This is a genomic window from Diaminobutyricimonas sp. LJ205, from assembly GCF_009755725.1.
In the GTDB taxonomy this organism is placed as follows: domain Bacteria; phylum Actinomycetota; class Actinomycetes; order Actinomycetales; family Microbacteriaceae; genus Ruicaihuangia.
The window spans coordinates 1,600,634-1,715,976 of the sequence record NZ_CP046619.1; the positions used below are offsets into that span (position 1 = coordinate 1,600,634).

At 65.5% G+C, this 115,343-nt stretch carries 109 protein-coding genes, 4 tRNA genes, 1 other RNA gene and 1 pseudogene (2 of these 115 running past the window's edge); 33 read left to right on the forward strand and 82 right to left on the reverse strand.

Going from position 1 to position 115,343, the window contains the following annotated elements:
* Positions 1-517, forward strand: partial view of a 3-methyl-2-oxobutanoate hydroxymethyltransferase gene (gene panB, locus GO591_RS07635; protein WP_157156277.1) — the 3' portion only. The gene continues 299 nt to the left of window position 1, outside the view; the window shows 517 of its 816 coding nt (coding positions 300-816); its start codon lies off the left edge, out of view; it ends in the stop codon at positions 515-517.
* A gap of 28 nt (positions 518-545) precedes the next feature.
* Positions 546-1,895: an NADP-specific glutamate dehydrogenase gene (gene gdhA / locus GO591_RS07640; RefSeq protein ID WP_157156278.1), complete on the forward strand. Its 1,350-nt coding sequence runs from the start codon at positions 546-548 to the stop codon at positions 1,893-1,895.
* 74 nt (positions 1,896-1,969) lie between these two features.
* Here the strand turns inward: gdhA and GO591_RS07645 are convergent, their stop codons facing one another.
* Positions 1,970-2,143 (reverse strand): SPOR domain-containing protein, encoded by a 174-nt coding sequence (locus GO591_RS07645; RefSeq protein ID WP_157156279.1) that lies wholly within the window; start codon positions 2,141-2,143, stop codon positions 1,970-1,972.
* A 32-nt stretch (positions 2,144-2,175) separates the two neighbouring features.
* Here GO591_RS07645 and map point away from each other — a divergent pair, with 32 nt between their 5' ends.
* From map to rnpB, 3 genes are all read left to right on the forward strand, one after another.
* On the forward strand, positions 2,176-3,042 hold the full coding sequence (gene map / locus GO591_RS07650; protein WP_157156280.1) for a type I methionyl aminopeptidase: 867 nt from the start codon (positions 2,176-2,178) through the stop codon (positions 3,040-3,042).
* 14 nt (positions 3,043-3,056) lie between these two features.
* Entirely contained in the window at positions 3,057-3,803 is a 747-nt protein-coding gene (gene ppgK / locus GO591_RS07655; protein ID WP_157156281.1) for a polyphosphate--glucose phosphotransferase, read from the forward strand.
* 40 nt (positions 3,804-3,843) lie between these two features.
* An RNA gene (gene rnpB, locus GO591_RS07660) (RNase P RNA component class A) lies at positions 3,844-4,207 on the forward strand.
* Positions 4,208-4,232: 25 nt separating this feature from the next.
* Here the strand turns inward: rnpB and GO591_RS16075 are convergent.
* Positions 4,233-5,924, reverse strand: a complete 1,692-nt coding sequence (locus tag GO591_RS16075) for a helix-turn-helix transcriptional regulator (protein WP_304506155.1) — start codon at positions 5,922-5,924, stop codon at positions 4,233-4,235.
* A gap of 131 nt (positions 5,925-6,055) precedes the next feature.
* Here GO591_RS16075 and GO591_RS07670 point away from each other — a divergent pair, with 131 nt between their 5' ends.
* Complete coding sequence (locus GO591_RS07670; protein WP_157156282.1) at positions 6,056-6,475, forward strand: ester cyclase; 420 nt, start codon at positions 6,056-6,058, stop codon at positions 6,473-6,475.
* A 39-nt stretch (positions 6,476-6,514) separates the two neighbouring features.
* Here GO591_RS07670 and GO591_RS07675 read toward each other — a convergent pair whose 3' ends face one another.
* From GO591_RS07675 to GO591_RS07720, 10 genes are all read right to left on the reverse strand, one after another.
* Positions 6,515-7,255, reverse strand: a complete 741-nt coding sequence (locus GO591_RS07675; protein ID WP_232466325.1) for a zinc ribbon domain-containing protein — start codon at positions 7,253-7,255, stop codon at positions 6,515-6,517.
* Positions 7,256-7,294: 39 nt separating this feature from the next.
* Positions 7,295-8,113, reverse strand: a complete 819-nt coding sequence (locus tag GO591_RS07680; RefSeq protein WP_157156283.1) for a Nif3-like dinuclear metal center hexameric protein — start codon at positions 8,111-8,113, stop codon at positions 7,295-7,297.
* A gap of 4 nt (positions 8,114-8,117) precedes the next feature.
* Complete coding sequence (locus GO591_RS07685; RefSeq protein ID WP_157156284.1) at positions 8,118-10,493, reverse strand: purine-cytosine permease family protein; 2,376 nt, start codon at positions 10,491-10,493, stop codon at positions 8,118-8,120.
* Positions 10,494-10,557: 64 nt separating this feature from the next.
* The gene (locus GO591_RS07690) at positions 10,558-11,103 is read right to left on the reverse strand and encodes a YbhB/YbcL family Raf kinase inhibitor-like protein (protein WP_157156285.1); all 546 of its coding nucleotides are present in this window, start codon (positions 11,101-11,103) and stop codon (positions 10,558-10,560) included.
* 77 nt (positions 11,104-11,180) lie between these two features.
* Complete coding sequence (locus tag GO591_RS07695; RefSeq protein ID WP_198295434.1) at positions 11,181-12,146, reverse strand: magnesium transporter CorA family protein; 966 nt, start codon at positions 12,144-12,146, stop codon at positions 11,181-11,183.
* 4 nt (positions 12,147-12,150) lie between these two features.
* On the reverse strand, positions 12,151-12,840 hold the full coding sequence (locus tag GO591_RS07700; protein ID WP_157156286.1) for a DUF4386 domain-containing protein: 690 nt from the start codon (positions 12,838-12,840) through the stop codon (positions 12,151-12,153).
* A gap of 24 nt (positions 12,841-12,864) precedes the next feature.
* A complete protein-coding gene (locus GO591_RS07705; RefSeq protein ID WP_157156287.1) occupies positions 12,865-13,065 on the reverse strand; it encodes a hypothetical protein in 201 nt (66 codons plus the stop codon).
* A 32-nt stretch (positions 13,066-13,097) separates the two neighbouring features.
* Positions 13,098-13,493, reverse strand: a complete 396-nt coding sequence (locus tag GO591_RS07710; RefSeq protein WP_157156288.1) for a DUF1622 domain-containing protein — start codon at positions 13,491-13,493, stop codon at positions 13,098-13,100.
* A 42-nt stretch (positions 13,494-13,535) separates the two neighbouring features.
* Entirely contained in the window at positions 13,536-15,296 is a 1,761-nt protein-coding gene (locus tag GO591_RS07715; protein WP_157156289.1) for a putative bifunctional diguanylate cyclase/phosphodiesterase, read from the reverse strand.
* Between the two features lie 87 nt (positions 15,297-15,383).
* Positions 15,384-15,491: transfer RNA gene (locus tag GO591_RS07720), tRNA-OTHER, on the reverse strand.
* 232 nt (positions 15,492-15,723) lie between these two features.
* Between GO591_RS07720 and GO591_RS07725 the strand changes: the two genes are divergently transcribed.
* Entirely contained in the window at positions 15,724-16,023 is a 300-nt protein-coding gene (locus tag GO591_RS07725) for a hypothetical protein (protein WP_157156290.1), read from the forward strand.
* Between the two features lie 616 nt (positions 16,024-16,639).
* Here GO591_RS07725 and GO591_RS07730 read toward each other — a convergent pair.
* Complete coding sequence (locus GO591_RS07730) at positions 16,640-16,846, reverse strand: hypothetical protein (protein ID WP_157156291.1); 207 nt, start codon at positions 16,844-16,846, stop codon at positions 16,640-16,642.
* A 694-nt stretch (positions 16,847-17,540) separates the two neighbouring features.
* Here GO591_RS07730 and GO591_RS07735 point away from each other — a divergent pair.
* Entirely contained in the window at positions 17,541-17,801 is a 261-nt protein-coding gene (locus GO591_RS07735; protein ID WP_157156292.1) for a hypothetical protein, read from the forward strand.
* A gap of 151 nt (positions 17,802-17,952) precedes the next feature.
* Here the strand turns inward: GO591_RS07735 and GO591_RS07740 are convergent, their stop codons facing one another.
* Together GO591_RS07740 and GO591_RS07745 are read right to left on the reverse strand one after the other, a co-directional pair.
* Positions 17,953-18,636, reverse strand: coding sequence for a potassium channel family protein (locus GO591_RS07740; RefSeq protein ID WP_198295435.1), 684 nt, complete (start codon positions 18,634-18,636; stop codon positions 17,953-17,955).
* Positions 18,629-19,900, reverse strand: a complete 1,272-nt coding sequence (locus GO591_RS07745) for a TrkH family potassium uptake protein (RefSeq protein ID WP_157157826.1) — start codon at positions 19,898-19,900, stop codon at positions 18,629-18,631. The genes GO591_RS07740 and GO591_RS07745 overlap by 8 nt, the downstream gene beginning before the upstream one ends.
* Before the next feature lie 375 nt (positions 19,901-20,275).
* Between GO591_RS07745 and GO591_RS07750 the strand changes: the two genes are divergently transcribed.
* The gene (locus tag GO591_RS07750; protein ID WP_157156293.1) at positions 20,276-20,434 is read left to right on the forward strand and encodes a hypothetical protein; all 159 of its coding nucleotides are present in this window, start codon (positions 20,276-20,278) and stop codon (positions 20,432-20,434) included.
* On the opposite strand, the gene GO591_RS07755 is transcribed toward GO591_RS07750, so the two are convergent.
* Entirely contained in the window at positions 20,424-20,729 is a 306-nt protein-coding gene (locus tag GO591_RS07755) for a hypothetical protein (protein WP_157156294.1), read from the reverse strand. The genes GO591_RS07750 and GO591_RS07755 overlap by 11 nt on opposite strands.
* On the opposite strand from GO591_RS07755, the gene GO591_RS07760 reads away from it, so the two are divergent.
* Positions 20,709-21,989, forward strand: a complete 1,281-nt coding sequence (locus GO591_RS07760) for a glycosyltransferase (protein ID WP_198295436.1) — start codon at positions 20,709-20,711, stop codon at positions 21,987-21,989. The two genes, GO591_RS07755 and GO591_RS07760, sit on opposite strands and share 21 nt — an antisense overlap.
* An 887-nt stretch (positions 21,990-22,876) precedes the next feature.
* Here the strand turns inward: GO591_RS07760 and GO591_RS07765 are convergent.
* The 3 genes from GO591_RS07765 to GO591_RS07775 form a co-directional block, all read right to left on the reverse strand.
* Positions 22,877-23,194, reverse strand: a complete 318-nt coding sequence (locus GO591_RS07765) for a hypothetical protein (protein ID WP_198295437.1) — start codon at positions 23,192-23,194, stop codon at positions 22,877-22,879.
* A gap of 49 nt (positions 23,195-23,243) precedes the next feature.
* Positions 23,244-24,638 carry a DJ-1/PfpI family protein gene (locus GO591_RS07770; protein WP_157156296.1) on the reverse strand — a complete coding sequence of 465 codons (1,395 nt, stop codon included), beginning with the start codon at positions 24,636-24,638 and terminating at the stop codon, positions 23,244-23,246.
* Positions 24,639-24,820: 182 nt separating this feature from the next.
* Complete coding sequence (locus tag GO591_RS07775; RefSeq protein ID WP_157156297.1) at positions 24,821-25,438, reverse strand: DJ-1/PfpI family protein; 618 nt, start codon at positions 25,436-25,438, stop codon at positions 24,821-24,823.
* Positions 25,439-25,519: 81 nt separating this feature from the next.
* Between GO591_RS07775 and GO591_RS07780 the strand changes: the two genes are divergently transcribed.
* Positions 25,520-26,458 carry a helix-turn-helix domain-containing protein gene (locus GO591_RS07780; RefSeq protein WP_157156298.1) on the forward strand — a complete coding sequence of 313 codons (939 nt, stop codon included), beginning with the start codon at positions 25,520-25,522 and terminating at the stop codon, positions 26,456-26,458.
* 598 nt (positions 26,459-27,056) lie between these two features.
* On the forward strand, positions 27,057-27,992 hold the full coding sequence (locus GO591_RS07785) for a S41 family peptidase (protein WP_157156299.1): 936 nt from the start codon (positions 27,057-27,059) through the stop codon (positions 27,990-27,992).
* Between the two features lie 611 nt (positions 27,993-28,603).
* Here GO591_RS07785 and GO591_RS07790 read toward each other — a convergent pair.
* The 4 genes from GO591_RS07790 to GO591_RS07805 form a co-directional block, all read right to left on the reverse strand.
* Entirely contained in the window at positions 28,604-29,080 is a 477-nt protein-coding gene (locus GO591_RS07790) for a hypothetical protein (protein ID WP_157156300.1), read from the reverse strand.
* Positions 29,081-29,464: 384 nt separating this feature from the next.
* Positions 29,465-30,886 (reverse strand): serine/threonine-protein kinase, encoded by a 1,422-nt coding sequence (locus GO591_RS07795; protein WP_157156301.1) that lies wholly within the window; start codon positions 30,884-30,886, stop codon positions 29,465-29,467.
* 1,158 nt (positions 30,887-32,044) lie between these two features.
* Positions 32,045-32,117: transfer RNA gene (locus GO591_RS07800), tRNA-Val, on the reverse strand.
* Positions 32,118-32,140: 23 nt separating this feature from the next.
* Positions 32,141-32,617: a peroxiredoxin gene (locus GO591_RS07805; protein ID WP_157156302.1), complete on the reverse strand. Its 477-nt coding sequence runs from the start codon at positions 32,615-32,617 to the stop codon at positions 32,141-32,143.
* 137 nt (positions 32,618-32,754) lie between these two features.
* On the opposite strand from GO591_RS07805, the gene aceE reads away from it, so the two are divergent.
* From aceE to GO591_RS07835, 6 genes are all read left to right on the forward strand, one after another.
* Positions 32,755-35,478, forward strand: a complete 2,724-nt coding sequence (gene aceE / locus GO591_RS07810) for a pyruvate dehydrogenase (acetyl-transferring), homodimeric type (protein WP_157156303.1) — start codon at positions 32,755-32,757, stop codon at positions 35,476-35,478.
* 5 nt (positions 35,479-35,483) lie between these two features.
* On the forward strand, positions 35,484-36,680 hold the full coding sequence (locus GO591_RS07815) for a PucR family transcriptional regulator (protein WP_157156304.1): 1,197 nt from the start codon (positions 35,484-35,486) through the stop codon (positions 36,678-36,680).
* 85 nt (positions 36,681-36,765) lie between these two features.
* A complete protein-coding gene (locus GO591_RS07820; protein WP_157156305.1) occupies positions 36,766-37,683 on the forward strand; it encodes an ACP S-malonyltransferase in 918 nt (305 codons plus the stop codon).
* A gap of 8 nt (positions 37,684-37,691) precedes the next feature.
* On the forward strand, positions 37,692-38,699 hold the full coding sequence (locus GO591_RS07825; RefSeq protein WP_157156306.1) for a beta-ketoacyl-ACP synthase III: 1,008 nt from the start codon (positions 37,692-37,694) through the stop codon (positions 38,697-38,699).
* 42 nt (positions 38,700-38,741) lie between these two features.
* Entirely contained in the window at positions 38,742-38,990 is a 249-nt protein-coding gene (locus GO591_RS07830) for an acyl carrier protein (protein ID WP_157156307.1), read from the forward strand.
* 137 nt (positions 38,991-39,127) lie between these two features.
* A complete protein-coding gene (locus GO591_RS07835) occupies positions 39,128-40,366 on the forward strand; it encodes a beta-ketoacyl-[acyl-carrier-protein] synthase family protein (protein WP_157156308.1) in 1,239 nt (412 codons plus the stop codon).
* Between the two features lie 103 nt (positions 40,367-40,469).
* Here the strand turns inward: GO591_RS07835 and GO591_RS07840 are convergent, their stop codons facing one another.
* Positions 40,470-40,985, reverse strand: coding sequence for a DUF3145 domain-containing protein (locus tag GO591_RS07840; RefSeq protein WP_157156309.1), 516 nt, complete (start codon positions 40,983-40,985; stop codon positions 40,470-40,472).
* Positions 40,986-41,122: 137 nt separating this feature from the next.
* On the opposite strand from GO591_RS07840, the gene GO591_RS07845 reads away from it, so the two are divergent.
* A complete protein-coding gene (locus tag GO591_RS07845) occupies positions 41,123-41,635 on the forward strand; it encodes a PadR family transcriptional regulator (protein ID WP_157156310.1) in 513 nt (170 codons plus the stop codon).
* 4 nt (positions 41,636-41,639) lie between these two features.
* Here GO591_RS07845 and GO591_RS07850 read toward each other — a convergent pair whose 3' ends face one another.
* The 10 genes from GO591_RS07850 to GO591_RS07895 all read right to left on the reverse strand — a co-directional run bounded on the left by GO591_RS07850 (position 41,640) and on the right by GO591_RS07895 (position 51,211).
* On the reverse strand, positions 41,640-43,280 hold the full coding sequence (locus tag GO591_RS07850) for a bifunctional 3'-5' exonuclease/DNA polymerase (protein ID WP_157156311.1): 1,641 nt from the start codon (positions 43,278-43,280) through the stop codon (positions 41,640-41,642).
* A 43-nt stretch (positions 43,281-43,323) separates the two neighbouring features.
* Complete coding sequence (locus tag GO591_RS07855; RefSeq protein WP_157156312.1) at positions 43,324-43,839, reverse strand: hypothetical protein; 516 nt, start codon at positions 43,837-43,839, stop codon at positions 43,324-43,326.
* Between the two features lie 99 nt (positions 43,840-43,938).
* Positions 43,939-44,109, reverse strand: coding sequence for a CsbD family protein (locus GO591_RS07860; RefSeq protein ID WP_157156313.1), 171 nt, complete (start codon positions 44,107-44,109; stop codon positions 43,939-43,941).
* A 99-nt stretch (positions 44,110-44,208) separates the two neighbouring features.
* A complete protein-coding gene (locus tag GO591_RS07865) occupies positions 44,209-45,378 on the reverse strand; it encodes a ScyD/ScyE family protein (RefSeq protein ID WP_232466369.1) in 1,170 nt (389 codons plus the stop codon).
* A 189-nt stretch (positions 45,379-45,567) separates the two neighbouring features.
* Positions 45,568-46,257: a response regulator gene (locus tag GO591_RS07870; protein ID WP_157156315.1), complete on the reverse strand. Its 690-nt coding sequence runs from the start codon at positions 46,255-46,257 to the stop codon at positions 45,568-45,570.
* Positions 46,250-47,599: a sensor histidine kinase gene (locus tag GO591_RS07875; protein ID WP_167139480.1), complete on the reverse strand. Its 1,350-nt coding sequence runs from the start codon at positions 47,597-47,599 to the stop codon at positions 46,250-46,252. The genes GO591_RS07870 and GO591_RS07875 overlap by 8 nt, the downstream gene beginning before the upstream one ends.
* The gene (locus GO591_RS07880; RefSeq protein ID WP_157156317.1) at positions 47,515-48,336 is read right to left on the reverse strand and encodes an ABC transporter permease; all 822 of its coding nucleotides are present in this window, start codon (positions 48,334-48,336) and stop codon (positions 47,515-47,517) included. Before GO591_RS07880 ends, GO591_RS07875 begins: the two co-directional genes overlap by 85 nt.
* Positions 48,336-49,274, reverse strand: a complete 939-nt coding sequence (locus GO591_RS07885) for an ATP-binding cassette domain-containing protein (protein ID WP_157156318.1) — start codon at positions 49,272-49,274, stop codon at positions 48,336-48,338. The genes GO591_RS07880 and GO591_RS07885 overlap by 1 nt, the downstream gene beginning before the upstream one ends.
* A 149-nt stretch (positions 49,275-49,423) precedes the next feature.
* Complete coding sequence (locus tag GO591_RS07890) at positions 49,424-49,969, reverse strand: COG4315 family predicted lipoprotein (RefSeq protein WP_157156319.1); 546 nt, start codon at positions 49,967-49,969, stop codon at positions 49,424-49,426.
* A gap of 102 nt (positions 49,970-50,071) precedes the next feature.
* On the reverse strand, positions 50,072-51,211 hold the full coding sequence (locus tag GO591_RS07895) for a winged helix DNA-binding domain-containing protein (protein ID WP_157156320.1): 1,140 nt from the start codon (positions 51,209-51,211) through the stop codon (positions 50,072-50,074).
* A 179-nt stretch (positions 51,212-51,390) separates the two neighbouring features.
* Here GO591_RS07895 and GO591_RS07900 point away from each other — a divergent pair, with 179 nt between their 5' ends.
* Positions 51,391-52,830, forward strand: coding sequence for a glycosyltransferase family 39 protein (locus tag GO591_RS07900; protein WP_157156321.1), 1,440 nt, complete (start codon positions 51,391-51,393; stop codon positions 52,828-52,830).
* Positions 52,831-52,985: 155 nt separating this feature from the next.
* Here the strand turns inward: GO591_RS07900 and GO591_RS07905 are convergent, their stop codons facing one another.
* The 3 genes from GO591_RS07905 to GO591_RS07915 are packed head-to-tail and all read right to left on the reverse strand — an operon-like array spanning position 52,986 to position 57,985.
* A complete protein-coding gene (locus GO591_RS07905; RefSeq protein WP_157156322.1) occupies positions 52,986-55,391 on the reverse strand; it encodes a bifunctional salicylyl-CoA 5-hydroxylase/oxidoreductase in 2,406 nt (801 codons plus the stop codon).
* Positions 55,388-57,076, reverse strand: coding sequence for an AMP-binding protein (locus tag GO591_RS07910; RefSeq protein WP_157156323.1), 1,689 nt, complete (start codon positions 57,074-57,076; stop codon positions 55,388-55,390). The genes GO591_RS07905 and GO591_RS07910 overlap by 4 nt, the downstream gene beginning before the upstream one ends.
* 27 nt (positions 57,077-57,103) lie before the next feature.
* On the reverse strand, positions 57,104-57,985 hold the full coding sequence (locus GO591_RS07915) for an acyl-CoA thioesterase (RefSeq protein WP_157156324.1): 882 nt from the start codon (positions 57,983-57,985) through the stop codon (positions 57,104-57,106).
* 335 nt (positions 57,986-58,320) lie between these two features.
* Between GO591_RS07915 and GO591_RS07920 the strand changes: the two genes are divergently transcribed.
* Positions 58,321-58,731 (forward strand): RidA family protein, encoded by a 411-nt coding sequence (locus tag GO591_RS07920; RefSeq protein ID WP_157156325.1) that lies wholly within the window; start codon positions 58,321-58,323, stop codon positions 58,729-58,731.
* A gap of 397 nt (positions 58,732-59,128) precedes the next feature.
* Here the strand turns inward: GO591_RS07920 and GO591_RS07925 are convergent, their stop codons facing one another.
* The 13 genes from GO591_RS07925 to GO591_RS07985 form a co-directional block, all read right to left on the reverse strand.
* A complete protein-coding gene (locus tag GO591_RS07925) occupies positions 59,129-59,923 on the reverse strand; it encodes a PaaX family transcriptional regulator (protein WP_198295438.1) in 795 nt (264 codons plus the stop codon).
* Positions 59,924-60,160: 237 nt separating this feature from the next.
* Complete coding sequence (locus GO591_RS07930) at positions 60,161-61,885, reverse strand: amidohydrolase (RefSeq protein ID WP_157156327.1); 1,725 nt, start codon at positions 61,883-61,885, stop codon at positions 60,161-60,163.
* A 111-nt stretch (positions 61,886-61,996) separates the two neighbouring features.
* On the reverse strand, positions 61,997-62,353 hold the full coding sequence (locus tag GO591_RS07935; protein WP_157156328.1) for a hypothetical protein: 357 nt from the start codon (positions 62,351-62,353) through the stop codon (positions 61,997-61,999).
* Entirely contained in the window at positions 62,353-63,591 is a 1,239-nt protein-coding gene (locus tag GO591_RS07940) for an ABC transporter substrate-binding protein (protein WP_157156329.1), read from the reverse strand. The genes GO591_RS07935 and GO591_RS07940 overlap by 1 nt, the downstream gene beginning before the upstream one ends.
* 242 nt (positions 63,592-63,833) lie before the next feature.
* Positions 63,834-65,060 (reverse strand): amidohydrolase, encoded by a 1,227-nt coding sequence (locus GO591_RS07945; protein WP_157156330.1) that lies wholly within the window; start codon positions 65,058-65,060, stop codon positions 63,834-63,836.
* 30 nt (positions 65,061-65,090) lie between these two features.
* A complete protein-coding gene (locus GO591_RS07950) occupies positions 65,091-66,413 on the reverse strand; it encodes an amidohydrolase family protein (RefSeq protein ID WP_157156331.1) in 1,323 nt (440 codons plus the stop codon).
* Between the two features lie 64 nt (positions 66,414-66,477).
* The gene (locus tag GO591_RS07955; RefSeq protein WP_157156332.1) at positions 66,478-67,431 is read right to left on the reverse strand and encodes a cyclase family protein; all 954 of its coding nucleotides are present in this window, start codon (positions 67,429-67,431) and stop codon (positions 66,478-66,480) included.
* Between the two features lie 28 nt (positions 67,432-67,459).
* Positions 67,460-68,761, reverse strand: coding sequence for an amidohydrolase family protein (locus GO591_RS07960; RefSeq protein ID WP_157156333.1), 1,302 nt, complete (start codon positions 68,759-68,761; stop codon positions 67,460-67,462).
* Between the two features lie 141 nt (positions 68,762-68,902).
* Positions 68,903-70,189: an FAD-binding oxidoreductase gene (locus tag GO591_RS07965; protein ID WP_157157829.1), complete on the reverse strand. Its 1,287-nt coding sequence runs from the start codon at positions 70,187-70,189 to the stop codon at positions 68,903-68,905.
* 14 nt (positions 70,190-70,203) lie between these two features.
* The gene (locus GO591_RS07970) at positions 70,204-70,611 is read right to left on the reverse strand and encodes a RidA family protein (protein ID WP_157156334.1); all 408 of its coding nucleotides are present in this window, start codon (positions 70,609-70,611) and stop codon (positions 70,204-70,206) included.
* 256 nt (positions 70,612-70,867) lie between these two features.
* A tRNA-Ile gene (locus GO591_RS07975) sits at positions 70,868-70,941 on the reverse strand.
* Positions 70,932-72,197, reverse strand: coding sequence for a glycosyltransferase (locus tag GO591_RS07980; protein ID WP_232466093.1), 1,266 nt, complete (start codon positions 72,195-72,197; stop codon positions 70,932-70,934). Before GO591_RS07980 ends, GO591_RS07975 begins: the two co-directional genes overlap by 10 nt.
* A 56-nt stretch (positions 72,198-72,253) precedes the next feature.
* Positions 72,254-73,159 carry a DMT family transporter gene (locus GO591_RS07985; protein WP_157157831.1) on the reverse strand — a complete coding sequence of 302 codons (906 nt, stop codon included), beginning with the start codon at positions 73,157-73,159 and terminating at the stop codon, positions 72,254-72,256.
* A gap of 43 nt (positions 73,160-73,202) precedes the next feature.
* Here GO591_RS07985 and def point away from each other — a divergent pair, with 43 nt between their 5' ends.
* Positions 73,203-73,766 carry a peptide deformylase gene (def, locus tag GO591_RS07990; protein WP_157156335.1) on the forward strand — a complete coding sequence of 188 codons (564 nt, stop codon included), beginning with the start codon at positions 73,203-73,205 and terminating at the stop codon, positions 73,764-73,766.
* A 31-nt stretch (positions 73,767-73,797) separates the two neighbouring features.
* Here def and GO591_RS07995 read toward each other — a convergent pair whose 3' ends face one another.
* The 13 genes from GO591_RS07995 to dusB form a co-directional block, all read right to left on the reverse strand.
* The gene (locus GO591_RS07995; RefSeq protein ID WP_157156336.1) at positions 73,798-74,103 is read right to left on the reverse strand and encodes an AzlD domain-containing protein; all 306 of its coding nucleotides are present in this window, start codon (positions 74,101-74,103) and stop codon (positions 73,798-73,800) included.
* Complete coding sequence (locus tag GO591_RS08000; RefSeq protein ID WP_157156337.1) at positions 74,103-74,798, reverse strand: AzlC family ABC transporter permease; 696 nt, start codon at positions 74,796-74,798, stop codon at positions 74,103-74,105. The genes GO591_RS07995 and GO591_RS08000 overlap by 1 nt, the downstream gene beginning before the upstream one ends.
* Positions 74,795-75,706 carry a sensor histidine kinase gene (locus tag GO591_RS08005; protein WP_232466094.1) on the reverse strand — a complete coding sequence of 304 codons (912 nt, stop codon included), beginning with the start codon at positions 75,704-75,706 and terminating at the stop codon, positions 74,795-74,797. The genes GO591_RS08000 and GO591_RS08005 overlap by 4 nt, the downstream gene beginning before the upstream one ends.
* A gap of 76 nt (positions 75,707-75,782) precedes the next feature.
* Positions 75,783-75,855 (reverse strand) — tRNA-Asn (locus tag GO591_RS08010).
* A 60-nt stretch (positions 75,856-75,915) separates the two neighbouring features.
* A complete protein-coding gene (locus GO591_RS08015; RefSeq protein ID WP_232466095.1) occupies positions 75,916-76,920 on the reverse strand; it encodes an NAD(P)-dependent oxidoreductase in 1,005 nt (334 codons plus the stop codon).
* Positions 76,921-76,929: 9 nt separating this feature from the next.
* Entirely contained in the window at positions 76,930-77,721 is a 792-nt protein-coding gene (locus tag GO591_RS08020) for an ATP-binding cassette domain-containing protein (RefSeq protein ID WP_232466096.1), read from the reverse strand.
* 92 nt (positions 77,722-77,813) lie between these two features.
* Positions 77,814-79,475 carry an ABC transporter ATP-binding protein gene (locus GO591_RS08025; protein WP_157156338.1) on the reverse strand — a complete coding sequence of 554 codons (1,662 nt, stop codon included), beginning with the start codon at positions 79,473-79,475 and terminating at the stop codon, positions 77,814-77,816.
* Positions 79,472-80,449: an ABC transporter permease gene (locus GO591_RS08030; RefSeq protein WP_157156339.1), complete on the reverse strand. Its 978-nt coding sequence runs from the start codon at positions 80,447-80,449 to the stop codon at positions 79,472-79,474. Before GO591_RS08030 ends, GO591_RS08025 begins: the two co-directional genes overlap by 4 nt.
* A gap of 1 nt (position 80,450) precedes the next feature.
* Positions 80,451-81,533 carry an ABC transporter permease gene (locus GO591_RS08035; protein ID WP_232466097.1) on the reverse strand — a complete coding sequence of 361 codons (1,083 nt, stop codon included), beginning with the start codon at positions 81,531-81,533 and terminating at the stop codon, positions 80,451-80,453.
* 128 nt (positions 81,534-81,661) lie between these two features.
* Positions 81,662-83,317 (reverse strand): ABC transporter substrate-binding protein, encoded by a 1,656-nt coding sequence (locus tag GO591_RS08040; protein ID WP_157156341.1) that lies wholly within the window; start codon positions 83,315-83,317, stop codon positions 81,662-81,664.
* Between the two features lie 190 nt (positions 83,318-83,507).
* Positions 83,508-85,475 carry a DNA primase gene (gene dnaG / locus GO591_RS08045; protein WP_157156342.1) on the reverse strand — a complete coding sequence of 656 codons (1,968 nt, stop codon included), beginning with the start codon at positions 85,473-85,475 and terminating at the stop codon, positions 83,508-83,510.
* 47 nt (positions 85,476-85,522) lie between these two features.
* Positions 85,523-86,767 (reverse strand): deoxyguanosinetriphosphate triphosphohydrolase, encoded by a 1,245-nt coding sequence (locus tag GO591_RS08050; protein WP_157156343.1) that lies wholly within the window; start codon positions 86,765-86,767, stop codon positions 85,523-85,525.
* On the reverse strand, positions 86,757-87,911 hold the full coding sequence (gene dusB / locus GO591_RS08055; RefSeq protein WP_157156344.1) for a tRNA dihydrouridine synthase DusB: 1,155 nt from the start codon (positions 87,909-87,911) through the stop codon (positions 86,757-86,759). Before dusB ends, GO591_RS08050 begins: the two co-directional genes overlap by 11 nt.
* Before the next feature lie 87 nt (positions 87,912-87,998).
* On the opposite strand from dusB, the gene GO591_RS08060 reads away from it, so the two are divergent.
* Positions 87,999-88,460, forward strand: coding sequence for an aminoacyl-tRNA deacylase (locus GO591_RS08060; protein WP_232466098.1), 462 nt, complete (start codon positions 87,999-88,001; stop codon positions 88,458-88,460).
* A gap of 254 nt (positions 88,461-88,714) precedes the next feature.
* Here the strand turns inward: GO591_RS08060 and GO591_RS08065 are convergent, their stop codons facing one another.
* From GO591_RS08065 to GO591_RS08080, 4 genes are all read right to left on the reverse strand, one after another.
* A complete protein-coding gene (locus GO591_RS08065; RefSeq protein ID WP_157156346.1) occupies positions 88,715-89,368 on the reverse strand; it encodes a DsbA family oxidoreductase in 654 nt (217 codons plus the stop codon).
* Positions 89,369-89,509: 141 nt separating this feature from the next.
* Positions 89,510-90,895 (reverse strand): glycine--tRNA ligase, encoded by a 1,386-nt coding sequence (locus GO591_RS08070; RefSeq protein ID WP_157156347.1) that lies wholly within the window; start codon positions 90,893-90,895, stop codon positions 89,510-89,512.
* A 62-nt stretch (positions 90,896-90,957) separates the two neighbouring features.
* Positions 90,958-92,043, reverse strand: coding sequence for an aminotransferase class V-fold PLP-dependent enzyme (locus GO591_RS08075; RefSeq protein ID WP_157156348.1), 1,086 nt, complete (start codon positions 92,041-92,043; stop codon positions 90,958-90,960).
* 98 nt (positions 92,044-92,141) lie between these two features.
* Positions 92,142-92,588, reverse strand: a complete 447-nt coding sequence (locus GO591_RS08080; RefSeq protein ID WP_157156349.1) for a MarR family winged helix-turn-helix transcriptional regulator — start codon at positions 92,586-92,588, stop codon at positions 92,142-92,144.
* A 70-nt stretch (positions 92,589-92,658) separates the two neighbouring features.
* Here GO591_RS08080 and GO591_RS08085 point away from each other — a divergent pair, with 70 nt between their 5' ends.
* A complete protein-coding gene (locus GO591_RS08085) occupies positions 92,659-94,200 on the forward strand; it encodes an MFS transporter (RefSeq protein ID WP_198295439.1) in 1,542 nt (513 codons plus the stop codon).
* Positions 94,201-94,272: 72 nt separating this feature from the next.
* Here the strand turns inward: GO591_RS08085 and GO591_RS08090 are convergent, their stop codons facing one another.
* Both GO591_RS08090 and recO read right to left on the reverse strand, forming a co-directional pair.
* Positions 94,273-95,067 (reverse strand): isoprenyl transferase, encoded by a 795-nt coding sequence (locus tag GO591_RS08090; protein ID WP_157156350.1) that lies wholly within the window; start codon positions 95,065-95,067, stop codon positions 94,273-94,275.
* The gene (gene recO, locus GO591_RS08095) at positions 95,064-95,810 is read right to left on the reverse strand and encodes a DNA repair protein RecO (RefSeq protein WP_157156351.1); all 747 of its coding nucleotides are present in this window, start codon (positions 95,808-95,810) and stop codon (positions 95,064-95,066) included. The genes GO591_RS08090 and recO overlap by 4 nt, the downstream gene beginning before the upstream one ends.
* 86 nt (positions 95,811-95,896) lie before the next feature.
* Between recO and GO591_RS08100 the strand changes: the two genes are divergently transcribed.
* A complete protein-coding gene (locus GO591_RS08100) occupies positions 95,897-96,586 on the forward strand; it encodes a trimeric intracellular cation channel family protein (RefSeq protein ID WP_157156352.1) in 690 nt (229 codons plus the stop codon).
* 86 nt (positions 96,587-96,672) lie between these two features.
* Here GO591_RS08100 and leuA read toward each other — a convergent pair whose 3' ends face one another.
* Positions 96,673-98,439 carry a 2-isopropylmalate synthase gene (leuA, locus tag GO591_RS08105; protein ID WP_157156353.1) on the reverse strand — a complete coding sequence of 589 codons (1,767 nt, stop codon included), beginning with the start codon at positions 98,437-98,439 and terminating at the stop codon, positions 96,673-96,675.
* Between the two features lie 207 nt (positions 98,440-98,646).
* Between leuA and GO591_RS08110 the strand changes: the two genes are divergently transcribed.
* On the forward strand, positions 98,647-99,264 hold the full coding sequence (locus GO591_RS08110; RefSeq protein WP_157156354.1) for a hypothetical protein: 618 nt from the start codon (positions 98,647-98,649) through the stop codon (positions 99,262-99,264).
* A gap of 74 nt (positions 99,265-99,338) precedes the next feature.
* Here GO591_RS08110 and GO591_RS08115 read toward each other — a convergent pair whose 3' ends face one another.
* From GO591_RS08115 to GO591_RS08155, 9 genes are all read right to left on the reverse strand, one after another.
* Positions 99,339-100,745: an ABC transporter permease gene (locus GO591_RS08115; protein WP_157156355.1), complete on the reverse strand. Its 1,407-nt coding sequence runs from the start codon at positions 100,743-100,745 to the stop codon at positions 99,339-99,341.
* Positions 100,742-101,503 (reverse strand): ABC transporter ATP-binding protein, encoded by a 762-nt coding sequence (locus GO591_RS08120; RefSeq protein ID WP_157156356.1) that lies wholly within the window; start codon positions 101,501-101,503, stop codon positions 100,742-100,744. The genes GO591_RS08115 and GO591_RS08120 overlap by 4 nt, the downstream gene beginning before the upstream one ends.
* Before the next feature lie 103 nt (positions 101,504-101,606).
* Entirely contained in the window at positions 101,607-102,269 is a 663-nt protein-coding gene (locus GO591_RS08125) for a response regulator (protein WP_157156357.1), read from the reverse strand.
* Positions 102,266-103,441 (reverse strand): sensor histidine kinase, encoded by a 1,176-nt coding sequence (locus GO591_RS08130; RefSeq protein ID WP_157156358.1) that lies wholly within the window; start codon positions 103,439-103,441, stop codon positions 102,266-102,268. Before GO591_RS08130 ends, GO591_RS08125 begins: the two co-directional genes overlap by 4 nt.
* Positions 103,442-103,576: 135 nt before the next feature.
* Entirely contained in the window at positions 103,577-104,497 is a 921-nt protein-coding gene (gene era, locus GO591_RS08135) for a GTPase Era (RefSeq protein ID WP_157156359.1), read from the reverse strand.
* Complete coding sequence (locus GO591_RS08140; RefSeq protein WP_157156360.1) at positions 104,494-105,801, reverse strand: hemolysin family protein; 1,308 nt, start codon at positions 105,799-105,801, stop codon at positions 104,494-104,496. Before GO591_RS08140 ends, era begins: the two co-directional genes overlap by 4 nt.
* A gap of 7 nt (positions 105,802-105,808) precedes the next feature.
* On the reverse strand, positions 105,809-106,270 hold the full coding sequence (ybeY, locus tag GO591_RS08145) for an rRNA maturation RNase YbeY (RefSeq protein ID WP_157156361.1): 462 nt from the start codon (positions 106,268-106,270) through the stop codon (positions 105,809-105,811).
* 8 nt (positions 106,271-106,278) lie between these two features.
* Positions 106,279-107,379, reverse strand: a complete 1,101-nt coding sequence (locus GO591_RS08150; protein ID WP_370455239.1) for a PhoH family protein — start codon at positions 107,377-107,379, stop codon at positions 106,279-106,281.
* The gene (locus tag GO591_RS08155; protein ID WP_157156363.1) at positions 107,369-107,713 is read right to left on the reverse strand and encodes an HIT domain-containing protein; all 345 of its coding nucleotides are present in this window, start codon (positions 107,711-107,713) and stop codon (positions 107,369-107,371) included. The genes GO591_RS08150 and GO591_RS08155 overlap by 11 nt, the downstream gene beginning before the upstream one ends.
* Before the next feature lie 111 nt (positions 107,714-107,824).
* Between GO591_RS08155 and GO591_RS08160 the strand changes: the two genes are divergently transcribed.
* From GO591_RS08160 to GO591_RS08170, 3 genes are read left to right on the forward strand one after another with little or no spacing between them, the layout of a single operon-like run.
* A complete protein-coding gene (locus GO591_RS08160) occupies positions 107,825-109,075 on the forward strand; it encodes a sensor histidine kinase (protein ID WP_157156364.1) in 1,251 nt (416 codons plus the stop codon).
* Entirely contained in the window at positions 109,063-109,713 is a 651-nt protein-coding gene (locus GO591_RS08165) for a response regulator (RefSeq protein ID WP_157156365.1), read from the forward strand. Before GO591_RS08160 ends, GO591_RS08165 begins: the two co-directional genes overlap by 13 nt.
* A 45-nt stretch (positions 109,714-109,758) precedes the next feature.
* Positions 109,759-110,625: a DUF4097 family beta strand repeat-containing protein gene (locus GO591_RS08170; RefSeq protein ID WP_157156366.1), complete on the forward strand. Its 867-nt coding sequence runs from the start codon at positions 109,759-109,761 to the stop codon at positions 110,623-110,625.
* 1 nt (position 110,626) lies between these two features.
* Here the strand turns inward: GO591_RS08170 and GO591_RS08175 are convergent, their stop codons facing one another.
* Genes GO591_RS08175 through hrcA form a run of 3 tightly spaced genes read right to left on the reverse strand, consistent with a single transcriptional unit; the run spans position 110,627 to position 113,495 of the window.
* Positions 110,627-111,349 carry a 16S rRNA (uracil(1498)-N(3))-methyltransferase gene (locus GO591_RS08175; protein ID WP_157156367.1) on the reverse strand — a complete coding sequence of 241 codons (723 nt, stop codon included), beginning with the start codon at positions 111,347-111,349 and terminating at the stop codon, positions 110,627-110,629.
* A 14-nt stretch (positions 111,350-111,363) separates the two neighbouring features.
* Positions 111,364-112,467, reverse strand: a complete 1,104-nt coding sequence (gene dnaJ, locus GO591_RS08180) for a molecular chaperone DnaJ (protein ID WP_157156368.1) — start codon at positions 112,465-112,467, stop codon at positions 111,364-111,366.
* Complete coding sequence (hrcA, locus tag GO591_RS08185) at positions 112,467-113,495, reverse strand: heat-inducible transcriptional repressor HrcA (protein WP_157157836.1); 1,029 nt, start codon at positions 113,493-113,495, stop codon at positions 112,467-112,469. Before hrcA ends, dnaJ begins: the two co-directional genes overlap by 1 nt.
* A gap of 168 nt (positions 113,496-113,663) precedes the next feature.
* On the opposite strand from hrcA, the gene GO591_RS08190 reads away from it, so the two are divergent.
* The 4 genes and pseudogenes from GO591_RS08190 to GO591_RS16120 form a co-directional block, all read left to right on the forward strand.
* Positions 113,664-114,044 (forward strand): DUF4870 domain-containing protein, encoded by a 381-nt coding sequence (locus GO591_RS08190; protein ID WP_157156369.1) that lies wholly within the window; start codon positions 113,664-113,666, stop codon positions 114,042-114,044.
* A gap of 75 nt (positions 114,045-114,119) precedes the next feature.
* Positions 114,120-114,476 (forward strand): DUF4870 domain-containing protein, encoded by a 357-nt coding sequence (locus GO591_RS08195; protein WP_157156370.1) that lies wholly within the window; start codon positions 114,120-114,122, stop codon positions 114,474-114,476.
* Positions 114,477-114,600: 124 nt separating this feature from the next.
* The gene (locus tag GO591_RS16040; RefSeq protein WP_157156371.1) at positions 114,601-115,086 is read left to right on the forward strand and encodes a DUF222 domain-containing protein; all 486 of its coding nucleotides are present in this window, start codon (positions 114,601-114,603) and stop codon (positions 115,084-115,086) included.
* Positions 115,087-115,138: 52 nt separating this feature from the next.
* Positions 115,139-115,343, forward strand: a pseudogene (locus GO591_RS16120) (DUF222 domain-containing protein); its annotated part runs 236 nt beyond the window's last position; the annotation flags it as partial.

Here is a 115,343-nt window from a genome sequence, read left to right on the forward strand (position 1 = left end):
CGAGGCGTTGCACACCGCGTTCCGGTTCATGAAGGAGACGCACGCGCACGCGGTGAAGCTCGAGGGCGGCGTGCGAAGCGCCGAGCAGATTCGCCGGATCGTGTCGGCTGGCATCCCGGTGATGGCCCACATCGGCTTCACCCCGCAGAGCGAACACGGCCTCGGTGGCCACCTCATTCAGGGTCGCGGGGAGCAAATCGAGCAGTTGGTTGCCGATGCACACGCCGTCGAAGACGCCGGAGCGTTCGCCGTCGTGCTGGAGATGGTGACCTCCGAAGCGGCCGAGCGTGTAACGAAAGAGCTGCGTATCCCTACAATTGGTGTTGGTGCCGGCCCGCACGTCGACGGACAATTGCTCGTCTGGACAGACTGGGCCGGGCTCACCACCGGGCGCATCCCCAAGTTTGTGAAACAGTACGCGGATCTCGCGGGTGTGCTTACCGACGCCGTGAACGCATACCGTGCCGACGTTGAATCGGGCTCCTACCCCGGCCCTGAACACAGCTACGACAGCTGACCAGCTTCCCTCCCCCTGAAAGTTCTGCATGACTTCCTTCACCAATCCAGCCCTTCATGACGTCTACGAGCGTGCGATCCTTCGCAACAGCGGTGAGCCTGAGTTCCACCAGGCGCTCCGGGAGGTGCTCGAGTCGATCGAGCCGGTGATCAACCACCACCCCGAATACATCGAAGCCGGCATTCTCGAGCGAATCGTCGAGCCGGAGCGGCAGGTCATCTTCCGGGTGCCGTGGACCGACGACGCCGGCCGCGTGCAGGTGAACCGTGGGTTCCGGGTGCAGTTCAATTCGGCGCTCGGCCCATACAAGGGCGGGCTACGGTTTCATCCCAGCGTCAACCTGAGCATCATCAAGTTCCTGGGTTTCGAGCAGATTTTCAAGAACGCGCTCACCGGTCAGGGCATCGGCGGCGGCAAGGGCGGCTCGGACTTCGACCCGCACAACCGCAGCGACGCCGAGATCATGCGGTTCTGCCAGAGCTTCATGACCGAGCTGTACCGCCACCTGGGCGAGCACACCGATGTACCAGCAGGCGACATCGGTGTCGGAGGCCGTGAGATCGGCTACATGTTCGGCCAGTACCGGCGGCTCACCAACCGGCACGAGTCCGGCATGTTCACCGGCAAGGGCATCGGATGGGGCGGCGCCCAGGTGCGCACCGAGGCGACCGGTTACGGCGCGGTGTTCTTCACCGAAGAGATGCTCGCCACCCGCGGTGACAGCATCGACGGCAAGACCGCGATCATCTCCGGTTCCGGGAACGTTGCCCTCTACGCGATCGAGAAGGTGCAGCAGCTCGGCGGCAAGGCGATCACCGCCTCAGACTCCTCCGGTTACGTTGTCGACGAGGCCGGCATCGACCTCGACCTGCTGAAGCAGCTCAAGGAGGTCGAGCGCAAGCGCATCAGCGCCTACGCCGAGGCGCGTCCGTCGGCACGTTTCATCGCCGGCGGTTCCGTCTGGGATGTGCCGGGCGAGATCGCCCTGCCGTCGGCCACCCAGAACGAACTGGACACCACGCACGCGCACTCGCTGATCAAGAACGGCGTGGTCGCAGTGGCTGAGGGTGCGAACATGCCCTCCACCCCTGGCGCCGTGCACGCGTTCCAGAAGGCAGGCGTCCTGTTTGCGCCGGGCAAGGCTGCGAACGCCGGTGGCGTCACCACCTCGGCGCTCGAGATGAGCCAGAACGCCTCCCGCCAGCGCTGGGACTTCGCCTCGAGCGAGGACAGACTGCACGCCATCATGCGCGACATCCACACCGCCACTTACTCGGCTGCCGAGAAGTACGGCCACCCGGGCGACTACGTCACCGGTGCGAACTCGGCCGCCTTCGTGCGGGTCGCCGACGCGATGCTGGCGCAGGGCCTCATCTGAGGCAGCCCTGCCTGGTGATCTCGAGACGCGTCACTCGCCCCGCTCGTGGCGCTCCTCACTCACCGGAAGCGAGTTCAGCGGTCTTCGCCGGCTTCCTCGGCCGCCCAGCGGCGTGAACGTTCGGCGATGATCTCCGGCGCCCGTGCGGCCTCTTCGCGAGTTGCGAAGGGGCCCGCGCGGTCGATCGAGTTCGAGATCTTGCCCTCTTCGACTTCCCCGGTGCGGGTGTTGTACCAGAACTCGGCCATGTCGACCTCCCAGGCTCAGTAGAGTTGATCCTATGCCCCGCGACAAGAACGGTCACCTCGTTCCCGGCCGGGTGAGTCCACTCCGTGCCGTCCCCAAGCACATCGAACGACCGGAGTACGTCGGACGTGCGGAACCCCGCGAGCACACCGACGGCGACGTGTACGACGCGGCTGGAATCGAGCGCATCCGTACCTCCGGCGGCGTCGCGGCGCGGGCAATTGCCGCGGTGGCGGCGGCCATTGCGCCGGGCGTGACCACCGACGAGTTGGATGGCATCGGCCACGACGCGCTCATCGCCGAAGACGCCTACCCGTCGACCCTCGGATATCGCGGGTTCCCGAAATCGGTGTGCACCTCCGTCAACGAGGTCATCTGCCACGGCATCCCCGACGACACCGTGCTCGAAGACGGCGACATCATCAACATCGACATCACCGCGTACAAGAACGGCGTGCACGGCGACCTCAATGCCACCTTCATCGTGGGCGAGGCCACCCCCGAGATCACCGACCTCGTCGCCCGCACCGAGGAGTCCCTCCGGCGCGGCATGAAGGCGGTCGCGCCCGGCCGGCAGATCAACGTCATCGGACGCGCAATCGAGAGCTACGCCAAGCGTTTCAACTACGGCGTCGTCCGTGACTTCACCGGCCACGGCGTCGGTGCCGCGTTCCACTCCGGCCTCGTCATCCCGCACTACGACGCCGCCCCCGGGTTCGACACCATCATGGAGCAGGGGATGGTGTTCACGATAGAACCGATGCTCACGCTCGGCACCCACGAGTGGGACATGTGGGCGGATGACTGGACCGTGACCACCCGGGACAAGAGCATCACGGCGCAGTTCGAACACACTCTTGTCGTCACCGAGCGCGGTGTCGACATCCTGACTTTGCCCTGACGAAGGAGTCCAGCATGACCCAGGCGGTAGGAATCGACATCGGCGGAACCGGGATCAAGGGTGCCGTAGTCGATCTGGAAACGGGAACCCTGCACACCGATCGGGTCAAGCGGAGCACCCCGGAAGGCGGTGAACCGGAAGCAATCCTGGACACCGTCGTCGACCTCGTGAACGAGCTCGGTGTCACCGACCACACGGTGCCGGTTGGGGTCTGTTTTCCCGCCGTCGTCGTCGACGGCCGGACCATGTCGGCCGCGAACATCAGCAAGGCGTGGATCGGGCTCGAGGCCGAACGACTGTTCGAGAAGGCCCTCGGTCGGAACATCCACTTCGTCAACGACGCGGATGCCGCGGGCGTTGCAGAAGCCCGCTTCGGCGCCGCCCGCGGCATCCGTGGTCTGGTCATCATGACAACGCTCGGAACCGGCATCGGCTCGGCCTTCGTTTACAACGGCACGCTGGTGCCGAACTCGGAGCTCGGGCACCTGGAGATCGACGGTTTCGACGCCGAGGAACGCGCCGCGAACTCCGCGCGCGAACGCGAGGACCTCAGCTGGGACGAATGGGCGAAGCGCCTGCAGCGCTACTACTCGCACGTCGAGGCCCTGTTCTCCCCCAGCCTGTTCATCGTCGGTGGCGGGGTGTCGAAGAATCAGGACCAGTTCCTGCCGTTGCTGAAACTGCGGACGCCCATCGTCGCAGCCACGCTGCGGAACAATGCCGGGATCCTGGGTGCCGCCGCGCTCGCGGTCGCTCCCTGAATCGCCGGGCCGGGTGCCGCCCGTAGACTGGTGATGCGAATGGGTCGGCAAGACGGCCGCGTCGGTTGGCAACAACCGCCGAGGAACGTCCGGGCTCCACAGAGCAGGGCGGTGGGTAACACCCACCCGGAGCAATCCGCGAGAAAGTGCAACAGAAAGCAGACCGCCTCACGCGTTTACGCGTGCGGTAAGGGTGAAACGGTGGTGTAAGAGACCACCAGAGGCCCGAGTGATCGGGCCTGCTGGGTAAACCTCGCCCGGAGCAAGGTCAGACAGGGAACGCCAAGGCTGCTCGCCGAGTTCCCGGGTAGACCGCTAGAGGGTTGCGGCAACGTAACCCCGAGATAGATGGCCGTCCAGCACTTCGGTGTGAACAGAACCCGGCGTATCAGCCGACCCATTCGTCCTGCCGGGTTCGGGCGCCCGGGTTCACCGACTCAGGTGTGCGCTCCCCGCCAGGTCGGTCCGCACCGCGTAGGCGGCAGCCTCCGCCCGGTTCCGCACCCCGAGCTTGGTGAGCGCGCTGCTGACATGGTGGGCGACGGTCTTGGGGCTGATGTACAACCGCCGCGCGATCTCATGGTTGGACAGCCCGCCGGCGAGCAGCGCCACGACCTCCTGCTCGCGGCGTGTCAGCAGGTCCGGGGTGTGCGGCACCGCCCGTCCGGGCTCACCCCACTCCCGCAGCAGTGCGGCCGCGACATCCGCGTCGGCAGAGGCCCCCAGGCGATCGAACGCGGTCAGCGCGGTGCGGGCTTCCGCGACCGCGAGTTGCCGCTGCTGGGCGAACAACACGCGAGCGAGCTCAAGATGAGCCCGGGCCGCTTCAAGCGGCAAACCGATGCCGCCGAGGGCTCCGACGGCGTTCTCAAAGCTCCGAATGGATGCCTCGGCGTCACCTCGCGCAGCCGCAACACGCCCGCGGCTGACCGTCGCCATCGCGGCGGCGAACGGGGCACTGCTGGCGCGTGCCAGCCGGTGCAGACCATCAGCGGCCTGGTCGGCGGCATCAATGTCGTCGGCCGCCAGGTGCGCCTGAACCAGCAGGGAGTGCGCGAACACGGCCGCGATCGAGATTCCGGCGTCCCCGGCGTGGAGCGGAGGAACCAACTCGCCTGACCTGGCATGGAACCACCTGTCCACCAGCGCGACAGCTGAGTGCGGTTCCCCGCGGCCCAGAGCCAGTGCCGCGGCCACGAGCGAGACTTCGATTGGCGCGTCCAGGTCGGCGATGAGCTCGCTGGCCTCGTCGAGACGACCCTGCCGCAGCCTGAGGTCGGCGAGACTTGCGATGGTGCGGTTATGCATCCCGCGGAACACCTGCGCGGTCGCGGCGACTGCCTTGGCCAACTCGTCCTCGGCCTCCTGCCAGTGCCCGGTGACCACGAGCACCCGCCCGTGCAGCAAGCGGCATTCGGCGTACAGGTAGGGACAACCGAACTGGCTGGTAAAGGCGTCGGCAGCCTGCGCCCACTGGGTAACGCGATCGAGGTCGCCGACCAGGTCACAGGCGGTGAGCATTGAGCAACTGGTGGCAACCACCGTGTAGATCGATTCGCGGTCGCCGGCCAGCGCGGCCGCCATCGCCTCGTCGAGCCGGCCGAACCCGGCCTCCACGTCTCCGATCTTGGTCAGCACAACGCCGAGCTCAGCCAGTGCGCACAGTTCCAGGTCTATGTCCCCGCTCGCCCGTGCAACCGTGAGCGCTCGTTCGATCAGCTCCTGCGCGCGAACTGAGTCGGTTGTGAAAACGGCGCGGGAATAGTCGAGCCAGGCCAGGTGGCCCTGGTCGCGTTCGGTCTCGATCAGGCTTTCGGCGCGGGCGAGCCAGCCTCCTGCAGCGGGACGATTGCCGAGCGAGGATTGAACGTGGAACAGCCACAGCGCGGAGTCAATCGCCGAACTCAGTTCGCCCGCTCGGCGGAACGCGGCGTACGCGCGTTCCTGGTAGTCAATACACGACCGAGTCTCCCCGAGGAAGAAGCAGGCATCGGCGAGCCCGGCCAGCGCATGTACCGCGCCGGTTTCACGCAACGCGGACTCGAACGCGACGCGCGCGTCCCGCCAACGTCCCTCTATCAGCGCTGAGTCACCCAGTGCCAGCGCCTGCTCCGCGGACACTGTTTCAGGGTACGCCTCGCACGGTGTAGGTCACCGAAATGGGTCATCCGGCCGATCCCCCGCTGGCCTGCCAGACCGAGACTGAGAGTGATCCTGCGGCCGACGGCTTGCAGGCAAGCACAGGAGGAATCATGAACGGCAAAGACAACTTCGCCAAGACGGCATCCGCTTTCAACGATCGCGACGTGGCTGCGTTCACCGCACTGTACGCCGCGGACGCGGTGGTCTCGGATCCGTTCTCACCCGAGCCGCTGCGCGGGCGGGACGCCATCGCTCAGGACATGGCGGACGTGCTTCGAGCCATGTCCGATGCCCGCTTCACGGTGGGGCGGATGCTGGAAGAGGGTGACCTCGTCGTCGGGGAGTTCACCGTGGCTGGAACCCACGACGGACCGTTCGCCACGGCGACGGGTGAGATCGCGCCCACCGGCAACCCGGTGCGTCTTGAAGGCGCCGTGTTCTCACGGTTGAACGCGATGGGCGAGGTCATCGAGGAGCGCCGCTACTACGACGTCGCGAGCGTGCTGCACCAGCTCGGCGCGGCGGCCTGAGCGGGCAGGATCCCCCGCCCGTGTCGCCGCGCGGGCGGGTCAGATCCCGGATTCGGCGGTGCGCACCAGGATCGCGTTCGAGTCAGGGCAGAGCACCACATCATCGGGAGCCGCCGAGCGCACGACCGCCATGTCCGACTCGTTGAGGCGCACGCCGCTGGCGCTGGACACTCCCCCGCGCAGGTGCGATGCACCCCAGCCGTAGCGCTCCTTCTGCTTCTCGTACAACGCCAGCAGGTCGGCCGGAACCTTCCCGGCCACGGTGGAGCGGTTGGCGACTGCGTGGCTGCGCTCGGAATCGATCGTGCCCAACTCTGCGTCGCGCTCCGCGGTGATCGCGGCAAGCACAGCGGCGTTCGCATCCAGCTCGGACTGCGTGCCCGCGAGGTCGGCCTGCAGACCCTCGAGCCGTTCCATCACCTGGAGTTCGATGTCCTCGAGATCGCTGCGGCGCTTGGCGAGGGCCGCGAGCTCCTGCTCCAGTGCCTGCACGTCCTTCACCGAGGCGGTGTGCTGCATGCGATCGCTGTCCCGCGCCATCCGCGCCTCGACGATGGTGACATCGGACTCAACACGCTTCAGCTCCGCCTCGGTGTCTTCCACCGTGCCGGCTTGCTCCGCGAGTCGACGACGCAGGGCGTCGCCGGCAGCAGTCAGTTCCGCGATGCGGGCCAGCTGGGGCAGCGACTTCGCCCGGTGGGCAAGCTGCTGCAGCCGGGTGTCGAACTGCTGCAGGTCAAGCAGCAGGGCCTGGTCGTCGGGGCTGGCTTTCAGCGCCATGTGGTTCTCCTCGATGGCCGGTCGGGCCGTGGTTGGTGGTTACTGCAGGACAACGAAGTCCCACGGGTCGGTTCGCAGGTCGCTCACGGTGACGGCCACCTCGGGCAGTGCGGTGCGCAACTGCTCGGCCGCGGTCGAGAGCCACAGCCATTCGCTGGCCCAGTGGGCGACATCGATCAGGGCTGGGCCGCCCGCGACCCGAGCGTTCTCGCGGGACTCGGAGGCGGGGTGGTGACGCAGGTCCGAGGTGATGTACACATCCGCCTCCAGCACGGCCGGGGAGCCGAGCAGCGAATCGCCGGCGCCGCCGCATAGGGCGATCGACCTGATCGGTGCGTCATAAACGCCGGAGACCCGAATTCCGGATGCGGTCGCGGGAAGCAGGTCGGCAAGGGTGCGGGCCAGTGTGCCGAGCGTGGTCGGCTCAGGCAGCACGCCCACGCGGCCGAGCCCGGTGGCCGGATCCGCGGACGGGACGATCGGCCGGATGTCGCGGAGCCCGAGCGCCGCGGCGAACACCGCCGAGGTGCCGTCTTCGACGACGTCGGCGTTGGTGTGGGCAGCGACCAGCGCCACTCCGGACCGGATCAGCCGAGCGATCAGGGCGCCCTTGTAGCGGTCCTCGGCCACCGAGGTGACGCCGCGCAGCAGCAACGGGTGGTGCACCAGCAGCAGGTCTGCCCCGTGGCTGATCGCCTCATCGACGGTGTCAGCCACGGCGTCGACGGCCAGATGCACCGATTCAACGGTGGCTGCGGGGTCGCCGACGATGAATCCGGGGGCGTCCCAGTTCTCGGCACCCTCGAGCGGCCAAAGCCGGTGGATAGCGGAGTTGACCTCCGCGACAGTGAACGGCACGGACTCAGTCTACGAGCCGGACGGTGTCGGCTTCCTGCCTGCGCACCGCACCGACGCCAGCCGCCAGCGGAACAGCGAGTCCGAGGACCACCGCCACCAGAACGCCCAGATCCGCCGCGGCAATGGCGCCGGCCGGGTCGACGCCGACCACCGAGAACAGGTAGCCCTGCCAGGTGAGCCAGGAGACATCCGCACTGGTCAGTCCGAAACCGATCGCACTGATGACCACCAGTGCGACCAGGTTGACCCAGCGCACGTCCGGGTAGCGGCCGCCACGGTTCAGCAGCGACCCGCTGTCGAACCGGCGGTTGCGGATCATCATCTCGGCGGCGAACACACCCACCCACGCCGCAACCGGCACCGCGACCGTGGTCGCCAGGTCACGCACGAGGGTCTCGAGATCGATCGCGGATGCCACGAACGCAGCCGCGACCGCGATGACCAGCGCTCCGCTGATGACGACCGCGGCCTGCCGGGACATCCGGACTCCGACGGCCTGCACGGCGAAGGCGCCCGAGTACAACGCGAGGATCACACCGGACAGCAGGTTCAACCCGAGCGCCACCAGCAACAGCATCGGCAGCACGCCGGGCACCACCTCACTGATCGCAGCGACCGGGTCGGCTGCGAGTGCCGCCGCGAACTCCAGGTCGGACGCGGCAAGCACCGCACCCCAGCCCATCACCACGAACGCGGGAACTGTCGCGCCGAGCGTCGAATACACCATGGTCGCGCCGCCCGAGGTACTCGGCCGCTGGTAGCGAGCCAGGTCGGAGGAACTCATCGCCCAGGCAAGACCCACGAAGCTGAACACGATCACCGCGCCGCCCACGGCCAGAAGCCAGTCGCCATCCGGGATCTCGAGCGCCGCGGGGATGTCCACCCGCGGCAGCGTGGCGACGATGAGGAACACCACCAGCAAGCCGGAAACCACGACGAGCACCGCCTGCACCACGGTGATCCAGCGGAAACCGAAGTAGGCGATCACAATCGCCGCAATGAACGCGGTGCCGAGGACGATCGGCTCGATCGTGCCGGACGCCGCGCCTTCGCCGAGGGCGGATGCCGCGGAGCGGACCAGCAACCACAGCAGCGCCGCTCCCCAGAAGACACGCGTGAGAGCCGCAATGATCGCCGGGAGGATGTTGCCGAGCACGCCGAACGTCGCGCGGGAGACCACCATCGCGGGCTGGCCGTTCCACTTGCCGGCGAGAGTGCCGAGCGCGACGGGCAGGAACGACAGCGCCACCCCGACCAGCACGGCGACGATGGCCTGGCGCAGGCTGAGCCCGAGCGAGAAGACCACCGCACCGACGCCAACGCCGATCACCTGGGCGGTAGCTCCGAACCAGAGCCAGAACATGCGGGTCGCGCGTCCGGTGCGCAGTTCGAGAGCGGTCGGTTCGGTGCCGGCGACCTCGACGCGGGCCGGGACCTGCGGCTGGGGAACGACGGCAGGCGCAGCAGTGGTCGGCGCGGATACGGGCTCGGCCGTGGGCGGCTCGGGTTGCAGCGGCTCGGGCTGGACTGGCGCGGCTTGGACGGTGTCGCCGTCGACCGCCTCAGCATCGGCGGGCTCAGCTTCGACCTTCTCAGCCTCGGCCGGGTCTGTTTCAACCTTCTCAGCATCGGCAGGCTCAGCTTCGGCCCTCTCACCCTCGTCGTGCTGCACGATCTGGTCAAGCAGCGGGGCAAGCGGGTCGCCCATCGGGGCGGAGAGTTCTGGCTCGTCGTGCGAGCTGGTCGGGGCACCGGCGAGAAGCGACTCGAAGCTGTGAACCGGGACATCCGGCTGTTTCGGGGCCTCCGCCTGCTTCGGCGCATCCGCAAAATCAGCGTCCTCATTCATTGACGCCGAATCGGCACGTCCTGCTTCAACCTCGGTGATTTCAACAACATCGGGGGCATCGCGACTCGGCGTCGGTACCTCGACCCGGTAGGCGTCTTCGGCGGTGATCACGGGGATGACTCCGGTGAATACTCCCCGCTGCTCCTCAAGGGCGGTGAGTGCCTCGGGAGTGCCGAGCTCGAGCACTGACGCTTCCCACTCGCGGTATTCAATGACCTCGCGCTCGCGCAGGTGCATCTGCTCCTGGATTTGGCTGATCAGCTCGATGGTCTCGGTGCTCGGATTCGCCGCCTCGAGGGTGCGCACGATCTCGTCGTCGTCGAGGGACCGTCGTTTTGGGGGCTGAGGCACCTCGAGCAGCTGTGAGCTCGGGCCGAGGGCTGCCGGGTCGAAGGGGGGCGACGCCGGGAGGGCGGATGGTTCGCCTGCGGTGAGCACTGATTCGTCATAGCCGCCGGGAGGCGGGGTGAATGTCGACCGGCGCGGGCCGACGACTGGCGTGTCGTCGAGCTCGGTTTCGGGGTTGGTCATGCCGGGAATTGTAGGGGCTTGCGCGCCCGAAACCCGCTCCCCCGGCGGCGTTGCGCGGAACCGCTCAGCGAACCCGTCCCGGCTCACCGTGCGTGGTGATCAGTGCTCGGGCCAGCAGGTGGAAGTGCACCTTCAGTCCGGCATCGGCCGGGGTCGCGTCGCTGTCGAGCGGCAGGGTGGGCACATCCAGTGCGTGCACGGCGAAGATGTAACGGTGCGTCCCAGTGCCGGCCGGCGGCGATGCGCCTGCGAATGCCGGCTCACCCCCATCGTTCCTCAGCGTTAGCGCGCCATCCGGGAGCCCTGATCCGCCGGGCGATCCGGCTCCGGCCGGGAGCGAGGTGACCGTGGCCGGGATGTTGCACACCACCCAGTGCCACCAGCCGGAAGCCGAGGGCGCGTCCGGGTCAAGGCAGGTGACCGCGAAGCTTTTCGTTTCCGGCGGGAACCCGCTCCAGGACAGCTGCGGGGAGCGGTTCTGTCCGCCCACCGCCGATGCGTATTGGGCAGGCGGCAGTGGGCTTCCGTCGCTCACATCAGTACTGCTGAGCTGGAACGTGGGCACCTGTTTCAGTGCCGCCAGATCGGCGTAGGGGTCGCTGTTGAGCATCGATCGTCCTCCCGTTGGTTCCTTCCGGCCACCCTACGGACGCGGCTCGGCCGCGTGAACCCTTAGTCGGACGAGGGTCAGAGCCAGTCGTTTCGCTTGAACGCGAAGTACAGGGTGAACGAGATCACGATGATCGCGCTTGTTGACACCCAGACGCCCCAGGATTCTGCGAAACCCGGGAATGGGATGTTCTGCCCATAGAACCCGGTGATCGCGGTCGGCACCGCGATGATCGCCGCCCAGCTGGTCACCTTCTTCATGATCATGTTCATGCGGTTGCCCTGCAGCCCGACGTTGGTCTCGAGGAGCGTGGCGATCAGGTCGCGCAGCGAGTCGATCCAGTCGGTGGCTCGCAGCACATGGTCATAGACATCCTGGAAATACGGCATCATCTCCCGCGCGAGCACGTCGAAGTCGCGACGCATCACGGTGTTGACGACTTCGCGCATCGGCATGACCACTCGGCGCAGTCGGACCAACGCCTTGCGCAGTTCGAATGACCGCCGCTGGATGTGCAGGTTCTTCGGGTTGTCGGCGAACAGGGCGTCCTCGAGTGCGTCGATGCGCTCGTCCAGCTGCTGGACAGCCTCGAAGTGGCCGTCCACGATTTCGTCGAGCAGTCCCCAGAGCAGGAATGAGGCACCGTTTCGCGACAGATCCACGGCGGCATCCCAGCGCCGGATCACCGGCGTCATGTCGAATTCCGGGCCGTGGATTGTGATCAGTGCGTTCGGGGTGATGAAGGCCTTCACCTCCGCGGTGGTCAGTGCCCCGGTTGTCGGATCCAGGCTCGCCGAGTACGCCGCGAGGAACAGGTGCGACTCGTACCGATCCAGCTTCGGGCGTTGGAACTCGTGCACCGCATCCTCGACCGCGAGTTCGTGCAGGCCGAGTTCCTCCTCGATCTGGGCCAGGTCGGCCACGGTGGGCGAGATGAAATCCGCCCACACCGCGCTCCCCCGCTCGGCGAGGTGGTCGGAGATCTCCGCGACCGGGAATCCGGATGCCGAAAGCACGCCGTCGCGGTACAACCGTGTATTCACGCCGTCAGCTGACCAGAACCACGATGCCGAGCGCAACCAGCCAGGCCGACCACAGGGTGTACGCGACGGGGACCAGCACCGCAGCGAGCTTCCAACCGGTGGGTTCGGCCGGGCCGACGAACTCGAGCGATCCGAGCATCAGCGCTGTCCCGATGACGATGCCGACGATCGCCAGCCAGCCGGGTAGCCCGTCCCCGCTGAGCATCGCCGCAGCGAACAGGATGGTCCACGCGCCGGTGAACGCGTAGCCCAGGTGTTCGCCGATCGCGACCCCGAGGTACCGGTTGAACGCCTGGAACACCACGGTGGCGGCATCCCGCTCCCCCTCGCTCGAGGAACGGTCACTGAGCGTGCGTGCCAGATAGGGAACGAGGAACGGCCAGCGCATCAAGCCGAGCGCCTGCACCAGGCCGGCGAGTACGCCGATTGTGAGCGTGGCCGCGACAAGCGGTGCCGGTGCGGACTCGATCAGGAACACGGTCAGGATGACGACCGGGATGAACAGCACAGCCGACACCGCAAGCCCCCACCAGAGCAGCACCAATCGGGTGCCGCCGGCCTCGAACCGCTGCAGGACCTCACGGCCGGGCTGCCGGAGGATGCCCGGGTAGTCGAAGAACCGACCGAGCAGCGCGAAGAAGAGGTTGAACAGGATCGGCACCGCGATCAGTGCGATTCCGGTCAGCGTGCCCATGGATCCGTCCGTCCCAGATTCTCGTCATCGAGCAATCAGCAGATCAGCTACCGACCATCGATGATGCGGCGATGCCAGCAGCAGCAGCGTGCTCACGCCGAGCGCCATGCCCATGGCCGGGGTTACCCAGGACCGGTCCGTATAGGAGGCGTCCGCCGATTGCGCGATTTCCGTCACAAGAAAGAGCACGCCGGCGACGATTGCGGTCGGCCTGGTTGAGTGCATGTCGCTCCCTGCTTGCTGCGCGAGTCGAGCGGCTAGTCCGTCTGCGCGGGCTTTACCGCCCTCGCGAGGACCTCTGGCCCTGTAACCAGTGCCCGCCGCCAAGGCGCCACGCCGTCAATCTCCACCTGCAGCGAGAAACTGAGCACAGTCCGGATCAGCACGATAAGGGCAAGCACCGCCGCGTCGGCAAGCGAGGGCGCCGATGTCACCGTCTTCACGAGGTCAGCGGCAACCAAGATCTCTAGGCCGAGCAGGATGACTCCGCCGAAGGTCCGTCTCAGCATCAGAAACGCCGCTGCCCCGTCGCGAGAGCGAATCCAGGCACGCAACGATATGCCGACGGCGACTATGAAACCGACCACCATGGCGCTGACGCCGACGACTTCCAAGCCGAGGGTTATCGACTCGAAAAACGATTGACTGGACATGGCCTCATGGTCGCACGACCAGCGCTTCAGCGTCCTTCGCAATCACAAATTGGACGAGAGCCTCACGGCAGCGGCAGGCACATCGGCTGGAGCGACCGGTCGGGATATGAGGTAGCCCTGAACGGTGTCGCAGGCCATGTCGCGCAGCGCTGCGAGTTGCGTACCCCGTTCGACGCCTTCGGCGGTCGTCCTGATTCCCAGAGATTGCAGCGTATTGATGAGGCCGGCGACGATCCCGGCCGACAGCGGGTCGGTATCGATTCCGTCGATGAAGGACTTGTCGATCTTCACCCTCGTCAAGGGAAGGGAGCGGAGCATCGCGAGAGAGGAGTGGGCGGTCCCGAAATCATCCATGGCGACGCTGACGCCGGCATTCACGAGCTCCTGCAGTTGTGCCGCCGCGCTGGGAACGTCCAGGATTGCTATCCCTTCCGTGACTTCGACTTCCAGCAGCGCTGGCGAGATCCTGTGGAGATCTAGTGCGCGGATGATGTCGGTGGCCAGTGTGCCATTCGCCAGTTGCACCGGTGATACGTTCACGGAAATTCTGAGCGGCGTGCCCGCGTCGGCCCACGCCCGTGCCTGCGCGCAGGCCTGGTCGATCACCCAGGCGCCGATCCTGTGCATCTCGCCGGTGTGTTCGGCCACCGGGATGAACTCTGCCGGGGAGACCTGTCCGAGCTGAGGATCGGTCCACCGCAGCAACGCCTCGACGCCGTAGTCTTCGCCCGTGGGCAGGTCACGGAGCGGCTGATAGTGCAGGGTCAGCGCCCCGTCCTCCAATGCGTGGGGGAGTTTTCGGCGGATGAGGGCATCACGTGCGAACTCGACAGGTTTGACGTCGTTCTTCACGTCGTGACCGATTCGCCCCACTCGACGTTTGCCGGCCTGTTTCGCCTGGAGCATCGCGCCGTCCGCATGCCGAAGGAGCGAGTCGAGTGCGGTCAGTGACTCGTCACCGGTCACATCATCGGCCATAGCCAGGCCGAGCGTCGCGGTGACAGCGAGGTCCTGGCCGTCCACGACGAAGCGCTCGTCCATGGACTTCAGCACCCGATCGGCGACAGCCCCAGCTTCGTCTTCATCCACACCGACCAGCAGCACTGCGAACTCGTCGCCGCCGAGACGCACAATGATGTCGCCTGGGCGCACGCATCCCGACAAACGAGCAGCGAACTCCGCGAGGACCGCATCCCCGGCGCCGTGTCCGTAAGTGTCATTGACGCCTTTGAAATCATCCAGATCGATGAAGAGGATTCCGATCCGTGAATGGTCGGCGTGCTCACTCAGGCGCGGCGCCCGCAATTCAAGCATGCGCCGGTTAGGCAGGCCCGTCAGCGGATCATGCAGGGAAGCATGCCTGAATTCAGCAGACAGGCTCGCGAAGACTTCCGAGACCTGCACGATGCGCGGTCCCTCTGCCGCGTGCACGAGGAAATCCTGATAGCGGGTCTCTTCGGGCCGCTCGAGGATAGCGGCGGAGGCTTCCTGTACGGACAGCCCAGCGGAGAGGGCGAAGCCGACCCCGGACAGCATGTCGGATGCAACCGCCCGGGCGTTCAGGGCACGGCCGTACCCGAGGCGGCCAGACATTCTGAACTCCACCTCACTCCTGGTCAACAAGCCGGAGCGCGCCGGGCCCTCGATCAGCACGCCGCGCAGAGCCCTATCGGTGCGGAAGAGTTCATCGACCTCCAGCGCCTGCGTGGAGCCGGACACGATCATCGCCGGAACCCCCAGGTCTCCGAGAGTCAACGTGTACTCCTGCCGGTACGGCACTGAAGCGCCTTCATCGTCAATCACGCACTGTTCATACCAGCCCAAAGTGGCGGGTTGAGGTTAACTCCGTATCCGGAGGGAGAACGTGGTGTCCCTGCAGCGATTATGTGTTGGTGGGCCCTACCGGGATCGAACCGATGACATCCACGGTGTAAACGTGGCGAAGGCAGAAAGCAAGCATGAGCAATCTTGCTGTTTCTCAAGCGATTCAAGGGCGCCAGCAGCCTTGCCATTCCAGTAATTTGCGGCAATTTGCGAAGGTTTGTGAACCTCTACCGGCACCACACCGGCACGCCACGTGGCAGCGGCAGCTCCGGCGGCGAACCCCACGCCGACACCGAAGCCCACCAGCAGCAGTCTTCCGCTTCAGTTCGATCAGGCGAACGAACGGTACGAGACCTGCATGCTGGAGTACGGGTGGGCCTCCTAGGAGCACGAGGATGGCGAGTTGATGTTCGGGTATCCCGTGGGGCAGGACGAAGCCTTCGCGGAATCCGACGCAGCCTGCATGAAGGGGGCCGGCATAGAAGAGGTGCTTGCCGCGGCGCCGCCCCGGGAAGAAGTGCTTCTCAAAGGCCACCAAGCCGTCATCAATATGCGAGCCTGCCTAGTGGAGAACGGTTGGGACATCCCCGCAGCACCCTCCCTGCAAACGTATGTCGAGAGCGACGGAGCGTTCACCCCGTATGAGCACGTCCCGCTGGCCGACTTTTCGGCCGCAGAGAAGGTATGCCCGCAGAACGGGTTTTAGATGATCAGGACGTCAGCGAGCGAGATGAGGAACGCCCACATGATGAAGCGATCAACTGCAATGCTGTTCGCTGCCATTAGCGTCCTCGCCGCCGTGGCCCTGCTGGTTTTGCTCCTGGTTTCGTACCCGTCACAACCTGTTGCGTGCCCGTACAACTTCCCGCCAGTCCCGCTGGAATGCGTGCGGCCCCAGATTCGCACAGAGGCCTTGGTTGTGGGGCTCGTGGCAGTGGCCGTCCATTTGGTCGCTACCGTCGTCGCGGCGCTTGCATCGCGCAGCTCGGTCTGGCGTGAGCGCCATGGGGTAGTTGCTGGTCTGTGGGTAGCGGCAGCCGCTACCGCAATAGTGGCAATAGCGGCTGTGATCTCCCTAGCCGTGACTCGATGGCCATAGCCGCCTAGGCCACGGGATGTACGGGATGTTCCGTCCCTGGGCTATCGCACTTCCAAGTCCCCCCCAGCCAACCGCCGGGCCCCGGATGCGCGCAGATATGAAATTGGGCGCCTGCCAGTCTGAGTGGTTCTCGGGGGGACCCGTGAAATTGATGGGGCGCCCGGACCTAGCGCGGCGGCGAACCTGCCTCCATCGTTCATTAGACGGCGGTCCCGCTCTGTGTCTAGAGCTCGACCTTGGTCCCCGGACCGAGGTCGACGGTCACCGGCGTATCCCGGGTCACGGGCGCCGGGAGGTGGTGGACCGTGGGAGCCAGGTCGGCGGTGCAGAACGGCCAGCCGCCGGTCTTCTCAAGGCGAATCTCGTAGATGGAATCCTCGATCTCGCGGACCTCTTTCGGCTCCCACGGGCAGGAGGAACTTATTCCCACTTTCGGGGGAGGTCCCGCCGGTTCGGGGTACAGTTTCACGGTGACTCGGTGCCCGCAATGCAGAGCTGCGGCCAGGAAAGTCCGTAACCCCTACTTCGGCACCGGTCTCTCGGTGCACGAGTTCATCATCGACTGCCCGCACTGCAAGCAGGTCACGTTTGTGCCTGGCATGGCCGCGACTGAAGAACTACCAGCGCAACCCCTTGAGCGTCGCCGCTGGTGGACATCCATCTTCCGGAAATAACACCGCGGAGCTCAGGCACCATGCGCGGAAGCGCGCGGCGACTTAGGCGCGAGTACGGGGCATGTTGGCACCGTGACGCCTAAGAAGAAGTGAAGGCGTCACGGTGCCGCGATCGGCTGCGTCGTTCGGGTCGACGGCGTCGGTCGTGCCGCGATGCTACGCCCGATCCGGAATGCGGCGATACCCCTACCTGAAGTTGAGCAGTGAGAGCCCGCATCTAGGGCAGTACCAGTACTTGTGATCGGGCAGTCCGCTGAGCATCAGGGGCCGTCCGCAGGTCGGGCAGAGTCGCGGTTCGGGTTCCATGCGGCCAGTGTGCGGGCCGGTGAGGGCGACACGCCAGAGACCGACCGGTTCTCGAAGCCGAGGCCGGGCGTTACATTCTCGGCTCGGTCACAGGATTGGGCCACACACTTTCTTGGCTTAGCGAGGTTCAAGGAGGAGCAGGCGTTGACAACAACCGTCGAACCAACCCATCGGCTTGCCGTACTGCCATTGTCGGATCACGAGTGGAGGTTGAGTGATCCCACCATGGATGAACAGGACGGAAGAGCCGTGGTTGGATTCATCGAGAAGCATGGCGGAACTTATGAAGCGATGCTTCTTGAAGCCAAGCCGCGTCTCGCTGCTTGTGACACGCTGGAAGCAGCAGCCGCCTTCGTAACCCAGATGTTCAGCAATCGCGCGAGCGCACCCGTTTGCCTCGGCTGAGTTCGCTCAGTTCCCCGGCTCAATCACTGCCGCTCGCTCCTGAACTTCAGGTAAGCCGCACCGGGCAACCCGTCCGATGGCCGACCCTGAGTGGGCGCCTTCCTGAGCATGCCGCGTTCTTGAACGTGTCGGTGTGGTTGACAGGTCAGCCCTATCGCAGCTGGCCGAACGCCTCTGCTTTACCGATCGGACCCGAGACGAGCATTGTGTCGCCATCCTCGAGGACGGTGTCGAGATCGGTGTTGCGCCACTCGCTGTCGCCACGCTTGTAGGCCAGCACTGTCACCCCGAACCGCGAACGAATGTGGCTGTCGCCGAGCCGGACCCCGCGCACCAGACTGTTCGGACTCATCTTGACGATCGCGAAGTCCCGGTCAACCTCGATGTAGTCCAGCGCGGCCCCGCGCACCAGGTGGGCGACCCGGCGACCCATGTCCTTTTCCGGGTAGATGACGTGCTTCACTCCGAGCTGCTCGAAGATCTGGCCGTGCGCGTCGCTGACCGCCTTCGCCCAGATGTCGGGGATGCCGAACCGGATCAACATGGACGTGGTCAGGATGCTGGCCTGAATGTCGCTGCCAATGGCGACGACCGCACGGTCGAACTCCTGCACGCCGAGTTGCCGAAGCGCCTCTTCGCTGGTGGAGTCGGAGCGCACCACGTGGGTGAGCCGAGCGTTCAGCGATTGCACGATCACCTCGTCGGAGTCAATGCCGAGCACCTCCGTGCCCGCCGCCATGAGTTCAAGCGCGAGCGAGGTGCCGAAGCGGCCAAGCCCGATGACGACGACGGAGTCCGCCTCCGCGATGCGGGCGATGCGCTGAGATCTAGCCAACGACGGGCCTTTCCTTGGGGAGTTCGTACAGGATGCGCCGCTGTCTGAGGGCGATCGCGGTGCCGAGGGTGAGCGGCCCGATCCGACCGAGGAACATCAGCACAACGAGGATCAATTGCGCCGCGGCCGGAAGGTCGGCGGTGATCCCGGTCGACAGGCCGACCGTGCCGAAGGCGGAGATCACCTCGAACAGCACCCGGTCGATGTCGTAGTCGGTGAGCAGCATGATGCCGCCAGTGCCCGCCATGACGGCCGCGACCGAGATCAGCACGACAGTGATCGCCTGCCGGTGCACGGCCCTGGACAGCCGCTTGCCGAAGATGTTCACGGCGCCCTCGCCGCGCACCTCGGTGTACATGATGAAGAAGAGCACCAGGAACGTGGTCACCTTGATGCCGCCGGCAGTTCCGGCCGGCCCGCCGCCGATGAACATCAGCACGTCGCTGACCAGCCACGTCTCGGGGTTCATTTCGCCGAGCGGCAAACTGTTGAACCCCGCGGTCCGAGTCTGCACGGAATGGAAAAAGCCTGCCAGGATGCGCTCCGCGGGCGACAGCTCACCAAGTGTCGCTGGGTTCGACCACTCGATCAGGCAGGTGAGCACCGTGCCGGCAACGAGCAGCACGCCGCTGCCGACCAGCACCAGCTTGGTGTTCATGGTCCAGTGCAGCGGCGTCCGGAACTCGCGACGCAGCTGCATGAGCACCGGAAAGCCCAGCCCGCCGAGGATGATCGAGGCCGCGATCGGCAGACAGATCCACGGGTCGCCGACGAATCCGACCATATTGTCGCTGAAGGTGGAAAACCCGGCGTTATTGAACGAGGACACCGCGTGGAAGACGCCGTACCAGGCCGCGTCGCCGATGCTTTCGCCGAGCCCGAGCCAGAAGCGCAAGGTGAGCAGCACGAAGACCACTGCTTCAATCAGCAAGGTGACCTTGACGATGCTGAGGATCTGGGTTCCAGCATCCGCGAATCCGACCGCTCGAGTTTCGGTGGAGGCGGTGATGCGCGAACGGATGGTCAGCTTCCGGGCCAAGGTCATGCCGAGCAGGGTGGCGAAGATCATGATGCCGAGCCCGCCAACCTGGATCAGCACGAGAATGACGACCTGCCCGAAGCCGCTCCAGAACACCGGCGTGTCGACAATGATGTGCCCGGTAACGCAGACGGCGGACGTCGCCGTGAAGAGCGCCTCGATGAACGAGGCTCCGCCGGGGCCGGCCTTGGCGATCGGCAGCATCAGCATCAGGGTGCCGACCATCACCGCCCCGGCGAAACCGATGACAACGGTTTGAGCGGGGTGCAATCCGAGACCGCCGCGGCGACGTCCCCCTGTGAGAAGCACGGCGCAACATTACTCCGTTTTAGGAACCGCAAAACGGACAGCACTCCATCCAACTTGAACAGCCTTGATGGTCGGCAATGGGAGTCCATAAGAACCCGCGGGGTGGAAGGCGATCGGAAAGTCAGTTGGCCCCGACAACACCCGTTGCACCCGTGGACGCGCACATCGCGTCCGGATAGGGCATGAAAGGCAACGTCATCAGGATCGGGGTCCGACCTCCAACGCCGCCCCTGTGATGTGTCGAAGTAGTAGTTGGACGGCCCGGGTGCGTTCGATCGCCAGGATCGCGAAATGGATTTCATCTGGCTGCTTGTCATCCTGATTCTGCTCGTCCTGTTCTCAAGCATCAGCATCGTTCCTGCTCTTCGTCGAATAGCGGACGCGACAGGACAGGCTGCGTCACATCTCGAATCTCTGGCTGCTGCATCCGGCCCAAAGATCAGCCCTTAGCGGGGACCTTTAGCGGGAACGAGCTGAGGGCGGGGCCATTGTCGATCGCCTTGGCGACCGGGGTGCCGGCACGGACAGTACCCCGTATCCTCAAACGGACAAGCTTGTTGCAGTTCATGCACCCGAAGATGATTTCACGTGGGGCGACGACGAAGGCCCGCTGGCGTTCTACACCAACTTGCTGCGCGACGCCGATCAGTGAGGAGATGGTCATGGTCGACGAGATGCTGATGGTCAGCGCGGCGCACGTTGATCTGGCGGGCGCCGGCCGATGATGGCTGAACACCTGGGGCATGGCGGTGCCCGGTTCCTGTTGGCGGTGATCGACGGCGGAGGGACCGTCCCGCCGGCCATCGGTCTCGCCGCCGAGCTCGTCCGGCGGGGCCATGAGGTTCACGTACTGGCCGATCCGACGATCGAAGCGTCGGCCAGATCGGCTGGTTGCGCTTTCAGCCCGTGGAGGGATGCGCCCCACGTCAACTCCCGATCCGAGCAGACGGCCCTGATCGCCGCGTTGGAGGGGCGCAACCCCCTGCGCGCCTTCCGGGCGGCCAAAGACTTTGCCGCCGGGAAAGAAATGACCAGGCGCTTCGCCGGTGACGTCGTGGCGACCATTCGCGAGTTCCCTGTGGATGCCGTCCTGGCGGATGGCTTGCCGGGAATTCTGATCGGGGCCCAGTCGACCGGCCTTCCGACCGCCGCTCTGCTTGCACAGACCTACCTGCGGCCGACGCCGGGCCTGCCCCTGATGGGGACCGGCTGGTCACCAGGCCCGGGGGTGCTTCGCCGGACGAGGGACACGCTGGTCCCGAGGACCGTTTCGTGGCTCCTAGGCCGCACCCTGCCACGGCTCAACGCCGTGGTGGCAAGCTACGGACAGCTGCCGCTGCACGACGTATTCGAGTTGTTCGACCGATGCACCAAGGTCCTGGTCATGACCAGTCCGTCGTTCGATTTCGTCGCTCCCCGACTGCCAGTCAATGTCAGATACGTCGGGCCGCAGCTCGACGACCCCGCTTGGGCAACCGCCGAGTGGCATTCTCAGGGCACCGACCCGCTCGTCCTCGTCGCCACCAGTTCGATCTTCCAACACCAGGTCGGCCTGCTCCGGCGCATCGCTCGGGCGCTGGGCCAGCTACCTGTCCGGGGGCTCATGACAACCGGCCCTGCAGTAGATCCGGACGAAATCGAGGCGCCACCCAATGTCGATGTCGTTCAGGCGGCGCCGCACAGCCGGATACTTCCCGAGGCATCTGTCGTCATCACTCATGCCGGCCACGGCACGATGATCAAGGCTCTCGCGGCCGGTGTCCCGCTGGTGTGCATACCGATGGGCCGCGACCAAAAGGACAACACGGTGCGAGCTCTTCGGCACGGCGCCGGCATACGCCTGAGCGCAAAGTCGACGCCAGACAAAATCGCGGCAGCCGTTGCCAACCTCTTGGACGATCCTCACTATGCGGCAGCGGCTCGCCATTTCGCACACATCCTTGCCCAGGAAGCCACCACGACGCCCAGCGCGGCCGACGAAGCTGAAGCCATGGTGCGAAGCTAACCGCATTGTGCACTGAATGTGCTGACGAATGACCTGGCGCTCCTCATCGGCCCCCAGCAGCCGTACCAGACCGCCCGACTCTTCGGCGAGGACTGCCCGGAAAGGATCGCGGTTTGGAGGAGCGTGACTGTTCCGGGAAACCGCCAACGCGATCCGCAACGTGATTTCAACAGCCTCACGTGCGAGGCAGTTTTCGTGCCCGTTTGACGGACCCTCAACGGGCGGCATTCTTTCTCTAACCGGGTCTGATGCGGCTGTCCATTCGGGATCTTCTATCGGAAAGTGAATGGTTGTGTACATACTCGACAACAGGGCGGTATTGGGCGGGTCGTTTCGCAGGGAGCTAAGGAGAAGTGATGGGCGGACATCGCGCGGGTGTACTCGTTAGCTCGGGTGTAGTCGTCACCATGCTGGGCATTGTCTTGTACGTCGTGATGGGAATTGTTTCGGCGATCGATTACAACGTCGCTGAACAGCCGGAGGGCGCGTTCACACCGCCGCCCCCGGTATGGATCACGTTTGGGGCGGTGGCTTCTATCGGACTAGTCGTTGCCGGAATAGTTCCAGCAGTTGTGGGTTTAGCTATCAGATTTGTTTCGGGACGCCGCCATCGGACACCTTCTCCGGAGTAAAGGTGCCGTGACGAGTCGGCGCGGGCCCGATGCCCGGACCCCGAACGCGACGACCAGTGCCACTACCTGCTTCTGGATTGCGACACTCAGGCCGGACCCTGAACGGGCAGAGAACCCACATCAGGTTCACTGACCAGTGACGCACCTCATCTCAGAAGCGGTGGCGTTCTGTGGCCGCGAGGTGGCGCCAGTTTCAAGTGAAGGAGATGCTGGCGGCGGCTTCAACGACGACGTCGGTGGTGGCTCCCAAATCACCTACGCCTTTTCGAATCGGCCGATCTCAACAGATACACCAAGATTGGGGTTGGCTCCCAGCAGGCGGATAAGCCCCGCCATTCGCGGGCTCTGGAACGACCCCTCGGGTTCGTCATCCATCTCGGCGAACACCTCGAAACGGCGCCCGTCTGCGTGCTCGTCCACCCACCGGAGCACCTCGGCGATGTCTTCGACTTCAGTCAGCGCGTAAGCGTCCAGGCTCCACGCCAGCCCCGACCGCTGCCAAAAGTTGACACGGTAGGCAGGCGAGTCGACGGAAACGCGCGGTTCCGCATGAAGCCTGGTCGGTCCGGTCATCCGCCGCGACGGGCAGCTGCTCGTCGGAAGCGGGTATCGGCACGGTTGATCATGAAATGGACTGTACCGACGCACCGGGGTGCGAGTTGTGAAGTCGTCGCCGACGGACGGCAAGGCGTACAGCCGCGGGGAGGAAACCAACGCCAATCGCCACGAGAACGCTCGCGATGAGGAGAAATGGCGCACGCAAGGACGTGCCATCTGAGCTCAACGTCAAATGGTCCGTCGGGTAGTCGATCATCTTGGCGGCGCTTTGGGCTGTAGCTTCGTCGGCGTCGCGAGCAAGATAAGTGAGCGCGGCGTCGAACCCGTTCTGGCCGTCGGACCGGGTGATGGTGTCGATCGTGATGCTGTTTTCGGCGGCCCTATCGAGAATCTCTGGATTGGCCTCGGCCTCCTGCGTGGCATCGAGAATGATCATTCGGTGGAGGGCGGGTCCAGAACTTAGCGTCATGGTCAGCAGGACAAGGCCATGTCGGGTGGTGATTGTGCCGTCTGTCGACATTGCGACGGCTCGCGCCGCGAAGGATACGTTGTAGGCCTCGAAAATGCCGGCGATGTCGATCTCGCGATCACCGTCGCTCAGTCCGATGCCCAGCGTGGGTCGAAACCAAGGCAGGATCGCGTTCAGACCAACCGGTGCGTCGGCGACCGCGAAGCTGCGGTTAGGGATGTCGGCCGGGCCTTCGAGCGACCACTCTGGGTAGTTGAGCGTCCGTCCCACCCGCTCCGCTTCTGCCGGCCCGGCGAGGTCGGCCATCACCCGCAGCGCACCGGGGATACCCGACGTCACTCCCGCCGTGGTGGTTATCAGACCGTCTTGCACATATCTTTGCCCTCGCACCCAGTCGACCTGCGGTCGGCTCTCCTCGAGCGCGCTGATCCTTGACCAGTGCGAGGTTGCTTGCAGTCCGTCAAGGACACCCGTGGCGGCTAGCACCAACGAGCCGCTACAAATGCCGAGGATCCGAGCCCCGCGATTCGATTGATCCACGATGAATGTGCGCAGGGCGGATTCTCTCGTCCCGGCGGGATCATGTACGGCTGGAACAACGACGACGTCCGGGCTGGGCGCGGCGCCCGATTTCACCTGGTCGAATGTGTGTACAGGGAGCACAGCCGGTCCGCCCTCAAGTTGCGCTGGTGCTGCGCTGGCCGCAACCGCATACACGGAGAACTGCGGTGAGCTCGCGAAAACCTCGTAGGGTGCCAGGAAATCGCTCGCGACCGTAGGGGTCGCACCCAGGGCAACAGCAACAACGATCGGACCGGCGGGGTTTGAGGCGCTCGGTGTGGGCCACGCTCGGCCCGCACCTAATGGTGTCGAAGCCGTAGCTTGACTCGTTGTGACCACTACACCGCCGACCGCAGTACTGGCGAGCGTGACGATAGACAAGCCGACTGCGGCGGTCAGATGAAGCGTGCGACGGATGAAGGACGACATAGAAGAACTCCGAGCGAACGAGGGTTGAGGGTTGAGGGTTGAGGGGACAGTTCCTGGATCAGCCAGGAACGGCTCTGTTTGCGAGAGCAGGATCGGCGTGCCGAACGCGCTTCTCGGAATCTGCCTGCTCGAGCCAATACCAACTGCGAAGGCGGCTTCGCGAATGGGTTTGGCCGTATTGATCACTCGCTTTCGGAGCCGGGTGCGTTGTTCCCAGCCGGAGGCGTTGGGCCGTATTGGATCTCCCGGCGCACCTGCCTCGCCCGCTCCGGGCTGGCAAGCCGCCGGACCAGATGCAAGGACATGTCTATTCCCGCGCTGACGCCCGCGCTGGTGACCACGTCGCCGTCGTCCACGAAACGGTCTTCGGGTCGAACGTTGATCGTCGAGTCCAGCTCCTGGAGCAGCGTCAGAGATTGCCAGTGTGTCGTCGCCGGCCGGTCACGGAGCAGCCCGGCCGCGGCATAAACCAATGCGCCGGTGCAGACACTGGTCATCAAGGGGATACGAGCAGCCAGTGAGTTCATCCAGGCAAGGTGCGATTCGTCTCTCATCAGCCTGCGGGTACCTTGCCCGCCGGGATGCAGGAAGACATCCAACGGTGGCATGTCTGCCGCTGACGTATGAGGCGTCAGAGTGAGCCCCTTGGCTGCGACGACGGGAGCGCCGTCCAAAGAGATAAACGACACCGAATAGTCGTCCTCGGGATAGTCACGCGCCCAGCAGGCGAGGACCTCCCAAGGACCGACGGCGTCGAGTTCTTCAACCCCGTCGAAAATAAGTATTCCAATTTCCTTCACTTCTCCACTGTGTCGTGGGAAGGAAAACGACTGTGACGGCAGAAATGCCTCGTATCGCAAGTTTTAGGCCATACTCGGCAGATGCATGCAGTGGTCGCCCTGGCAATACCCCGCGTGGTGGCCTTCGACCTGGCCATCCCCGCACAAGTGTTCGGCCACTCCGATGAGGCCGACCGGTATGCGTTCTCGGTGTGCGCTCCACAAGCGGGCTACGTTCCGACCACGTCCGGGTTCTCGATCGAGGCCGCCCAAGGACTCGACGCGATCGCACGGGCGGACACGGTGGTCGTGCCCGGCTTCGATCCGGAGGAGCCCTTAAGTGCCGACATCCTCGATGCGTTGCGTGAGGCGCACGGGCGGGGCGCACGGATCGTTTCAGTCTGCGTCGGCGCCTTCGCCCTAGCGGCGGCCGGGCTCCTGGATGGGAAGCGCGCGGCGACGCACTGGCGCTACGCGCGTGCGCTCCAGTCGGCATATCCGAACGTCTCGGTCGATGCGGACGTGCTCTACGTGGAAGAAGGCAACATCGCGACAAGCGCTGGCATCGCCGCGGGGATTGATTTGTGCTTACAACTCGTGCGGCGTGACTTTGGAGAGGCGACGGCCACAGGGATTGCCCGCCGCATGGTCGTTCCTCCGCACCGAGAAGGCGGTCAAGCGCAATTCATTGAGCGGCCGATCCCCGAAACAGCTACCTTCGCCCAGGTGTGCTCATGGGCGAGAAGTAATCTGGACGCCGACTTGAGCGTTCCTCTTTTGGCCCGCAAAGCCGGGTGGGCACCCCGCACATTCTCGCGAAAGTTCCAAGCCGAAGTAGGGTTCACGCCTCTCCGCTGGCTGACGGCGCAGCGCCTGGCCCTCGCCCGGGAGCTCCTTGAGTCAACCGAGCTGACAATCGAAGACATCGCCGTTCGGTGCGGACTGGGGAGCGCCGCAAACTTGCGAACCCACTTCTACCGTGACACCGCCACAACGCCGTCGCAGTACCGGCAAACATTCAGCGGCCGGGGTCGCGGCTAAGGCGCGCCCGACTACTATCGTCTCGGCTGCCGTCCTCGACGCAGGCTGTCCAAAACCGTGATGCTTGCGCGGCCGGCCGATTAAAAGCCGATTCATCTGCTCTGAAGTTTCATGACGGATCAAGCACTCGCACAGCAGAACCAAGCCTGAACGCCGCTTCAAAGCCCGCGAAGGCGTTCAACCGTTGCTCCCGACCGGGTAAGCCTGTAGCGGGCCCTCCGGCGGTTCCGGCGGAACGATCCGAGTATCCGCGGTCGGCTGGCCATCATCGTCGACCGTTGCCACGGGGCGACCTTACCGGTGGGCGATCAACAAAGCACGCCTCATCGGGGACCTTGGACGGGCACTGCTTGTTCGACCCGGCTGGTGATTTCGAATCGTACCTGACACCGACAGCTGTACAACGAGCGTCACCGTCGACAGATGAGCGCCCCAAGGTAGGCGACGATCGACGATTGTCTGGGCATGGAACGAACGTCATCTCAGCCCTAGGCTGTGAAATGAACTCATAGTGTCTGGCCGAAACTGTTGATCGGGAGATGTCATTCAACCCAATGCATTCGCCATAGGCAGACGCTGGCGCGCAGCCTTCTTGACCATGGCCATCCTGACGGTCGTCGGATGCACGGGCGAACCGTCCGCGGAAGTGCGTGATTACGTCACAGACGCCCTGGATTTCATCGAGGAGAACGCGCTTTACGTTGACGACATCGATTGGGATTCGGTTCGCACGAACACGCTCGATCGAACGGCCGAGGCGCAGTCATACGAGGACGTACACGACGACATTGCCGAAGCGGTCAAATTGGCTGGCGGGAACCATTCGTGGTTCGCCTCGCCCAAGGCAGCCGGAGACGCACAGTCGCCGTCGCAGATGGCTCCGCCCGTAGCGGAGGCCCTGGAGGACGGTATTGCCAAAATGACCATCCCGTCCTTCAACTCCGTGGAAACAGGGCAGATTCAGCGCTACGCCGACGCCGGACTGACTGGTCTGATAAGCGTCAGCGAGCGAGCTTCCTGTGGATGGGTTGTCGACCTTCGCGGGAACGGCGGCGGCAATATGTGGCCCATGCTGGCAGCCCTATCGCCATTCTTCATGCCGGGCAGCGTCGTTGGAGGGTTTCAGGATCGAAATGGGAATACCACCGACGCGATAGTCGAGCTGGGATCTGCAGCGCTCGACGGGGAGGTGCTGGCCGCCGGCGCCGCTGATGCGCCGCTGCTTGATGACATGCCCGTTGCCGTGCTTCACGATCGAGGCACTGGTAGTTCTGGAGAGATTGTGGCGGCGGCGTTCCGCGGTCGTCCCGGGACATTGTCATTCGGGCTCCCCACCTGGGGTTACATGTCCGCCAACATCACCGAGAAACTCCGGGATGGCGCGGAAATCGTTCTCACCAGCGCGCACATCATCGACGGACGCGGAGACGTGCTTCCGTCCACCCCAATGCAGCCCGATGTGAAGATTGCAGCAGGCGGTGACGCAGCAGAAAGAGCCGCGGTGGACTGGCTGCGGAGCGAATGCTCAGCCTGAATCATCCCAAGTGGCGCATGCCGGACCTCTTGCGGGACGGTTTCTGGCAGCTCGCTTCCTGGAATGTGATACGTCTGCAGCTTGCTCTGCACTGGGACGCCGTCTTTCTATTTTCCAATGCGGTAATCGAACCACGCAACGGCACTACCAGCGCAGACTCCCGCATCTCGCCGCGCATCGCCGCCTGCAGGGCAGCTACAGGGTCTGCTGGAGGAAAGGGCTCTATGCCGAAGTCCACGACATGATCCCACGCACTAATCACGAAAGTTCCGGATTCGATCACTGGCGCTGCCTAGCGTCGAGGTGGAACGTTGGTTTCCACGGGCGTATGTTCAGGTCCCATTGATTTGGCTGTCGAGGTCCTCGACGCGAGACCGGAGGCACCCGCGTCAGAGTGGGAAGACATCCACGAGCTGTCCCTGATGCTCCCGGAAGGACGCGCCTACTTCAACCGGTCGGCAAGCTTCGAGCGGAAGGATGTTGGGACCATCATGGGCTCGAGGCTGGGGGCTCCCGACGTTGGGTTTGGGCAGCCGTGCGCCGCTGGCGACCCCCACGTCGGCCCAGGCGTCGCCTGCGTGGTTCACCTGCCCGAGCGTGCCTGACCCGGCCTAGATGCCATTCACGTTCATCCATCCCGTGAACGGGCCATCGAACATTTCCAAGCCGACCGAGGAAAGCGTGCTGATCAGGTCGAGAAACTCCGCGTCATCAACCTGCTTCCCTGCCACGGCACCCGACATCCAGAGCTGCTTGGTCCCGTCTGGTCCTGTTTGCTCGGTGCCCACGAACACCGGATACTTTCGCTCAATCCTGGCAACCTGGTCGCTCCCAGGGATGATCTGGATGTGCATGGGGCGCGCCTGAGACAGAGGGGCGACCGCCGCATGGATTTGCAAGCGCACACCACCGGGCCGAGGTGTGAAGTACACAGTCACGACCTTCTGCGCGATCGCCGTGGGCTGGTAACCCTGATCGAGCGAAACCTCCCAGTTGATCCCGCCGTTGCCTTGAGGAACCCGTCGGCCCTCTAGAAACTGGCCCCGCATCCGGAAGTTGGTCGAGGTCGAGTCGAACTCGTAGAACACCGGATCGGTCCAAGGCTGCTGTCCAGACCGGGTTCGAAATCGGACGTCACCGTCGTTGTCGTAACTCCAGGTCAATCCCACGCGGTCAAGCGCCGCGCCGATCTCACGCGACGTTGTCCGCGTCATATCCAAGCCTCTTGCCTTACTTCCGAACAAGGCACGACTCCCCACTGTGTTATTGCGTCAATATATCGAAACGGCCTGCCGCGCGGACGCGGGTGCGTTCCCGAAGCGCCAAGGTACGTTTTCGCCGTTGTGCCGGGCGACCGCCTGCTGACGCTACGAGCCACGCGCACCCTCGCCGGGACCGCGCTGCATGGCAAGCCTGCGCGGTGGCCGTCGTGCATCAGCGACAAGACGCTGACATGGCCAGCCGGAGCTTGCCTACCGCCGCCGACGCTCTGGCCGGTTCGTGTTCCCGTCCGGAAGCCGGGATAGCCCCGGGAACTGGCCGGACGCGGCCTGACCAAAACGCTCCGCCCAAAAGTCAACGAACCGGTCTAGGTCCCCGATGTCGAGAGGGACAACGCCATACCCGAGTTGAAGCCCACCGACCACACCTTGGAAGGCCCCGAGCCCTTCGCCGGGTTGAGCCGCGCGAGGCTCGTTATGGAAGTCAGGACCCATACCCTGCATAAAGCCCAACTCGAACCACGAATATGAGTGCTCGACTTCCAAGTCGGCGAAGTAGAGCGAGTGGGAACGGGACCGAGTTCGCCGACTGTCCTCCAGCCGGATCTGGCCGTACGCGACGACATCGAACGGCGACGACTCGCTGCCGGAAAAGTCAGATAGTCCGGAGATGATTAGGCGGGCGTGCCCCAGCGCGAGCGTCGCGCCGCCGTCGCGCGAGCGAGATACCTCGGTCGCCGGGGCGCCGTCGGAGATGAACTCGATTACCTCTTCCATCAGCGCCGCGTAGCCACCGCGGCAGCTCGTTGCAAGATTTTCCCTTCGCTCGCGTTCCGTACGGGCGGCCTCTACGGAAGCTTGCTCCGTGGCACGAGCCTGCAGGACTGCCGACTGCGCAGCCGCGAGGGCGCTGCCGCCACGTGTTGCAGCTTCCGCCCCCGCCCGTCGAAGCCGGTCGATTAGGTTCCCCGCGGCGGGACGCGCTCCGGGCGCTTTGCTTAGAGACTCGTTCACAATCCAGGACAGTTTGCGGTTGCCGGGCAAGAGCTCCGGCACGGCGCTCAGATGTTGCTCGCGTAGAACGTCATACGAGCCACTGAATGGACGCTGACCAGCGAGCAGCTCGTACGCGATGACACCGAACGCATAGACATCTGTCGCCGCAGTCGCGTGCTCGTACCGCCATTGTTCGGGCGCGGCATACGCGGCGGTGAAGGAGAACTTTCGCGTGTCGCCGGCGGTCGCCGCGTCAGCGTACCGCGCGATTCCGAAGTCGCACAGCGCCCAAGTCCCATTGAGATAGAGGACGTTCTCCGGCTTGATGTCGCGATGGACGACTACGGGCGCGATGGCATTCAAGGCCTCGGCCAGGTCGGTGAGTATGGCGATCGCCTCGCCTGCACTAACGCCCGCGTTAATCTTCTGCCGGAGTGAGTAGTCCGCACGCGGCATGTACAGCACGAACGAATCGGGCGTCTCCTCGACATGCAAGATTGGGACGACGTGGGGCGAGCTGGGTGCGTCCTGCGCGATGAGCTGCTCGCGCGTCGCACCTTCCGCTTTAGGCACGACCTTGGCCGCGAGCTGATCCGCACCTGGCCCAAAAGCCTCGTATACCTGGCCGAAACCGCCGCTGCCGAGCGATTTACCGGAGTCCCATCCCCATGTCGTCACGAGACGAACATAGCGCGGCCGCCTGCGCCGCGTTTTCAAGGCAAAAGACGAAGAGATGTATCCGGTAGCTTGTGCGGCGTGAACCGGCCAACTGGCCCGAGCTCAGCGCAGCACGCCAGGGCCGCTGACTCAGCAGCCCATCCGGTATGGGACTGTGCCCCCGTGCTCACCCTTGCGATTCGCCAGGGCCGCAAGAAGTTCGACCTTCGTCCGGCTCAGTCTTCGAGGAGGATCAGCATGTTGCGCTGACCGAGCCGCGCGTGGTTCCACGTGCTCCAGACACTTCGGACAGTTGGGATTATAGAGGTCGTCCACAAGTAGCACGTTTTCGCCATTGTGCGGGGTGATGAGAAGGGCAGCTACCGTGCGCGGCTCCACGCCAGCGGCCGGGACGCAGCCTATGACGAGGTAGTGGAGCCACCCCTCGAGCGGCACTTGGTCCAGTTCTGGAAGAAACCGCCAGCACCGGTGTCTGTTCTGTCTTCGGAATCACAGCGAGGCAAGAGCCTGCCGCGTTTCATCGAGATGTGGCAGGGACCGCCCACTGCCGCTCACGCCACCGAACCACGACCCGTAGCTCGCGAGCCTCGGGCCGTTCGGATGCAGCTGTGATCGGGTGATCGGCGTCTCCGGAAGCCGGACGCTCAACGGGCCGGTCGCGTGGTTCCTTGACTGCGTGACCCCATCCGTGGGCGAACGTCCGAACTGCCGACCCGATGGCAGCATGACGGTGTACTAACGCAAATCTCCGTAAGACCCGCCCGTTGAGAAGCCCGGTCGAGGGACCATAAATGCAAAGGCCGAGCGGCGCGCAACTGCTGAGGGCGTTGCGGAATTGGTCGTACTGCATTGAGAACACGCGGTCGCGAACGCCCTAGCTGACTGGCCTCCCGAACCGAGCCCGGCCGTGTGCACGGGCTCATCTCACTGAAATCGTGGGGCCGACAAACATGTGGTGCGAGCCGCATTCGGTAAACCATCGAGCATCTACGAAAAGGGTTGTCGCGTGATCCATGAGGTCGCCATGCGCAGTTCTCACGTAAACCCTGCGGGTGCTTTCGTTCCACCGGCACCTGACCGGCACGAACCAGAATCTCGAGCGAACGCGCATCGCGGCCGCCAGACTATAAAACCCGTCTCACCAGGGGTTTATTGAAGTGGGCCCTACCGGGATCGAACCGATGACATCCACGGTGTAAACGTGGCGCTCTACCAGCTGAGCTAAAGGCCCTTCACCCGCGTGTGCGGGCGCGTCTATGCTACCTGCGTCTGGGTGACCTGCTCCACCGCCGCACGGTAGGCCTCAATATCGCGAGGCTGCCCAGGCGCGGTGATGAACCGGGCTCGGATGATGCCTTCGGTGTCGATCACGAACGTCGCCCGGTTGGCGAAGCCCTTCTCATCGACGAACACGCCGAACTGGCGGGCCACATCACCGTGCGGCCAGAAGTCGGCAAGCAGAGTGAAATCGTAGCCCTCAGCCTCGGCGAACGCGCGCAGGCTGGCCTTCGAGTCGACCGAAATCGCAATCAGCTCGACGCCCTTCTCCTGGAACAACGCAAGGTTGTCGCGCAGCGCGCACAACTCCCCCGTGCAGATTCCAGTGAAGGCAAGGGGGAAGAAGACGAGGACAACGGGCTTCTTGCCACGGAAGTCAGACAACCGGATGTGTTCGCCGAACTGGTTAGGCAGTTCGAAGTCCGGAGCATGAGTATCGATCTCGAGAGGCACGATCGGCAATCCTACGCGCGCCCGCGCAGAGAGGAAAGTCACAACTAGACTCGCCATGCGTAGTCGATAATCGGTAAGGCCGTGCGCGGCTGCGCGAAAGGCCCGGCAGCATCTGCCTCAACCAGGAAGAGGTCACAGTGACGGTAAACGACCAGGACCCGTACTCGGTGAACAACACTGACACGGACCCGGAAGAGACCGCCGAATGGCAGGAGTCGCTCGACGCAGTCGTCAGCGAGCAGGGTCACGGCCGCGGCCGCGACATCATGCTCAGCCTGCTCAAGCGCTCCAAGGAACTTCAACTCGGCGTGCCGATGGTTCCAACGACGGACTACATCAACACCATTGCTCCGGAGAACGAGCCTGAGTTCCCCGGCGACGAGGAGATCGAGCGCCGCTTCCGTAAATGGATCCGCTGGAACGCGGCCATCACGGTTCACCGGGCACAGCGGCCCGGCATTTCGGTGGGTGGCCACATCTCGACCTACGCGTCATCTGCTGCCCTCTATGAGGTCGGCCACAACCACTTCTTCCGCGGCCAGGACCACCCATCCGGCGCCGACCAGGTCTTCTACCAGGGTCACGCCTCGCCCGGAATGTATGCCCGCGCCTTCCTCGAGGGCCGGCTCTCCACCGACCAGCTCGACGGATTCCGCCAGGAGAAGTCGCACGCGAGCGGCCTGAGCTCCTACCCGCACCCGCGGCTGATGCCGGAGTTCTGGCAGTTCCCCACGGTGTCGATGGGTCTCGGCCCGATCAACGCGATCTACCAGGCGCAGCTCAACAAGTACATCACCAACCGTGGGATCAAGGATGCCGCCGACGACCAGGTCTGGGCGTTCCTCGGTGACGGCGAGATGGATGAGGTCGAGAGCCGGGGTGCCCTGCAGTGGGCGGCCAACGAGGGTCTCGACAACCTCAACTTCGTCATCAACTGCAACCTGCAGCGCCTCGACGGCCCGGTCCGCGGCAACGGCAAGATCATCCAGGAACTGGAGAGCTTCTTCCGCGGCGCCGGCTGGAACGTCATCAAGGTGGTCTGGGGTCGTGAGTGGGATGCCCTGCTGAAGCAGGACACCGACGGCGCTCTGGTCAACCTGATGAACCGCACCCCTGACGGTGACTACCAGACCTACAAGGCCGAGAGCGGCGCGTACGTGCGCGAGAACTTCTTCGGCCGCGACCCGCGCACCCTCGAGATGGTCAAGGACTACACCGACGAGGACATCTGGAACCTGAAGCGCGGCGGCCATGACTACAACAAGGTCTACGCGGCGTTCAAGGCGGCGACCGAGCACACCGGCCAGCCGACCGTGATCCTCGCGAAGACGGTGAAGGGCTACGGCCTCGGCCCGTCGTTCGAGGGTCGCAACGCGACGCACCAGATGAAGAAGCTGACGCTCGACAACCTCAAGCAGTTCCGCGACGAGATGCGCATCCCGATCACCGACGCGCAGCTCGAAGAGAACCCGTACATGCCGCCCTACTACCACCCGGGTGAGAACGACGAGGCGATTCAGTACCTGCAGGAGCGCCGCCGCGAACTCGGCGGCTACCTGCCCGAGCGGCGGTCGAAGTACACGCAGCTGTCATTGCCGGATGACTCCGCCTACGCGATCGCCAAGAAGGGCTCCGGCAAGCAGGAAGTCGCCACCACCATGGCGTTCGCCCGCCTGCTGAAGGACCTGCTGCGCTCGAAGGACTTCGGCCACCGGATCGTGCCGATCATCCCGGACGAGGCTCGCACCTTCGGTATGGACGCGTACTTCCCGACCGCGAAGATCTACAACCCGAACGGGCAGCACTACACCTCCGTCGACCGCGAGCTGCTGCTGGCGTACAAGGAGAGCCCGCAGGGCCAGATCATCCACGTCGGCATCAACGAAGCGGGCGCCTTCGCCTCGTTCACCGCGGTGGGCACCTCGTACGCCACCCACGGCGAACCGCTGATCCCGGTCTACGTCTTCTACTCGATGTTCGGCTTCCAGCGCACCGGCGACGCGATGTGGGCGGCAGGCGACCAGATGGCCCGTGGGTTCATCATCGGCGCCACCGCCGGCCGCACGACGCTCACCGGTGAAGGCCTGCAGCACGCTGACGGCCACTCGCACCTGCTCGCGTCGACCAACCCAGCCGTGGTCAGCTACGACCCTGCGTACGGCTACGAGCTCGGGCACATCGTGCGCGCCGGCCTGGACCGGATGTACGGCGGCAACCACGCGGATCCGAACGTCATGTACTACATCACCGTGTACAACGAGCCGATGGTGCAGCCCGCCGAGCCGGAGAACCTCGATGTCGACGGCGTGCTGCGCGGTATCTACCAGCTGAACCAGGGCACGGCGAACGGACCGAAGGCTCAGCTGCTGGCGTCGGGCGTTGCCGTGCCGTGGGCGCTCGAGGCGCAGGCGCTGCTCGCCGAGGACTGGAACGTCTCGGCGGATGTCTGGAGCGTGACCTCCTGGACCGAGCTGCGCCGCGACGGCCTCGCCGCCGACGAGTACAACTTCCTCAACCCGACCGAGGAGCCGCGGGTGCCATACGTCACCCAGAAGCTCACGGGCGCCGAGGGCCCGTTCGTCGCGGTGTCCGACTTCATGCACGCGGTGCCCGACCAAATCCGTCAGTTCGTGCCAGGCGACTTCGCGACCCTGGGCGCTGATGGTTTCGGCTTCTCGGACACCCGCGCGGCCGCGCGCCGGTTCTTCAAGATCGACGGACCGTCGCTGGTGGTTCGTACCCTGCAGTCACTCGCGAAGCAGGGCAAGGTCGACCGCGCGCTGATCGCCCAGGCCATCGAGAAGTACCGCCTGCACGACGTCACCGCCGGAACCACCGGAGTTGCCGGGGGCGAGAGCTAGCCGACGTGGCCGCCCCCCGAACGAAGCAGGAGACCCTCACCTGGTTGCGCGCCGTGTCGGGCGAACTCGCCACGGCGACGATCAAGCGGCTCGAGGAGACGCTGCCCTGGTACGGCGACATGCCGCCAGGGCGGCGCTCCGCAGTCGGTCTGGTCGCTCAGGCCGGCATCAGCTCGTTCATCGCCTGGTACGAGGACCCGAAGTCGACCCCGTGGATCGCCGCGGACGTCTTCGGGGCCGCGCCCCGGGAGTTGCTGCGCTCGGTCAGCCTGCAGCAGACGCTGCAGCTGATCCGGGTGACGGTGGAACTGGTCGAGGACCGGGTCAAGGGCGGCAACGACGACCTGCGCGAAGCGATCCTGCTGTATTCACGGGAGATCGCCTTCGCGGCGGCGGATGTCTACGCTCGCGCCGCCGAAGCGCGCGGACTGTGGGATGCCCGCCTCGAGGCGCTCGTCGTCGACTCCATCCTCTCGGGCGAGTACGACAATGAGCTGCCGAGCCGGATCGCCGCCCTCGGCTGGAACGGGCATGGCGAGGTGTGCGTGCTGGTCGGCACTGCGCCGCGCATGCTCGACGTCGACCAGCTGCGCCGCACCGCGCGGCATCTGGAAGCCGACCTGCTGATCGGAGTGCAGGGCAACCGACTGGTCCTGGTGATCGGCCGCGCCCGGTCGCAGGCCGCAATCGAAAAGTCCGAGGATTCCACCCCGCCGCTGCCGTTCCTCGAGATCGCCAGCCAGCTGGAGCCCGGCTTCGGCGACGGCCACCTGGTGCTCGGCCCGGAAGTGGAAAGCCTCGTCGACGCCTCCCGCAGCGCCAAAGCCGCCCTCGCCGGCTTCGCGGTGGCCCGCGCCTGGCGCAACGCTCCGCGTCCGACCCTCGCCGACGACCTGCTGCCGGAGCGCGCGTTCGCGGGCGACCCGATCGCCCGGTCGACCCTGATCAACCGGGTGTACCGGCCGCTGAAGAACCACTCCACCGAACTGCTCGGCACGCTCTGGTGCTACCTCGACAACGGCCGATCCCTCGAAGCCACCGCCAGGGAACTGTTCGTGCACCCGAACACCGTGCGCTACCGGCTGAAGCGGATCAGCGAGGTGATCGGCTGGGATGCCACCGGCGCCCGCGAGGCGCTGATCCTGCAGTCGGCGCTCATCATCGGCTCGATCGCCGAACCTGAAAACCCGAAACGCCGCTGACGGGAACGGGATATACAAAGCTTTCGCGGATTCTTCTGCGATTGTCTACACCAGCCGTGCACGACGAGATTGGGAGACTGGATCAGTGATTGTTGTTGTAGCGCCCGGACAGGGCTCCCAGAGCCCCGGATTCCTGGATCCGTGGTTGACCGAAGAACGATTCCGCGACCAGCTGCAACGGATCTCCGACTCGGTCGGCATCGACCTCGTTGCGCACGGGACCGTGTCCGACGCCGACACGATCCGTGACACCGCCGTCGCGCAGCCGCTCATCGTCGCGGCTGGCCTGCTCACGCTGACCGCCCTGTTCGACGACGGCCGTCGGCAGCGAGTCGGCGGCATCGCCGGCCACTCGGTCGGTGAGATCACCGCCGCGGCCGGCGCCGGGATCCTATCCGAGGCCGCCGCCATGCGCTTCGTGCGCGAGCGCGGATCGGCGATGGCGGATGCCGCCGCCCAGGTTCCCACCGGCATGAGTGCCGTGATCGGCGCCGACGAGACCGAACTGCTCGCCACGCTCGAGACGCTCGGGCTGCAGCCGGCCAACTTCAACGGCGGCGGCCAGATCGTTGTCGCCGGTGAGCGGTCGGCGCTGCAGCAGCTCGCCGACAACCCGCCGGCGAAGGCCCGCGTGATCCCGCTACAGGTCGCCGGCGCCTTCCACACTCGCTACATGGCCCCGGCGGTCAACCACCTGCGGCAGGTCGCTGCGACCGTCGAGGTGAACGACCCAACCCTGCCGATCTGGAGCAACCGGGACGGTTCAGCGGTGACATCCGGGGCTGACTTCCTCGAGCTCCTGGTCGGCCAGGTGTCGTCGCCGGTGCGCTGGGACCTCACGATGGCGACCCTCGCCGAGAACGGCGTCACCGGCATCATCGAGCTGGCTCCGGCCGGCGCCCTCACCGGTCTCGCGAAGCGCGGGTTGCGCGGCGTTCCCGCCGTTGCCGTGACGACCCCCGAGGATCTGCCCGCCGCCTTTGAACTGATCGACAACGAATGATTGAGCGTATGAACACCACTGCCACCCTCACCCCGTCTCGCGGAACCGAGTTCACGCGCATCTACAGCTACGGCGCCGCGCGCGGTGACCTGAGCGTGCCGAACGAGGATTTGATCGGCCCGATCGACTCGAGCGACGAGTGGATCCGGCAGCGAACCGGCATCATCACCCGAACCCGTGCTTCGGAGGGCATCCTTGCCGTCGATCTGGCGACGGAGGCGGGTAAGGAGGCGATCGCGGGGTCCGGGATCGCCCCCGAGCAGATCGATCTCGTTATCGTCGCTACCGTCAGCAACGTGATGCAGACCCCGTCGATGGCGGCCGTCGTCGCCGACAACGTGGGCGCAAACCCGGCCGCGGCATACGACTCGAACGCCGCATGCGCCGGTTTCAGCTACGCCGTCACCCAGGCTGACGCGCTGATCCGCAGCGGCGCCGCGCACTACGCGCTTGTGATCGGCGCGGAGAAGCTTTCCGATATCGTCGACCCGACCGATCGGTCGATCTCGTTCCTGCTGGGCGACGGTGCCGGCGCCGCGGTGATCGGCCCGAGCGACTTCCCCGGCATCGCCGCGCCCGTGTGGGGCTCGGACGGCTCAAAGGCACACGCGGTGACGATGAACGCCACCCTCGTCGACTACCGCGACGGCAACGCCAACTGGCCGACGCTCCGCCAGGAGGGCCAGACCGTCTTCCGCTGGGCGGTCTGGGACATGGCAAAGGTTGCGAAGCAGGCCCTGGACGTGGCAGGAATCACCTCGGATGACCTCGCAGCCTTCATCCCACACCAGGCCAACATGCGCATCATCGACGAGTTCGCGAAGCAGCTGAAGCTGCCCGAGCACGTTGCGATCGCCCGTGACATCGAGACCACCGGCAACACGTCGGCGGCCTCCATCCCGCTCGCCACGCACCGGTTACTCAAGGAGCACCCGGAACTCAGCGGCGGACTCGCCTTGCAGATCGGCTTCGGCGCAGGGCTCGTGTTCGGCGCCCAGGTAGTGGTTCTTCCGTAAACTGGCTCACGGTCACAACGACACACCCCCTAGGAGATAACAATGGCATTGTCCACCGAAGAAGTTCTCGCCGGCCTGGCGGAGCTTGTCAACGACGAAACTGGCATCGCGACCGAAACGGTCGAGCTGGACAAGTCGTTCACCGATGATCTGGACATCGACTCGATCTCAATGATGACCATTGTCGTCAACGCTGAAGAGAAGTTCGACGTGAAGATCCCAGACGAAGAGGTCAAGAACCTGAAGACCGTCGGCGACGCCGTCAGCTTCATCGTCAACGCCCAGGCCTGAGCCTAACCCCGCCGCTGGTCGAGCTTGTCGAGACCGGGTCTCGACAAGATTGATCTCTCGAGAGACGCGACCTCTCGACATGCTCGACCAGCGGAGGTCTTTCTTGCTCCCCTTGTGACCATCGGAGACATCCCCGTATGACAACCAAAAAGATCGTCGTTACCGGAATCGGCGCGACGACCCCCCTCGGTGGGACGGCCCGCGGCAGTTGGAACGCCCTGCTGGCCAAAGAATCCGGCATCACCGCGCTGGAACAGGACTGGGTCGCCGAGTTCGACCTGCCCGTGCGCATCGCCGGTCAGGCCAAGGTTCCCGCCGCCGACGTGCTCGAACGCCACGAGCTGAAGCGGCTTGACCAGTCGAGCCAGTTCGCCCTGATCGCCGCGCGCGAGGCATGGGCGGATGCCGGAGCCCCCGACCTCGATCCGCTGCGAGTCGGCGTCGACTACTCGACTGGCATCGGCGGTCTGTGGACGCTGCTCGACGCGTACGACACTCTCAAGGAGAAGGGCCCGCGCCGGGTCCTGCCGATGACGATCCCGATGCTCATGCCGAATGGCGCCGCGGCGGCAATCAGCATGAACATCCCCTCGCGTGCCTACGCCCGCACCGTGGTGTCGGCGTGCGCGTCGAGCACCGAGGCGATCGTGAACGCCTACGACCACCTGCAGCAGGGGTTGGCCGACGTGGTCATCGCCGGCGGCACCGAAGCGGTCACGCATCCGCTGCCGATCGCCGCCTTCGCCGCCATGCAGGCACTGTCCAAGCGGAACGACGACCCGGCCGCGGCTTCCCGCCCCTATGACTCGGGCCGCGATGGCTTCGTGCTCGGTGAGGGCGCAGGCGCGATCGTGCTCGAGACCGAGGAGCACGCGCTCGCTCGCGGAGCCCGCATCTACGCGGAACTGGCCGGCGGCGCGGTGACCGCGGACTCGTACCACATCACTGCTCCCGACCCGGAGGGCTCCGCCGCCGCCCGCGCCATGCTGGCCGCGATCGAGCAGGCCGGGGCATCCGTCACCGACGTGCTGCACGTGAACGCGCACGCGACCTCGACGCCGGTCGGTGACATCGCCGAGTACAACGCGATGCGTCGCATCTTCGGCGACCACCTGGACAACATCGCGGTGTCGGCGACCAAGGCGTCGACCGGGCACCTGCTCGGTGGAACCGGAGCGCTCGAGGCGATCTTCACGATCCTCGCCCTGCACGAGCGCACCGCTCCCCCGACGATCAACCTGACTGACCAGGACCCCGAGATCCCGCTCGACGTGGTGACCTCGCCGCGTGCCCTCGGAGACCGAGACCTGCTCGCGATCAGCAACTCGTTCGGTTTCGGCGGCCACAACGCCGTCGCAGCGTTCCGCAGCTACTAAGTAGCGGCTGGTCGAGCTTGCCGAGACCCCTCTCGACAAGCTCGACCAGCTGACGGTACCCGTGCGATCGACCCGATCGACAGCATGGGTACCGGGTGTTGCGTCACCCCACCTTGTGAAGCCACACCACCTGGCTGCCCTCGCCCGCGTAGCGGAAGGGTTCCAGTTCGTCATCCCACGCCTGGCCGAGGGCCAGCCGTAGTTCGCGGTGCAGTTCAAGCGCATTCGACCCGGCGACCTCCATCGCGTAGCGCACGCGATCTTCCGGAATCACCGTGTTGCCGGCCGTGTCCGTCTGGGCGAAGAAGACGCCCAGATCGGGAGTGTGCATCCATCGGCCGCCGTCGGTGCCGAGTCCGGCGTCCTCGGTCACCTCGTAACGGAGGTGTTCCCAGCCGCGCAGGGCAGAAGCGAGCCGCGCGCCGGTGCCGCGTTCGCCCTCCCAATAGAACTCGCTGCGCTGGGCGCCCTTGAGCGCGGGCTGGTCGATCCAGTCGAAGTTCACGGCACGACCAAGAGCGCGACCTGCTGCCCACTCGACGTGGGGGCAGAGCGCGCGAGGAGCGGAGTGAACGTAGATCACTCCGCGTGCGGTTGCAGCAGCCACTTTCCACTCCATTCGTTAGGTGCGACTTCCCCATCGACCTAGGTGAATGCAGTGTGAGCGTTGCTTTCAGCATTATTGCGGATGACTCGGCCTAATGACAAGCGTGTCATTCCATAAACCTGAGAATGACTACCGGTTAGAGTCAGCACATGTCGACCCGTCATGCGATGCTCGCTGTGCTCACGCTGGGGCCTGCCTACGGCTATCAGCTGCATGGAGAGGTGGTCGAACGGTCCGGACGCGAGAAGCCGTTGAACGCGGGCCAGGTGTACTCCACCCTCGATCGGCTGCGCCGGGACGGACTCGTCCGCAGCGCGGGCGTGAGCGCCGATGGGTTGCCGCTGTATGAGTTGACCGAGTCGGGAGTCGCCGAGGCCGAGCACTGGCTGACCGAGGCGACCGGCGCGCACTGGAACGACATGATCGAGCAGTTGCTCGTTTCGCGCTCGCTTCCTGGCCGGGATTGCGCTCCCCTGGTGGCCTCGATCCGGCGCACCTGGCTGACCCGCGCGGCCGCCGCGGAGGGGCCACGAGCCTCGGCGACGCGGCTGCTGGCCGAGGCCGCTCTGCGCTGGCTGGATGAACTGCCGCCGGCGCGAGCATGGGGCATCCGCACTGACCGCCCGAAGCGCGGTCGACGCAAGAGTCCCGTCGCCGCCTGATCCGCTACTTGGCGTCGGCGTAGGAGTCGACCGTCGCGACGATGACACGGAAATCGACCGGGATGTCGCCGAAGAGCAGCCGTCCGGCGTCGTGCGCCGCTTCCTCCACCGCCTGGGCGACGTCCGCGGCCAGCTCCGCGGGCGTGTGCACGATCACTTCGTCGTGCAGGAAGAAGACCAGGTGCGGTCCGCTGGTGAGCCGACCGGGACTGAGCGTGCGAAGCCGCATCCGCAGCCCCGCCATCCAGCTGAGCGCCCATTCGGCTGCGGTTCCCTGGACCACGAAGTTGCGGGTGAACCGGCCCCAGCTGCGCGCTTCGCTGCGAGCCCGGGACTGTGCCGCCGCCGAGGCGTCGGCGGTCGATGCGTCGCTTTGAGCGAGGCGCCACTCAGGTCCCGGCTGCGGTGAACTACGGCCTAGCCAGGTCGAGACCATTTCACCGCGTTCTCCGGCCCGAGCGGCGCGCTCGACCAGTCCGATCGCCTGCGGGAAGGCGCGCGCCAGCCGAGGCAACACCCGTCCGCTCTCCCCCGTCGTGCCGCCGTACATGGCGCCGAGCATCCCGACCTTGGCCTGGTCCCTGGTCTCCACAGCCCCAGACGCGACCATCCCCGCGTAAAGGTCGACCCCGCGGCCTGCCTTCGCCATCGCCCGATCACCGGACATCGCCGCGAGGATGCGCGGCTCCAACTGGGCGGCGTCGGCAACCACGAGCTTCCAGCCCGGATCGGCGCGCACCGCGTCGCGCACCTGGTGCGGCAACTGCAACGCGCCCCCGCCATCGGAGGCCCAGCGGCCGGTAACCACACCGCCAGGAACATAGGTCGGCCGGAACCTGCCATCGGCGACCCAGCTGTCCAGCCAGTGCCAGCCGTTGGCGCTGTGCAACCGGGACAGCTTCTTGAATTCGAGGAGCGGTGGGATCGCCGGGTGATCGATCCTCTGCAGATCCCACGACCGGGTGCTGTCGACCAGCAGGCCCGCCGAGCGCAGCGCCTTCAGCAGTTCGCCGGGCGAGTCCGGGTTCAGCTCGGTCACCCCGAGAGCGTCACGCACCTCGGCGAGCTTGGCCTCGAGTTTCGCCGGACGGTATCCGGAGATCGGGCGTGGTCCGAGCAATTCGGCGAGGATCCGGTCGTGCTGCTCGGCATCCCACGGCAGCCCGGCGAACGTCATTTCCGCGGCGATCAACGCGCCGGCGGATTCCGCTGCGAGCAGCAGCCGCAGCTTGGCCGGTGCGGCCGCGATCGCACGTTGCTGGAGTTGGAACTCGGCGACGGGCTCGAGTTCCTGCGAGGGTTCGAGCTCGAACAGGCCGGGGTCGCTCAGGGGCGCGGCCGATTCGTCCCAGCCCGAGGCCGCCGATTGCGCGATCTCGCTGTCGGCGGTGAGTTCGCTGCCCCGGAGGATCACGTGTGACAGCCGCAGGTCGACGCAGCGTTCGACCGTGACTCCACTGGCGAGCAGCGGCGGATACCAGAGGGCCGTGTGCGACCACACCCACCGCGGACGCTCGTGCTCGCGCTCCCGCACCACAGCCGGAAGCGCGGCCGGAGTGACGGTTTCGCGATGCGTCACTTCGGCCGCGCTGTCGATGCTGCTGAGCAGGATGCCGTCTGGCGTCTTGCTCAGAATGATGTGCACATCCTCAAGTGTGCCGTCTGGTCACGACATCGGTGACCGGCGGTCAGGTGCGCGGGGCGTCCGGGTTGTCGACCGGTCGTGCGGCGATATCCGGGTCGGTGCCGCGGCGGGTGTCGTCGGCGTCGCGCCGAGGGTCATCCGCGTCGTAGTGGGTGTCGCCGGCGTGACGGCCGGCGGCCTCCCCGCGCTTGCCGTCGAAGTCCACATCCGGGTCGACCTTGTCCGCCTGCCGGTAGTGCTCGGCGGCGTCGTTGCGGATGCCTTCGGCAGCTGACTGGCGTTCGGCGGCCTCACGCTCGAGACGTTCGGCATCGACCTGCGCTTGCTGTGCCGCTGCCTGGGCACGCTGCGCTTCTGCCGCGCGCGTCGCAGCATCGGCCTCGCGGCTCTTGGCATCCAGCTCGGTCTCCTGCGCACGTGCACGCAGTTCCTCAGCCTTCCTGCGGTCGGCTTCGGTTCGAGCTCCGCTCCGTTGCCGCATCACGACGATGACAACTACAACGATGATGGCGACAACAACGATGCCGACGATGAGCCATGTCAGAGCAGTGGCGTCCATGTGGATCCCCTTTCCTTGACTGTGGGTTCTCAGTCAACCCCCAGCGAGTGCACACGCACAGGTAAGGCCCGGGCTCTCGCCCGGGCCTTACCTTGCTGCTTACTTGAACGCGTCCTTGATGTTCTCGCCGGCCTGCTTGATGTTGGCCTTGGTCTGGTCGGTCTTTCCTTCCCGCTCCAGGTCCTTGTCGTCGGTCGCGTCTCCGACCGCTTCCTTCATCTTGCCTGCGGCTTCTTCGGCGGCGTTCTTGGCCTTGTCATCGACACCCATAGTCGGCACCTTTCTTCGCTCATAAGTGGCGCGGGTCCACCCGCTTGTTGCAGACTCTCCCCCCGAATTGCTGGGAACGGGGTGTGCGTCTGCGAGGACTCAGCGGTGAGCGGAGTCCTCGGCATGCCCACTGCCGGTGAGCGGCACGACCGTCACCTTGCCGATCGGCTGCGGTGCTCCGGTGTCGTCGGGCACGAAGGCGTCAGTGGTGACGTACAGGCTGCCCTTGTGCAGTTCGATCGCCGCGGGAGAGCTCAGTGCCAGGTAGGGCTCCGGTGTGCTCTCGTTCGGCCGGATGACTGAAACCTGACCAGTGCCCTCGGCACCGCCGAACAGTTCGGTGACCCAGATGGTGCCCGACTTCTTCGAGATGGCCAGATTCGTTGCGCCGACCAGCCCAGTGGCTACGCGAATCGTTTCGCCGGTGTCCGGGTTGACCTTGTAGACCGCTCCCCTGGCGCCGAGTGCCGGGCTTTCGGGCCCACCGGGCAGCGAGGTCACGTACAGCCAGCCGTCCGGGCCGAGCTCGACATCGGTCGGCACCGGCTCGAACCGGTACTCGTAACCGATGGCGCACTCGGGGTAGCCGAACATCGCGATCACCTCCGCGGTCGCGACAACCGGGTCACCCGCGGGAAGCACCGCAACGGTTTCCACCGTGCCGTCGTAGTCCGCCCGCAGGATCGCGTTCGCTCCCGCGTCGGCGATGTAGACACCGTCATCAAGCGCCAACGAGCCGTGCGGGTTGGTGTCGACCACGCCGGCATAGCTGGCAGGCAGGAAGGGCGGAACGGTGGGATCGATCTGCGCCGCGCAATCCTCGGGCAGGCCGACGAAGCCGTAGGTGTTGACCTGATCGGGATTGGTCTCGCTTTCGTGGGCGTACAGGTCGGCGACCGTGTACGGGTCGCCATGCTTGGGCAGCGCCTTCAGCACGGCGCTGGAGTGGTCCGGCGCGGTTTCGGTATAGAACACCGTCTTTCCCTTGGTCGACACCGCTGCGACCTGGTTGCCGGCCACAGCACTACTGGCCACTTCAGTGACGGTGCCATCGTCGTCCACCCGGTTCAGGGTGCCGGCGAAGGTCTGGCTGACGTACACGGTGCCCTGCTTGCTCACTGCCAGGCTCAGTGGGGTGAGCAGGCCTTCAGCGATGGTCTCAGGGGTGCCGGGCGGGAACACCGGCCGGTGCAGCGGCGCAGCGGAGGCGACCGCTCCGCTCGCGAAGGTGGCCGCGGCGGCGAGTGCCGCAGCGGCCACGATGGTCATTCTTCTCACAAGGATCTCCTTTGATCGGGAAGGAAGGAGAGCACGGTCTGAGAAACGCCTGCGGGATGGCGGAGACTCTCCTCGGGTCAAAGCGCGCGACGCGCTGTCCCGGGCAGGTTAACTCTCGAACGAGCCACCCGTCTACGGTTGACCCGGTCCATTCACCAGTTTCGGAGGTAGGGCGGGCGGCTAGTCCCCCGGACTGACCAACCCGGTCTCGAAGGCCAGCACCACCAGTTGCACCCGGTCACGCAGGCCGAGCTTCATCAGGATGCGGCCGATGTGGGTTTTCACGGTGGCCTCGGAAAGGTAGAGGCGCTCGGCGATCTCCGCGTTATTGAGGCCGCCGGCGAGCACGCGCATGACATCGACCTCGCGTGGGGTGAGCGCCGTGAGCCTGGGGTCGATACCGGATGCCGGCGCCGCCGAGTTCACCGGAAGGTGCGGCGCGAACAGTTCGAGCATCCGCTGGGCGATCCGGGGTGTGAGCGCGGCGTCGCCGGAAGCCACCGTGCGAATCGACGCGAGCAACTCGGCGGGCAGCACGTCCTTGAGCAGGAAGCCGCTCGCGCCTGCCCGCAGGCCGGCGAAGGCGTAGTCGTCGAGGTCGAAAGTGGTGAGGATGATGATCTTGGCTTCGGGATGTGCCTCGACAATCCGGGTGGTTGCCTCGATGCCGTCCATGCCAGGCATCCGCACGTCCATCAGCACGACATCCGGACGAAGCTCTGTCACCAGCGCGATCGCCTCGGCGCCGTCGCCAGCCTCCCCGATCACGCTGAGGTCCGGCTCCGCGTCGATCACCATGCGGAAACCCATCCGCAGCAATGGTTGATCATCGACGAGCAGGACGCCGAGCGGGCTGGCGGTCTCAGTCACGGATCTCCTCGGGGTCGGCGAACAGCACGGCGTGCACGTGCCAGCCTCCGGCGCTGCCAGGACCGACCTCGAGCGTGCCGCCGTAGATCGCGACTCGCTCACGCATGCCGATCAGGCCTTGCCCCGATCCCTCGACCGGGCTGGATTGCCTGCCACGGCCATTATCCCGAACATCGATCTCAACTTGAGAACGACTCGACACAACGGACACGGTGACTCTGGTGGGCTCGCGGGCGTAGCGGAGCACGTTGGTCAGGGATTCCTGGACGATGCGATGCACCGTCAGCTGAAGCGCCGCCGCGGACGGTGGGTCACCGGTGAGGTGGAGGGACACCGGCATGCCGGCGGCCCGGTAACTGTCGACGAGTGAGCTGAGGTCGTCGTTGCCGGGTTGCGGGCGAAGTGCGGTGTCCTCGGCATCCGGTGCCTGCTCTTCGCCGTCTCTGAGAACGCCCAACAGCCGGCGCATGTCGGCGAGGGCACCGCGTCCGACATCGCGGACCTCGCGCATCGCCTGCCGCGCCAGATCCGGGGAGCTCGTCGCAGCGGCCTCCGCACCATTGGCCAGCGCGACGACCACGGTCAGGCTGTGCGCCACGATGTCGTGCATCTCGCGGGCGATCCGTGATCGCTCGGCCGCGCTGGCCAGCTGCGCCTGGGCGTCCCGTTCCCTGACCAGCTGCTCGGCGCGCTCGATCAGCGCCGCCGTGTACCGTTTGCGGTTGCCGACGTTGACGCCGATGAGGGTGGCGACAAGCATCGCCACAACCAGCGTGATGACGAACGACACCCAGTCGTCGAAAGGCACCCAGAGCAGCGCCGGCACGCTCATCCCGGCGATGCCGAGCCCAAAAGCGAGCCATGCGCTTCTGCTGGAGGCGTACACAGCTACCGAGTAGAGCGCGATCAGCAGCCCGAGGAAGTTGGAGTCGGAGCTGTCCGGCCAGCTCATCATCATCGCCATGGCTGCGTTGGCGATGAAGACGATGATCGGGTACTGGCGGCGGAAGAGCAGCGCTGCGCCCATCACCAGATAGCCGAGCAGGTGCACGCCTCGGGCAAGCCCGGAGAAGACGTCATCCGGCAGGAGGAGCGTGACGACGATGAGCGGGACGACGTGAAGGGCGAGCAGGATGTCTACCGCGCGCGGATGCCTCCCCCAGAATCGGCGGATGGCGCCGGGAGGGGTCGGCAACGGCAGATCCCCGGGTGCCTGCCATCTCGGCAGGGCACCCGGGGTCTGGTTCTCGGCGATGGTTACGCGTCCCGCTTGCGCAGCAGGATCGCGGCGATGATGGTCGTCACCGCCACCCAGATGAGAAGTACTCCGAAGCCTTGCCACGGGCCAAGGGTAGCCGTGTCGCTGGCCTCCATCATGATCTGCTGGCCCGCGCTCGCCGGAAGGTACTGCGACACGGTGGCGACCCACTCCCAGGGGAGCAGCATCAGGATGCTCGGCACCACCAGCAGCAGGGCGACGATGGCGCCGATTCCTCCGGCTGTGCTGCGGATGATTGCCCCGACACCCATCGACAGCACGCCGATTGCCGCGAGGTACAGGCCACCGCCGAGAAGGATGCGCAGCACCTCCGGGTCGCTCAGTGTCGAGTCGAGCTGCTCGGTGGCGAGGATCGGGGCTGTTGCGAGGAAGGTCGCGAACGTGCTGATCGTGCCGACCACGAAGGCCACGACAGCGAACACGATCGCCTTCGCCGCCAGAACCGGTGTGCGCCGCGGCACAGCCACCAGGGTGGAGCGGATCATGCCGGTGCCGTACTCGCCGGAGATGACGAGCACACCGAGCGTGGCGACCGCCAGCTGGGCAATGAACACGCCCATGGTCGCGGCGGTCGGGCCAAGGCCCAGTTCACCGCTGGCGCCGACCTCGGCATTGGCCTGGGCACTGGCACCCACGCGGGCGGCGTCGGTCATTCCCCAGGCGACGAGCACGCCGAAGCCGATGACGAGCAGTACGGCGATCGACAGGGTCCACGCCGGGGAGCGGAGGGAGCGGAACTTGATCCACTCGCTGCGCACGATGCGCGGGAAGCTGAGGGCGGGGGCAGCCGTGATGGCCATTACAGGGTCTCCTTTGAAGTGGTTCCGCTGAGCGCGGTAGTGCGGTATTCGATCTGGTCCTGCGTGAGCGACATGTAGGCGTCCTCCAGGGAGGCGGTCATGGTGCGCAGTTCGTGCAGGATGACTCCGGCGCTCGCAGCGAGTTCGCCGATGCCCGATGCGTCGAGCCCGACAACATCGAGGGCACCGGACTCGGCGGTCTGGGTGACCGTGATGTCGGGGCCGCGCAAAGCGTTGATCAGCACGTCGGACTGCGGGGTGCGCACGCGCACGGTCGGTGTGCTCGCCATTGCGACGATCTCGCCGACCGGGGCATCCGCGATGATCCGGCCGCGGCCGATGACGATGATGTGGTCGGCGGTCATCGCCATTTCGCTCATCAGGTGGGAGGAGAGCAGCACGGTGCGGCCCTCGTTGGCGAGGTGGCGAAGCAGTTGCCGCACCCAGAGCACGCCCTCAGGGTCGAGGCCATTGACCGGCTCGTCGAGGATCACGGTGCTCGGGTCACCGAGCAGTGCTGCGGCGATGCCGAGGCGCTGCCCCATGCCCAGGGAGAAGCCGCCGACGCGCTTGCGGGCGACCGACTCGAGTCCGGTCAGGTTGATCACCTCGTTGACACGCGAGGTCGGAATGCCGTGGGTGGCCGCGAGAGCGAGTAGGTGGTTGTAGGCGCTGCGGCCGGTGTGCACGGCCTTCGCGTCCAGCAGGACGCCGGCCTCGCGGAGCGGCGCACGATGCTCGGCGAACGGCTTGCCGTTCAGGGTGACGGTGCCCGAGGTCGGGCGATCCAGTCCGGCGATCATGCGCATGGTGGTCGACTTTCCGGCGCCGTTCGGGCCGAGGAAGCCGGTCACAATGCCGGGCTTGATCGTGAAGGTCACATCATCGACGGCGGTCTTCGCGCCGTATCGCTTGGTCAGGCGGGTTGCCTCGATCACTGGTGTCCTCTATCTGTCGAAGGGCCGAACCGTTCTCGGTTCGGTGATACTTCGACAGTAGAAAGAGCGGGCACGGCGCGAATCCGCCGTATTAGTGCACCTCGGGCACGGAACGCCTACGCCTTTTGGCGTATCTCCTGCGCTTTGCGTCAGTAGTCGAGGCCGCCGCTGTCGTCCTGGTCGTCGCCTTGTTCGTCGTTCTGGTCGTCATTCTGGGCACCGTCGGTGACTCTGTCGCCGTCGGGGTCGACGGCCCACCAGAGTCCCTGCAGTCCCTGGCCATTGACGTCGCCGGACGCGCTGTCGCCGGCGTAGTAGTACAGCGGCTGCCCGTCGATCGTGACCTGTTCGAAGCCATCTTCGCGAGTGAAGGTGCCGAGGTCGCCCTCGACGCCCTCGCCAGTCGGGTCATCTTGCGAGATGACGGCGGGCCAGTTCTCCAGGCAGGCCGCGTCACACGCGCTCGAGTTGGTGCCGGGGTCGTCGTCATCGAAGACGTAAACCGTGCGCCCCTCTTCGTCGACAACGATCTCCCCCAGGTCAGTATCCGCGGTGGTGAGAACGAGAGCGCTGCCGATGTACGGATCTCGGTCTCCCGGTCCCTGAGTCGTGGTGTCGGTTTCGCCGGCGCAGCCCGACAGGGCGAGCAGTGCGATGGTGCCGGCTATGGCGCTGGGGATGAGGGTTCGGTCCATGGTGCACCTTCTTCGTCAACCGTCATCCGCAGGCTATGCCGCCACCGGGATGGTGTCCACGCTGATGATCGGGTTGGCATCCGATCGTGAGATTCCGCGTCCTCACGCGTGCGGGCCCGCCGTGACCTCGCCGATGGTCAGGGTCGGCTGTGCCTCGAGCACGGCGGCCACCTTGTTGGATTCCTGCTCGAGTTGCCGTACTTGAGTTCTCGTGAGCCGGCTGAATGGCTCCACGGTGATCTGCGCGTTTCGGCCGGAGCGCTTCGAGTGCCAGACACCGCCGACCACGCCATCCACCAGCAGCACGGGGAACGGCCCGGCCTGGCCACGCGCCAGCGCACGCTGTCGCGCCTTGCCTGGGAACACGTACTCCCTGGGGTGCGAGCCGATCCCATACGCATCGAAATACGGGAGCAGCCGGATGCCGGAGACCTCAGCCGCGACCGCGCCATCGCCTGTCAGCTGAAACACCCGGGACCCGTCAACCTCGATCTCTTCGAGTCCCGCTACCGTCCGGAACAACTGCTCGGCCCACGGACGCGGCGCTGACAGCCATTGCGCGAAGTCCCGTGGCGTGCTGGGGCCGTACTGCCGCAGATAGCTGTGTAGCAGCCATTCCATGGCGGAGGCTGCCGGTTGCGGTTCGAAGCCAGGAATGAGACGTCGCGGACTGGTGTAGGTGATCTGCCTGCCACTGCCAGCGCCGAACACCAGGGCGCCACGGTTGGCGGCGGCCGAGACCAGAATTCGCCAGCGCGGCCACATCTCCTGAAAGGCGGGCATGACCCGCTCGGTGGCCCATGAGCCGACCGAGTGAGTCAGCCGGTCGTTGAGGTCGTCAATGGTGAGTTCCTTGTCGGCGAGTTCATCGGCGATCGCCGCAATCACTTCATCGGCTTGCGTACCGGTGAACCGCAGCTGCACCGGAGGCTGGGTCAGCGAAGGTACGGCTGAGAGCGCGCCGGTCCACTTCGGCAGATCCGAGGTGGGCAGCAGGTGCACGGTGCCGCGCGGGCCGAACGTCTTCACCAGGCTGCGGTCCTCGGTCAGTGCTCGCTTCACGTCGGAGCGGGTCAGTGCGGCGCAGCGGATGGCGATGGACACCTCGGCAGCCGCCATGATCTGCGCATGTGCGCCCAGCATCGCCTGGGCCGCAGAGGCGGGGCCGCCCGCCAGTGGGTCGATGAGCCCATGGCGCTGCATCCGCCGAGCGGTGACGTCACGCCAGCTGAGGCTCGCCATACGGCCCACGGTACTCAGTCGCGTGCCCGGCGTTCCGGATCCATTGCGGGCAGCGGGTCACCGGATGCCTTGACTCAGGGCTTCCGGGGATGTGTGCTGGCCCCGTGAGGCGGTCACTGAACGCGCAGCCACCGGCACCGACGGTGCCGCGCCCAGGCTCAGCGACCAGAGAGAGGCTATTGGCCGTTGGGCTCGGTGTTGCTGGTGCCGCGGTAGCTGCGATCGGCTCGTGGAATCCGTCGTTCTGGGGCGACGAAGCGGCGAGCGTGATGTCGGCCACGCGGCCCCTGTCGTCGCTTCTGCCAATGCTGGTCAACATCGACGCCGTACACGGCGCCTACTACCTGTTCCTGCATGGTTGGATCCTCCTCTTCGGAGCGTCCGAGTTCGCCACTCGATTGCCCAGTGCGCTCGCCGCCGGCATCACCGTGGCGGGAGTCACCTTGCTGGCGGCACGGTTGAACGGGACCCGGGTCGCCCTGTTCGCCGGCATTACCTGTGCCGTGCTGCCTCGCCTGACACTGATGGGCACCGAAACACGCCCATACGCCATCTCCGCGGCCTGCGCAGTCTGGTTGACCCTGCTGTTCGTGCGACTCATCGACGACGGGATGCCCCCACTCCGGCGGGGCTGGCTGCTCTATGGCATCGGCGTTGCGTTGAGCATCTACGCATTCCTCTATCTCGCCCTCATGCTCCTCGTGCACCTGATCATCTTGCTGTCCGTGACCCGCTCCCGGTCGACGCTTCGCTCCTTCGCTCGCGCGGCAGGCATTGGCTTGGCGATCGCTTTGCCGGTGATCGTGCTCGCCATCATCCAGCGCAATCAGGTTTCGTTCCTCGAGAACACGACGCAAACGCGCATCGACCGGCTGCTGGTCGAACAGTGGTTCGGCAATGACTGGTTTGCCGCGCTTGCGTGGCTGCTGATCGCCGCAGTGATCGGAGCGGGGGTCAGCTCCGCGCGAGATCGCAGCTGGTTCCTGGCTCCCAGACATCCGCCCGACCTGCTTCTCGTCGCCTTCTGCTGGCTGTTCGTGCCGTGGGTCGTTCTGCTGCTGCTCCATTCGGTGATTCCGCTGTACTCGATGAGGTATCTGACGTTTACGGCTCCGGCGGCGGCCCTCCTGATCGGGATGGCTGTCGCCATCCCGTCCCGCAGGTTTGCTTCCTGGCTGCTCGTTGCGGCCGTCATCGGCACCTCGCTTCCGTCGTGGGTGCAGCAGCGCGAGCCGCATGCGAAGAACGGGAGCGACTGGAGGCAGGTGGCAGCCACCATCGGGGCATCCGCGTCCACCGGCGATGCAGTGCTCTTCCAGGACCAGCTCCGATCATCGCTCAAGGCCCGCTCAGCGTGGCATCTGTATCCCGACCACTTCGCCGGCCTGCACGATGTGCTGCTGGACCAGCCCTACCACCGCACCACCTGGCTCTGGGATGACACGCACCGAATCAACGAACTGCCCGACCGGATCACCGGGATCGATCGCGTGTGGGTGGTCAACGACCGAGGCTCCCGATGGGCCATCGAGGAACTTGAGCAGCTGGACTTCAGCGTTGTCCGCAGCCGCGAGCTGCACCGCACCACGATTCATGAGCTGATCAGGAGCACTGACTAGTGATCAGGCGACCGGGCCGGCATCGCCCAGATCGGCGCGCATCCTCGGCCATCGAAGACGACAGACACCGAGCCTCTAGTTCAGATGCAACGGCGGTAAGTCGTCCATCTCTGACCCAGTTCGCGGGCGACTTCGGTGACCTCACGTCGCGGAAATCAGACCGCGACCGGCTCCTTGTCCTGCACGGACGTCACAAGCCCTCCGATCCAGCGCGTGTGAGTGGTTTCGGGATTAGGCACCTCGGTTCTGAGTAGCTCGAGCCGGGGCCGCACCCCGTCTGTCCGAGCCGCCGGAGGCTTGCGCGAGCCAGCGCGAAACGGTGCGATCCACTGTGCGGCGGATCCGTGGTAATCCAGATGGGCGGCCGCGTGCAGAGTCCATTGGGGGTCCCACAGGTGTGTGCGCCCCAGCGCAACAAGGTCGGCTCGGCCGGCGAGAAGGATCGAGTTGACATCGTCGTAAGACGATATGGCGCCGACGGCGATCACCGTGACACCTGTGGCATGAGCAACCCTGTTGCGGATCTTGTCTGCGAAAGGGGTTTGATAACTACGACCAAAAGCGGGCTTCTCAGCCTTAGCGATCTGGCCAGATGAAACGTCGATCCCGTCAGCGCCGTGAGCGATGAAGGCCGCCGCGATCTCCACAGCGTCCTCATCCGTGTTCCCGCCGGGAAGCCAATCATGGGCGGACAGACGCACGATCAGGGGCTTATCGGGGGGCCAAGCCGCGCGCACGGCGTCGAACACTTCGAGGGGGTAACGCAGACGATTTTCCAGACTGCCGCCGTACTCGTCTGGACGGCGATTAGAGATGGGCGATAGAAACGATGAAAGCAGGTACCCGTGCGCAACGTGCAACTCCAGGAGGTCAAACCCTGCGTCGGCTGCGCGGCGTGTTGCAGCGACGTGTTCGTTCCGAATGCGGACAAGGTCTTCACGTGTCATCGCACGCGGCGGAATGCTCTCGGGACCGTACGGAACTGCGGACGGCGCTAAAGTCTCCCAACCGCCCTCATTTAGAGGGTCATCCATACCCTCCCACATGCGCTTGGTGGAACCCTTCCGGCCCGAGTGGCCGAGCTGAGCACCTATTTTCGCCGAGGTATTCGTGTGCACGAAGTCGACAATGCGGCGCCATGCGGCTGCTTGTTCGTCGGTATAGAGGCCCGCATCTCCGAGTGAGATACGACCGGCTTCTGATGGGGCGATCATCTCAGTCATCACCAGGCCCGCGCCGCCGATCGCCTTGCTTCCGAGATGCACGAGATGAAAGTCCCCGGGAAGACCGTCGACGGCGGAGTACATGTCCATCGCTGATACGACGATGCGATTCTTTAGTTCGAGCTTGCCGCCGATCTTGTGAGACTGGAACAGCGCTGGAGTATCCGGGTATCCACCGACTAACTCAGCGAATCCAGCTTGGACGGCGCGCGCAAATGCCTTGTCTCGGAGGGCAAGGTTATCGAATGTGATGCGCCGCGAGCGAGTGAGGAGGTTGAACGAGAATTGCAGGGGATCCTGATTCGCGTACTGCCCGATATTCTCAAACCACTCCAATGAAGCTTGAGCGGCACGTTGAGTGGAGACGACCACTGGCCGCCGCTCCCGCTCGTAGGAAGCGAGCGCGGACATCACGTCAGGCTGTTCGTGAAGCGTTGCAGCGAGCGCGAGTGCGTCCTCCATTGCGAGCTTCGTACCGGAGCCGATGGAGAAGTGCGCGGTATGGGCTGCATCCCCAAGCAGCACGATGTTGTTGTGGCTCCATCGCTCGTTCCGGACGGTCGTAAAGTTGATCCACTTTGAGTTGTTGGTGAGTAGCGTCGCGTCTCCAAGCTCCTGCGCGAAAATCTCACGGATCCTCTCCACTGAACGCTCGTCGCTCACCCCCGGGGCGAACGCCTCGAACTCGCTGGCGTCGAATCCCGCTCGGCGCCAGACGTCTTCGTGGAGTTCGACGATGAAGGTGCTCTCGGTCGCCGAGTACGGGTAGCCGTGGACCTGCATCAGGCCCCATTCCGTTCGCTTGACGATGAACGTGAATGCTTCGAACGCGCGGTCTATGCCGAGCCAGATGAACTTCGACTTGCGAGTGTCCAAGGAGGGCTCAAATGCGGTCGCATATTGATTCCGAACGCGCGAGTTCAGCCCGTCGGCTGCCACGACCAGATCGTGGGTTGCCGCGAGTTCCGCAACGTTTGGCGCCTCAGTTCGGAATCTGACATGGACGCCCAGGTCGTGGACGCGCTGCTGCAGTAGCAGCAGCAGGTCCTTCCTGCTCATTGCGGCGAAACCCTGTCCCCCGACCGTTTGCTTAGTACCGCCGAAGTGAATGTCGATGTCGCTCCAACGCGCGAACTGCTGCTGCATTCCATCAAAGATCACCGTGTCGGCATTCTCGATGCCACCGAGAGTCTCATCGCTGAAGACGACGCCAAACCCGAAAGTATCGTCCGGAGCGTTGCGCTCCCATATCGTGATCTCGTGGGCAGGGTCGAGCTGCTTGAGCAGGGATGCCAAGTACAGGCCCCCCGGCCCGCCGCCAACTACTGCAACTTTCACTGTGTCGTTCCTTCCGATACCTGGATAAGGGCAGCCGCCTCTTGTTGCGCGCGCTGGCGCAGGGGAAATCGCTGAAGCTTTCCGCTGGGGTTGCGCGGCAGCACATCGACGAAATCAATCCGACGCGGGATTTTGTATGGCGCGAGGTTCGCGCGCACCGTCTGCTGAATCGACTCGCGGATGAGGTCGTCCTCCGGCACGCCCGGATGAAGAACCACGAAGGCGCTCACGATTGCACCCTTGTCCGGGTCGGGGCGCGCAACAACAGCCGATTCGATCACGCTCGGGTGCGTGTCGATCACCGCCTCAACCTCGGGGGCTCCGACGTTGTAACCTGACGCGACAATCATGTCGTCCGAACGGGCTGCATAGGTAAAATAGCCGTCTTCGTCGCGACGATAGGTATCACCCGTGATGTTCCAGCCGTTCTGGACGTAGGCGCTCTGACGGTCGTCGGCAAGGTAACGGCAGCCCGTCGGACCGATCACGGCAAGCCGTCCCAATTCACCGGCCGCCAGTTCCTTGCCGTCGTCATCCAGCACCATTGCTCGAAACCCGGGGACGGCCTTACCGGTAGCGCCGGGGCGAATGTCGTCTCCGGAAGCGGAAATGAACACGTGGAGCATCTCGGTCGCGCCGATGCCATCGATCAGGCGCAGTCCGCACGCCTGCTCGACTGCGTCAAACGTCTCCTTCGGCAAGTGCTCACCTGCCGAAACCCCCACCCGTAACTTACCCAGAGCGGCCTCGCGTCCCTCCTTGAGCATCGTCCGATAGCCGGTGGGGGCGGTAAACAGCACGTTCACTCCTTCGTGTTCGATGGCGTCAGCGAGGGCGGCTGGACTGGTCCTCTCTATGAGGAAGGTCGAGGCTCCAAACCGCATTGGGAAGATCACTAGACCGCCCAGCCCGAACGTGAACGCGAGCGGCGGGGATCCTGCGATCACGTCATCGGGACGGATGCCAAGAGTGTGGTGAGCGAACGTGTCGGCAATGGCCAGGATGTCGCGGTGAAAGTGCGCCGTGATCTTCGGCTCACCTGTAGTTCCCGAGGTGGAACCCAGCAATACAACGTCGTCGGCAGCGGTCTCTACGGCGACAAAATCTCGGAGTTTCGTGGCCGAAGCGCCGATAAGCTGGTCGTCCAAACCGCCGAGGATCACGACTGACACATCCGAGCCGATTGATCCCTCGAGTTCGGAGGCGAAGCGGTGGTCCGCGACGGCGAGGCTCGGGCGGGTCCGTTCCGCGACCTTGCTTATCTCGGTATGCCGCCATGCAACCATGGTGGTGACGGCAATGGCGCCGGCCTTGACTACGGCCAACCAGGTGATCACCGCCCACGGATTATTGGGAATCCGCAGCAATACCCGATTGCCCGGCACAATCCCGTAGTCCTCGGTAAGCAGACGGGCTACTTGGTTCACGCGGTTCTGGAGTTCGCCGTAGGTCCAGACATTGCCCTGGTCCTCAGGCATGCCCCAGTCCTGATCTACTGGCGCCCGCAGTGCTACTTGATCGGGTCCGAATCGTGCCACCGTGTGATCGAGAAGGAAATCAGCGGCGTTGAGCCGCTCAGGGTACTGAAGTTCGGGCAGAGTGAACTCCAAGGTCGGCCAGAGGTGCTCCGGCGGCAGGTTGTCACGCGCAAAGGTGTCGAGGTGAGCGGATGGCGTCAGCGGCATCGCGGTATCTCCTTCATAAGGCAGCGGTCAGTACTGTCGAATTAGGCCCTCTTGCGCCACGGTGGCCACGAGTGCACCCGAACGTGCGAAGAAGCGACCAAAATTGAGGCCGCGCCCGTTCTGGACGCCCACAGCTTCCTGGACATAGAGAAGCCAGTCGTCGGCGCGCGAGTCGCCGTGAAACCACATCGCGTGGTCGAGGCTTGCAGTTGTCAGGCCGGGTGAGGACCAGTTCAGGCCGAGAACCCGAAGCGACGGTTCGAGGATCGTGTAATCGCACACGTAGCTTGTGGCGAGGCGGTGAATGTGCATGTCATCGGGAAGATCACTGAACGCCCGAACCCAGACGGCTTGGTGTGGCGATGCCTCCCCCTCCACCGCGAGATAGACGGGACCGGGGACGTGCCTGAGATCGAAGCTCCGGCCGGCCGACCAGTATGCAGCCGCATCGCCTCGGACAGCGCCAAGGTACTCGGCCGAACTCGGTACATCTTCCGGCGCCGGCACGTCGGGCATCTGGGGAGAATACTTTGGACCTTCCTCCGGAACCTGAAACGACGCGGTGGTAACGAATACGGGTTTGTCGGATTGGTAGCCTCGAACGTGTCGGGTCGAGTACGCGCGGCCGTCCCGGAGAAGTTCGACTTCATAGCGCACCTCAGCACCGATCTCAACCGGACGCAGGAACGCACTGTGCAGGGAGTGCAAGTTTCGGTCTTCTCCGACCGTAGCCATCGCGGCGGCAGCGGCCTGCGCGACCATGTCTCCGCCGTAGGCCTTCGGCCAAGGGACATACTGCGGAAGGGCAGTGAAGGCGCGATCAAACACCTGCGCTTCAACCTCGGTGAGCGACACCGCCTGCAAGAACCGGGCCGCTGTTAGGTCAGCACCAACTTGTGAGGTCGTCATCTAGTTTCCTCTCGTGTCCTCGTCTTGAGGTCGGTCGGGACGACCGTGTGATTCAGCGCGAGCACAGTGGTGCAGGTTGCAACCCACGGGAAAGCTTGTCGCACGATCGTGCCCTGAACCGGAACGCAGGAAGCACCTACCACTTGGGTGGGTTCGGCCCTGCGGCATACGCCCGTGTTGTTCCGGCGCGGGGTGCGCAATCGCATTGACAACTCCTTGTGCAGCCGGAAGTTCCCCGGGTGTGAGGAGTATGTCACAATCTAGACGTGCGTTACAAAATCATCATAATTACGCATGCGCCACAGTACTCAAGTGTCACTCATAAGGAGATCGTGATGTCCCGCAAGATCGTGAACCCACCAGCGCTAGCGAAGCCGATCGGCTTCGCCCATGGCGTAGCGGCGGGTCCGTTTGTCTACCTCGGAGGCCAGACCGCTCTCGACGCGGAAGGTCGAATCGTCCCTGGCGGAATCGTCGAACAGTTTGAACGCGCGTTCAGCAACGTTCTGACCACACTTCGTGAGGCCGGGGGCGAATCGTCGGACCTCGTCGATGTGACGATCTACCTCACGGATGTGGATGACTACCAACGCAATGGGCGAGAGATTGGTCGTAAGTGGCGGGAGATGGCCGGCACCGACTACCCCGCGATGGCGGGCATTGGTGTCACGAGGCTCTGGCAGCAAGAAGCATTGATCGAGATCCAAGCCGTCGCGTACATCGCGGACGGTGCTTCCGATGGATAGCGGCACGGACAGGATCATTGTTTGTCGGAAGCTCGACAACGAATTCCCGTCGGAGTCCCAGGGAGCAGTGTTTCGGATGCCCGGAACTTTTTGTCGGAGGCGCAGTGCGTGACGCGATAGCGTCGTTCAACGCAAGAGTCGGGGGTGGGGCGCGGTCCCGCAGAGTCTGAGCGAGCGCGGACGACCGGCCTCATCCCGTGCGCAGCGGCCGGCTCGGAACGGCTGTCGCGCCAGCCATGCGGTCATGTTCCGTCTGCCAAACCTGCCGTGGGGCTCGGTCGTCGGCCGAAAGCGTCGGCGATGAAACCGCTGCGTTCGAGTTCAACATCTCAACTGAGGCGCCGTCGACGTCTCTTTGGGCCCCCGCGACATCCAGCAAGGCCAACACGATTGCGCGCTAACGAGCGCTCGCACGCTCCCGCGAAGTGAGCTCGGCTGCGAAGTCCCAAGCTCGGTCGGCATAGCGTTCCGAGAACGACCGGAAATAGGGAACCGTCGCCTTCCCGGGCCAATTGCTCGGGAGCAACTCGAAGGGGAGACCGGGATCAACATAAGAGATCGCGCGCCAAGCGTCGATGCAGTTGACGTAGCGGCGAAACGCCTCGGCGTCGCCGGGGGGCGATCCTTCCAGTAATTGCTCCGCCCGGATGGCGAATTCTGCGTGTCGCTCGGCAATACGCGGGAGATCCCACCATTGGGCGATCGAATCTTCGATAGCTCCGTCGACGGTCGGCAGATCCGATCGAAACAGAACCGCGAACTTCCGAATTTCGAGGTCATCGAGGATGTCCAGGACCTCCTCGCGGAGATAGTCCGGGCAGATCCAAAGTGCTGGGGATACTGTGCCGCAGCCGATACGCGACAGCCTACGTCGCAGCTGGGCGCGATCAGCTCGAAGCGTTTCAGGCAGCGAGAAGGAGATAACGCACCACGGATCGTCCGGGTGCATCACCCTGACCTCGAAGATACGCTGATCGCCTCGATCAAAGAGACGCTCAGACTGCGGGGTGAGCGCGTACCCTGCTATCCCCTCGCGCTTTTCTTTCACAAGAATCCCGCCCTTGCCCAAGCGTGTTACGGCCGTGCGAGCCAGGGGTTCTGAAAGTCCTGCGTACGTGGCCATAGCCACGAGATCCGCGGCCGCAATCCATCCACCGAGCCGACGTACATAAAGGCCGGTGATGCTGAGCACAATCGAAGTCGCACTTCCCGTCCGGGGACTCGGCTCATCCGAGGACACAGCCACGTGCGCGCCACCTTCCGGCCACCGAAATCAAGGACAGTGTGCAGCCTCCGCCGCGTGGATCCCGCGATACCTGGGGGCTGTTCGTGGAGAATCCTATCCCAAGCGTGACATGGCCGGCTTCTGGGCAACGGTGGGACCGTCGATCCAGGGCCGACCATGCCCGCCTGGGATGTGGTGAGTGCGTCAGGCCTCGTAGACGACCTTGCCGCCGACGATTGTCGTCGTGACGGCGATCGTCCCTACTTCGTCCACCTCGCACTCGAAGGGGTCCCTATCCAGGACCGCCAGATCGGCGAAGGCTCCCTGCCTGAGCGAGCCGATGTCGGGCCAGCGCAGCACATCGGCACCGACAGATGTCCATGCCGCTATCGCCTCCCGCCGGGAAAGACTGTGGTGCTCGGTGGTCAGCTTCCGTCCCGATCCGGCAAGCTCGAGGCGCTCGGCCAGCTGTATGTGCATGAACGGCTGCCCGGGCCCCCAGTCCGTACCGTGCGCGGTGGGGATCCCGGCGTCGCGCCACCTCGCCAGCGGCGTGGCATCCGCCAGAAGGTGTTCGCCGATCCGCTCGACGTACATGTCGCCGTGCGACCAGGTGAAGCCGACAGAGGTGGTTGCCTTCACTCCCAGCGCTGCGTACCGTTCCATCGTGCGCGGAGTGACGACGGGCGCGTGCGCGATGAGCCAGCCGTGCCGGCGAATCGCCTCTACAACCCGAGGTTGCTCGAGAACCTCGAAAATCGCGTCGGTCACGCCACCGCCATCATGCAGAACCGCGTGAATGCCCTGGTCTGCACAGAATTCGATGAACGAGCGAGCCTTCTCGAAGGACACGAAATGCGCACCCTTGGTGGGGTTGCCGTAGGGATCGGAGTATGGCTCGATGGTCGGCGAAGTGCCGCCCCAGATCATGCCGCCCCAGCCGGTGGCGAGCGAGTCGAAGCGCAGCCATTCGTCGCCAGGGCCGAGTTCGACCGCGAGCTCCTGCAGGAACTCCACGTACTCCGCCGTCGTGAACGGTTGACGAAGGACATCGCGCATCTCGTCTTGCAGGGCGCCAGCCACCCGTACCGTGAGCTCGGCATTGCGATGAAGCTCACGATAGAGCTCGAGCTGCGGAACAGTCATGTAGTGCGGTTCATAGATCGTGGTCACGCCAAGGGCGTTCTGCGAGCGCAGGGCGCTGCGAACCCCGTCGAGTTGCTCGGCATGTGAGAGCTGCGCCCTGGGGATCTTCGACAAGATCTGTCCCCAATACGGGTCCAGGTTGAAGTCGAACGTCACGGATCCTCGGAAGATCCCGGTGAGCCGGCCGGCGTGATCCTTGTCGACCCAGACGTCGGCGACTCGTTCCGGCATCCGATCGTTCAGCCCGAGCAGCTGCAGCGCCATGGAGTTCATTGAGCAGATGTTCGGGGTCCGTGGCGCGGTCGCCTCGATCACGATCGGGTGCTCAGCCGACGCTCGGTCGAGCACATGACGATCGGGCATGGTTCGTTCTTTGAGATCGCGGTAGGTGCGCTTCACGTAGTAGCGGCGGTCGCCGATTGGCGTCGCTCGAATCCAGGTTCCCGGCGGCACGGTGCGAGCGTGGGCGGCGATGAGGGCGATGATCTCGTCGTAATCGGCCGCTTCGGAGATGTCGACGACGCTGGCATCCTTCACGCCGTAGTGAAGGGCATGCGGATGCGTGTCCACGAGGCCCGGAATTACCGAACGGCCTTCAAGGTCGATCTCGAGCGTCGACCTGCCTGCGGCAGTTCGGACCTCGTCGATGTCGCCGATTGCCTGGACCCGCCCGTCCTGGACGAGGATCGCGGAGTGAACTCCGTGGTCGTCTCCCATCGGGTGAATCGATCCGCCATGCAGTATGTACGCTTCAGCCTGACCAACGTCGGACATTGCACTCATGATGACCTCTTTCTTTGTCAGCCACGTATGCGGTGGCGCCGTGCTGTCGCGCACCGGCGCCACCACATGCGGGGCTGGATCGAACTTGGCCCTTAGGCCTCTGCGTTGTTGCTACTTCTTGCTTGTCAGTGCGGCCCAGTCGCGGCCTTCGACGGCGAGGAAGCCGTCCAGGTTGTCCCACCGGTCGTTGCGCACGAACGTCCGCGCGCTGTCTTCCGCGATGGGTGCGGCGAAGAGCGTTTTCGATGCGAGGCGCTGCGCCTCGGCATAGAACTCTGCCCTGTTGTCTTGCCCAGTCGCCGTGGCCGCCTGCTTGAGCACTGCGTCGAGCGCTTCATCGCACATACCCGAATTGTTCGTCAGCGGTATGTTGTTCGGGTTGCAGGTGTAGTAGTTCGCCACCGACTGCGCCGGGTCCTGGAAGGTGTAGCCGTTCCACAAGGTCAGGTCGAACTGGCGGTTCGCCATCACCTTCTCGAGATAGATCGGCCGGTCATCGTCTCAAGGTTGATGGTGACACCGATTTCGCCGAGGGTGGACTTCATCAGTTCTGCTGCGGCAATGGCGGTCTGCGACTCGGCCGAGACAGTCAGCGAGAGCGCGAAGCGTTCACCGTTGCCGCCTTCGGGGTACCCGAGCCGATCGAGTTCCGCTGCTGCGTCCTTGGGGTCGTAGGGGAAGATCTTGCGGTAGTCCACCGACGGATCTGCTGCCCAAGTGACGCCGGCGGGCATCATGCTCAGCGGTTCCGTGGTGACGCCGCTGAGTGCTCTCTCGCTGATTCCTTTTCGATCGATCGCAGTGTAGATCGCCTTGCGGACGTCTACGTTCGCGAGAATCTCATTGTCGGTGTTGAAGTTCATGTGGATGATGGTCTGCATTCCGGCATGGTCGTTTTCCCACACGAGCAGCGGATCCTTCAAGACCTCCACGATCGCCGTCGTTCCCAGGAACGGGGCGAACATCCCGTCGACTTCACCGCTCTGGGTTACCGCCGCTCGAGCGTTGGCATCGGTCATGATCGGGAACACCACCTTGTCGACGTCACCCGTCTCGCGCCAGTAGCCGTCGTACTTGGCCACAATGAGGCTCTGACCCGTGGTGAACGACTCGAACTGGAACGGTCCAGTGCCCACCGGGTTGAGGTTGTAGTCGGAGGTCACAATGTCGCCGTCCGCGAGCAGGTGCTCTGGAAGGATTTTCTGTCCAGTGAGGATCTCGATGAAGGCGCCGACCGGCCGCTGCAGCGAAACAACGGCGGTGAGGTCGTCGACGATCTCTACCCCTTTCAGGGCGCCGGCGATGACTCCACCGCCGGAGGTCAGTTCCATGATGTTCTCGAAGTTGAACTTGACGTCGTCCGCGTCGAACGACTCGCCGTCGTGCCAGGTGACGTCTGGGCGCAGGTTGAATGTGTACTCGAGGCCGTCGTCTGAGACTTCCCAGCTCTCGGCAAGAGCCGGGACGAGCTCGTACTCATTGGTGATTCGAATGAGCGGCTCGAAGAGGGCGGAGGCCGGGACCTGAACTGCCGGCGTAGGTGACAAAGCGGGGTTGAGCGTCACCGGATCAGCGGGCAGCGGGAAGACGAAGGTCACCTCCTCATCCACTTCCTCGGCGGGTGCGGCTGTGGTGCATGCGGCAAGCGAGCCGGCGAGCGCGATCGTGGCGATCAGCGCTCCTGCCTTGATCCCGCCACTCTTCATTGAGCGTTTGTGCATTGTGAGTTTCCTGTTCAATTGGGGAATTGCTGCGATTGGTGCGTTTCAGGCCGCCAGGCGGACCCCTGTGTCCCTTTTGCCCGGTTTCCCGGTGCCCGGCTTCCCGGGATATTTCACAATCTTGACTGGCCGAAGCATATTGAAATTTACGAGGGTGCGTCAAGACTTTCATAGAAGAATTGCGCAGACATCGTCGACGTCCGCTCCCAGCAACGTGCAGAGGCGGATCAGCGACTCTTGCGCAGCCACGCGAGCGCGGCGACGACTTGCGCGGCCGTGCACACCGCAAGGGTCGGGTCAATGGCCGGGGCGAACCCCGGAGAGTGGTTCAGCGGAATATCCCGAACCCGGTCGGCAGCTACCGCGGACTGCCAGCGATCGGCGGGAACGCACCCCACCGTCCAATAGGTGTAAGCGGTCCCGAATGCGTCGGGGATCGTGCTGAAGTCGTCCGAAGCTGTCTTGGGCACAGCCTGGAACACGTTGTCCTCGCCGAAGTAGCTCACGAAAGCGTTCGTTACCCGCTGGGTGACGTCAGCATCATTGTCAGTCAGCGGAAACTGATCGTAATATTCGAACTCGGGTTCGCGAGGGGAGCCGGCTGTCGAGCACTCCCCATGCACAATGCGCTCGATGGCTGCGGTGACAGCGGCACGAACACTAGGGGCGTAGGTGCGCACGTTGACGAGCAGTTCGGCTTTGTCGGGAATGATGTTCGACTTCGTGCCGGCGTTGATCGCGCCCACCGTGACGACAGCGAACTCGCTTGGGTGCACCTCGCGCGAGACGATCGTCTGCAGCTTAGAGACGATCGAGGCAGCGAGTACGACCGGGTCGACCGATAACTGGGGCGCAGAACCGTGCCCGCCCCGTCCGTGCACCGTGATCCTGATCGAGTCTGCGGCTGACAGGATCGCTCCGGTGGTCACGCCGATAGCGCCCGCGCGTTCCGCGCCGACGTGCTGCGCCAGGGCGACATCGGGTCGCGGCAGTCGCGCGACGAGGCCGTCGTCGACCATCGCCTGCGCTCCGGCCGCGGTCTCCTCCGCCGGTTGGAACAGTGCGAGGTAAGTACCGGTCCAGTTACCGCGGAAGTCCGCGATCAGCTTCGCCGCACCGAGCAATGATGCCGTGTGCATGTCGTGCCCGCACGAGTGCATGACACCCATCACCTCGGAGGCATAGTCGAGCCCAGAAGCCTCCGTGATCGGCAGCGCATCGATGTCCGCCCTCGCAAGCACGGTCGCTCCGGGCCCGTTCTCGAGCACGCCCACGACACCGGTTCCACCGATCCTGTGCACCTCGTACCCGAGTTCGACCAACTTATCCTCGATCAGTTGAGCCGTCTCGTGCTCCTGGCCGCTGAGCTCAGGCCTCTGATGCAGCTTCCGGTAGGTTTCACCCTCCCACGCCATCTCCGCTTCGACTGCATCGATTGTCTCTGTGGTCGCCATGTCCATCTCCTTGGGTTGTTCTGCCGCGAGCTAGATTCCCGCGAGTGCCCTGAGCTCGGCACCCCGTTCCCTCGCCCGAGCGAGAAGCGCCCCCTCGTCGAACCCTGGAACCGTTCGATTCGCCAGCACGACCTTCCCGTCGACGAGCACGGTGTGGACGTCCGCCGCCCGGGCCGAGTACACGAGTGCCGCGAGGGGATCATGGATGGGCGTCAAGTGCGGCGCATCCGTGTCGATCAGCACGACATCGGCGGCGTATCCGGGAGCCAGACGGCCAGTGACCTTCCCGAGCCCGGCGGCAGCGGCACCGCCCGATGTCGCCATGGTGAACACGTCCTGCGCGGTCAGCGCCTTGGGGTCGCGCGTCACTGCTTTCTGTAGCAACGATGCGGCTTTCATGACCTCGAACATGTCCTGGGTGTTGTTGCACGCCGCGCCATCGCACGCCAACCCGAGGACCACGTTCGCGTCCCGCAACGCGACGATCGGTGCGACACCGGAGGCGAGGAACATGTTCGAGACCGGATCGTGGATCACGGGCGAGCCGTGGTCAGAAATGAGGCCGATGTCCCTGTCCGACAGATGAACACAGTGGTTGAGCATGACCGCCGGCCCGAGCACGCCGACGTCCGCAAGCAGCTCGACGTTGGACATGCCAGTCTTGGCACGCACCAGGTCGTTGTATTCCGGTGTTTCGGAAGTGTGCAGATGGGCAGGTGTCCCCGCGGCGACGAATTCCCTCGTCTGGTGCCAGTAGTCGCGACTGGCAGCCCACGGGATCTTCGGGCCGACGCCGATTTGGATGCGGGAGCTGTTCGCCCACGCGTTGATGAGGTCGCGCGTGCGTCGTTCGATCTCGTCGAGCGTCTCGGAGCCCCCGAACGGGAGGTCGTTGGAACAGCGGAAGAATACACTCCGGAGCCCGAACTCGTCGATCGCCTCCGCGGCGATTGCGTCGACGCCGTCGGCGAACCGCGTCGAGGAGAAGACCTCGCACACGGTAGTGTTTCCGGCTTTCAGATTCTCGAGAGCTCCGAGCTGAACGGCAAGGCGGACATCCTCGGGCTCGAGCGCCGCCGTGATGGGCTGTTGGACGGCGAGCCAGCCCAGGAGGGACTCATCGACGCCGAGCGTACGGCCAAGTGTCATGCTCAAATGTGTGTGCCCGTTGACGAACCCGGGCGACACCAGCATTCCCCCTGCGTCGATGCGTTCATCAGCCTTGGACGGAGCAGCGCCGGCGCCCACCGACACGATGACGCCGTCGCGGACGAGAATGTGCCCATCGTCGATCCAAGGCCTATCCTCGTCACCGGTGATCACACAACCACCTTCGATTGCAATCGATCCCATGTCCGCTTGCTTCCCCTTCTTGAGGTCGAGAGTCCCCCAGCGGCGAGCCGGGTCGTGCGATCGGCTACATGATGGCGATCGCGTTCGCAGGCGATCCCATCCCGCCGGGAACGTTGAGCGGTGCACTGGCGAGCAGGAACTCCCAGCGCTGCTCGGCGAAGCACTCGTCGGCGAGATCCTTCAGCCACCACAGCTCGCCGAGCGCCATGCCGAACTGCCCGATCAGGATCCGGTGCAGCACGCCGAACGGTTCAGCCTCGGGTCGATAGTCCGGCGGCGACACCTCGATTCCGGGGTTGTCCATCACCACCGCGCTCACGTGCGAGTCCCAGAGGTACTCGGCCATCTCTTCGCTGTGCTCGAGACCAGCCGAGTGGAGGCCCCTGAGTGTGGCCTGCGCGGTGCGCTCCTCCGCGGTCCTGCCCACGTGATGCTCGAGGAAGCCCGTGCGAATGAGCAGGATGTCGCCTTCCCGGAGTTCGACGCCCTGCTCCCTTCGAACCCGCTCGAGGTTGTCGACCGTGATCGGGTACGGATCCGACGCCGTATAGACGTTCGGCGCGGTTCGCGCGAAATCCAGTAGGACTCCACGTCCTGCGATGCCACCCTCCGCCCAGTGCTGGATCCCATTGCGCTGCCGGTCCCGGATGTCATCCGGAGTTGCCCCGTTATAGAAAACGCCTGGCTTGTAGCCGTAGTGCGCGAGCGAATCCCACTGGCTGCCCGATTGCGGATAGTAGTTGTCGTAGTAGTCGTCGAAGACCGCGTCGGCTCGCATCTCGTACACGGTGTGGCGAGTGGACCCGCGCGAATAGAGAGGCGGGTCGATGAAGCCGATCGGGACCATGAGGGGAAAACGCCGGCCGCTGACGACAAGCCTGGCCGCAGCAGCCACCTTATCGGCGGTGAGCAGATTGATCAGTCCAATCTCATCTGACTCACCGAAGAGGTGCCATGCGGACCGTGCTCCACCCTCGACGATGGGCAGCTCCCGGTACTTGGGCAATCGTGTCCTCATGTGCGTGCCGTCCGTCGCCTTGGCATTGTCAAGATCGGAGACCGCCGAACTCGTCGAGGTTGGCCCGCCGGAACAAGGCCTCAATGGTGCGGGACGCGTCGTCTCGCAACGCCTTCTCGTCCACATCTACGAGCTTGCCCTCGTGCTTGAGTACACGACCGGCCACCATCACCGTAGAGACGTGCCCGGGCTGAGCAGAGTTGACGATCGCGTGGTACGGATCGACGATGGGAGCCAGACCTAGAGGCCTCTTGTCAACGAGGATGATGTCGGCCGACTTGCCCGGGGTGATACTGCCCGTGCGATCCGCCATCGCCAGCGCCTTCGCGCCACCGAGCGTGGCATACTCGACGAGTTCTCTCGCGGAGACACTCTGCTTGGCTGCCATCGCCTGCTGATGCGAGATATGCATGAGGCGGAATGTGTCGGCGGATCCAGGACCGCTCAGGTGATCATAGGACAGACTCACCACGATGCCCGACTCTCGAATCGCATTAAATGGCATGGGGGCGTCACGGAACATCGACGAGTAGGGCGACAGGCTCAGCCTCGTACCGAGATCCGCGTGCACCTTCCACGCCTCGGGCGCCCAGTGGTAGGCATGTACAAACAGCACGTCCGGACCGCCAAGATCCACTTCGAGTTCGTATGGAGTTGGCAGCGTCCCAGCGTGGTGAGTGATCTGCAGGCCATGCTTTCGCGCTTCGGCCCACTCCCGCTGCCGGACCTCCTCGGTCGCCGTGGGAAACCAGAAGTCGAGAGGGACGTGCGCAACGCGGGAGGCGAAGCCGACTGTGGTCAGATCGTCTTCCCATTGATTCCGGGCGCGAACGATATCGGCGAAGTCGGTGATCTGCTCCGGGGCGAAATCGTGATGGTACCCATATGAGTAGTGCCGACGAATCCCCACGTCGCGAAGCGCCTCGAGTTCCGCATCGACGTGCTCGGAAGAGCGACAATTGTGCTCCCATGCGTGCACAGTCGTCACCCCGCCGTTGATCATGTCGAGGGCCGCCAGCCGCACGCCCACATGTGAGTCCTCTGGAAGGTAGTGCCGTCCGAGGTGGCTATGCACGCGAGGGTACGGTTGTGCAACTGTGCGCCACAGTGAGTTCCACATGTGCGTGTGGGAATCGACGAAGCCGGGCATTACAAAGTGCTCGCTGGCATCGATCACGGGCACGTCGGCGTCGATCTCTGGCGAGACCTCCACAATCCGTCCGTCACGGACAAGAATGTCACCTCTGTCGAGGTCCCCGACCTCCGAGTCGATGGAGAGGACGTGCCCTCCCTTAATGAGCAACTCTCGACTTGCCGTGATGGCTGCCATTCAAATCTCCTTCATTGTTTCGCTCGGTCTCAACGAGGGCGAGCGCCCGCTGTGCAGGTAGGGGTGGTTGCCCGGCTGGCGCGACATACTTGCCGGTGGGCTTTGAAAAGTCCGGACGCGGAAGCCCTCTCAGTTAGTTGCTTAAGGCGCGATGGCGTGCCCGTACCGGAAGATGTTGTCTGGATCGTAGCGACGCTTAAGAGCGACAAGGCGTTCTCTGTCGTCAACGTCATACGCGGCGAGCACACGGTCGGGTCCGTTCTCCTCGCCCTGAAAGTTGAGAACGGGTTGTCCGGCGGACTCGAGGTCTCCGAGTCCGAAGGCGTGATCGATCCTCGCGCGCGCCGAATCATCGCTGCTTCCCAGTACCACGAAGGTAAATTCTGATCCACGTCCGCCGACGCAGTTGGCGAGAAGTGGATCTCGAGCCATGGCGCCACCCAGTCTGCGAAGTTCCACATACGGAACTGGGGCAACGGCATCATCCTGAAACGCGTCGATCAGCCCCTCGACCAGGTTCGCACTCAGGGTGGGAAGGTAACGGCTCCGCTCCGTAAACGGAAGAGGGGTCACTGGGTCGTTGTGTACCTCCCGGATCCGCGAGTACGGCTTCAGGTCCACAGTGTCGTGCAGCAGTCCAGGAAGGCTGCGCAAAGTCTCCAGCAGATGAGCCGACTCCTGCTCATCGCCAATGGACACGCACCGGAGGTGGAGCAAGTGGCTCAGTCCATTTCCGATCGCGCCAAGTACGTGTGCGCGGGCGAACGCAAGCGAAGTACTGAACCATTCAGGAAGCGCTCGGGACCACTGCACGAAGGCGGGCACGAGTTCTGCCGCCGCATCGGGGTGGAAGTAGAGGCCGCCGCCATAGAATTCGGCAGCGGGAAAGAGCTGCACCTCGATCGCCGTCGCTATTCCGAAGCTCGATTTCCCACCGCGCACCCCCCAGAACAACTCGGGGTTTTCGTCGGGAGCTACCCGCAGGATTTCGCCGCTCGCGGTGACGAGGTCCACCTCGAGGACCGTATCTGCGCAGTACCCGAAGGAGCGGGAGAGGAGGCCGATACCCCCACCAAGTGCATACCCCGCGACACCGACCGTTGGCGATGATCCGTGCACCGGAACGAGGCCATGTGGCGCGGTTGCGGCAATGACATCTCCCCATTGGACGCCCGCGGCGACTCGAGCCGTTCTCCGCTCCGGGTCGACATCGATTCCGCGCATCCTCGTGGTGGAAACCAGGATCGCGTTGTCACTTGAGTCGAACCGCCCGTGACCCGTCGATTGCACGGCAACACCGCGCCCCTGCCGGACCGCCTCGCGAACGGCGTTCTGCACGTCCTTCGGCGAGGTCGCAAGAACCACCGAATGAGGCTTGGGCTGAAATGCGAGGTTGAAGCTGTCGATGACATCCTTGTCGTTCGGCATCGCAGATGGGCCCGCTATCGCGCCGGTGGCGTGTCGATGACGGCAGTGGCCTCGATCTCGACGAGCAGTGCCGGGTGGGCGAGCGCTACTACCTGCACCATGGTCTGCGGCGGGCTCTGGGTGCTCCCCGTGACCTCAGCCATCGCGCGCCCGATCGTCACGGGGTCACTCAGGTCTGTCGCGTACACGGTGCGGCGGACGATGTCGTCCCATGTCGCACCCACCGCATCCATGGCGATCTTCAGGTTCTTCATGCACGCAATGACCTGCTCGCGCATATTTCCTTCACCCACGACCGCCCCCTCGGCGTTGAAGGCTACCTGTCCCGCAAAGTGGACGACCGTCTGGCCTACGCCCACCGCGATGTGAGTGTACGCGCTGAGCTCTTTTAGCCCGGGTGGATTGATGAGGGTGCGGCCCATGGTGATTCTCCCGAAAGTCAGTGCCGCGGATCTCCCGTGGTCAATTTTGATCCTAGTATGGAAATCATTCATTCTCGACACCGCCGACACGATTCTGAAATACGGGCAGAGGGCCGCGCTCTCGAGAGCCTCGATGACCTCTTAGGTGATGCCTTCCGGGTGTGCTTGCAACCGCTCGTCGCGACGGTGATTCCTGCAGTGGATTGCAAGCACTACGGGCGAAGCGGACGAGCCACGGTCGGGGTGCCTTCTTCAGTAGGGCGGACGGGACTTGAACCCGTGACCGACGGATTATGAGTCCGCTGCTCTAACCAGCTGAGCTACCGCCCCGCGTCGGGCCGGTTGCCATTGGCGGCGGGCGCGACGTCGGTGACCGGGTCGGTCACCGCTTCCCCACGATACAGGCTCTCAAACGTCGAAATCGTGCGCTGGATGTCATGTGCCGACACGATCCGCAGGCTCTCGCGCTTCATCCGCTCGAGCTCCGTCGGCGACGCGGTGAGCACGTCAGTCAGCCGGGCAGCGAACTCGTCGACGTCTCCCGGCTGGTATAGATACCCGTTCACGCCGTTGTGCACCAGGTGCGGCAGCGCCATAGCGTCAGCCGCCACCACCGGGAGTCCGGTGGCCATGGCTTCCATCGTCGCGATCGACTGCAGTTCGGCGGTCGACGGCATCGCAAACACGGTCGCCCGGTGCAGCTGTTTCTTCAGGTACTCCTCGGGCACGTGGCCCGCGAAGTGCACCTTCGCACGGATCCCGAGCTCCCCCGCAAGGGTCTCGAGGTTCCTGCGTTGCTCGCCGTCACCGATGATCTCCACCTTGACGTCCAGGGCGGGGTCCAGGCGGGCTACCGCGCGCAGCATCTGGTCGATCTGCTTCTCAGCCTCGACTCGGCCGATGAACAGCACGACGTTCTCGGTGCGCGGCTCGAAGTTGGGTGAGTAGTTCGCCATGTCGATGCCGCAGGAGATGGCGTGCACGCCGGTGATGCCGGTCGCGTCCTCGAAGAAGTCCGCTGCCCGGCGGGTGGGCGTGGTGACCGCCTCAGCCCGCAGGAAGGTGGTCTTCATCGCGCTCATGAACAGCTTCAGCATCCGCGGCTGCACAGCCTTGGGCAGCAGCGTGAAGTGCATCATGTTGTCTGGCATCGTGTGGTTGGTACCGATGACCCGGATGCGACGGCGGTTCGCCTCGATCGCGAGGCCCCTGCCGACCACGAAGTGTGACTGGAAGTGCACGACATCCGGCTTGACCTCATCGAGCACGCGAGCGCTGTGGCGCCGAATTCGCCACGGCAGCGCGAACCTCAGCCACGGGTGCGGATACCAGCGCCAGCTGTAGATGCGATGCATCGTGATCGTGGCGCCCTCGTGAACCTCGGTCCAGGTGCCATGCCGCGGCCCGCTGGCCGGAGCCATGACGTGCACGTCGTGGCCCCGTGCGACGAGTCCCGCTGCGAGCCGTTCCGCAAACTTCGCTGCCCCATTCACGTCGGGTGCGAAGGTGTCCGCCCCGATCAGAACCCGCAGGGGTTTGTCGTGCGTCGACGGCGTCGGTCCGGTGGCGTTTATATCGTCAGGCAAGATTTTTGACTAGTCCTTCTCGGGTGGTTGCGAAGAAAACTATCCACAAAGCTACATCAGCGATGCGTCTGGGGATGGTGTTTCGCGAGCATGAAAACGCCGTAGATGGCCACGGCTCCCGACATCAGGAAGCCGATCACCGCCCACAGCGGTGCACCGGATGCCTCGCCGAGCACGACGATGCCGATCCCGACAGCGACCATCGGGTCGATGACGGTGAGGCCGGCGATGACTAGATCGGGCGACCCGACCGCATAGGCGTTCTGCACGAAGTACGCGCCGAGAGCGACGGCACCGACCAGCGCAAGCAGGCCGAACAGCGTCAGCAGCTCGAAGTTGCCGTTGATCACTCGGTTGATCACGACCTTCGCAAGCGTCGCGACGAAGCCGTACAGTACGCCGGCGCCGACGATGTAGAAGACCGCTTTCATCTTCTTGCGCAGCACCGCGAACGCGATCGCATAGGCGAGGGTCACGACGCCGAGGATTATCAGAATGATCGTCAGCTGCTCGGTTCGGATGACGCGCTCGGTCGCGGTCATCGTGGCAATGGTGACGAACGCGCCGACGCCCACCACACACAAGATGAGCGACCGGATGGTCGGGCGGTCGAGTTTCACCCGGGAGATCCGCGAGTTCAGGATCGCGGTGATCACGAGCGCGATGACACCGAGGGGCTGGACGACGATCAGTGGGGCGAAGATCAGGCTGGTCAGCTGCAATGCAATAGCGAGCGCAAGCATGATCGTGCCGGCCACCCAGGACGGCCGCCCCAGCAGCGCCTTCAGCTGCCGAGTGTTGAGCCCATGCTTGACGCCGCTGCCGTGGCTGGCTTCGACCTTGGCGACGCCGCGGTGCTGAAACTGCGCGCCCAGGGCAAGGAAAACACCGCCGACCAAGGCGATCGGGATGCCGATTGCCTGATACGGCGTCAGCGTAGTCACCTCGCCCAGGTCCAACATCACCCGGCAAATCTATACGGTCGCCCGCCGATATCCTTGCCGAATGTCCGTTCTTCCCATCATCATCACCGGAGATCCGGTGCTGCACACGCCCGCTTCACCCGTCACCGAATTCGATGAGAGTCTTACCAAACTCGTCGCTGACATGTACGACACCATGGTCGCTGCGCCCGGCGTCGGCCTCGCCGCGCCGCAGGTTGGAGTCGGCCTGCGGGTGTTCGTTTTCGAGTGGTTCGAAGACGGCGAGCACTTCCGGGGTGAGGCCATCAACCCGGAGCTGTGGCAGAGCCCGCTCAGCATCGATGAGCTCGATGAGGAGGCCGAATCCGAGGGATGCCTGTCGATTCCGGGCGAGCGTGCGCCCCTTCGACGTGCTGACCGGGTCATCCTGCGCGCCCTCGACCTGCAGCAGCAACCCTACGAGCTGGTTGCCGAAGGCTGGCTCGCCCGCATTCTGCAGCACGAATTCGACCACCTGGACGGAGTGCTCTATGCCGATCGGCTCGAGCACCCCTATTCCAAGGCGATCAGCAAGTCGATCAAGAAGAACAGCTGGGGCGGTCCAGGATTGTCATGGATGCCGGGCGTCGACAACCTTGAGGACTAGGCCCACCCCGCTGAATAGAACAGCGTGCTGACTAGAACAGCGCTCGCAGCACTGCAGCGGTGACCGCAGCCGCCGCCACGGCGACGATGAACGGCGCCCGCACCGCGAACAGCACGCCGGCCACGATCAGCGCGGGGACGCGCGCGTCGACGACCAGCGCGGCACCCTGGCCGAGGGTCTGGGTGATGACCAGGGCGGCGAGCAGCGCCACCGTGAGCAGGTTCGCCACCCGGGCAGGCCGGGGTGCTTCGAGCACCGCGGGCGGCACCAGGTAGCCGGCGAGTTTGAGCGTGAGCACGGCGATGGATGCCAGCAGGATGGTGTGCCATACGGTCATCAGGGACGCCTCCCCCACCAGTTGGTGATTCCGACCACCACGGCAACCCCCGCCGCAGCCAGCACGGGCAACCCGGCCGGCAGCACCGGGATCAGCGCCGCGCACACGACCGCGGCAGCGATCGCTACCACCACCGGCTGAAGCTGGCGCATTCGCGGCCAGAGCAGGCCGAGGAATGCTGCCGCCGCTGCCGCGTCGAGGCCGAACTGGCTGACATCCCCAATGGCGTCACCGACCAGCGCGCCGATCAGCGTGGTCAGGTTCCAGCCCACGAAGATCAGGATGCCGGTCAGCCAGAAGCCCACGCGCTGTGCTCGAGGCTCCTCCTGCGCGGTGGACACCGCCATGCTCTCGTCGATCGTGATGTGCGCGGCGGCCATCTTGCGCCACCACGGACCTCCCACGATGGTCGTCAGTCTCATCGCATAGAGCCCATTGCGGGCCCCGAGCAGCGTGGCGCTGGCGATCGCGGCCGGCGCGGCCGCCACTCCCCCGGATGCCAGCACGCCGATCAGCGCGAACTGGGAGCCGCCAGAGAACATCAGCAGGCTCAACACACAGGTCTGCCAGATATCCAGTCCGGCCGCCACGGCGAGGGCGCCGAAGGACACCCCGTACGCGGAGACCGCGACCGCGACGGCGACGCTCTCCTTGACCGCGACCCGCACCGGTGATGAAGTCGACACCTCGGTCATCGACGGGCGAGATTCACGTCGTGGACGCCGTTGTGGAACCGCAGGTGCGGGAAGACGACCTGAACTGAGAATCCGACCCCTGGCACACGGGTGGCGCTGAAGACACCACCGAACAGCTCCGCACGTTCACGCATTTCGGTGATGCCGACACCGTCCACCGCTCGGGTCAGCGCGCCCAGGTCATCCTCGATCGTGTACCCGGCACCGGCCGGGTCGTTCGGGTCGACGCCCTGCCTGCGAAGCGCTGCCCGGACGCCGTCATCATCCACCTTGACCTGCAGCCCCTCGGCTGTCCAGGTGAACGTGACTCTCGCCTCGGTGCCCTCTCCGCCGTACTTGAGCGAGTTGGAGAGCGCTTCCTGCAGGATCCGGTAGACGGCCAGCTCGGCGCCGTGCGCGAGCCGGTGCCGGTCGCCGAACTCCTCGAAGGTGACGACCAGGCCGGCATCCCGCATCACCTTGAACAGGTCGCGCGCGGATTTCAGGCGCGGCTGCGGTGCGGCATCCGCCTCGCCTTCTCGGACCACCGTCATCACGCGCCGCAGATCGCCCAGCGTGGTGCGGGCCAGGTCCGCGATCTGGCCGGCTCCGCGTGCGGCGACCGCGGGATCGGCCGCGGCCGCATAGCGGGCGCCGTCCGCCTTCGCGATGATGCTGTTCACCGACAGCACGGCGACCTCGTGCATCTCACGGATGATGCGCAGCCGTCCGGTCTGCTCGGCGAGTGTCAGTTCCAGATTGATCCGGTCGCGGTCCGCGCCGACGTGCTCGCGCTGCAATCGGCGCCGCGCGGACCCGGCCCGCAGCCAGGCGATCAGCAGCAGCACGACGGCGATCAGCAGCACCAGGGTCACTGCCGCGAGCACCGTGACGAGCAACAGAGAATTCTCGTCGATCCACCGGTTCATCGTCTGCCCCTCATTCGGCGATTGCCCCGCACAAACACGAAGGCCCTGGGGAAGATTATTCCCCAGGGCCTGCTTGCTCCCCGAGTTGGACTCGAACCAACAACCTGCCGGTTAACAGCCGGCTGCTCTGCCAATTGAGCTATCGAGGATCGCTGTAAACAGCTTGACTACCTTAGCAAAGATTTTGAACGGTCCCGCACGAGGATCAGTCAGTACCCCGCTTCGGTGTCGACAACGCCGACGAAGTCACCCTCGCCGAGGAAGGCCGTAACATTCGAACGCACTCGGGTGGCCAGCAGCGGCCCGGTCATATCCGGCGTGTCCGCCGCGTGCATCGTCACCACCGTGTTCGGCGCCTGCCAGAGCGGGTGGTCATCCGGCAACGGCTCGGGCGCGGTCACATCGACGCCCGCGCCGGCGATGGCGCCGGCCTCGAGCGCGGCGACCAGCGCGTCGGTGTCGACGATGCCGCCTCGGGCGATGTTCACAAGCACCGCGGACGGCTTCATGAGCCCCAGTTGGCGCTGGCCGATCAGGCGAGCGGATGTCGATGCCAGCGCCGCGGCGACCACCACCACGTCGGCCTCAGGCAGCACCTCGTCCAGTTGCGCGGCAGTCACCGTGCGCGCTGCGCCGGGCACCGGAGCATCCGTCCGCCGCACCACGGTGATGTCGGTCTCGAACGGGGCGACCAGCCGGATGAACTCGCGGGCGATGCCGCCCGCGCCGATGAGCACGATCCTGCGGCCGTACAGGGACGTGCCGCGCATCACCGGTTCCCAGCTGGTGGCGCGGGCCTTCGCCGGGATGAATCGCAATGCCGACAGGGTGAGCGCGAGCGCATGCTCGGCAACCGGCTCGGAGTAGGCACCCTTCGCGCTGGTCCACAGCGGCAGGTCGCGACCGGCGTACTCCGCGATGAGCCCGGAGAAGGCGTCGACGCCCGCCCACGGCAGCTGCACCCATTCGATCCCTGGGTTTGCCTGCAGGATGGCGCGCAACTCGTCCTCACGGCCGGCCGACAGCCAGATCACACCCCGTGTGTGCTCAGACAGCGGCTCGACGCTCGCCCCGGCCTCGCGGGCGGCGTCAACGAACAGGTCCTTGGCGCGCGGCAGCACCGCGATCGGGCCGGGGGTCGGGCGGGCACCATTCGAGGCTGACCTGGCACCGAGGTCGCGGTGCTCTCCTGGGTGACGGGCGGTTTCTGACACGGATCTCCTTCAGTACTGAATGGTCTTGGCTAGCTTTTCGACGTACGGGTGCTGCGGATTGCCGAGGACGTCGTCGTACTGGCCATAACCGACCAGCACTCCGCCCTGCATGACCGCGAGTGAACTCGTCATCCTCGGGATCTCGCCGACCTCCCCCGCAACCACGACCGCGGAGAACTCCCGTTCGGCCTGCAGGTCGCGAATGGCATCGAGGATCGCCCCGCGCACCACAACATCCACGCCCATCGTCGGATCATCGGCGATCAGCAACGGCGGCTCGAGGATCAGCGCGCGGGCCAGCGCGACGCGCTGCCGTTGGCCGCGGCTGAGCTCGTGCGGGAACTTGCCCATGACCCGCAACGGCAGTCGCACCGCGTCGATCAGGGTGGCGACGGCGGTTCCCGCCTCGAGCCGGTCGAACTTGGGGTCGCGCGAGTAGATCGGATCGGCAACGTTCTCGCCCACGGTGAGGTGCGGGTAGAGGTCGGTACCGGCATCCTGCGGCATGTAGCCGACCGAGAACTGCAGATCGACTCGTTTGCGGCCGCGCAGCCGGCGCAGCCGATAGCCGAGAACCGTGGCCTCACCGCCGGTGATCACCGGTTCCCCCGGTTCGCCGGCGTGACCGGCGAGCGTCCGCAGCAGCGTGGACTTACCAGAACCTGCTTCCCCGACGATGGCGAGGATTTCTCCCCGTCGCACGGCCAGACTCACTCCGTTCACCGCAGTCCGTGAGTCTGCCGGGTACCGAACGGAGAGGTCACTGGTCATCACCGCCAGCTGGCTGTATCGCGGTGTCATGAATCGCAACTCCCCTGTCGCACGAACCCGCGCTGGACGCGCGGACCTTCGCCCCGTCACGGGGCTCCGAACCCATGTGACGAACTCTCAGGCTAGCCGGTCAACGCCTTCAACTCGTTGCGGCGACGGGCCTGCTCGACGGGATCCGGAACCGGCAACGAGGCCAGCAACCGTTTGGTGTACTCCTCGCGCGGCGCGCCGAGGACCTGGTCGCCTGGACCCTCCTCGACGAGCCGTCCGTGGTAGAGCACCGCGATGCGGTCAGCGAGCAGGTCGACGACGGCGAGGTCGTGGCTGATGAACAACGCGGCGAAGCCGATGTTCTTCTGCAGCTCGGTGAACAGCTCGAGTACGGCGGCCTGCACCGACACGTCGAGTGCACTCGTCGGCTCATCGGCGATCAGCAGCTCAGGGTCGAGCGCGAGCGAGCGAGCGAGGCTGGCGCGCTGGCGCTGGCCGCCGGAGAGTTCATGCGGGAAGCGATTGGCGAAGGATGTCGGCAGTTGCACGGCGTCGAGCAGTTCGTGCACGCGCGGGCGCGCGGTGCGCACATTGGACGCCTTACCGTGGACCAGCAGCGGCTCGGCGATGGCCTCGGCAATCGTGAGCAGCGGGTTGAAGCTGGTCGCCGGATCCTGGAAGACGAAACCGATCTTCGCCCGGACCGGCCGGAAATTGCGCTCCTTGACCCCGAGCATCTCGTGGCCGAGCACCCTCAGCGACCCGCCGGTGACCTTGGTGAGTCCGGCGATCGCACGGCCGATCGTGGTCTTGCCCGAGCCGCTCTCGCCGACCAGGCCGAGCACCTCGCCGGGCCGGATCACGAAGCTCACCTGGTCGACGGCACGGAATCCGGGCTGCCCGAGCCGGCCAGGGTAGACGATCTCCAGCTTGTCGGCGACGACCACCGGCTCAGCGGCCGGCGCCGCGCCACGCGGGGTGACGCGGGTGCCGATCCTCGGCACCGCGGCCAGCAGTGCCTTGGTGTAGGCGTTCTGCGGGTTCGAGAAGAGCTCACGCACGGGCGCCTCTTCGACCACCTCGCCGAGGTACATCACGGCGACGCGATCGGCCAGGTCGGCGACCACGCCCATGTTGTGGGTGATCAGCACGATGGCGGTGTTGAACTCGTCGCGCAGCGTGCGCAGCAGTTCCAGGATCTCGGCCTGCACGGTGACATCCAGCGCCGTGGTCGGCTCGTCGGCGACGATGACCTTCGGGCCGAGCACGAGCGCCATGGCGATGACCACACGCTGCTTCTGGCCACCCGAGAACTGGTGCGGGTAGTAGTCGATGCGCTTCTCGGGCTCGGGGATGCCGACCTTGCCGAGCATCTCGATCGCCTTCTGGCGGGCCTCGGCCTTGCTGTACTCGCCGTGCGCGCGCAGTCCTTCGGCAATCTGCCAACCGACCGTGAACACCGGGTTCAGCGCGGTGGATGGCTCCTGGAACACCATGGCGGCATCCCGGCCACGCATGTCACGCAGTTCGTTCGCGTCCACCTGGAGGATGTCCTGGCCGTCCAGAATCACTGCGCCGGAAACGGTTGCGGTGTCGGGAAGGAGCCGCAGGATGGTGCGCGCGGTGACCGTCTTGCCGGAGCCGGACTCACCGACGATCGCGAGCACTTCGCCTGGCTGCACGCTCAGGCTCACACCGCCGACCGCGGTGACGGGGGCGGCATCCGTTGCGAAATCGACGCGGAGGTTCTTGATTTCAACGACGTTGCCGTTGGGCGAGATGGGAGTGCTCATACTGCCGCCTCCTCAGCCGGCTTGCTGCCCACCGCACGGCGGCGGATACGCAGTCGAGGGTCAGACAGGTCGTTGAGGCTCTCGCCCACGAGGGTGATGCCGAGCACCATCAGCACGATGGCAGCGCCCGGGAAGACTCCGGTCCACCAGATACCGCTGGCGGTGTCCGCCAGCGCGCGGTTGAGGTCGTAGCCCCACTCGGCGCCCGCGGTAGGGAGGATGCCGAAGCCGAGGAAGCCCAGCGCGGCGAGGGTCAGGATCGCTTCGGATGCGTTCAGGGTGAGGATCAGCGGCAGGGAGCGGGTGGCGTTGCGCAGCACGTGCCGGGACAGGATGCGCGGGGTGCGCGTGCCGATCACCCGAGCCGACTCGACGAACGCCTCCGCCTTCAGTCGAACCGTCTCGGCTCGAACAACTCGGAAGTACTGCGGGACGAAGACGACGGTGATCGAGATCGCCGCCGCGAAGATGCCGCCCCAGTAGCTCGATTGACCACCGGAGATCACGATCGACATGACGATCGCAAGTAGCAGCGACGGGAAGGCGTAGATCGCGTCGGCCAGGGTCACGAGCACCCGGTCCACCCAGCCGCCGAGGTATCCGGAGATCAAGCCGAGCGCAATGCCGATGAAGACTGACACGATCACGGCGATGATCACGACCGAGACAGCGGTCTGAGCGCCCCAGATCACCCGGGAGTACACGTCATAGCCACCTACGGTGGTCCCCCAGATGTGTTCGGGCGACGGCGGCGCCTGCCGCGGGAAGGGGCCTTCAGCGTCTCGCAGCTGGTTGAAATCGTAGGGGGTGAGCAGCGGCGCGAAGAGGGCCATCAGGATGTACGCCACGCAGAGCACAAGGCCCGCGATCAACATTCCACGCTGCAGTCCGACACTGGCGCGCAGGTGCCAGATCAGCGGAAGCTTCTTCCAGCGGGGCTCTCCGGACCCGCCGTGTACGACGACCTCAGTCATCTCAGTACCTCACTCTCGGGTCGATGAGGGCGGCTATGACGTCCACGATGAAGTTCGTGACCGCGACGATCACCGCCAGCACCGCGACGATGCCCTGAACGGCGACGAAGTCGCGGGCACCCAAATACTGGGACAGCTGGAAGCCGAGACCACGCCACTCGAATGTGGACTCGGTGAGGATCGCTCCACCGAGCAGCAGGGCGATCTGCAGGCCCATCACCGTGATGATCGGGATCAGCGCGGGTTTGTACGCGTGGCGACGCACCAACCGGAGCTCCCGCACTCCGCGGGACCGGGCGGCGTCGACGTAACCCATGCCGAGCGTGCCGATCAGGTTGGTGCGCACGAGGCGCAGGAAGACGCCGGCGGTGAGCAGGCCGAGCGTCAGGCCGGGCAGCACAGCATGCGCGAGTACGTCGCCGATGACGGCCGGATTGCCCAGACGGATCGCGTCGATGAGGTAGATGCCGGTGGGATTGTCGATGCGGCCGAGGGCCAACTGCTCGCGTGTGCCCGCCCGGCCACCGAGCGGAAGCCAGCCGAGCCAGACAGAGAAGGTCAGCTTCAGCAGCAGGCCGGCGAAGAACACCGGGGTGGCGTAGCAGAGGATCGCGAAGATGCGGAGCACCGCGTCAGGCCAGCGGTCACGCAGGTAGGCGGCGAGCATGCCGAGCGGGATGCCGACGATGAAGGCCACGATCAAGGCGTAGAACGCCAGCTCGAGAGTCGCCGCGCCGTAGGTGAGGATGACCTCGCTGATCAGGCGGTTATCGGTGACGGTGCGTCCGAAGTTGCCGGTGAAGACCTGGCCGATGTACTCGAAGTACTGCACCCACAGGGGCCGCAGGTACCCGGCTGCCTCGAGGCGCTCGTTCAGCTGCGCTTCGGTGAGTCGTCCGCCGACGGATGCGGTGATCGGGTCGCCGACGACGCGCATCAGGAAGAACACGAGGGTGACCAGGATGAAGACGGTCGGGATGATGAGGAGGAACCTCACCAGGATGTAGCGGCCGAGTCCTGAACCGCCCCCGCCTCGGGGTTTCTTGATGGTGTCAGGCCCGGTAAGGCTTTCTTCGACTGTCACCGTCACGCTTCCTTTTGAAGATGGTTAAGGGATGCAAGCAAATGGGATGCCGCACCGTGCGTGCGGCATCCCATCCCTTGTCGCGTGACCACCAGATTACCCGCCGGTCACGCGGTTGTTCGCTGTTGTTACTCGCGGCCGAGCGACGCGTACCGGAACTTCGCCGACGTGTCGAGGGTCTCCTCGACGCCGGTGATTCCGGTGCCGGCGACTGCGACCGACGCGCCCTGCAGCAGCGGCAGGGTCGACAGCTGCGAGGCCACCTGGTCCTGCGCCTGCTCGACGAGGGCGACACGCTCCGCCTCATCGACGGTGACCGCCTGCTGGCGAATCAGCTCGATTGCTGCGGGGTCGTTGTAGCCGTTGGCGAAGAACCCGCTGTAGATCAGGTTTCCGTCAGCGTCAGGTGTCGGCAGGAAGAACGGCGACAGGTAGTTGTCCGGGTCCGGGTAGTCCGGGAACCAACCGAGCTGGAACACCGGGTACAGGCCCTCGCGGTACTCGACGTTGTACACGTCCCACAGGGTCGACTGCAGTTCGACCTCGAACAGACCGGAGTCGTTGAGCTGACTCTGGATCAGTGCGTACTCCTCGTCGGAGGAGTTGCCGTAGTGGTCGGGGTTGTACTGCAGGTTGAACGGCACGGGAGTCGGGATGCCTGCGGCTTCGAGCACCTGGGCAGCCTTCTCGAGGTCCGGGCCACCGTTTCCGTCGCCGTAGATGCCCTTCAGGGACTCGTTGGCGCCGAGCATGCCGTCGGGAACGTAGGAGTAGAGCGGCACGAAGGTGCTGTTGTAGACCTCGTTGGCAATCGCTTCGCGGTCGACGACGCTCGCAACTGCCTGACGCACGGCGAGAGCCTTGGCCGGGTCGGCCTCGGGCGTCGCGGTGCCGAAGGGCTGGGTCGCGAAGTTGAAGACCATGTAGCGGATCTCGGAACCGGGGCCGTCGTAGACGGTGACCTCGTCCTGCTCGCGCAGGTCGGCGAGGTCGGTCGGGCTCAGCGAGCGGTACGCCACGTCGACGTCGCCCTCCTGCACGGCGAGCTTCAGCGAGGTCTCCTCGGTGAAGTACTGGCCGGTGATCGAAGGGGTCTCCGGGGTGCCGTACAGGCCCTGGTAGTCCTCGAACGCCTCGTACTGGATGAGCTCGTTCTCGGAGTAGTCCGTGATCACGTACGGACCCGCGAATGCGTTTCCATCAACGATTTCCTCGGACGGAGTCAGTTCGTCAGCGGAGAACACTTGTTCATCGACGATCGAACCGGCGGGGCTCGCGAGCACCTGCGAGAAGGTCTGGTCGTTCTCGACCTTGAGCGTGAAGACGACGGTCACATCGTCCGGCGCTTCGATGCTCTCGATGTTGCCGAGCAGCGGCGACGGTCCGTTCTCATCAGCGATGTTGATGATGCGGTCGAAGCTGAACTTGACGTCCGAGGAGGTCAGATCATTGCCGTTCGCGAAGGTCAGACCCTCCTTGAGGGTGACCGTGTACTGGTTCGGCGCCGTGAACTCGGCCGACTCAGCAATGTCCGGCTCGACCTCCGGGCTGCCGTACGCGGTGTTCATGAGCATCGGGAAAACGTTGATCTGAACCGCGAACGATCCGTTGTCCCATGATCCAGCCGGGTCGAGCGACGTAAGCACGTCGGTGGTTCCGACGATGATTCCGTCAAGATCGGAGCCACCGCCGTCCGAGGTCGCACAACCGGCGAGCAGCAGGGCCGCAGCCGCGGTGCCGCCGATGACGCCGAGACGGCGCCGGCGAGTACTGATGGATGCCATATCCAACTTCCTTTTTTCCGTGCACAGTCCACCGCAACGATCGATCACGCTCGGCTGCCGGGACTGTCGAAACCGCCGCTGAGCGCGACGGAGCGAATGTGATCACTCAGGTCTAACACAACTCCACCACTGGCCGAGGTGTGATATGACCCTTTGCAACGATACAGAAACAATCCCCAGAACTGGGGGTTTACTCTTCGCGCAGCGTCCGGCGTTCCCGCTCGATCTCGACGAGCTCGCGTTGCAGGCTTCGGTGGCGCTCGGGGTCGGCCGTGGCATCCGTGCGTTGCAGGCGGCCGAGCAGATCGGCCTTGCGCCGCAGCAGATCGCGGTCGACGAGCGAGGTAGCCACCCCGCGGCAGTAGGTCTCCACCTGGTCGGCGCGCTGCGGGATGGGCGCCACCGCCAGTTGCCCGATCATGGTGCGGTACGGGGCCGGCGCCTGCTCGGCGACCGCGGCGATCCAGTCAGGCACACCGAAGCGGTCCATGCTGGCGGCGATCGCATCTCGCACGACCGAGAGGCTGTGATTGTGAAAGCCCACCCGGGTGACCGCCTCGACGAAGTCGCGACCTACCGCGACCGGGTACTGCAGCATCGCCATCAGTGCATCCCGCTCGAGCCGGGTCGACGGGTCGGTCGGCAACTGCATGATTGATGCCTCGGGCTGGGACTGATCTCCGCTTGCCTCACCGCTGGTCGAGTGCTCTCCACCGCTGGTCGGGCTCGTCGATACCCCTCCGCCTGCCGAGCCCCGCCCTCCGCTGATCGAGACCCCGCGGGAATCGCTCGATACCCGGTTGTCTCCCGCGCGTGCCACGGCAGACTTCTTCGCCGCCGCGACGGCGCGGGTGACATCGGCCGGGTCGATGCCGATCCACTTCGCGAGGTTGCGCTCGTACCCCATGTTCAGGGCGCTGTCGCGGATGCCGGCAACAACTGGCGCGGCGGCCCTGAGCGCCGAGACCCGACCCTCGACCGTCTCCAGGTCGTGGGCGGCGAGCTCGCGCCGGATCATGAACTCGAACATCGGTTTGCGAGAGTCGATCAGCATCCGCACGGCGTCGTCGCCGCGATTGAGTCTCAGGTCACAGGGGTCGAGTCCCCCCGGGGCGACCGCGACGAAGGTTTGCGCGGCGAAGCGTTGCTCCTCGGCGAACGCGCGGCTGGCCGCCTTCTGCCCGGCTTCGTCGGGGTCGAAGGTGAAGACGACCTCGCCGGTGCCGGTCACGTCGCGGTTCTCGACGTCACCCAGCACCCGGCGCACGATCTTGATGTGGTCGACGCCGAAGGCCGTGCCGCAGGTGGCGACCGCGGTGGTCACCCCGGCCAGGTGGCAGGCCATGACATCCGTGTACCCCTCGACGACCACCACCTGCTTGCCGCGCGCGATGTCGCGCTTGGCAAGGTCGAGCCCGTAGAGCACCTGGCTCTTGTGATACACCGGGGTTTCGGGCGTGTTCAGGTACTTCGGTCCCTGGTCGTCGTCGAACAGCTTGCGGGCGCCGAAGCCGAGGGTCTGCCCGGTCACGTCGCGGATCGGCCAGATCAGGCGTCCGCGGAACCGGTCGTAGACGCGGCCACGGTCGTTGGTCGAGAGCAGGCCGGCGGTGACCAGTTCCTGTTCGGTGAAGCCTTGGGCCTTGAGCGCGGCGCCGAGGGCGTCGAATGACTTCGGGGCGAAGCCGACGCCGAAGCGCTCGGCCGCGGCCGGGTCGAAGCCACGACCGCCTAGGAATCGGCGGGCGGGGTCGGCTTCCGGCGTGTTCAGCTGGGCACGGAAGAACTCCTCGGCGGCCTTGTTGGCGGCCAGCAGCCGGGCGCGGTTGCCGTGATCGACAGCCTGCCCGCCCTCTTCGTAGTGCAGTTCGTAGCCGATCTTGGCGGCGAGTCGCTCGACTGCCTCCCGGAAGCTGACGTGGTCGATCTTCTGCAGGAAGGTGTAGACGTTTCCGCCTTCGCCGCAGCCGAAGCAGTGGTAGAAGCCGACCTGTGGCCGCACGTGGAAGCTGGGGCTGCGTTCCTCATGGAACGGGCAGAGGCCCTTCATCGACCCAACGCCGGCGCTTTTCAGGGTGACGTATTCGCCGATCACGTCGGCAATATTCGTGCGGGAGCGAACCTCGTCCACGTCGCTCGTCCGAATCAGTCCCGCCATACGCCAATCCTAGGAGTCGAACAAGGGCACGCCGGGTTATCCCCCACTCAGTACCCGGCGATGCCGCCGTGCAGGGTCACCGCGGACTGGTCGGTGAGGCTCGCGACCTGATCGACGATGACGCGGCGGCGCGCGGCATCCGATTCCGCGGTCTCGAAGTCGGCGGCGAAGCCGACGTCGAGCGCTCCGGGACCGGCCGACCAGAGGGCATCGGCGAGTTCGGTGAGCACTTCGCGCTGCTGGGCGTAGATCGGCTGGCGGCGGTCGCTCTCCATCACGAAGGCCGCGACGATGCCCTTGAGCACGGCGATCTCGGCTTCGATCTCCCGGGGGATCACCACGCTCGCCCCGAACCGGATGAGGCTCACCTGCGGGTGTGCCTCGCGGGTGGCGATGGTTGCGGCGCGCGCGAATCGGCCGATCAGCTTGCTGGTCAGGTTCTTCAGCCGGGCGAGCGATCCGCGACCGCCGTCCCAATCGCCCAGCCAGTTGGGCAGGGAGTCGAGCCGGTCGAACGCCTCAGTCAGTTCATCGTTGCTGAACTGGCCGCCGACCCAAGAGGACATGGTGCGCACGAGCGAGTCGTGATCGACGCGGGCGCTGAGCGCAGACACGTCGATGTAGCCGCTGACGACGGCGTCCTCGAAGTCGTGCACCGAGTAGGCGATGTCGTCGGAGAGGTCCATCACCTGTGCTTCGATGCAGCGTTGCCGGTCGGGCGCGCCGGCGCGCAGCCACTCGAAAACGGGCGTGTCGTCTTCGTAGAAGCCGAACTTGCGGCGGCCACTCGGGTCGGGGATGCCGTGCTGCTCCGGCCACGGGTACTTGCAGCTGGCGTCGAGGCTCGCCCGGGTGAGGTTGAGCCCGTAGCTGCGTCCGTCGTCGCCGATCACCTTGGGTTCGAGTCGAGTGAGCAGTCGCAGGGTCTGCGCATTGCCCTCGAAGCCGCCGATGTCGAGAGCCCATTCGTTCAGGGCACGTTCGCCGTTGTGCCCGAAGGGCGGGTGGCCGAGATCATGGGCCAGGCAGGCGGTGTCGACGACATCCGGATCCAGGCCGAGGCTTTCAGCGAGTTCTCGGCCGACCTGGGCGACTTCGAGCGAGTGGGTGAGCCGGTTACGGGCGAAGTCGACGCCGGCCGCCGGGCTGAGCACCTGGGTCTTCGCCGCCAGCCGGCGCAGCGCGCTGGAGTGCAGCAGCCGGGCGCGATCGCGGGCGAAGTCGCTGCGGCGTGAGTAGTGCTCCTCAGGCAGCCACCGTTCGGTGTCGGCGTCGCTGTACCTATCCCCCACTCGTGTTCAGCTCCGCCTCGGTGAGCTCGGCCCGGTGGGTTTCCTGCAGTTCGCGGCTGTCCAGCCAGCGGTCGGGCAGGGCGGGACTCTTCGGGGTTCCGGCACGACCGCGTTGGCCTTCGGCCGCTTCGCCGGGGTACGGCTGCGACCAGTCGAGCGTGCCGAGCAGCTCGTCGAGCTGGGCCAGGCTCTCGACGGTGGCGAGCCGCGCGCGCAGGTCTCCCCCGACGGAGTATCCCTTGAAGTACCAGGCCACGTGCTTGCGGATGTCGCGGCATCCGCGCATCTCGTCCTCGAAGAATTCGACCAGCAGTTCGGCGTGCCGCTTGAACGCCTGCGCAACCTCGCCGAGGGACGGCTCGGCCTTGCGGTCCTCGCCCTGGAAGGCGGCGGCCAGGTCTCCGAACAGCCAGGGCCGGCCGAGGCATCCGCGGCCGACGACGACGCCGTCGGCTCCGGTCTCGCTGACCATGCGCAGGGCGTCGTCGGCGCTCCAGATGTCGCCGTTGCCGAGAATCGGCGTGCCGGTGATGGTCTCCTTGAGCTTCGTGATCGCGGACCAGTCGGCGGTGCCTGAGTAGAACTCGGCCGCCGTGCGGGCGTGCAGCGCGATCGCGGACACCCCGGCGCCCTCGGCAGCCTTGGCCGCTTCGAGGTAGGTCAAGTGGTCGGCGTCGATGCCCTTGCGCATCTTGATGGTCAGCGGGATGTCACCGGCAGCCTTCACCGCACCCTCGACGATGTCGCGGAACAGGCCGAGTTTCCAGGGAAGTGCTGCTCCGCCGCCCTTGCGGGTGACTTTCGGCACGGGGCATCCGAAATTCAGATCGATGTGGTCGGCCCGGTCCTCGGAGACGAGCATGGTGACCGCCTCGGACACCGTCTTCGGGTCGACGCCGTACAGCTGGATGCTCCGCAGGGTCTCGGACTCGTGGTGCTTGATCAGCCGCATCGACTCGGGAGTGCGCTCAACCAGGGCGCGGCTGGTGATCATCTCGCTGACGTACAGGCCGGCGCCGTATTCGCGGCACAGTCGGCGGAAAGCGGTGTTGGTGATGCCTGCCATCGGCGCGAGCACGACGGGCACATCGAGCGCGATGCGTCCGATGTCGAGGGCGGCGGCGGGTGCGGTGATGGTGGACATTGCTTTTGATTCTCCCAGATGCCGATGACAGTGGAATCAACCAGGCCTGTGCGGTGTTGAATGCACTCGTATGGAAAGGATGGACGGATGACTGGACGCGAACGAGTTGAAGCGGATGCCGCAGCGCGGGGCCTGCCGATTGAGATAGTCGAACGCCCGAAAGTACGCTCGCTCGAGGAAGCTGCCGCTGCGCTCGGCATCGAGCCGGCCGACATCGTGAAGACGCTGGTAGTGAAGCGCAGCGACGGCAGTTATCTGTTCGCGTTGGTTCCTGGCGACAAGCAGATCGCCTGGGCGAAACTGCGTGGCGTGGTCGGTGTGAACAAGCTCAAGCTGCCCGAGGCGGACGCGGCGTTCAAGGCAACCGGCTATGAGCGCGGCACGATCACTCCGTTCGGTTCGACCACCACCTGGCCGGTCTACGCGGACTCGTCGATCGTCGGTCGTCGCGTCTCGATGGGCGCCGGTGATCACGGACACAGCCTGTTCGTCGACGCGGATGCCCTGATCGCGGCCTTCGACGCGGTCGTCGCCGACATCGCGGACTAGCTCCACGTGGAGCGTCGCTAAATGAGGATGCGGGGCGGCACGCCGCACAAACCAGCCAGTTTGCGCGGCGTCGCGCCGCAAGTCCTCAGTTACGAACGAGGGACCCGCACGTCTTAGTTACCCGTGCGGCTTGTGACCCGTGCGTCTTCAGCCGCGCTGGCGTTGGGCTTCGACCGGCTCCGCCGGGGTCGGGATCAGGCAGGAGTCGCCCTCGCAGGCGATGGCGTTCGGGTCACCGAGCGGGATCAGGCCACTCATGCTGCGGCTTCCTTCTCCGCCTTCACCTGGGAGAGCACCTGAGCGAAGGTCGCGGCATCCTGCGCACCCGAGACGCCGTACTTGCCTTCGATCACGAAGAACGGGACACCGTTGATGCCGTACTCGCGCGCCTGCGCGATGTCGGACTGAACATCAGCGAGGAACCGTCCGTCGGCCAGCGCCTCGAGCGCTGCCGCCCGGTCGAGGCCGATCTCGGCGGCGAGGTCGGCGAGATCCTCGTCGCGTCCGACGTGCTTGCCCTCCTCGAAGTACGCCTTGAGCAGGCGTTCCTTCATCTCGATCTGGCGGCCCTGGCTCTTCGCGAAGTGCAGCAGCTGGTGCGCCTTGATGGTGTTGGTGTGCTGCAGGGCGTCGTAGTCGTAGTTCAGGCCGACGGTCGAGGCGATGCCGGTGACGCGCTCAAGCATCTCCTTCACCTGGCCGACCGGAATCCCCTTGTGCTGGCTGAGGAAGTCGGTCTCGCTGCCGTCGAAGTCAACGGGAGTATCCGGGGCGAGTTCGAACGAGTGGTACTCGATCTCCACTTCCCCCTCGAACTCGGCGGCACCCGCTTCGAACTTGCGCTTGCCGATGTAGCACCACGGGCACGCGATGTCCGACCAGATGTCAACCTTGATGGGAGTAGTCATACTTATCGAAACGCCGGGCATGCCCGACCTATTCCCGCGCGGTGACTGTGCCGGCTCGGTACGTCCGTGCCCGCTCGAGCGGGCACGGACGTACCAAACAGGCACGAACGCTCGGGCGCCAGCCGCAGCCGGCGCCGACTCCTACGAGCCGAGCAGCTGTCCGGCGAGGTAGCCCTGCAGCCGGTCGAGCGAAACACGCTCCTGCTGCATGGTGTCCCGCTCGCGCACGGTCACGGCCTTGTCGTCGAGCGTGTCGAAGTCAACCGTGATCGCGAACGGGGTGCCGATCTCATCCTGTCGGCGGTAGCGGCGACCGATGGCGCCGGCGTCGTCGAAGTCGATGTTCCAGTACTTGCGCAGGTCCGCGGCCAGCTCGCGCGCGACCGGCGAGAGCTGCTCGTTGCGGCTGAGCGGCAGCACGGCCGCCTTCACCGGGGCGAGCCGGCGGTCCAGCCGCAGCACGGTGCGCTTGTCGACGCCGCCCTTGGTGTTCGGAGCCTCGTCTTCGGCGTAGGCGTCGACCAGGAACGCCATCAGCGACCGGGTGAGTCCGGCGGCCGGCTCGATCACGTACGGCGTCCAGCGCTCGTTCTTGGTCTGGTCGAAGTAGGACAGGTCGGCACCGGATGCCGCGGAGTGCGTCGACAGGTCGAAGTCGGTGCGGTTGGCGACACCCTCGAGCTCGCCGAACTCGCCGCCCTGGAAGCCGAAGCGGTACTCGATGTCGACCGTGCGCTTCGAGTAGTGCGACAGCTTCTCCTTCGGGTGTTCGAAGAGGCGCAGGTTCTCGGGGTTGATGCCCAGGTCGGTGTACCAGGCCATCCGCTGGTCGATCCAGTACTGGTGCCATTGTTCGTCGGTGCCCGGCTCGACGAAGAACTCCATCTCCATCTGCTCGAACTCGCGCGTGCGGAAGATGAAGTTGCCCGGGGTGATCTCGTTGCGGAAGCTCTTGCCGATCTGGCCGATGCCGAACGGCGGCTTCATGCGCGCGGCGGAGAGCACGTTGGCGAAGTTCACGAAGATGCCCTGCGCAGTCTCGGGGCGCAGGTAGTGCAGGCCCGCCTCGTCGTCGACCGGGCCGAGGAACGTCTTCAGCAGCCCGGAGAACTCCTTCGGCTCCGTCCACTGCCCACGGGTGCCGCAGTTGACGCAGACGATGTCGCCGAGGCCGTTCTCGGGCGCGCGTCCCTTCTTCTCCTCGAACTCCTCGAGCAGGTGGTCGGCGCGGTAGCGCTTGTGGCAGTTGAGGCATTCTACGAGCGGGTCGGAGAACACGTCGACATGGCCGGATGCCTCCCACACGCGCTTCGGCAGGATGACCGACGAGTCCAGACCGACGACATCGTCGCGGCTGGTGACCATGTGCCGCCACCACTGCCGCTTGATGTTCTCCTTGAGCTCGACACCCAGCGGGCCGTAATCCCAGGCCGAACGTGATCCGCCGTAGATCTCACCAGCCTGGAATACGAAGCCCCGGCGCTTGGCCAGGGAGATGACGGAATCAAGACGGGAGGCAACAGCCACAGGGGAACTCCAGGGGTCAGCCGAGCTGGATGCCCGGTCGAAAGACGATTGAACCCCCGAGTCTATCGTCGCGGCCGGCGCGGGAGGGCCGCGACGACGGCCTCGACGTCACTCTCGTCGTTCCACAGGTGGAACGATGCCCGCAGCCGTCCGGCGCGCCCGGAAACCCGGATCCCGGCGTCGATCAGCGCCTTGAGATCGGCTCCGTCGGCATCTGGCCAGGTCACGATGGCCTGATGCTGCTGCGGGATGTCGAGCGCGTCACACAGGCGATCGCCGAGCCCTGCGGTGCGCGCCCAGACCTCCCCGATGTCCAGGCCCGCGAACAGCCGGATCGCCTGCTCCGCCCCGATCCACGCCTGCCAGGCCGGTGACACATCGAATCGGCGCACATCGCCGGCGAGATGCATGTCGGGTCCGTAGCAGGACTGCCAGACGTCATCGCCGGCGTACCAGCCGGCCTGGATGGGGGTGAGCTGCCGCTCGAAGCGCTCCGACAGGCTGAGGAAGGCCACGCCGCGCGGTGAGCACAGCCACTTGTACGCGTGGCAGACGGTGGCGTCGAACTGTGCCGCGTCCACCGGGTGCACCCCGGCCGCCTGGGTCGTGTCACAGAACGTGAAGGCGCTGTGACTGGCGGCCGCCTCGAGGATGGCCGGGACATCCGCCACCCGACCGGTCGCCGACTGCACCAGCGAGAACGACACCAGCCAGGTGTCGTCGGTGATCGAATCCGCCAACGCGTCCAGCGGCACCGAACGGGTGCGGAATCCGCGATCGTTCTCGAACGGGAACACGATCGACGAGAAGTCGCCGTCGACGCAGAGCACCTCGGCGCCGTCGGGCACGGCCGCGGCGAACAGGCTGACCATGACCGAGGTCTGCGATCCGATCGCCACCCGGTCCGGGGTGATGCCGACCAGCCGGGCGTAGTCCGCGCGGGTGCGCGCGATGACGTCGTCGTAGCCCTGTGGGTCGCGATTGGCGTGGGCCCAGGAGTCCAGGTCAGCAGTCAGCGCGGCGACCGCCTGCTTCGGTGGCAACCCCATCGACGCAACGGCCAGGTAGCCGCGGGGATCGGTGAAGCTGTCGATCGCTGCCTGCAGGGCGGGAGAAACGGTCTGGCGAGTGGTCGGTACCGTCGTCATGACTCCATGATGGCCCCGACCCGTTGGCCACGGCGTGCACGTTTCCTGCGCGTGACACCCTTAGGCACACGTTCGTTGCGCCAGCCGAGGTGCCGGGGTCAGTTGCCTTCGAGTGACGCGGCGATCCGTTTGAGGGAGTCGAGCACCGCCAGGGCATCGGCCAGCGATTCAGCCGGCGCCTCAGACAGTCGGTCGACCCAGTAGGCGTTGATCCGCGCGACACTGTCGACCGCGCGCGCGGTCGGCGCCAGGGTGATCGAGCGGGCGTCGCCCGGCACCTGCTCTCGAACGACGAGCCCGCCCGTTTCGAGAGTGCGCAGGGCGGTGCTGATGTTGCTCCGCTGCAAACCGGTCTTCTCCGCAAGCTGTGACGGCGTCACGTGCGGGGTGCGGTGGATCTCGCGGATCACCATCACTTCGGTGCCGGTGAGCGGCACCACGTCACGCAGCCTGGGGTCCCGGAGGTCGAGCTTGTGCGCAAGGTCGACAATGACATCGGCCAGCGCAGCCAGCTGTTCAGACAGTGGCGACGGGTCGGTTGGCATTCGTGCATCCTATCCGGTGCTTATACTTATGCGCTCATAACTGTTCGTGATCTGCGGAAGAAGCCTGCCTGTGACCACTTTGTCCACCCCTCCCGATACCGACGCTCCGCCCTCCGGGCGCAAGGGCAATCCGGCGCTGACCCTGATCGCGGTGTGCTTCGGCCTGTTCATGGTCGGGCTCGACTCCACCGTCGTGCACATCGCCAACCCCGCGATCCAGGCAGACCTCGGTGCCACCTTCGGTGAGCTGCAGTGGATCATCAACGCGTACCTGCTCGCCCTAGCCGTCTGCCTGATTCCTGCGGGCAAGCTCGGCGATCGCTACGGCCGCAAGAAGATGTACATCCTCGGTGTCGTGCTGTTCGGCATCACCAGCGTCGCGATCGGCCTCGTCGGAACCGTCGAAGGAGTGCTTGTCTTCCGCGCCCTCCAGGGTGTGAGCGCAGCATTGCTGATGCCGCAGACCATCGCTCTGCTTCGCGCGACCTTCCCGCGTGAGAAGTTCGGCATGGCTGTAGGCATCTGGGGTGGCGTCTCCTCGGTGTCCATCGCCGGCGGCCCGCTCGTCAGCGGCCTGCTGGTGCAGAGCCTGGGCTGGGAGTGGGTCTTCTACATCAACGTGCCCATCGCCATCGCGGGCGTCGTCATGGCCGCGCTGGTCATCCGTGAGACGGCCGTCGAGAAGGGCGGACGCATCGACATCCTCGGCATCATCCTGCTTGCCGGGGCGCTCTTCGCCGTCGTCTTCGCCGTGGTCCAGGCGCAGAGCTGGGGCTGGGGCAGCATCGCGACCATCGGCGTCTTCGCCGCTGCACTCGTGCTGTTCGCCCTGTTCGTGCTCGTCGAAGCCCGTGTCGCGAGCCCGCTCATTCCGCTGAGCCTGTTCAAGACCGCAGGTGTCAGCGTCGGTGGCCTCGTCTTCGTTGCCAACTTCTTCGCGATCCTCGGCGTCACCTTCCTGCTGACGCTGTTCCTGATGAACTCGCTCGGCAACGGCACCGCCACAGCCGGTCTGATGATGCTGCCGATGAGCGCGTTCGCGATCCCGTCCGCGCCCATCGGCGCGCTGCTCACGTCGAAGATCGGCCCTCGCAAGGTCGCCACCATGGGCCTCGGCCTGATGGCAGGAGGCCTCGCCTTGCTGACGCTGGTCGATCTGACCACCCCGTACTGGATGATGGCCATCCCATTCGTGATCATCGCGTTCGGTTCCGGCTTTGCCATCCCGTCGGGCGCAGACCTCATCGTCGGCGGCGCCCCGGTGCACCTCGCCGGCGTGGCCAGCGGCCTCCAGACCACCTGCATCCAGGTGGGCGGCGCCATCGGCACCGCCGTTCTGTCCGCAATCGTCGCCGCCCAGGTGATCCCCGCTGTCGGCGCGACCACGCTTCCCGCCGAGGCGGTCGAAGCGGCATCCGCCGGAGTGGTCTTCGATGGATTCCCGGACGTCAACGGTGCCTTCATTGACGGCATGCACATCGGCTTATGGGTCGCCGCGGCCATCTGCGCGGTCATCGCCGCCCTGGTCATGGTCGCGGTGCGCGAGCCGAAGCACCACGATCTGGAGACGGTTCTCGAGGAGACCGTTGAAGGAGAGGCCGGCCACCTCTGATTCGCAAGGGTGGGGCTGCGAGCAGGCCCCACCCTTGTTCTCGTGGCGGGGTCAGATGCTCCGGATATCGCGCTACGCGACCGGCGCGTCGGTTGCGCCGCCGAAACGGCGATTGCGCTGCGCATAGGTCGAGATCGCCTGCCAGAGCTCGACGCGGCTGAAGTCCGGCCACAGGGTGTCGAGGAACACCATCTCGGCGTAGGCGCTCTGCCAGAGCAGGAAGTTGCTGGTGCGCTGCTCCCCCGAACTGCGCACGAACAGGTCGACGTCGGGCATCTCGGGCGTGTACAGGTGCTTCGCGATGGTCTTCTCACTGATTCCGGATGGCGACAGCCTGCCAGCCTTGACCTCGGCGGCGATCCCGCGGACGGCATCCGCGAGTTCCACCCGACCGCCGTAGTTCACGCACATGGTGAGCGTCATGGTGGAGTTCTGCGCCGTCATCCGCTCGGCGAACTGCAGTTCCTTGATCACCGAGGACCACAACCGGGGCTTGCGGCCCGCCCAGCGTATGCGCACGCCCCACGCGTTCAGTTGGTCACGGCGGCGGTGCAGCACCTCGCGGTTGAAGCCCATCAGAAAGCGCACCTCGTCGGGTGAGCGTCGCCAGTTCTCGGTGGAGAACGCGTACACGCTGAGGTGCTTCACCCCGGCCTGGATGGCACCGGCGACCACGTCGAGCAGCGCGGCCTCGCCGGCACGGTGGCCCTCGACCCTGGTCAGCCCGCGCTGGTTGGCCCAACGGCCGTTTCCATCCATGACCACTGCCACATGCCCTGGCACGGCGCCCTTCGGGAACGCGGGCGGGTAGAGCCCGGTCCAATCCAGCGGAACGTAGTCGGCGGCATCCTTGTGGGTCTTCTTCATGGGGTCCTAGCGGGAGGCTGGCCGCGGTCCACGTGCTCAAGCGAGCGCAGGGTCCGTTCGAGGTGGAACTGGGCGTAGGCAGCGACGATACCGCTCGCCTGCGCGCGAGTACGCTCGCCAGCGGTTTCGGCGGTGGACCATTCCCCGGCAAGCAGCGCGCCGAGCAGTCCGATGGTGTCGCTGTCCAGGCGCGGCGTTCCCGGCGGGGCGACCTCATCGGCGACCACACCGCCGAGTTGGACGACGAAGGCACTGTGTGGTCCGGGCGCCCCGGTGACCGCGCAGTCAACGAAGCTCGGCGCCCAGCCGGCCACGGCCAAGGCGCGCAGCAGGTAGGAGTCAAGAGTCAGTCCGGGCATGTGCTCCTTGCGCGCGAGCGACCGGAGGGCTCCGACCAGCAGCACGTACTGCTGCAGGCTGCCGAGGTCGTCGGTGAGCTTGTCGGCGGCTTCGACCATGGCGTTCGCGGCCGTGTAGCTGGCGTAGTCCGAGGCGATCGTCGCGCCATACGAAGCAAGCGTCTCGGCTTGCGTGATGGTGTCGAGTGAGCGGCCCTCGTAAAGCTGCACATCGACGAGCATGAACGGTTCGAGCCGGGCGCCGAACTTCGAAGCGGTGCGGCGCACGCCCTTCGCGACGGCGCGGATCTTGCCGTGCTGACGGCTCAGCATGGTCACGATCCGGTCGGCCTCACCCAGCTTGTGGGTACGCAGCACGACGGCTTCATCACGATAGAGCGGCACACTCGATTATCTCGCGTGTCACGGCGCTGCTGCGCATGTCACGCTATACGCATGGAGTGCTTGGGACCGTGTGCGGCCGGTGAGGCGTGAACGAGGCTGTCTTCACCATCCCCCTGTGGGCGGACCTGCTCGCGGTAGGCGTCGGCGCGCTGATGGGCGCCATGTACGCTGCCGGGTTCTCCGATCGCCGGATCGACTTGTTGGGCGTTGCGATCATCGGCGTCGCCACCGGCTTCGGCGGTGGACTGCTGCGCGACCTGCTGCTGAACGTGCCACTCGCACCGTTGCAGAGCAACTGGTACCTGCCGGTCGCGACCGCCGCCGCCCTGACGGGCATGCTGCTCGAGCGGGTGTTCCACCGCCTGCGGCCCGTGCTCACCGCGCTTGACGCGCTCACGATCGGACTGTTCTGCGCCATCGGCACCACCAAGGCGCTGTCGCTCGGACTGCCGGAGATCCCGGCGATCTTCGTCGGAGTGCTCGCCGCGGTCGGCGGCGGCATCCTGCGCGACATGCTGCTTGCGATGCCCATCGCGATCATGCAGGTGGGCTCGCTCTACGCCGTCGCCGCGTTCGGCGGCGCCACGTTGATCGTTCTCCTGGAGAGCCTCGGCGTCGGGCCGATTGTGGCGTCGGTGCTCGGGGTTGTGCTCGCGTTCGGCCTGCGGGTGCTGGCCGTGCTGTTCAACTGGAGCCTGCCCGAGCAGCGACGACTCACGCAGCTCCCCCGGATGCCGCGGATCACCCGGCGCGCGCATCGGCCACCGCATTCATAGCCGCTAGCGAATCGGCACCGCGCCGCTGGAGTTTCAGCAGCGCGGGGCCGAATCAGTGCCGCCACGTAGCGCGCGGCAGCCGGGGGTCAGACCGCGGTCAGTTCCCGGTCCCCGGCCGCGGCACGCACGGCACGGTTCACGGCGGAGACGATCGCCTTCAGCGACGCGGTGGAGATGTCGGCGTCGATGCCCACGCCCCACAGCCGCAGCCCGTTCACCTCGAGGTCGACGTACGAGGCCGCCAGGGCGTCACCGCCGGCGCTGAGTGCGTGCTCGACGTAGTCGAACAGCCGGATCTCGAGCCCCTGCTCCTGCATGATGTTCAGGAAGGCTGCGACCGGACCGTTGCCGGTGGCGGATGCCTCGATCCGGTCTTCGCCGACCCGCAACTGGATGTCCAGCTGCACGTCGCCGGACAGGTCGCTTGCCGTGCGGGTGCGGAACAGCTCGAACTTGCCCCACTTGTCTTCGGGGTGGTGCTCCGGAGCCGGCAGGTACTCGTCGCTGAAGATCTCCCAAATCTGTTCGCTGGTGACCTCGCCGCCCTCGGCATCCGTCTTCGCCTGCACGACGCTCGAGAACTCGATCTGCAGCCGGCGCGGCAGATCCAGCGAGTGGTCGGTCTTCAGCAGGTAGGCGACGCCGCCCTTGCCGGACTGCGAGTTCACCCGGATCACGGCCTCATAGCTGCGGCCGACGTCCTTCGGGTCGATCGGCAGGTACGGCACCGCCCAGATCAGGTCGTCCACCGAGACGCCCTTCGCCTCAGCTTCGGCGGCCATCGCCTCGAAGCCCTTCTTGATGGCGTCCTGGTGCGAACCGCTGAACGCGGTGTAGACCAGGTCGCCTGCCCAAGGGCTGCGCTCGGGCACGGGCAGCTGCGTGCAGTACTCGGCGGTGCGGCGGATCTCGTCCAGGTCGGAGAAATCGATCTCGGGGTCGACGCCCTGCGTGAACAGGTTCAGGCCGAGTGCGACCAGGTCGACGTTGCCGGTGCGCTCACCGTTGCCGAACAGGCAGCCCTCGATGCGGTCACCGCCGGCCAGGTAGCCGAGTTCGGCGGCCGCGACGCCGGTGCCGCGGTCGTTGTGCGGATGCAGCGACAGGATCACGTTCTCGCGGTGGTTCAGGTTCCGCGACATCCATTCGATGGAGTCGGCGTAGACGTTCGGAGACGCCATCTCGACCGTGGCGGGCAGGTTGATGATGACCTTGCGCTCCGGGGTCGGCTCGAACACCTCGATCACCGCGTTGCAGACCTCGAGGGCGTACTCCAGCTCGGTGCCGGTGTAGCTCTCGGGCGAGTACTCGTAGTACACGGTGGTGTCGGGAATGGTCTTCTCGAACTCACGGCACAGGCGCGCGCCGTGCAGGGCGATGTCGAGGATGCCCTGCTTGTCGCTCTTGAACACCACCTCGCGCTGCAGCACGCTGGTGGAGTTGTACAGGTGCACGATCGCCTGCTTGGCGCCCTTGATGGACTCGTAGGTGCGCTCGATCAGGTGGTCACGCGCCTGGGTGAGCACCTGGATGGTGACGTCGTCCGGGATCGCGTTCTCTTCGATCAGCGACCGGACGAAGTCGAAGTCGGTCTGGCTGGCCGATGGGAAGCCGACCTCGATCTCCTTGTAGCCCATCTTCACCAGCAGGTCGAACATGATCCGCTTGCGCTCGGGGCTCATCGGGTCGATCAGCGCCTGGTTGCCATCACGCAGGTCGACCGCGCACCAGCGCGGGGCCTTCTCGATGTGCTTGCTCGGCCAGGTGCGATCGGGCAGATCCACGGCGAACTGCTCGTGGTACGGACGGTACTTGTGCGTCGGCATCGGCGACGGCTTCTGGGTGTTCTTCATGGTCCTGGTGCTTCCTCTTCGTCTCTATTGTCAGCCAACGACAAACTCCGCGACGAGGGAGGCCTGGAAATTAGGACTCGTCGCGGCAGCTAAGAAGAAGCAGACCGAACAACACGAGACGAGAGTATCACCGTGGCGGGGTTGAGACGTTCCAGAAGCGGTGAACGTTGGGTGGTGAACCTCTCAGCTCGCTGGCACGCTGAGATCATGAAGACCCTCTCACCGGTCGGCATCCTGCTGGGTGGCGCCGTGCTGTTGTTGTCGGGGTGCGCCTCCTCCTCCGGCAGCGGTGTCGGTTCTGGCCCGGCCCCGGAACCCGGTCCTGCCACCGGGGAGGTCATCGCGCAGGCGACCGTGCTGCAGGTGGAACCGGATGCCGCGATGCTGTGTCTCGGTGCGGTCGCGGAGTCGTACCCGCCGCAGTGCTCCGGACCAGAGATCACGAACTGGGACTGGGCGGCGGTGGAGATGTCGGAGACCTCGCAAGCGGTGACCTGGGGCAGTTACGCGGTGCAGGGCACCTGGGATGGTGAGGCGTTCACCGTGACCGAACCACCGATCCCGCTTGCGCTGTATGACCCGATGGCCCAGGTCGACCCTCGGCAGGATCCGCAGAACGCGGGAGCGACATCCGAGGATCGCCTCATCGAGATCCAGGAAAAACTGTGGAACTCAGATGCGCTCGAGCTGCTGACTTCGGCCCCGGCGAACGGATACCTCTGGGTGCACGTGCCGTACGACGACGGCAGCATCCAGGACTACGTCGACGGACAGTACGGTGCGGATGTCGTCATCGTGCAGTCGGCGATGCGCCCGGTCGGCTGAAGCCCACCCGGTGATCGCTGACCCGGTGATCGAGCCCGCCGAGATCTCGACAGGCTCGATCACCGGGAGGCGCGTCAGGTCGTCGCCAGCGCCTCGATCGGGCTGATCCGCGTTGCCCGTCGTGACGGGGTGATCGAGGCGACCACCGTGAGCAGCGCGGTCGCCACCGCCAGACCGCCGAGCAGGGGCCAGGGCAGGCTCGGCGCGATCCAGCCGATGCCTTCGATCGAGCCGAAGATCGACTGCGCTCCTGCCCAGCCGTAGAAGCAGCCGAGCACGAGTCCGACGAGCAGTGCTGCGACGCTGAGCTGAGCGCTCTCGGCCAGAATCATCTGGCGGACCTGCTTGCCGGTGAAGCCCAGCGTGCGCAGCAGGCCGAGTTCCCGCCGGCGTTGCATGACGCTCTGCGACAGGTTGTTCACCATGCCGACCGCGGCGATCAGCGCACTGAATCCGATCAGCGCGGAGAACACTCCGACCGTGATCAGCACAGTCTGCTCGAGCGCGGCGTACAGCTCGGGCTCGAAGTCCTCCATCGTGACGATTACCTGCCAGTAAGTGGCTGCGGCGACACCGAACATGGTGACCAGGGTCACACCGATGACCAGCCCGATGGTCGTCCGGGACGAGCGCTCCGGGTGACGCAGAGCATTCTGGGCCGCGAGTCGGGCCGGGGCGCTGGAGCCGAGCAGGCCACCGGCGAGTCGCAGCGCGGGAGGCATCACCAGGTGGGCGCCGTGCACCAGTCCGGTGAACGAGAGGATGCCGCCGACGATGCCGGCCAGCACGCCAATGGAGCTGGTCTGGCCAATGCCTACACCGACGCCGAGGAGGCCGATCCCGACGACAAACAGGATGATCGCCACCGCGTTGCGCCGCGGACGACGGGCGGCCTCAGCGAAGCTGCGTTCGGTCGCGGCACCGGTGGCCTGGATCGGGGTGACCGTCAGCACTCGTCGGGAACCGACCAGGGAGGCGAGCCAGGTGGTGAGCACCACAGCAACGATCGGCAGCAGGATGATCGGCTGCGCGTAGTCGTGTGGGATTCGGGGCATCCGCTCGGCGACGATCGCGAGTTCCGCTCCCCCGATGACCAGCCCGGTGCCGATCACCGCACCGATGACCGCACCGGCCAGGCCGACGAAGAATCCTTCCCGGGCGACCTTCCGGCGCAGCGCCCACGCCGTCGCGCCGACCAGGCGGTAGAGCGCGATCACCCGGGTGCGACCGGCGACGATGGTGGCGAAGGTGTTCGCCGTGACGATCGCGCCCACGTAGATCGCGATCGTGAAGAACACCATCGCGACCACGCCGAACATGGCCGCGATGCTGCCGCTTTCGCTTGCGACATCGTCCTGGGCGATGGCGCTGGCGAGCAGGCCGGTGGCCTGCAGCAGCGCAACCCCGAACGCGCTGGACAGCACGGCGACGAGGATGCTCGAGCCGTGCTCCTTGATCGGGCTGCTGGGTGCGGCACTCACGCGACGTTCTCCATGTTCAGCATCAGCGAGCTGATCTCCTCCGCGCTGGACCGAGGACGGTCGGCGACGACGCGGCCGTCGGCGAGCACGAGGATGCGGTCGGCGTAGCTCGCGGCGATCGGGTCGTGCGTGACCATGGCGATGCTCTGGCCGTACTGGGTGCAGGCGGCGGCGAGCAGCGCGAGCACTTCCCGGCCGGTGCGCGAATCGAGGTTGCCGGTCGGTTCGTCGGCGAACAGCAGGTCGGGGCGGCCGGCGAGGGCTCGGGCGATGGCCACGCGTTGCTGCTGGCCGCCGGACAGTTCGTGCGGGCGGTGTCGCATCCGTTCGCTGAGGCCGAGGGACTGGACGAGCTCATCGATCCAGACGCGTTCGGACACCGAGGGCTTGCGGCCGTCGAGTTCGAACGGAAGCGTGATGTTGCCGGCGACATCCAGCGTCGGTACCAGGTTGAAGGCCTGGAAGACGAAACCGATCCGGCGGCGGCGCAGCAAGGTGAGCTGGCTGTCGCCGAGGCGGGTGATGTCGGTGTCGCCGAGGAACACCTGCCCGCTGGTGGCGGTGTCGAGGCCGGCCATGATGTGCATGAGCGTCGACTTGCCCGAGCCGCTCGGTCCCATGATCGCGGTGAACTCGCCGCGGCGGATGCCGAGGCTGACGTCGCGCAGGGCGTCGACACGGCCCGTGCCTTCGCCGTAGGTCTTGGTGAGGTTGGTGACCCGGGCGGCCAGCCCGAGGTCGGAAGTGGTGATCTGCATGGTTTCCACGCTACGCATGCAGAGTTTTTCTCGCGTCCGGCGGGAGGATGAACCGGCATACCTCCGGAGGATGATCCGTAGTCAACCTTCGGGCTGCGACTGCTTAGTCGACCAACCCGTGTTCGAAGGCGAAGACGACCAACTGCACGCGGTCACGCAGGCCGAGTTTGCCGAGCACCCGGCTGATGTGGGTCTTCACGGTGGCCTCGCTGAGGAATTCGCTGGCCGCGATCTCACTGTTGCTCAGGCCGCGCGCGGCCAGGCCGAAGATGTCGCGCTCCCTTACGGTGAGCGATGCAAACGCGTCCGGCACCGTCTGCGTCTGAGTCCGGCTGCTGAAGTGTTCAAAGAGCTCGCGGGTAGCCGATGCGGCGATCACCGCGCTGCCGGCATGCACGGTGCGAATCGCGGCCAGCAGGAACTCGGGGTCGGCGTCCTTCAGCACGAAGCCGCTCGCGCCGCCGCGGATGGCCCGGGTTGCGGCCTCATCGAGGTCGAAGGTCGTCAGCACGATCACTCGCGGCGGGTTCTGACCGCGCTGCTCGGCGTCGGTGATGATCGCGCGGGTGGCGTCGATGCCGTCCATCACGGGCATCCGGATGTCCATCAGGATGACATCCGGGTTCACCTGCGCCGCCAGCGCGATGGCTTCCCAGCCGTTGCCGGCTTCGCCGACGAACTCGAAGTCGGGTTGGGAGGAGACGAGCATCCGGATGCCGGTGCGGAACAGTGGCTGGTCGTCAACCAGGGCGACGCGGATGCTCACACCGTCACCTGGGCCGCCGAAAACGGGATCTCGGCGTGCACGGTGAAGTCGTGATCAGTGGCACTGGAACTGAACTTTCCGCCGACCAGAACCGCTCGCTCGCGCATGCCGGCCAGACCGTGGCCGAGCTTGCCCGGGTCGCCGTGCCCACCGACTCGTTTCGCGTTGTGCACCATGACTTCCAGCGTATCGACCCGCCAGGTGAGGCTGAGCGCGACCGGCCTCGTCGCGTCGCCGTGCCGGAGTGCGTTGGTGAGCGCCTCCTGCACAATTCGGTAGACGGCCAGCTGGTGGGCGGTGCTGAGCGGTGCCGGATCGCCGTGCTCGGCGAAGGCGACGGTGAGGCCGGCGGCGCGGAGCTGTTCGAGCAGCCGCTCCAGATCGGCGAGCCCTGGCTGCGGAGCCTCGCCCTGGCTGTGCCGCAGCTGGCCGAGCAGCACGCGCACGTCGGCGAGAGCCTCGCGGGCGGTGGACGAGATCGCATTCAGGGCGATGTCAACGGATTCCGGGTCGACCTGCCGGGCATACCGGGCACCGTCGGCCTGGGCGATGACCACCGCGAGCGAGTGCGCGACGACATCGTGCATGTCTCTGGCGATCCGGTTGCGCTCCTGCTCGATCACCACGGTCTCTTCTGCGGCGCGCTGCGCTTGAGTCACCTCACGGTTGTGCAAGATCGCCTGGGTGACCAGTCCGATCAGCCACGGTGTTGCCAGCAGCACGACCATGCCGACGAACAGCAACCCGAACTGCAGCAGGGCGCCGGGCAGGTCGGTCCAGCCGAACAGGGTCGTCGACACCCCCTCGCCGGAACCATGGATAACCAGGTACGCGGCGGCGACGAGCGCCCCCGCGCCGACCGAGATCAGACCGGCGGAGCGAACCCGCTTCGTCCCGTACGCGGAGGTGGTGTAGAGCACGCCGAGCACGGCAACGTTGTGCAGCCCCGGATAAATGTCGGAGAAGACCTGGAACAGGGAGGCGATCCAGGCGATCCAGAGCGCAAGCCCCGGACTCCACCGGCGCATGCCCAGCGCCGCCGCATAGAGAACGGCGACGGCGATCTGGGATCCCAGGGTGCCGGTGACCATGAAGCTGAAGGACAGCAACAGGTAGAGCACGGCGAGCACGCCGTCGACGACGTACTTGTAGGGCTGCAGGCTGCGGAACACCCCTCCACGGTAGACGGGGAAGGACGCGGCATCCTCACCAATGAGGGGAAATCATTCTGGAGAGGTATGCGCGGCGAGGTCTCGGCAGGCTCGACCAGCGGGACCGGCGCTCCTCAATCACCGGAAGGGTGGCACCTAGAAGCCGAGGCGACCCAGCTGCTTCGGGTCGCGCTGCCAGTCTTTGGCGACCTTCACCCGGATCGACAGGAACACCTGCTTGCCGACGAGCGGCTCGATCTGCGCCCGGGCGCGGGCGCCGACATCCTGCAGGCGGGAGCCGCCCTTGCCGATGATGATGCCCTTCTGGCTGTCGCGTTCGACGAACAGGTTGGCGTAGATCTCCAGCAACTCCTTGTCCTCGCGTTCGACCATGTCGTCGATCGTGACGGCCAGCGAGTGCGGCAGTTCGTCGCTGACGCCTTCGAGCACGGCTTCCCGCACCAGCTCGGCGATCCTGGACTCCAGGTCCTCATCGGTCACCGCGTCGTCCGGGTACAGCTGCGGCGATTCGGGCAGCAGCGCGATGAGTTCCTGGACGAGGATGTCGAGCTGGATGCCTTCCGGGGCGGAGACCGGAATGATGGCCTCCCAGTCGCGCAGCTCGCTCACCGCGAGCAGCTGCTCGGCCACGGCCGTCTTGCCTGCGGCATCCACCTTGGTGACGATGGCGACCTTCTTCGCCTGCGGATACTGGTCGAGTTGTTCGTTGATGAACCGGTCGCCCGGACCGATCTTCTCGTCGGCGGGGACGCAGAAGCCGATCACGTCGACATCGCCGAGCGTGGTCTGCACGAGCGAGTTCAGCCGCTCACCGAGCAGGGTCCGCGGACGGTGCACGCCAGGGGTGTCCACGACGATCAGCTGGCCGGTCGGCCGGTGCACGACGCCGCGGATGGCACGCCGGGTGGTTTGTGGCTTGGAGCTGGTGATCGCGACCTTCTGGCCGACCAGCGCATTGGTCAGGGTGGATTTGCCGACGTTGGGGCGGCCGACGAACGTGACGAAACCGGCACGGAAGACGGCGGCCGACGAATCGGTGGGCGATGAATCGGTCATTGGGTCTCTCCCGGTTGTTCGTCGAATGCCGTCTGGGCATCGATCAGGGCCTGGTCGCGGCGGACGAGCACGGTGGTCAGCCGCTTGCGGCGACCCTCGGTGCGTTCGGCGGTCAGGATCAGTCCACTAGTAGTGACTTGGGCGCCCGCCTCGGGCAGTCGTCCGAGTTCCTTGGTCAGCAAGCCACCGACCGAGTCCACATCGTCGTCATCGAGGTCGAGGCCGAACAGGTCGCCGAGGTCGTCCACCGGCAGCCGGGCGCTGACCCGGTAATGCCCGGCGGAGATCTCCTCCACTTCGGCAACGTTCCGGTCGTATTCGTCCGAGATGTCGCCGACCAGTTCTTCGATGAGGTCCTCGAGCGTGACCAGACCGGCGATCCCGCCGTGTTCGTCGACCACCATCGCCAGGTGGTTGCTCTCGAGCTGCATCTGCCGCAGGGTCTCGTCGGCCTTCTTCGATTCGGGGATGAACAGCGCCTTGCGGGCCATGTCGCTCGCGGTGAGCCGTTCGAAGTCGAGCGGCTGCTCGTAACTGAGCCGGGCGACATCCCGCAGGTAGAGCACTCCGAGGATCTCGTCGGCGTCGGACCCGGTGACCGGCATCCGTGAGATGCCCCTGCTGAGGAACAGCGCCATGGATTGCCCGACGGTCGCGTCGCGTTCGACGGTGACCATGTCGGTTCGCGGGATCATCACCTCGCGCACCACGGTGTCGCCCCACTCGAAGATCGAGTGGATCAGCTCGCGGTCGTCCTCTTCGAGCACGTCCAGTTCCGTTGCCTCGTCGACCATGCTGAGCAGTTGCTGCTCGTTCGCGAAGGTCGCCAGCTTGGGGCGGCCGGGTGTGACCTTGTTGCCGATGAAGACCAGGGCGCTGGCGAGCGGGCCGAGCAGGACGCGGATGCCGCGGATCAACCACGCGGTCAGCTGGATCAGCAGTTCGGGGTGTGCCCGGCCGACGCTGCGCGGGCTGGATCCGACGAGCACGAAGGATGCCCCGGTCATGATCAGTGCTGAGAAAAGCAGCGCCATCCACCACTCATCCAGCGAGTAGGCGAACGCGAGCGTGACGAGCACCGCGGCGGTGGTCTCGGAGACGACGCGCATGAAGTTCAACGCATTGACATGGGCCCCGACGTCCTCGGCGATCGCGAGGATCCACCGGCGGCTGCGGGTGCCTGCCAGCCCCAAGTCGACGAGCGCGTTGCGGCTGAGCACGCCGAGCGCAGCATCCGCAGCCGCCAGCAAACCGCCGAAGGCGACGAGAAGTATCGCCACGACGATGAAGACGGGAATCATCATTGAGTAACTAGCGCTGCCGTTCGCTCAGGTGGAAACCGACCAGGATGTCGCGCTGCAGGCCGAACATCTCCTTCTCCTCCTGCGGCTCGGCGTGGTCGAAGCCGAGCAGGTGCAGCAGGCCGTGCGTGGTCAGCAGCAGCAACTCGTCGAGCGTGGAGTGACCGGCTGCCTCGGCCTGGACGGAAGCAACCTGGGGGCAGAGCACGATGTCGCCGAGCAGGCCGGCCGGGGTGACGGCGTCCTCGGTGCCAGGACGCAGCTCATCCATCGGGAAGCTGAGCACGTCGGTCGGCCCGGGCTCATCCATCCACTGCACGTGCAGTTGCTCCATTGCGCCCTCGTCGACCAACACGATGGCGAGCTCCGCCTCGGCGTGCACATGCAGCTGTTCCAGCGCATAGGCGGCAAGGCGCTGCAGCGCGGCCTCATCGACCTCAATGGTCGACTCGTTGTTGATCTCGATGCTCATGGTTCCCCCTAGCGGCCGTAGCCGCGGTCGGTGCGTGTCTTTGCCTGGTGGTCGGCTGGTGCACGACCACGCCGGTCTGCCCGGTTGGCATCGGCGCGGGCCTGGCCTCGTTCGTAGGCCTCGGCTTGCTTGTGCGCGTCGTACTTGGTGTAGGCATCGACGATGCGCCCGACGAGCGTGTGCCGCACAACGTCCTCGCTGGTCAGCTGGGCGAAGTGGATGTCGTCGATGTCGCGCAGCACTCGGGTGACCAACTGCAGTCCGCTTGATCCGAGCGGCAGGTCGATCTGGGTCACATCCCCGGTGATCACCATCTTCGAACCGAAACCGAGTCGGGTGAGGAACATCTTCATCTGCTCTGGCGTGGTGTTCTGGGCCTCGTCGAGCACAACGAACGAGTCGTTGAGCGTGCGTCCGCGCATGTAGGCGAGCGGCGCGACCTCGACGGTGCCGGTCGCGAGCAGCTTCGGGACCAGCTCGGGATCCATCATCTCGTTGAGCGCGTCATACAGCGGTCGCAGGTACGGGTCGATCTTGTCGGTCAGCGTTCCGGGCAGGAACCCGAGCCGCTCGCCAGCCTCCACCGCGGGGCGGGTGAGGATGATCCGGTTCACTTCCTTGCGCTGAAGGGCCTGCACCGCCTTCGCCATCGCCAGATAGGTCTTGCCGGTACCGGCGGGGCCGATCCCGAACACGATGGTGTTCGTGTCGATCGCGTCGACGTAGTTCTTCTGGCCGAGAGTCTTCGGCCGGATGCTCTTGCCCCGGCTGGTGAGGATCGCTTGACTGAGCAGATCGGCCGGACTGCCCTCTCCTCGTTCCAGAATCCGAGCCGAACTCGTCACGTCCGCCTGCTCCAGGTCTGCGCCGTCTCGCACCATGTGAACCAGTTCCTCGACCAGTCGCCTGGCCGCTTGTACCTGCCCGGCGTCGCCGGACAGGGAGATCTCATTGCCGCGCACAAGCATCTCGACCAGCGGATACTCCCGCTCAATCGTTGCCAACAGGCGGTCCTGCGGCCCGAGTAGGCGCACCATGGCGACGCCGTCGATGTGGATCTCGGCTCGACCGGTCTCCCCGGTCGTAGGTCCCTGATCGCTACTTGGCAAGTGTGCCTTCCGTAAGAGCGCCGGACAGGACGTGCGCATGGACGTGGAACACCGACTGACCCGAACTGGATCCGGTGTTGAAGACGAGCCGGAACTCCCCATTGGAGTGTTCGTCGGCCAACTGCTGGGCGGTGCCGACCAGTTCGGCAAGGAGGGTCGGGTCGCCGGCGGCGAGTTCAACCACGTTCTTGTACTCCTCGGTTTTCGGCACGATCAGAATGTGCACCGGCGCCTTCGGCGCGATGTCACGAAAGGCGATGAGCCGTTCCGTCTCCAGCACGATGTCGGCCGGGATCTGCCGATCAATGATCCGACTGAAGATCGATTCGCTCATACGCCCATCTTAACGACCTCATCGGGGTGCACGAGAGTGGGGATATCCCCCGCTCAAGTTTCAGGCTGTCCCGGTCGTGGGCGGCGCACGCCCGCCAATACGGTTGGTGTCATGAAGAAAGCCGTTCAGTTCACGTGGGTCGCGAGCATTGATCTGTTGCTCGATGCGATCCTGGGCACCCTCTGGCTTGCCATCATGCTGACACTGCTCTTCACCGGGCTGGGGCTCATTCCAGTGCTCGGCATCGGCGTTCTGCTGATTTTCGCCATGGTTTCGCTGACACGGTTCACGTCAGCCGTGGAACGCGGCCGCGCCAACGCGCTGTACGAGCTGGATCTGGTCGAGCCGCCGCGCCGACCGAGCACCGGCACAGGCTTTGCCCGGGTCGTCAGCACCGCGGTGATCGACCTCACCTCCTCGGCCACGTGGCGCACCCTGCTGCACCACCTCGCAAGCTCCGTACTCGGCTACCTCGCCATGACCTGGTTGTTCTGGGCGATCACCACTGCCGTGATGCTGTTCACCTACCCGCTGCCCGGATCGCTGAACGCATCCTGGCTGGCGCGGCTCGTTCACGGCTGGCTGGGCGATTCCGGCGGCGTTTTCGCGATTCTCCTGGGCGTCGCGCTGATCATCGCCGCACCCGTCGTCATCTACTTCGCCGGCCGGTTCGACCGGGGCGTACTCGCCCCGCTGCTCGGTCCCCCCGTTGTTGAGGAACTCACCCAGCGGATCGAGACGCTGTCAGATGCCCGGCAGGGCGCAGTGGATGCGGCCACCACGGAACGGCTGCGCATCGAACGGGACCTGCACGATGGGGTCCAACCGAGGCTGGTGGCGGTCGCGATGACGCTGGGGATGGCGCGGAACAAGTTCGAGTCCGACCCGCAGCAGGCGCTCACCCTTCTCGAACGTGCGCATGACGAGACCAAGGACGCGATCACCGAATTGCGCCAGTTGGCCCGCGGCATCCATCCGGCGGTGCTCACCGACCGGGGATTGGATGCCTCGCTCTCAGCGCTCGCGTCTCGCTGCGCGGTGCCGACGACGATCTCCTTCGCGCTGCCGACGCGACCCGCGGCCGAGGTTGAGGCTGTCATCTACTTCACCGTCGCGGAGGCGCTCACGAACGTGTCGAAGCACTCCGAGGCGCGAAGCTGCCAGGTGGACGTGCGCTTCACCGGTCATTCAGTGCTCGCCACCGTGACCGACGACGGTCGCGGCGGCGCTCGAATCCCCCGTGCGGCCGGCGGCTTGTCCGGCATGCGGGACCGGGTCCGCTCAGCCAGCGGAACTCTCACCATCAACAGTCCGGAGGGCGGCCCCACCGTCGTCACCGTGGAGGTACCATGCGCGTTGTAATCGCCGAAGATTCCGTTCTGTTGCGGGCAGGGCTCGAACTGCTGCTCACCGACGCCGGCCACGAAATCGTCGCCGCCGTCGAGGAGCCGAATGCGCTCCTCGCCGCGGTGAACGAGTACTCCCCCGACCTCGCGATCGTCGACGTGCGAATGCCGCCGACCTTCACCGATGAAGGCGTCCGCGCCGCGGTGCTCATGCGCGCGCAGAACCCGGAGGTCAAAGTGCTGGTGCTCTCGCAGTACGTCGAGGAACGCTACGCGAGCGAGCTCATCGCCGGCGGGACAAGCGGTTTCGGCTACGTACTCAAGGACCGGGTCGCCGACGTCGACGAGTTCCTGTCCGCCGTGGACCGGGTCGGTTCAGGCGGCACCGCCCTCGACCCGGAAGTGGTTGCTCAAATCGTGCTGCGCTCACGCCGCACCGACGGGCTGGACCGGCTCACCGAGCGGGAGCGCTCCGTGCTCGCCCTGGTCGCGGAAGGTCGCTCGAACAGCGCGATCGCGGCCGCACTCTTCATCGGTGAAGGCTCAGTCGAGAAGCACATCACCGCGATTTTCCAGAAACTCGATCTCCCCGCCGAGGACAGCGGAAACCGCCGCGTCCTGGCCGTCCTGCGCTACCTCGACAGCGCCCGCTAAGCCCGACACCAAGCCCGCCAAGCCCGACACCAAGAAAGAATGACAATGACTACCCCAACCACACCGACCACGCCAGCGCCCGAACCGGTCCCCGCGTCGCCGCGCTCCAAGAACCGAGGCCTGCGGATCGCACTGATCGTGATTGGCTCCGTGATCATCGCGGGCATTCTGATCTCCAGCGTGGTCAACATCGTGATGGCGATGAACCGGACGGATGCCTCAGGCACCTACACCGTCGAGGAGGAGTTCACCTCGGTCGACATCGAAGCCGACATCAGTGACGTCACCGTGAGCTTCGGCGATGTCGGGAATGCGCGCATCGAGTTTCGGCAGGGTGACTCCGCACGCAACATCGCCTTCTCGCAGCAGGTGAATGGCGATGAACTCAGCGTCAAGGTCCTCGCTCGCGGCGGTCTGTGGTGGCCGTTCGGTGACGGCAACTTCTTCGGTGGCGACTCCCCGACGCTCGACATCGTGCTGCCCGAAGCCATGGCCGACGGCTCGCTCGACCTCGCATTGGACGCCACCGCCGGTGACGTCAACCTCGACGGTGAGTACGCCGCCATGCGGATCGACCTGACCGCGGGCAACCTGGATCTGACCGGATCGGCGACCGACCTGTCGATCGACTCCACGGCCGGGAACATCGACCTCGACACGATGAGCGCCCAGACGGTGGACATCAGCTCCACCGCCGGCGACGTTCGAGTCGACCTGGCCACACTGCCCGACGAGTTCGAGATCGCGTCGGTTGCAGGCAACCAGACCGTGTGGCTGCCAGAGGGCGACTACGACATCGATACCGACACCACAGCGGGCAACGTGACCGTCGACGTGCCGAGCAACCCGGACGCTGCGCTCAGCTACTCGTTCAGCTCCACGGCCGGCAACATCGAGATCAACGAACGCTGAGTCACCAACGCCCGAGCCGTGCATTGAGCACGGCCAGGGCGGCCGGGCCGGCCGTCGACGTGCGCAGCACCTCGGATCCGAGGCGCACCACGTCGGCGCCGGCCTCCTGGAAGACGCGGAGTTCCTCATTGGAGACTCCGCCCTCAGGACCGACCACCAGCATCACGTCGCGGTCATCGAGCTCGAGTTCGGTGAGCGCGATCTGGCCGGTCGGGTCGAGCACGATCATGCGCTCGTCCCGGCCGGCCAATTTCTTCGTGCTGTGCAGGTCATCCACCTTGGGCAGCCAGGCGCGAATCGACTGTTTGGTCGCCTCGCGCACGATGCTCTCCCAGCGGGCGCGGCCCTTAACCGCCTTCGTCGCATCCCAGCGGCTGATCGACCGTTCCGCGGCCCAGGGCACAACCCGGTCGATGCCGAGTTCGGTTGCGGCCTGCACGGCCATCTCGTCCCGGTCGCCCTTGGCGAGGGCCTGAGCGAGCGTGATCCGCGGTGCCGGAGCCGTGGTGTGCACGACCGTGTCGGCGCGCAAGGTGAGGCGGGTGGCATCCGCTTCGGTGATCTCGCCGGTGACCACCAGGCCCTGTCCGTTGCCGATCGACAGGCTCTCGCCCACCCGCATCCGGCTGACGGTGACCGCATGCTTGGCCTCCGCACCGGTGAGCTGGACGCTTCCGCCGGGGGTCACCTCGATGAGCGACTCGTTGAGGTAGAAGTGCGCCACGGGTCAGGGCCGGATCAGAGGTTCAGGAAGCGGTCGCGCAGTTTGGCGAACAAACCCTGCTGGAAGTGCGCGAGCTGCGGCGCCTCACTCTTGTACTTGCTCGCGAACTGGCGGATGAGTTCTTCCTCTTTGCGGTTCAGCTTGGTCGGGGTGACCACCTGGATACCGATCCGCAGGTCGCCGCGACCGGACCCGCGCAGGTGGCTGATACCGCGATCGGGAATGGTGATCACCTCGGCGCTCTGCGTTCCGGGCCGGATGTCGACCGTGACTTCACCGTCAAGCGTCTTGAGGGTGACCTCGGTGCCGAGGATCGCGTCGACCATCTCCACTTCAAGAGTGGCCAGCAGGTCGTCGCCGTTCCGGCTGAAGGTGTCGTGATGGCGCACCTTGATCTCGAGGTAGAGGTCGCCGCGCGGACCGCCGGCCTGACCGACCTCGCCCTGGCCGGGCATCTGCAGCCGCAGCCCGGTGTCAACGCCGGCCGGGATGTCGACGGGAATCGTGCGGCGTGCGCGCACGCGTCCCTGGCCGGCGCAGGTCGGGCACGGGTTCGGGATGACGGTGCCGTAGCCGCGGCAGGTGCCACACGGGTTCGAGGTCATCACGTTGCCGAGCAGGCTGCGCACGGAGCGCTGAATGCTGCCGGTGCCGTGGCAGATGTCGCAGGTGACCGGGGAGGTTCCGGGCGCGCAGCACGACCCGTTACAGGTCTCGCAGAGCACGGCGGTGTCCACTTCAATGTCCCGGCGGGTGCCGAAGATCACCTCGTCGAGGTCCACCTCGACGCGAAGCAGGGCATCCTGACCGCGCTCACGCCGCGACCGCGGTCCGCGGCCACCGCCCGCACCCGCGCCGAAGAAGGTCTCGAAGATGTCGCCGAAGCCGCCGAAACCTTGGCCACCGAAGCTCGGCTGCGGACCCAGGTCGTACTGCTGACGCTGCTGCGGGTCGCTGAGCACGTCGTACGCGTGCGTGACGAGCTTGAAGCGCTCGGATGCATCCGGGCTGGGGTTCACGTCGGGGTGCAATTCCCGAGCGAGCCGCCGATAAGCCTTCTTGATTTCGTCAGGGGTCGCGTTTCGGTCGACTCCGAGAACGTCGTAATGGTCTGCCACTACCTGGTTTCCTCACCGAGCAGCCGCGAGAGATAGCGGGCCACTGCCCGCACGGCTGCCATGTTGTTTGAATAATCCATTCTTGTTGGCCCGATCACGCCGAGCCTCGCCAAAGCGCCACCGGATGCCGCGTAGCCACTAGTCAGTACCGACGTGTCGGACAGGCCGAACTCGGCGTTCTCCCGTCCGATGCTGACGGTGACGGCCTGGGTGTCTATCTCCAGTTCGTGGAACAGCTTCAGCAGGGTCACCTGTTCCTCGATCGCCTCGAGCACAGGATAGAGATTTCCACTGAAATCCTGCTCGGTGCGCACGAGGTTCGCCGTGCCCGCCATCACCAGGCGGTCGTGGCGGTTCGCGGCGACCTGTCCGATCAGGCCGGCGGCAACCTGACGGATCACCGTCGCCCGCTCGGGAGCGAACAGCTCGGTCAGCGTGGAGAGTTCAGCGGAAGCCTCCGCGAGTCCCTTTCCACCGAGCACGGCGTTGATCTTGGCCCGCATCTCACCGAGGAAGGCCTCATCGACGCTGTCGGCCACTTCGATGATGTTCTGGTCGACCCGACCGGCATCCGTGATGAAGACGGTCATCAGCCGGTGAGTTCCGAACGGAACCAATTCGACGTGGCGCACTTTCGACGGGCCGAAGGTCGGGTACTGCACGAGGGCGACCTGGCTGGTCAGCTGCGACAGCAGCCGCACCGTCCGTCCCAGCACGTCGTCAAGATCGGCGGATTCACCAAGGAAGGTCTCAATGGCTGTGCGTTGCGCGGCGGTGAGCGGGCGCATGTCCGCGAGCTGGTCGACGAAGACCCGGTAGCCCTTGTCGGTCGGCACCCGGCCGGACGAGGTGTGCGGGGCTGCGATCAGCTCCTCTTCTTCCAGCAGGGCCATGTCGTTGCGGATCGTCGCCGCCGACACGCCGAACGCATAGCGTTCGACGATGGATTTCGATCCGACTGGCTCGCGTGAGGCGACGTAGTCCTGGACGATGACACGCAGTACTTCCAATCCGCGCTCGGAAACCATGCTCACCAACCCTTCGCCTTGGCACTCGTCTACGGGGACTGCTAATTCTACCGCGACACGCGCCGGGGCGGTCCATTGCCCCGCCATGGGGGCTGGGATTACCTTGTGAGATGACCGAAGCGACGGCCCTCAGCTGGTCGTTCGCACCGCATTTCCAGGAGGATGACAATGACTGACCAGCCAGCACAGCCCGTCACCCCGCTCACTGCGGAACAGGATAAGCAATGGGCATCCTTTGCCCACCTTGGCGGCATCCTGAGTTTCCTCCCCTCGCTGATCATCTACCTCGTGTTCAAGGACCGGGCGGCCTTCACCCGGCAGGAGTCACAGGAAGCCCTGAATTTTCAGCTCACGCTTCTGATCATCAATGTGGCGTGGTTCATCATCACGCTGGTCTTGACCGTCGTGACCTTCGGCATCCTTGGCTTCCTGGGGAACCTGAGCTGGATCGTGTGGATCGTCGGGGTGATCTTTTCCATCCTGGGTTTCATGAGCGCCAAGGACGGTGTCGCCTACCGCTACCCGTTCGCGCTCCGGATGATCAAGTAGATCGACGGTCACCATTAAGCAGGCAGGCCCTCGCGAGTCCGGGCGGAAGCCCGGACTCGCTGGTTTAATGAGCGCATGACGAACCCCTACCAGACGCCGCAGCCGCTCAGCCCCGCCGACGAGAAGCTGTGGGCGACACTGATCCACCTGGGTGGGATCTTCTTCAGCTTCGTCCCTGCGCTGATCGGATATCTGGTGTTCAAGGACCGTGGCCCGTTCGTGCGGGACCACGCGCGCGTGGCGCTGAACTTCCAGATCACGATGATCATCGCGTACATCGTCGGTGGCATCACCAGCATCCTGCTGATCGGGTTCTTGATCCTGGCCGCTGCCGGCATCCTCGTCGTCGTGTTCAGCATCATCGCCGCGATCACCGCGAACCGAGGCGAGTACTACAAGTACCCGCTGACCATCCCGTTCATCGGCCAGTAGCTGGTCGGTTGCTGGGTTGGGCATCTTCTCCTCCACAGGACCGGTTCGCGCTGGTTCCTAACAGGTGAAACCGCCTGCTGATCAGCGGAAACAGAATGTCGGTGGTTGCTGGTTCACTGCTTTTGTGACCACCAGAGAACACCCGCTCAGCCGGCCGGCACCGCGCCGCACCGGCGAACAGGCACTGCTGTCGCCGCGGGCGATCCTGGATGATCAGATGCACGACTTCATCGACGCGGTGGCCGAGGCGAGCGCCGATGTCGCCCGAGCGCAAGCCCGGCTGCTGGAACTGGTCGACCAAACCCGGCAGCACGCCGAACGCGTGGTGCACCTGTTCGTGCCACACGATGACCGGATGCGGAAAGCCGAACAGCAACGACTGGCCAAGATGGCATTCGCCGAGCAGATCGCGGCCAGCCTGCGCCTGCCCTCCGGCTCCGCGCAGCGGTTGATCGCCGAGGCCGAGGCGCTCACGCACGAGCTACCGGGCACGATGAGCGCGCTCCGGCGTGGCGAGATCAGCCTGCGGCACGCGCAGGTGATGGTCGACGAGTGCTGGCAGCTCGGCCGGCGGTACCGACCCGGGAGCCGACGCTGGGACCTCGGCTGAGGTTCGCCGGGCCGCGGTGGAAGCTTTCGAAGAGGCCACCTTGCCGGCGGCGATGAAGCTGACCGTGGCGAAGTTCTCCCGCAAGGCCCGGCAGCTCCGGGAGCGCATCCATCCGGAGACGATCCGGGCCCGCCGGGTGAAGGCGGCCGGGGACCGGGAGTTCAGTTTCGAGCCGTCCCGGGACGGGATGGCCTATCTGACCCTGTACACCGAGGCTCCGTTGGCGATGGCGATCCACGACCGGGTCACCGCCGCGG

Coding starts and splice junctions, on each gene's coding strand:
- gdhA (WP_157156278.1), top strand. CDS start 546: ATGACTTCCTTCACCAATCCAGCCCTTCATGACGTCTACGAGCGTGCG.
- GO591_RS07645 (WP_157156279.1), bottom strand. CDS start 2,143: ATGGCCGAGTTCTGGTACAACACCCGCACCGGGGAAGTCGAAGAGGGC.
- map (WP_157156280.1), top strand. CDS start 2,176: ATGCCCCGCGACAAGAACGGTCACCTCGTTCCCGGCCGGGTGAGTCCA.
- ppgK (WP_157156281.1), top strand. CDS start 3,057: ATGACCCAGGCGGTAGGAATCGACATCGGCGGAACCGGGATCAAGGGT.
- GO591_RS07670 (WP_157156282.1), top strand. CDS start 6,056: ATGAACGGCAAAGACAACTTCGCCAAGACGGCATCCGCTTTCAACGAT.
- GO591_RS07675 (WP_232466325.1), bottom strand. CDS start 7,255: ATGGCGCTGAAAGCCAGCCCCGACGACCAGGCCCTGCTGCTTGACCTG.
- GO591_RS07685 (WP_157156284.1), bottom strand. CDS start 10,493: ATGACCAACCCCGAAACCGAGCTCGACGACACGCCAGTCGTCGGCCCG.
- GO591_RS07690 (WP_157156285.1), bottom strand. CDS start 11,103: ATGCTCAACAGCGACCCCTACGCCGATCTGGCGGCACTGAAACAGGTG.
- GO591_RS07700 (WP_157156286.1), bottom strand. CDS start 12,840: ATGGGCACGCTGACCGGAATCGCACTGATCGCGGTGCCGATCCTGTTC.
- GO591_RS07705 (WP_157156287.1), bottom strand. CDS start 13,065: ATGCACTCAACCAGGCCGACCGCAATCGTCGCCGGCGTGCTCTTTCTT.
- GO591_RS07710 (WP_157156288.1), bottom strand. CDS start 13,493: ATGTCCAGTCAATCGTTTTTCGAGTCGATAACCCTCGGCTTGGAAGTC.
- GO591_RS07725 (WP_157156290.1), top strand. CDS start 15,724: ATGTTCGGGTATCCCGTGGGGCAGGACGAAGCCTTCGCGGAATCCGAC.
- GO591_RS07745 (WP_157157826.1), bottom strand. CDS start 19,900: ATGGTCGGCACCCTGATGCTGATGCTGCCGATCGCCAAGGCCGGCCCC.
- GO591_RS07750 (WP_157156293.1), top strand. CDS start 20,276: ATGGATTTCATCTGGCTGCTTGTCATCCTGATTCTGCTCGTCCTGTTC.
- GO591_RS07760 (WP_198295436.1), top strand. CDS start 20,709: ATGGCTGAACACCTGGGGCATGGCGGTGCCCGGTTCCTGTTGGCGGTG.
- GO591_RS07755 (WP_157156294.1), bottom strand. CDS start 20,729: ATGCCCCAGGTGTTCAGCCATCATCGGCCGGCGCCCGCCAGATCAACG.
- GO591_RS07765 (WP_198295437.1), bottom strand. CDS start 23,194: ATGACCGGACCGACCAGGCTTCATGCGGAACCGCGCGTTTCCGTCGAC.
- GO591_RS07770 (WP_157156296.1), bottom strand. CDS start 24,638: ATGTCGTCCTTCATCCGTCGCACGCTTCATCTGACCGCCGCAGTCGGC.
- GO591_RS07780 (WP_157156298.1), top strand. CDS start 25,520: ATGCATGCAGTGGTCGCCCTGGCAATACCCCGCGTGGTGGCCTTCGAC.
- GO591_RS07785 (WP_157156299.1), top strand. CDS start 27,057: ATGGCCATCCTGACGGTCGTCGGATGCACGGGCGAACCGTCCGCGGAA.
- GO591_RS07825 (WP_157156306.1), top strand. CDS start 37,692: ATGAACACCACTGCCACCCTCACCCCGTCTCGCGGAACCGAGTTCACG.
- GO591_RS07830 (WP_157156307.1), top strand. CDS start 38,742: ATGGCATTGTCCACCGAAGAAGTTCTCGCCGGCCTGGCGGAGCTTGTC.
- GO591_RS07835 (WP_157156308.1), top strand. CDS start 39,128: ATGACAACCAAAAAGATCGTCGTTACCGGAATCGGCGCGACGACCCCC.
- GO591_RS07840 (WP_157156309.1), bottom strand. CDS start 40,985: ATGGAGTGGAAAGTGGCTGCTGCAACCGCACGCGGAGTGATCTACGTT.
- GO591_RS07845 (WP_157156310.1), top strand. CDS start 41,123: ATGTCGACCCGTCATGCGATGCTCGCTGTGCTCACGCTGGGGCCTGCC.
- GO591_RS07855 (WP_157156312.1), bottom strand. CDS start 43,839: ATGGACGCCACTGCTCTGACATGGCTCATCGTCGGCATCGTTGTTGTC.
- GO591_RS07860 (WP_157156313.1), bottom strand. CDS start 44,109: ATGGGTGTCGATGACAAGGCCAAGAACGCCGCCGAAGAAGCCGCAGGC.
- GO591_RS07865 (WP_232466369.1), bottom strand. CDS start 45,378: ATGACCATCGTGGCCGCTGCGGCACTCGCCGCCGCGGCCACCTTCGCG.
- GO591_RS07880 (WP_157156317.1), bottom strand. CDS start 48,336: ATGGCCATCACGGCTGCCCCCGCCCTCAGCTTCCCGCGCATCGTGCGC.
- GO591_RS07890 (WP_157156319.1), bottom strand. CDS start 49,969: ATGGACCGAACCCTCATCCCCAGCGCCATAGCCGGCACCATCGCACTG.
- GO591_RS07895 (WP_157156320.1), bottom strand. CDS start 51,211: ATGGCGAGCCTCAGCTGGCGTGACGTCACCGCTCGGCGGATGCAGCGC.
- GO591_RS07910 (WP_157156323.1), bottom strand. CDS start 57,076: ATGCCGCTGACGCCATCCGCTCACCTCGACACCTTTGCGCGTGACAAC.
- GO591_RS07915 (WP_157156324.1), bottom strand. CDS start 57,985: ATGACGACCTCACAAGTTGGTGCTGACCTAACAGCGGCCCGGTTCTTG.
- GO591_RS07920 (WP_157156325.1), top strand. CDS start 58,321: ATGTCCCGCAAGATCGTGAACCCACCAGCGCTAGCGAAGCCGATCGGC.
- GO591_RS07930 (WP_157156327.1), bottom strand. CDS start 61,885: ATGAGTGCAATGTCCGACGTTGGTCAGGCTGAAGCGTACATACTGCAT.
- GO591_RS07935 (WP_157156328.1), bottom strand. CDS start 62,353: ATGGCGAACCGCCAGTTCGACCTGACCTTGTGGAACGGCTACACCTTC.
- GO591_RS07940 (WP_157156329.1), bottom strand. CDS start 63,591: ATGAAGAGTGGCGGGATCAAGGCAGGAGCGCTGATCGCCACGATCGCG.
- GO591_RS07945 (WP_157156330.1), bottom strand. CDS start 65,060: ATGGCGACCACAGAGACAATCGATGCAGTCGAAGCGGAGATGGCGTGG.
- GO591_RS07950 (WP_157156331.1), bottom strand. CDS start 66,413: ATGGGATCGATTGCAATCGAAGGTGGTTGTGTGATCACCGGTGACGAG.
- GO591_RS07955 (WP_157156332.1), bottom strand. CDS start 67,431: ATGAGGACACGATTGCCCAAGTACCGGGAGCTGCCCATCGTCGAGGGT.
- GO591_RS07960 (WP_157156333.1), bottom strand. CDS start 68,761: ATGGCAGCCATCACGGCAAGTCGAGAGTTGCTCATTAAGGGAGGGCAC.
- GO591_RS07965 (WP_157157829.1), bottom strand. CDS start 70,189: ATGCCGAACGACAAGGATGTCATCGACAGCTTCAACCTCGCATTTCAG.
- GO591_RS07970 (WP_157156334.1), bottom strand. CDS start 70,611: ATGGGCCGCACCCTCATCAATCCACCCGGGCTAAAAGAGCTCAGCGCG.
- GO591_RS07985 (WP_157157831.1), bottom strand. CDS start 73,159: ATGTTGGACCTGGGCGAGGTGACTACGCTGACGCCGTATCAGGCAATC.
- def (WP_157156335.1), top strand. CDS start 73,203: ATGTCCGTTCTTCCCATCATCATCACCGGAGATCCGGTGCTGCACACG.
- GO591_RS07995 (WP_157156336.1), bottom strand. CDS start 74,103: ATGACCGTATGGCACACCATCCTGCTGGCATCCATCGCCGTGCTCACG.
- GO591_RS08000 (WP_157156337.1), bottom strand. CDS start 74,798: ATGACCGAGGTGTCGACTTCATCACCGGTGCGGGTCGCGGTCAAGGAG.
- GO591_RS08005 (WP_232466094.1), bottom strand. CDS start 75,706: ATGAACCGGTGGATCGACGAGAATTCTCTGTTGCTCGTCACGGTGCTC.
- GO591_RS08020 (WP_232466096.1), bottom strand. CDS start 77,721: ATGACACCGCGATACAGCCAGCTGGCGGTGATGACCAGTGACCTCTCC.
- GO591_RS08025 (WP_157156338.1), bottom strand. CDS start 79,475: ATGAGCACTCCCATCTCGCCCAACGGCAACGTCGTTGAAATCAAGAAC.
- GO591_RS08030 (WP_157156339.1), bottom strand. CDS start 80,449: ATGACTGAGGTCGTCGTACACGGCGGGTCCGGAGAGCCCCGCTGGAAG.
- GO591_RS08040 (WP_157156341.1), bottom strand. CDS start 83,317: ATGGCATCCATCAGTACTCGCCGGCGCCGTCTCGGCGTCATCGGCGGC.
- dnaG (WP_157156342.1), bottom strand. CDS start 85,475: ATGGCGGGACTGATTCGGACGAGCGACGTGGACGAGGTTCGCTCCCGC.
- dusB (WP_157156344.1), bottom strand. CDS start 87,911: ATGTCCACCATCACCGCACCCGCCGCCGCCCTCGACATCGGACGCATC.
- GO591_RS08060 (WP_232466098.1), top strand. CDS start 87,999: ATGACTGGACGCGAACGAGTTGAAGCGGATGCCGCAGCGCGGGGCCTG.
- GO591_RS08065 (WP_157156346.1), bottom strand. CDS start 89,368: ATGACTACTCCCATCAAGGTTGACATCTGGTCGGACATCGCGTGCCCG.
- GO591_RS08075 (WP_157156348.1), bottom strand. CDS start 92,043: ATGACGACGGTACCGACCACTCGCCAGACCGTTTCTCCCGCCCTGCAG.
- GO591_RS08080 (WP_157156349.1), bottom strand. CDS start 92,588: ATGCCAACCGACCCGTCGCCACTGTCTGAACAGCTGGCTGCGCTGGCC.
- GO591_RS08090 (WP_157156350.1), bottom strand. CDS start 95,067: ATGAAGAAGACCCACAAGGATGCCGCCGACTACGTTCCGCTGGATTGG.
- leuA (WP_157156353.1), bottom strand. CDS start 98,439: ATGAAGAACACCCAGAAGCCGTCGCCGATGCCGACGCACAAGTACCGT.
- GO591_RS08110 (WP_157156354.1), top strand. CDS start 98,647: ATGAAGACCCTCTCACCGGTCGGCATCCTGCTGGGTGGCGCCGTGCTG.
- GO591_RS08120 (WP_157156356.1), bottom strand. CDS start 101,503: ATGCAGATCACCACTTCCGACCTCGGGCTGGCCGCCCGGGTCACCAAC.
- era (WP_157156359.1), bottom strand. CDS start 104,497: ATGACCGATTCATCGCCCACCGATTCGTCGGCCGCCGTCTTCCGTGCC.
- GO591_RS08140 (WP_157156360.1), bottom strand. CDS start 105,801: ATGATGATTCCCGTCTTCATCGTCGTGGCGATACTTCTCGTCGCCTTC.
- ybeY (WP_157156361.1), bottom strand. CDS start 106,270: ATGAGCATCGAGATCAACAACGAGTCGACCATTGAGGTCGATGAGGCC.
- GO591_RS08155 (WP_157156363.1), bottom strand. CDS start 107,713: ATGAGCGAATCGATCTTCAGTCGGATCATTGATCGGCAGATCCCGGCC.
- GO591_RS08160 (WP_157156364.1), top strand. CDS start 107,825: ATGAAGAAAGCCGTTCAGTTCACGTGGGTCGCGAGCATTGATCTGTTG.
- GO591_RS08165 (WP_157156365.1), top strand. CDS start 109,063: ATGCGCGTTGTAATCGCCGAAGATTCCGTTCTGTTGCGGGCAGGGCTC.
- GO591_RS08170 (WP_157156366.1), top strand. CDS start 109,759: ATGACTACCCCAACCACACCGACCACGCCAGCGCCCGAACCGGTCCCC.
- hrcA (WP_157157836.1), bottom strand. CDS start 113,495: ATGGTTTCCGAGCGCGGATTGGAAGTACTGCGTGTCATCGTCCAGGAC.
- GO591_RS08190 (WP_157156369.1), top strand. CDS start 113,664: ATGACTGACCAGCCAGCACAGCCCGTCACCCCGCTCACTGCGGAACAG.
- GO591_RS08195 (WP_157156370.1), top strand. CDS start 114,120: ATGACGAACCCCTACCAGACGCCGCAGCCGCTCAGCCCCGCCGACGAG.